Below are 111,088 nucleotides of genomic sequence, written 5' to 3' on the forward strand. Positions count from 1 at the left end.
CGACCCGCTGCCCAGCCGCATGCCGAAGGCGTTCTTCCAGTAGTACTCGACGGGGTAGGCCGCCTGCCCTTGCCGGACACAGGGCGCGGCGGCGGCCTTTGTGGTGGCCTGCCGCCCTGTGGTGGCGGCCTGCGCACCGGCCTCGGCGGTCGCCGGCGTGCCCGATGTGGCCAGCAGCGTCGCCAGGGCGCAGGTGAGCGCGGTGAGCGCTGATTTGGATCGTTGTGACATCAACACTGAACTCCACTCTGTGGTGAGGGATGTCCTCGTAGATCGACTTCACAACGGACACTACCTACGGTGATCGCTCAATTACGGTAGGCGCTCATGTGATCTCCGTGTCGCACCTCGGGCCTGCTTGCAGCCGCCGGAGGTTCCCGACAACCGGCCGGCGTCCACAACTCGAGCCCGGCGGCCAAGGGCCCTGCCTCCCCGCACCGAGCGCCTACCGGGTGATCTCAACGATCCCTTACCGTGCTCCTTGCCGGAGCTTTGGGAGTCCTGGGCCGACTCGGGGCCGCCGTCCCCGAACCCCCTGCCAGGCGAGTGCATCGCCCGCCCAGCGGGCGCGAGGGCTGGGCATGGTGCAGGGCGGCCGACGCCCTCGCCCCGGGTCCCGGGTCCCGGGCGGGGCCGTCACATCCCCGAACCCCGGCGATCCCCTCGACCCTGACGACGTCGCCAACCACGCCCGTCGCGACCACGCCACCCGCATGGTCGAAGCGCTGCGTTATGAACCCTGCTCCCCGGCGTGCGCGAACTGGCTGCGGTACGGCGTGCAGCCCAAGGGCGCCAAGGCGGGCATGCTGCCGGGCCGGTGCCGCGGCAAGGCGCACAAGGCCGAGCGCCTCGGCTACGCGGGCCGTCGCGTCCTGGTCTCCCGCAAGTGGTCGAACAAGACGCTCCGGGAACACAAGGCCGATCGCCGGGCCTGGGTGCTCGACATGCTCGGCCTTCCCGACGACACCGTGACCGACCCGCACCGCTACCTCTGGCGACCGGTCTCCTCCAAAGACCCCAACCGCACCCCACTGGCCAAACGGCTGCTGCGCGAGGTCGCCAACCGCCAACGCACCCGCGCACGCCTGATCGAACTCCAAGCCAGAGCAGACGGACGACCAATCGAAGATCTTTCGGCAATCGGAGAGGCGGCCTGACATGGAACCACTGTTCTACCGGCCCAAGGACGCCGCCGTGATGCTCGGCATGAGCCGTACCGCCGTCTTCCGACTGATCAAATCCGGCGAACTCAAGTCGATCAAAGACGAGGGATACCGGCTGGTCCCCCGGTGGGCGCTCCACGAGTTCGCCCGTGCTCTGGAGGCCAAGGCGGGGCTCTCCCGGGAAGAAGCGGCGTGATGGCGAAGAAGCCGGACGGCCGGTCCTCGATCTACTTCGGCAATGACGGCTACTGGCACGGCTGGGTCACTTTGGGCATCAAGCCTGACGGCTTCCTCGACCGCCGTCACCGGATGGCCGCGACCGAGGCTGAAGTGACCCGCAAGGTGAGGGAACTGGAGAACACCCGGGAGTCGGGACAGGTCACCAAGCCCGGCCGTGCGCCCACCGTCGCCGAGTGGATGACCGAGTATCTCGACGTGATCTGTGAGCGGCTCGTGATCTCCGGCAAGATGGCGCCGCGCACGCTGACGGACTACCGGTCCAAGACGCGTCACTGGATCATTCCGCTGCTCGGACGACATCGGCTCAACCGGCTCGCTCCCGAGCACCTCGACACGGCCTACACCACGATGCTTGAGAAGAACCTCTCGACCAGCACCGTGCTCAAGGCACACCGCAAGATCCAGGCCGCGGAGCGTCTCAAGGCGGGGGAACGCTGGGAGGATCACGATCTCGTGTTCGCCACCCGCCACGGCGGCCCGATCGAGCGCACCGAGGACTGGAAGGTGTGGAAAACCATCCTCAAGCAGGCCGGGGTTCGGGACGTCCGGGTGCACGACGCTCGCCACACGGCCGCGACGCCGCTCATCGAGCAGGGTGTGAACATCCGGGTCGTTCAGGAGGTCCTGGGCCACACGAGGGTGACCACGACCGAGCGTTATGCACATGTGTCCACACCGCATCATGCGCGATGCCGGCGAGCGCCTGGCCTCGGCGCTCTGGGGAAGTCCTGAACCCTCGTTGCAACTAGGACTGCAACCATGACGCCCTTAGAGATCAAAAAGGCCCTCTCCCCGTATCTCGGGAGAGGGCCTCTGACCTGCGGAGGCTCGGGGATTTGAACCCCGGATGGGCGGTAAACACAAACCGCATTAGCAGCTCGGATCTTGCCCGTTCAGATCGGTTCCACCCGGACCAACAGGGGCGACCGGTCGGCCAGGAACGACATGGGACGGCGGTGAACTGCAACCCAAACTGCAACCCGCTCGGAAGCTTCAGCCGTCGTAGTCCTCGAACTCCCGCTCTCCGATCCGGCCGATCTTCTCGGCGAGTTCGCTCCACGTCGGAGCCTCCAGCACTGCGATCCGGTCGCTCAGCCACGTGGTCACCTCGGCGGGGCGCAGCTCGGGCACGAAGAGCCGGTGGCGGCCGATGAGAAAGGGATGACGTCGCAGCTGATCGGCGAGGGCCGACGGGGTGCAGACGGTGAGCTGGAACCGTTCCTCGACTGGTTCTCCCTGCGGGCCGACGTACATCTCCAGCAGTTCGCAGGCATGGGCAGGGTCCTCGATGCTCCGTCCGAACTCGAGGTCCGGCCATCGGAAAGTTCCCACTCGTGCTCTCATCACTCAATGATCGCGCAACAGGGGAAGGCCATGATCGGGCTGCCAGGCTGGGGAGTACATGAACCATGGCGCGTAGGGGCACCGAACTGGGATTCGGGCTAGTCACGAGTAGTCACGGCGAATTCTCTGTCGCCGAGACCAGTGGCACGGTGGTCATGGCCCTGAGCTTTACTGCTCGACGGATTCGGCGATCGTGCGGAGTCGTCGGATCTCGCTGAAGATCTCCCTGTCACTGAGGACGGAGATGATCGTCAATCCCTGCGGACCGCCAGGTTCTTTGTGATATTTCCCGAGGGTGTGGCAGAGCGCCGAGCGTAGTTCGCCAAGTTCTAGTTGGAGTGCGTCTCGCTGGACTCTGCGTGTCGCGAGTTGGACGCCCGTGGGTGTGCGGTCTCCCGCTGCGTCCTCCTCCGTGGTGATGTCGATGTCTTCGACCCGTACGTACTCATCGCCTGGGCGAACGTCGATCACCACGGGAGTGTCGTCGGGGAGACCTTCGAGGTAATCGAGAAGCTGTCGCACGGTGAGCATGACCGCATGATTTCTGGGGACGGCGCATCTGCGCAAGCCTTCACCTCTCTGCCCATCCCAGCCGCATACGGTTCCCGCGCTCACGTACCGGCGGTCATCCCGGAACCGAGCACCCTCGCCAGGGCGTAGCGGTTTTCAAGAGGGCTACGTTCCCCGCATCGACAACGGCTCTGAGCTGCTGTGATAGATGCCCTCCAGCGCGGAAACTGGAAGATCATCTCACGTATATCCCGCAAAGTTAGATCTGCTGGACAAGCTGAACGATCACCATGTAGGCGGCCTCGGTCTGAGCATAAGCGGCACGGACGGTGTAGCGCCCCGGTGGAAGGTCCACCCTTAGATGCTCCTCGCTGCCGATGTAGTCATGCCCGTGGACGGAGTCGAAAAGGACCACGGGCTCTCTGATGTCCCACACCAGTTCCTCCTCCCACTGCGCAGAACCGACCACATCGATAGCAGCCTGGAGGATTTCCGCAGCCGAGTCCGCGGCGATCCAGCGGACGAAGAGGTTGTGTTCGGGCAGGAACGTGGTGCCGGCGGGATGGTCGCCGAGAACGAGGGCCTTGGCCGGTCCAACATCGATCAAACCGATGTAGCCGTCGACTTCGCAGGCTCGGCCGTAGTCTCCCTCATCGTCGGGGTAATCCTTCGGTACACCGTTCCAGTACTGGCAGGCTGACTCCGGAACAACGATGTGCGGCCCGCCCAGCGTGGTGACCCAGAGCGGAACTTCATCGTCCGACTGTTCCATGTACGGCTGAGACATGACGGTTAGAGTACGACGAGAAGCTGACAAAAGGGGCGCACCTAGCCTTCTGATGCGTAGGTCCCCGAACGGTCATCAAAAGCGTTCAGACCGGTTCGCCGTGCAGGTCGTGAGCGAGCGCCTGTTCATATCAGTCCAGCTCGGTTCGAGATCGTACGGCCCGTTGGCTCTCAAGTTGGCTCCCGGAATCAGAGAACCGACGGCTTTACAGGGCGTCGCGGTCATTTACCTTAACTGCGCACCCACCTGCGACGCGACTCCGACTAGGCAGCTTCCTGCCTGGCAGCATTCTGCATATATTCCGGATCTTGATTTTGCACTTATGGATGACCGCCTCCGCTCTACGCGGTCAACAGCCGTCCCTGGTCTTCCCTCGTCCTCCTCGTAGCTGCCAATTCCTGGGCGAGCGCACCGGGTCAAGGGTCAGCGAAGCTGATCGCGCCAGCGACGCCGTAGGCGCCCTTGACCCGGTGCGCTCGCCTAGGACAATTGACCAGCGAGGAGACGGAGCACGGGATCTTTTGCTCGGGATCGATATGCGACTGTATACGCTCGCCTTACTGGTTCTCCACAGGCACAGCTACGGGCAATATGGAGGAGTATGTACCTATAGATGGAATGGTAAGGATAAAGCTCCTTGGTCCGCGTGCCCAGTTCTCTATTATTCCAACTTCGTCGTCCGACATATTCGATAGAGACTGAAGCGCCCCTGCTTCAACAACCAGAAATAGAGGAGGCTCTTTGAATGTGCGAAGGTGAGGTTCGAACTCCATCGTCAGTCTTTGGGTCAGTTCGTGCAACAATTTTCCGTCCAGCGACGAGCCAGGCGCAGTATGTATCGCCCAGATTATGAGTGGACGCAGTTGTCGGCCGAATTCAGCTTCCGATAGATTCTGCATGTCAAGAGCAAAAGACATGGCGTCGACAATGCGATTTCGTATATTCTTGCGCCAGCTCGAGGCGAGCATAATTTTTACGTCTACGCCAATATTGAGACGGGGCCCAACGGTTACTATGTCTATGCGAGAAGAACCGCGAAGCCTGACGTTTCGGAAGATTTCACCATCGCGTCCCACCAGCTTGGCGACTAGCCCCGCTGCTGCATCTTCGGCATCGACGTAGTGGCGGGTTATAGATTCACGAGCACGCCTAGCTAGGTCCGTTGAAAGATTATTCTTCGGAGGCGTTGCAGGAAGCTGCCCGTCTACTATTGCGACATCTTGTGCGGCTGGCATCTCTCCGACAATCTCGTCCGCCTTTCTCTCTATTGACTCACTCACCTCTTCAGGGCTTTCCAGGTTCGCACCCACTAGCTGCGCGACTTCTTGGTCATACTTCTTCGTTTCGGCATTTTGCTTGTTTGTTTCAGCTCTTATTTTGTTCAGCTCGGCTTCTTCTCGAAGCTCAAGGTGCTGTTGCCTCTGCCACCATTTAATGCCACCCCATGCGATCAAAAATAGGCCGACGCTTGCGAGTCCTGTGGAGATGGTTGGCCAAGAGTGGAGCAACCATCTGATTTGCTCCTGCTGAGATGAGAATATTTCTTTTCCAACAGGTGTCAGTTCTTTTATAGTTTTCTCTGGCGCCCCCGCTACCGTCTTTTCTTGCAGCAGAAATATCGGTATGGCAAGGCCGGCGGCGATCAACAGCGCCCCGACGCTGACCAGGAACTTATGAAAGTCCGCATATTCGAACTTTGGCAACACGTAACAACATTAGCGGAGCTGAGGCGCGACAGGCACAACTTGCACCAGTTTGTTCCCTGATTGTCAGGCTGGGACGGCCCGAGCACGGCCGCGCGCGAGAACGGCCCCCAGGCCGCACGCGCAGCGTGCGGCCGAGCGCAGGGCCGCGAGCGGCGCGGAGCGCCGTCGCCTTGATACCTATGAGAGCAATTCGGCAGTGTGTTGGCATGATCCAAAATACTTCGGATTGCATCGAGGTCCGCGTCACTGCCAGCAGCCGTGATGAGGCCGATCGGATTTGTTCGGCAGTGGTAGAGCGTCGGCTGGCCGCAGGAGCTCAGATCGTCGCGCCGATCGAGTCGACCTACTGGTGGGCCGGGCAGATCCAGCGCTCTGGCGAGTGGCTCTTGCTGATGACGACCACCACTGAGCGATTCGAGGACCTGGCGCGGTGTGTGCGGGAGCTGCACTCCTATGAGGTACCGCAGATCATCGCCAGCGCGCTCGTAGCCGGCACTGCTGACTACCTGGAGTGGATCAGACGGGAGACGGCCCCGCGTTCCGGCGGGTAGCGGCGATGTCGCCGAGCAGCTCGCGAACAGCCTGGTCGGTGTGAGGCGCCAGGGCCTTCTCCACGGTGGCGAGGTGCTCTAGCCCCCAGGTGGATTCGCTGCGCTGGGCGGACTCCAGAGCGCGGCGGGCGTAGGTGATTCCTTCGGCAATGTCGCCGATCTGGAGTTGGGCCTGGGCGATGTCGGCGTAGACGATCGCGGCCTTCTTGTGGTCACTCTCCTGAGCGACTGCGGACAGGGCGGTCTGGCCGGCTTCGATGACGTGGTGTTCGTCGCCGAGTCGTACATAGGTGGAGAGCTGGAAGGCGGCCATGCGGCCGGGGTCCAGGAAGCGGGTCCAGGCGCGTTCGCGGTGCGGGCGGGCTCGGCCGTATGCCTCTTCGGCTTGGTGCATCACCTCGATGGCGCGGCGGTCACCGAGGGCGGCGAGCTCTTCGGCTTCGCGGCTGAGCAGCCAGACGCGAGTGGCGTCGTCGCCCTGGGCGGGAAGGAACTGCTGGGCTTGGCGTACGGCCTCATAGGCGGCTCGGCCTTCGACGGCATACGACTTGTAGGCGTGGGTGCACGCCTGGATGATCTGGTGCCCACTCTCCTTGGCGGCCAGGGCCGAGACACGCTCGAACGAAGCGGACTGTCCGGGCTGCTTCAGGTCCCAAGCGATCCAGGAGGCCAGGGTGGCGGCTTCGCCGGCGGTGGCGGCCAGACGTCGGCGGAAGCGGTGAACCGCGCCGGGCCGATGCCGCGGCAAGGCACACAAGGCCGAACACCTCGGCTACGCGGGCCGTCGCATCCTGGTCTCGCGCAAATGGTCGAACAAGACCCTGCGCGAACACAAGCAGGATCGTCAGGCCTGGGTGCTCGACATGCTCGGCCTGCCCGACGACACCGTGACCGACCCGCACCGCTACCTCTGGCGACCGGTCTCCTCCAAAGACCCCAACCGCACCCCACTGGCCAAACGGCTGCTGCGCGAGGTCGCCAACCGCCAACGCACCCGCGCACGCCTGATCGAACTCCAAGCCAGAGCAGACGGACGACCAATCGAAGATCTTTCGGCAATCGGAGAGGCGGCCTGACATGGAACCACTGTTCTACCGGCCCAAGGACGCCGCCGTGATGCTCGGCATGAGCCGTACCGCCGTCTTCCGACTGATCAAATCCGGCGAACTCAAGTCGATCAAAGACGAGGGATACCGGCTGGTCCCCCGGTGGGCGCTCCACGAGTTCGCGCGTGCCCTGGAGGCCAAAGCAGGTCTCTCACATGACGAGGCGGCGTGATGGCGACCAGGAAGCCCAACGGCCGTTCTTCCATCTACCTCGGTAAGGACGGCAAGTGGCACGGGTGGGTCACTGTCGGGGTCAAGCCGGACGGTTCACCCGATCGCCGGCACCGTAAGGGCAAGACCCAAGCCGAGGTGACCGCCCGCGTTGCCAAGCTGGAAAAGGAGCGTGAGGCGGGCCAGGTCAGCAAGCCGGGCAAGGCGCCTACCCTCGCCGAGTGGATGGCCGAATATCTCGACGTGATCTGTGCTCGGCTCGTCGCCTCGGGCACGATGGCTCCCCGGACGCTCGACGACTACCGGTCCAAGACGGAGCACTGGATCAAGCCACTGCTCGGCCGTCACCGGCTCGACAAGCTCACGCCGGAGCACCTCGACCAGGCGTATTCGACCATGATGGAAAGCGGGCTCTCGCCCAGCACCGTGCTCAAGATCCATCGCATTCTCTCCCGCGCGCTCAAGATCGCGATTCGCCGGAACAAGGTGGCCAAGAACGTCGCGACGCTGATCGACGCACCGGTGGCCAACGATCCTGACCTTGAGCCGCTGACCCGCAATGAGGCGCGCAAGGTTCTGGAAGCCGCCAAAACCAGGCGCAACGCGGCGAGGTGGTCGGTCGCGCTGTCGCTCGGGATCCGCCAAGGGGAAGCGCTCGGGCTGCGGTGGTCGTTCGTCGACCTGGAAACCGGTGTCATCAAGGCGTGGTATCAGGTGCAGCGCAAGCCATGGGAACACGGCTGCGACGACCCCCACGAGTGCGGCAAGGAGTGGCATCGCTGGCCGTGCAAGAAGAGGTGCACCGAGCACAAGCACCGACCGGACTGCGCCAAAGCATGCAAGAGGCACGGTCACGTCTGCCCGAAGCGCACATGTCCCAAGGACTGCACCGGTCACGCCGATCGCTGCCCCAGGCGCACGGGTGGCGGCATGATCTTTCGTCAGCGCAAGGGCCGGAGCAAGCTCACCCTTCAATGTCCCCCCGAATTACTGCCTTTCCTGCGGGCTCATCGCGACGCACAGGCGGCCGAGCGGGAAAAGGCGGGAGATCCGTGGGAAGAACATGATCTTGTGTTCACCACCCGGCATGGCAGGCCGATGGAACGGAGCGAGGACTACAAGGCGTGGAAAGCGCTCCTGAAGCGGGCGGGCGTTCGTGACGCACGACTCCATGACGCTCGTCACACGGCCGGAACACTCCTTGTGGAACAAGGTGTGCACATCCGCGTCGTACAGGAGATCCTCGGCCACGCGCGGGTGACCACCACCGAGCGCTACACCCACGTGGCCGGCGCGTTGATGCAGGACGCGAGCACCCGCATGGGAGCCGCCCTCTGGGGCGACGCGTGAGAACTGCAACCCAAACTGCAACCCTGACAGGGTTCAGAGATCAAAAAGGCCCTCTCCCAAGACTCGGGAGAGGGCCTCTGATCTGCGGAGGCTCGGGGATTTGAACCCCGGATGGGCGGTAAACCCAAACCGCATTAGCAGTGCGGCGCCATAGACCTGACTAGGCGAAGCCTCCTGGTTGCCGTTCGGCTCAGCACAGAGTACCGGCCATCAGGCAAGGCAGCAAAGCGGTTGACGATCGCGTCTCGGGCAAGAGTTGGGGGAGAGTTATCCACAAGTAGTGGATAACTCTCCCCGCCCCTGTGGACAAACTGAGGAGTCCGCAGCTGAGCACGGTGGAAATCCTGTGGATTCCCAGTTCGCGAGACGCCACATCTCAACAAGTGGACACCATTGAGGCCTCCCACCGCCTGCCGGGACGGGAGAGACCTCGGGTGGTCACGAAGATCAGGCGGCCGGGTTGGCCTCGCCCTCGATCTCGATCTTGATCTTCTTGCCGACCAGGACGCCGCCGGTCTCCAGCGCCTGGTTCCAGGTCAGGCCGAACTCCTCGCGGTCGATCTCGGTCTTGATCGAGAAGCCCCAGACGTCCTGGCCCCACGGGTTGGTGCCGGCGCCGCCGTACTCCACGGTGAGCTCGACCTGCTTGGTGACGTCGCGGATGGTGAGGTCGCCGACGAGGGTGAACTCGTCACCGGAGTGGCCGAGGACGCGGGTGCTGCGGAAGGTCAGCTCCGGGAACTTGTCAACGGAGAGGAAGTCGTCGCTGCGCAGGTGGTTGTCACGGTCGGGAGCGCCGGTGGTGATGCTCACCGTCTTGATCGAGAGCTGCGCGGAGGAGTCCAGGGGGTTCTCGGCGATGGTGACGGAGCCGGCGAACTCGTTGAACTGACCGCGAACCTTGCTCACCATCATGTGCTTGACGACGAAGCCGATCTGGGTGTGGGCGACGTCCAGAGCGTAGGTGCCCGGGGCGGGGATCTGAAGGTTCTCCCAGGTCCGAGTGGTCATTTTTCTGCTCCCGAAGAGGTATTGCCGAGTGGATGCTTGCGTCAACAGATTTCTACACGAGGAATATTCCTCTCGTCAACTACTGTCCGGTAGAGTGATGAGAGTGAACCACTTCGACGACTCCCGGCTGACGGCGATGGGCCTCCTTGCCGAGGTCTACACCGGCATCTCAGCGAAGACGCATGAGTCCTTCGTCGCCGCGAAGCTCTCAGAGATCGACTTCGAGACGTTGATCAGGCTGGCGCGCTCGCCGCAGCGGCGGCTGCGGATGAGCGACCTGGCGGCGCAGACGGGGTTGTCCACGAGCGGGACGACCCGGGTCGTCGACCGGCTGGAGCGCGAGGGACTGGTCACGAGGCAGGCGTGCTCCAGCGACCGGCGGGCCTCCTACGCGGCCATCACCGAGGCCGGTGCCGACCGGCTCTGCGGCGTCCTCCCGCAACACCTGATCGACATCGACACCTGGTTCACCGGGCTTCTCCCTCCCGCGCAGCTCGAGACCTTCCTCGACACCCTGCGGACCATTCGCGACGCCGTACGACCGTGCGCCACCGCGGGAGCGGAGGACCTCCGGCCGGAAGCGGAGGAGACCACGCTCATCTCGTCCGAGTGACGCGTCCATCCGGCACGAAGTCCCGCGAGTTCCACACGGGTTCCGTGCGAGTCCCCCGCCGGGTGCGCGAGTCCTTACGAGACCCGCGGGCGACCGGTAGAGATTCCGTACGGGCGAACCGGCGGGGGTTCCCGCACAAGGTGCGCCGGTGAAGGTTCGCAGGCGAACCGGCGGGGGGCGTGCCGGCCACCTCAGATCTGCGGTTCCAGATGCCGCGGTTCGGAGGTGAGGTCGCCCCGGAGCTTGGCCATCCCCCGGGAGACCGTGCTCTTGACCGTCCCGACGCTGATACCCAGGGCCTTGGCGATCTCCGGCTCGGTCATGTCCTCGTAGTAGCGCAGGACGACGGCGGCCCGCATCCGGGTGGGCAACCGGTCGAGGGCCTGCTCGACGCGCTCGGGCAGGTGCTGGGCGCTCGCGACGACCGGCTCGGGGAGTTCGCTCGACGGATACTCCTCCAGCTTGCGCCGCCGCCACCAGGAGATGTTGATGTTGACCATCGCCCGGCGCACGTAACCGTCCAGGGCGGTACGGTCCTGGATGCGGTCCCAGGCGAGGTAGGTCTTCACCAGCGCCGCCTGCAGCAGGTCCTCGGCGTCGCTCGGGTGCCCGGTGAGCCGGTGGGCGGCACGCAGCAGTGCCGGGCCGCGAGCAAGGACATACTCGCGGAACTCCTCGTCGGTCCCGCCGGCCACCGCGATCACCAGCCTGTGCTCCAGGTGCGTATGGTGGCCAGAATCGCAGCCAGATCCCATACTGCGGCTGAACCGAAATCTATATTTCATCCCGTCAACGGTAAAGATCAGCTTCGATGGGCGATGGAGCCTACAAGAAGGTTTAGATAGCGGTTTGTCATCAGGCAGACACCAATGCGTTCTACCGGGGAGGGGAACTTTAGTACCCGGTTGGACACCTGCCGTGATTATTGGTGGAGCGGACAGCGGGATTCCGCGAAGCGTGTGACGCTGGCTGCGACACCTTGCAGAACTGGGGAGCGACGATGCCCTATCGCAGCGCCGATCGCCGCCGTACGCTGGCGGCCGCCGCGCTTGGCCGGACCGTTCAGGAACCGGGTCCCCTCCCCGCGGAAGGTGAGCTCTTCCAGGCGGTCAGCGGCACGATCCTCGACGTCAGCCCGCACCTGATCGTCATCGACACTCCTGACGGCGACGAGGAGCGGCTCGTCATCGCACCGTGGGCGACCGCCTGGCGCGGGGAGGCCGTCAACCCCGCCGACCTCTCCCCGGGGTCCAATGTGATCATCAAGGCGCTGCGGGCCGGCCGGGTCGCGGACCGGATCTGGGCGGACATCACCAGGATCACCGGAGTGATCCAGTCGATCGGTTCCGAGGGCAAGGACCACACCGTGGAGCTGTACTGCGGGCCGCACCGCGGGCGGCGCACGATCGTCATCCCCTACCGGTCCTCCGGGCGGCTGCGGGTCAGGCACCCGCAGTTCGAACCCGGTTACCTGTTCGACGCCATCGGGGTCCGTGAGGACGGCACGGCACTGGCGCGGCTGCCCGCGACCTCGCAGCCGCCCTACCGGTGGACGGCCGTGCCGCCACCGCCCCCCGGCTACGTCGGCGTGCAGTCGCGGATCTCGGGCACGGCCACCTGGTCGGACACCTTCGACTGCGGGGAGCAGGGGGTGGCCTACCCCATGCTGGAGCGGGCCGACACGGCGTGCGACGACACCGGGGTGTCCTGCGCCGGCTTGCCCTACCTGGCGCTGGGGTCGATGCTCAACGTGCGCAACGTGTGCGCCGGGCGCACCTCGGTCCTGCCGATCGTGGCGTGCGGCTGCCTGGCCGGCCGGTTCTGCGATCGGTGCCTGGAATGTGGCACCTCGCCGCGCGGCCGGATCCTGGAACTGTCCCCGAGCTCCTTCGTGGAACTCGGCGGAGACCTGACCACCGGGTGCTTCAACGCCCGGCTTGGAATGGGGTGACACAGATGCTGACGACGATCGCCGCCGCGCAGTTGCCGGTCGTGTTCCTGCTGCTGGCCGCGGGTACGGTCGCGAAGATCTGGACGGTCGTGCGCGAGGCCGAACCGGGCATGCTGAGCAGGCTGGGACCGGCCGTGCTGGTGCCCGAGCGCTGGCGCGCGCCCGCGATGCTGGGCTGCGCGCTCGGAGAACTGTTCCTGGGGAGCGGGCTGCTGCTGACCGGCCATCCGCTCTTCCGATGGGGAATCGGCGGGTTCTTCGCGGTCTCCACCTACGTCCTGTGGGAACTGCGGCGCCGTCGCCCGGACGTGGGCTGTGGCTGCTTCGGCGAGGTGAGCGCGCTCCCGGTGGGACGGCGGTCGCTGGGACGCACCATGGTGCTGACGGCCATGTCCCTGGGACTGGTCTGGACGCCCGAGATCCCCGGCTGGGTGGCGATGGCGGACCTGACGTGGGCGCACGCGCCGGCCACGCTCACGGGACTGCTGGTGCTCGCCGCGCTCTCACCGGAGATCGAGGAGACGGTCGCCAGGCTCCGCTACCGGGCACCCTGCGAGCAGCGCCGCCTCGACCCGGCCTCCGCGCTCGGGCGGCTGCGGTCGAGCGCGGTCTGGCGCTCACACGAGGAAGTGCTGTTGAGCAAGGACCCGGTCGACAGCTGGCGGGAGCTGTGCTGGCGGTTCTTCGTCTATCCGGGCAACAGCCACGCGGGCGACCCCGTCGACGTGGTCTTCGCGATCTATCTGAGCGGGCGGCACCCGGCGGTGCGGGTCGCCATGGTCGGCTCTGACGGGCAGCCGGTGAGGACCGGAACTCTGCCGGAATCTCTGCCGATATCGGCTGGACACTAGAGAACCTTAGATTTTCCTAGGGCAGCATGATTGAGCTCTATATGGCTCTCTAGCTTCCCCACTAGAGAGCCATATAGAGGGCTAGGGTCTCCCTCGCATCATATCGAACAAATGTTCAGTCAGATCGGTTGTGACCGCAGGAACTTTCCGAAGTGCGGCACGGTGAACGCGATCAGCCCGCGTTCCGCGCTGTAGATCAGGCCCTTCTTGATGAGGCTGTCGCGAGCCGGGGAGAGGCTCGACGGCTTGCGGCCGAGCCCTTCGGCCACCTCGGCGGTGGCGACGGGCTCGTCGCCGATGGCGGCCATGGCGTGCATGTAGTCGCGCTCGGCGGGGGTGGCCCGCTCGTAGCGGCTGCCGAAGAAGCCGACCGCGAGCTCCTCCTCGGCCTCCGGCGCGGAGACCCTGATGTCGTCGGCGGTGATCGGGCTGCGCAGTGCCAGGTCCCAGGCGACCTTGCCGTACGCCTGGACGAAGTAGGGGTAGCCGTCGGCGGCCACGTAGAGGGCGTCGAGGGCGTCCTGGGTGAACTCCACGCCCTCGCTCTCGGCCGGGGCGATGAGCGCCAGGTCGGCCGCCTCGCGGTCGAGACGATCGATCCTGGCGTAGCGGAAGAGCCGCTCGGAGTAGCTCTTGCTGGCCGACAGCACGCTGGGCAGGTGCGGCAGCCCCGCGCCGACCACGATCAGCGGGCCGCCGCTCTGGGAGAGCTCGTGGCAGGCCGCGCAGAGCGCCGAGACGTCGGGGGCCTGCACGTCCTGCATCTCGTCGATGAACAGCGCGATGCCGACACCCAGGTCGGTGGCGACCGCGGCGGCGTCGACGAACAGCTCGGTGAGGTCGATCTCCAGGTCTCCGGAGTCGGCGCGCCCCCGTCCCGCGGGCACGTCGATCGCGGGCGACCAGTGCGAGGTGCCCTTGGCCGCGGAGGGGTCGCGCATCGCGAACGCCTTGAGCACGCCGAGGAACTCCTCGATGCGCTCGGGCGCCCGATGCCTCGGGGCAAGCTCCCTGACCGCCATGTGCAGGGCGGCGGCCACCGGGCGCCGGATCGACTGGTCGGGCCTGGCCTCGATCTTGCCGGTGCCCCACAGCCGTTGCATGGCCATCGACTTGAAGGTGTTGAGCAGAACGGTCTTGCCCACGCCGCGCAGCCCGGTGACCACCATGCTGCGCTCGGGGCGCCCTCGGGCCACCCGTTCCAGAACGATCTCGAACTGCTGTAGCTCGCGGTCGCGACCGGCGAGCTCTGGGGGGCGCTGTCCGGCACCGGGAGCGTAGGGATTGCGCACGGGGTCCACGCTCTCGGACTTTATGACGGGATATAGCGGCCGGCTTAGAATTCCGTAGAAAGTGCTACGGCGTGTCGCGCCGCGCTCCGCCGGCGACCGGGGAAGCGGGGGGCACGCCGTCGGCGGCACCGCGAGCATCGCCATGGCACACCCCTTCACCTGCGAGAACGTCAGCCCGAACCCGTGTTCGATCCCGTGCCCATGACTGTAGCGCGGGTTCGAACACAGGCGCGATACGTTTCGGTGAAAAGCCTTCCCAAGGAATGTGGACCCCGCGCCGAGCCGCCACGAATCAGACCGGGAGCCGCACCGGGCCGCACGAGGGACACAAAGGGATGTACAGGGACGTGACGGGGACGGAGGAGGACGGACGGGGACGCGTGGGGACGCGGCAGGGATGCGCGGGCGCGTGCGGGTGACTCAGTCCCGGACGGTGAGCCCCATCGAGCGCGCGGTGCCGGCGACGATCTTCTCAGCCTGGTCCAGGTCGGCGGTGTCGAGGTCGGGCAGTTTGGTCCTGGCGACCTCTCTCAGCTGCGCGCGGGTGATCACTCCCGCCGCCTGGTGCCCGGGGCGGGAGCCGCCCCGGTCCAGGCCGACGGCCCGGCGGATCAGCGAGGCCGTGGTGGGCATCTTGATCGCCAGCTCGAACGAGCGGTCCTCGAACACGGTGACGACGACGGGGACGACGAACCCCCGCCGGTCCTGGGTGGCCGCGTTGTACCGGCGGCAGAACTCCATGAGGTTCAGGCCCAGCGGGCCCAGGTCCTTGCCCACGGTGGCGGGACCGGCCTCACCGGCCGGGAGCTGCAGTTTCGCGATCCGGCTTACCTTCTTCGACATGCCCGCCAAGCTAAAGTCTCCCGTAACTGGAAACTCAACGGAATAATCGAGGCCATGAGCTATACGATCGGACAGCTCGCCAGGCTCTCCGGGCTGCCGGTGAAGACGATCCGCTTCTACTCCGACATCGGGGTGCTCCCCGAGCGCGGCCGCACCCGGAGCGGTTACCGCCTCTACGGCGACGAGGACCGCGGGCGGCTGGAGCTCGTCAGGACGCTGCGCGAGATCGGCGTCGACCTGGCGACCATCAGGTCGCTCGGCGACCGCGACCTGGGCGAGGTGCTCTCCCTGCACCTGCGTACGGTGGAGACGCAGATCAGGGCGCTGCAGCGGACCCGGGCGGTGCTCAGGGCCACCCTGGAGCGGGACGAACCCGCCGACGAGGACCTGCGCCGGCTCAACGCCCTCGGGCGGCTCGGCGCGGCGGAGACGGCGGCGCTGGTGAACGAGTTCGTCGACGAGGTCGCCGGCGAGAACGCCGTCAAGCAGGAGTGGCTCGGCGGCCTGCGCGAGGCCATGGTGCCCGACCTGCCCGACGAGCCGGGCATCGAGCAGCTCGACGCCTGGCTGGAGCTGACCGAGCTGCTCGCCGACGACGGTTTCCGCGCCGCGCTGCGCGAGATGAGCGGCGACTTCTGGGAGAACGCCTCCGAGATCGACGTGGCGGCCTGGCACGAGGCCAACACCCTGGTCACGAAGACGGCGCTGGCCGCGGCGCGGGACGGGGTGGCCCCGGACTCGCAGGCCGCCGCGCCCGTCGTGGCCGAGCTCGTCGCGGTCCTGGCCGGAGCGCAGAGGCGCGCCCCGGAGTCGGTCGTACGGGACTACGCGGAGCACGACCCGCGCGCCGGGCGATACTGGGAGCTGGTGGCCGTGGTCAACGGCACGCCCTGGCCACCGGAATCCGTGATCGCCCACGAGTGGATCGCCGCGGCGGCCGCCTCTCACCTCGGATAGCCGGTCACCTACAATGACTTTTTGTCGCTTTTGTCCGTTTTTCTGAGGGGGCGGCACGTGTCAGATTCCAGATTCACGATCCGCACGCGGGCCGTGCTCGCGACGACCGTCGGCTGCCTGGCGGCGGCCTCGTGTGGCACGGCCGCCTCCCAGCCCGCCCCCGCCGCGTCTCCGGCCACCTCGGCGCCGATCCCGGCATCCTCGTCCGCCACCGGTGCGTCCGCCCCGGAACCGACCGCCGCGACGCCGACGACCGGCCCGTCCACCACCGTGTCGCCGACCCCGACGGGCCCTCCGGCGTTCTCCGCGAAGGTCTCCCGGGTCCCCCGCGAACGGCTCGAATACTCGTGGCGGCCCGGATGCCCGGTCCCGGTGAGCGACCTGCGGCTGATCACGATGACCTACTGGGGCTTCGACGACAAGCCGCACACCGGCGAGCTGGTCGTGAACAAGTCCGCGACCGACGACATCGTCGCCGTCTTCCGCCGCCTGTACGCCTGGCGCTGGCCCATCTACAAGATGCGGCTCGTCGACGTCTACAAGGCCGACGACTACGCCTCGATCGACGACGACAACACCTCGGCCTTCAACTGCCGCCCCGCGGAGGGGTCGAGCAGCTGGTCCAGGCACGCCTACGGCCTGGCCGTCGACATCAACCCGCGCGAGAACCCGTACATATACGCCAACGGCACGGGGTCCCACAAGAACGCCCGCAAGTTCTTCAAGCGCCCCGTCCGGGCTCCCGGGGTGATCAACCCGGGCGACCGCGTGGTCAAGGCCTTCCAGCAGAGAGGCTGGGAGTGGGGCGGCTACTGGTCCGGGATCAAGGACTACCAGCACTTCTCCAAGGGCGGGAACTGAGACTCGCGGAAGCGCTCGTCCGGTGGTCCCGGGCCGCTGTTCGAGGGGGCGTCGGCGGGGACCGGGCTCAGCCGTACGCCGGTGAGACGTCGGCGGGCTGGAGCAGGTCCCAGCGGTTGCCGTACAGGTCCCGGAAGACGACGACCCGGCCGTAGGGCTCGTTGCGCGGGGCCTCCTCGAAGACGACGCCCGCCGACAGCAGCCGCTCGTAGTCGCGGGCGAAGTCGTCCGTGTGCAGGAACAGGCCGACCCTGCCGCCGGTCTGGTCCCCGATCCGGGCCTCCTGCTCGGGGCCGTCGGCGCGGGCGAGGAGCAAAGCCGTCTCCCGGGCGCCACGTGGGCGGACGGTCACCCAGCGCTTGCCGCCGCCCAGAGGCGTGTCCTCCAGAAGCTCGAAGCCGAGGACGTGGAGATAGAAGCCGATGGCCTCGTCGTAGTCACGCACGACGAGAGTGGTGAGCCCCAAGTAGGACCCCACCGGCGGCCCGGGCCTCTTCAGGGGCCGTCCCCCCGCCGGCAGGCCGGCACGGGCGGTCTCCTGAAGCTTGGTGATCGTCAGGACGACCCGGGCGGCGAGCACGCCCGTGACGATCGGCAGCGGGACGCAGGCGACCAGGGCGATGGTCTCCAGCGCGGTCATTCCCGCGTTCCCGAAAGCCACGAACGCCACCTCCATCACCGTCCACAGCAGCCACGTCAGCCACCACGCCCAGACCAGACCCGAGCGGCGTCCCCGGTAGAGGTCGGTTCCCGGCCGCAGCCCGCCGGGCCGGGAGGTGGTCAGAATGTCGTCGACGAGCCCCTTGGGGACGAACAGGTTGACGAGGGGAGCGAACCACCCGAACACCAGGAACGGCGTGGCGTACCTGTGGAAGACCCCGGGAGAGATCGCGTACGCGTTGCCCCGGGCGCGGAACAGCCAGCATATGAAGGCGATGCCCGCCAGCAGGGGGATGATCGAGAAGAGAAGGACGGCCGGGGAGAGGAGCAGCGTGTACAGGGCGTTCCACTGCCGGACCGTCAGCCACGACCAGCCCTCCCGGGAGACGAGCAACAGCGTCGAGGCGCCGGCGGAGGCGACCGAGCTCAACGCGATCAGGGTGAGGGCGACGGTCGCGTACGCGCGGATCGGCCGCAGAAAGCGAACGGGCGCGAAAAACGCGCTCGGGTAGACGCTCGAGTGCATGGGAGTCCTTCAACGAGGATCAAGGCGGCCAGTATGTCGGATTACGACATAGCGCCATTAATGCTTTTCCGCCTGTCGACGGCCTCCTCCGCCACCGGTGTCTCCCCGGTGGCCGGGGGCGGGGAGTACGCGTCCGTGCCCTGATGCATCATTGGTCCATGACGGCCGGGGACGGGGACGGATGGGCTCGCTGCGATCTCGGGCACCGGCACTGGGGGGTGCACGGCGCGGCCGGCCTGCTCGCCGTCCATCACGACGCCACGGACGGCCCCCGCGTCCTGATGCAGAAACGCTCCGCGTGGAGTCACCACGGCGGCACCTGGGGGCTGCCGGGCGGTGCCCGCGACAGCCACGAGGACACGATCGACACCGCCCTGCGCGAGGCCTTCGAGGAGGCCGCGCTGGACGGCACCGGTCTGCGGGTCCAGGGCGTCTACCTCGACGATCACGGCGGCTGGTCCTTCGAGACCGTGATCGCCGAGGCCGCCGAGCTGCTGCGCGCGATCCCCGCCAACACCGAGAGCGACGACCTGCGCTGGGTTCCCGCCGAGGAGATCACCGCCAAGAACCTCCACCCCGGTTTCGCCGCGACCTGGCCGGTCGTCGGCCTCGCGCTCGCCCCCTCCCTCGTCGTCCTCGACGTCGCCAACATCGTGGGCGCCCGCGCCGAGCACGGCTGGTGGCGGGACCGCGCGGGGGCGGCGGCCAAGCTGCTCGCCGAGGTCGGCGCGCGTGCCGCCGACGGCCGGGTGACCGCGCCCGACCGCGCCCCGGTGCTGGCCCGCTGGTTCCCCAGGCTGACCGCGGTCGTCGAGGGTGCCGCCCGCGACACCGCCCCCGCGCCCGGTGTCTCCGTGATCGCCGCACCGGGCAGCGGGGACGACGCCGTCGTCCAGGCCGTACGGGACGCCCGCCCCTGGGAACGCGTCCTGGTCGTCACCGCCGACCGGGGGCTGCGCGAGCGGGTCACGGAACTGGGCGCCGAGGTCATCGGGCCTCGGTGGCTGCTGGCGCAGGTGTGATGTTCCACGTGGAACATCGACGCGACATCGCACGATGAGAGGCGTGTCCGAGCTTCGCAACCGTCTCGCGCACCCGTGAAGTCACGCGCGGAACGGCTCCGGTTCAGTCAGGTCAGGCCCGGGACGGCTCCGGTTCCGGGATCGGCACCGGTTTCAGATCTCGGGTGGCCCGGTGGAACAGCCAGTAACTCGCCGCGGCGACGGCGAGGAAGAGCAGCCTGGCCGGCCCGGGGATGTCCAGGACGAGCAGGCCGTCGCTGAGCGAGTGGAGCGTGGCCGCCGCGACGAAGGCGACGACGACGGGCAGGGTCACGACCGCGCGCCTTCTGACCTGCCAGGCCCCGAAGGCCACCGCGCAGACCAGGCCGGTCCAGACGAGGTGGCTGAAGGGGGTGCTGAGGCCGCGCAGGAAGAGGACCGTACCCGCGCCCACGGCACCGTCGTGGTTGGCGATGCTCTTCCAGGCGTAGGCCATCGACTCCATGATCGCGAACCCGGTCGCGCAGGACAGGCCGAGCGCGACCCCCGCGGCCTTGGTGAGGTGACGGCCGGTGAGCGCGACCGCGAGGGGCGGGACGAGTTTCGCGGGTTCCTCGATCCAGCCGACCCGCAGGATCGAGGTGCTGTTCTTCTCGGAGATGAAGAGCGCGTCGAAGTAGCCGCCGAGCAGGAGGGCGACGCCTCCGCCGAACAGGAACATGCCCATCAGCGTCATGGGCGGCACGCTGGTGGCGACGTGGATACGGTCGTGGATGGCGAGCAGGAGGGCGAGGGGCCCGGCCGCGGCCCCGTAGAAGAAGGCCGCGGGCAGGAGCGCCTGGTTGCCGGCCGCCTGCATCATGGCGATGAGCGAGAAGGACAGAACGATCAGGGCGATCCACACTTTGAACCATCGATGCCGATAGAAGCGCAAATGGTCTCGCATGGTAAGTAATTCCCCAGTACGTTTGCCCTAGATTCGGGTGATTTGTCGATATTTATCTAAATATCGACTCCGCCACGATGACGGCGCCGATGACCATGAACACCACGGGCACCAGCCACGCCCCCGTCCGCTCCACCAGGGCGATCACCTTCCTGTGCGACCCGAGCCAGGAGGCCGCCGCGCACCAGACCGCGACGAGCACCGCGAACACGGCCACCGTGACGGCGCCGGACGCCGGGCCGATCGTGCGGAGCATCGGGGTGTAGACGGAGATGTTGTCGGCCCCGTTCGCGATGGTCACCCCCGCGATCGAGAGCACGCCCGAGGCGACCCGGGGTGCCCCGTCGTCGCCGTCGCCGTCGCCGTTCTTCCCGGCTCTCCCGGCCTTGACCAGCCCCCACACCCCCATGCCGAACGGCACCAGGCCGAGCAGTCCCACCCAGCGGTCCGGCACCACCGCGAGGCCGAGCGCCGCCGCCGCCGAGACGGCCACCAGCGCGGCGATGCCCGCGTACTGGCCCACGACGATCTGCCAGGGGCGGGGAACGCCCCCCGCTCTGGACGCCAGGAAGAGCACCGTCAGAATGATGATGTCGTCCACGTTGGTACCGGCGAAGACGGCGACGGCCGTACCGATCGTCTGAATCACGCGCGCATTATGTCGGCTCCCCTTCCGGGTGCGCGATGACCGTGGTCAGCCGAGAACCACGGACGTTATGATCACCTTCATCCGCTCTTGCCATTTCCCCGGAGACCGCACGTGGGCTATCCGCCGCAGTACGGCCAGCCGCCGCGGGGCGAGACGGGACGAGGGCTGGTCGTGATGGTCGTCATGGCCATCGGCGTGGCCATCGGGGCCGTCGTCACCGTCTTCATGGTGTTCAACCCTCCCTCGTCGCCACCGAGCGCGGCGACCCCGGCGCGCGGCGGCGAGCACTCGGAGGCCTCGGTCCGCCAGGCCGTCCAACCGGCGCTCGACGCCTACAGCAGCGGGTTGTACGGCGACTTCTGGGACCTGTGGACCACCGAGGCGCAGGGACTGATCGCCCGGGAGGAGTATGTGCGGCTGTTCGAGATCTGCCCCCCGATCCTGCCGAACTCCCCGCTCACCATCGCCACCGTCACGATCACCGGCGACCTCGCCAGGGTCCAGGCGACCCGGCTCGACGACTCGACGGACTTCGACTTCGCCTTCGAGGGCGGTACGTGGCGGTACGAGCCCTCACCCGAGGAGCGGCTCACCTACCAGGCCCCGGTCGACCAGATAGCCGAGCAACGGCGGGCCATGGGGTTCTGCGGCGCGGCCGCCCCCACCTCCACCCCCGGTGCGCCCACCCCCACCCCTCCCACCGACCCCTCCGTGCCCACCGGCCCTTCGGCGCCCGCCGTTCCTACGAATCCCACTGTTCCCACCGATCCCACCGCTCAGCCGCCCGGGTTCCTGTAGTGATGACCTTTGGCCCAGAAGTGCTGCCATAATCGACAATTCACAGCTACTGTCGAACGCATGGCCCACTCCATGCCGGCATGGCGAGACGGCACAGGATCGGAAAAACCATCATCGAATGATCACGATGGCGCCAGACAAGAGTCGGATTCGGTTCCGCTGTGGCTGGCCCATCTCCAGCTCAGAGAAGGACAAAAGGCGATCGGCACGCCGACTTCCGATACATCTATCACCATAGAGCTGGATAAAGCGGATTATGAGGCGCTTTCCCGTAAGGCGCGACTGACCGGAAACCGGGTCGCCGACGTGCTCCACGCGGCCGTCCAGCGAGAGATCGGCAACAAACCTCACGTGATCACCCTGATGCACCGCTGGAACCTGCATCGCGAAGACCTCGACACGGCGGCCGACTCCCTCGGGGTCGACCAGCTCTCCGAGGCGGAGTGGGGCCAGATCGGCATACGCCGTTTCCGGAGGCGCTGAGCCATGCTTCCCGGTCGAGTGCTCGACGTGAGCGCACTGGTCGACATCGCGGTGGCGAAGACCGAATACTCCCGGAGCGTCGCCGCCATGTGTCTCTTCCGTGGCGGCGGGATATGCGTCCCGGCCACCAGCCTCGCGGCCGTCCTGTCCATCTCCCCGCTCTCGACCCAGGAGGAGCTGTTCGAGCTCGTCACGACGCCCGGCGTGAGGATCGACGACTTCACCCACGGGAAGGTGGGGGACATCGCGGAGATCCTCGACGGGTCGCGCGACATCACGGCCGGACACGTCGTCTGGTGTGCCCGCGCCACCCGCTGGCCCATCCTCACCGATCGCGGGGCGGAGCTCATCCAGTACGACCAGAACATCGGGATCGACCCCCTGCCCTAGCGATCTCCGCTCCTGGTGGCCCACGGCGGTCTCGGTGACTACGGCCCTCGCGAGGCCCGGACCGAGGAGGGGGCCGGGCGCCCATACCTTTCCCGTCGAAAATGATGCCAAATATCGTCACGCGCACGATCGATTTTCGGGGCCGAGGCTTTCACACTGGGAGAGTGACATTCCAGACGAGGCGCATCAAGCTAGACATTCCTGACGGACCAGAATACGACCAGGTGCGCGATATGCACGGTCACGCGGTCACGGTGTTCGCGTCCACGGAGATCAACGGTGAACGTTCCCTGAAAATCGGCAGCCGGACTTTGCTGCTGAGGAAGGTGGGGGTGGACGAGGACGACGAGGGACCGATGGACGTCTATCGAGCCGAGTCGATTTCGGAGCCCTCTTACTGACGTTGTGGCGGTGCGTCACGGAGGTACACCGCGAGGGATGTCCGGGTGGGATGTCCGGGTGGGGGGGCGCGCGGGAATACGCCGTTCCAACGGGGGAACTCGTGAGGGAAACGTGCACGCCCGTCCAGCGCGGGCCCGTCCAGCACGAGGAGCCCCGAACCGATGCGCATCACCTTCGCCACCGAAGCGGCACCCGGCAGACAGAACGCGGACACCGGCTGCACCGGAAACGCCAGGAACGCCGGAAACGCCGGAAACGCCGGAAACACAGCGGGCAACGACGACAACGAGGACTTCTTCGGGGCGACCCCGGACGCCTTCGTCCTCCTCGACGGCGCGGGCACCCCGGCGGGGGCGGAGTCCGGGTGCGATCACGGCGTCAGCTGGTACGTCCGTTCCCTGGGCTCGACCCTCCTCGCGGGCATGACGCAGGACACCGGAACGCTCACGGAGATACTCGCGAACGGGATAAAGGCCGTCGCCTCCCTCCACGACTTCGTCTGCGACCTCACCCATCCCGGATCACCCTCCGCCACGGTGGTGATGGTCCGCCGTACGGCGGGCGACCTGGACTTCCTCGTCCTGGCGGATTCCGTCCTCGTCCTGGACGTGACCGGCCAGGCGGAGCCGACGGTCGTCTGCGACGACCGGGTGGATCAGATCGGCAGGGCGCACCGGTCGACCATGGACGGCCTCGCCTACGGAAGTTCCGAGCGTGTCACCGCGCATCGGGAGTACGTGGAGGCCATGCGGGACCACCGCAACCGCGAGGGCGGTTTCTGGATCGCCGCCGTCGACCCGCTCACCGCCGAGCAGTCGCTCACCGGCACGCTCCCCTCCCACGGGGTGCGGGCGGTCGCCCTGCTCAGCGACGGAGCCTCCCGGCTCGTCGATCGGTTCGAGCTGGCCACCTGGCGTGAGGCCCTCGACACCCTCGAACGGTCCGGCCCGGGAGAGCTGATCCGCCGGGTCCGCGAGGCGGAGCACACCGACCCCGAGGGCTCCCGCTGGCCCCGGACGAAAATCCACGACGACGCGACGGCCGCCTACTGCCTGTTCGGCTGATCCCCGGCCCGCCGGCCCGCGTGGCAGGTGATCATCCGATGCCCCTCACCCGGACGGCGCCGGGCCGTCCAGATGGTGGAACAGCTCGTGCGCCGAACCGATGCTCGCGCGCAACGCCTGCTCCAGCTCGTCGGCCTCGCCGGTGAGATGCCCGATCTCGGGCATGCTCAGGCCGTCGGCCCCCGACTCGGCGAGCAGTTCCTCGTAGCGGGGCAACCGCTCCACCAGCGCCTCGATCTGGCCACGGGCCCGGTAGGCACGTTCGGCGTCGGCGACATGGGCCGCGTAACGCTCGAGCGCCTCGACCCTCGCGGTGACGGCGCTCTCGCTGCCGGCGAGCACGCGCTCCAGCGGCTTCATCGCGGCCGCCACCTCCTGGGCGACCCCGCCACGCATGAGATCGCGGTGTTCTCCACGCAGGGAGGACAGCTTGGCCAGCAGGCGTGCGACCTCCCATTCCTGCGGCGGCAGCATGACGGCGTTCCGTACGTCGTCGAGCAGTCCCTCGGCGTTGACGCGCGATCGCAGGACGGAGTCGACCGCCAGCCGCGCCCGGCCGAGCAGGCGGCTCGCGGCGGCGTCGAAGTCGTCGGGGAGAAGGTAGGAATCGCGGTAGCGGTGCGCGAGCTCGAACAGTTCCTGCTCCGGGCTGTCGCTCTCCTCGGAATCCCTCGCGGCCCTGATCGCCGCGAAAACGAAGTACGCGAGCATGACGAGCAGCAGGATTCCGAGCCCGGCCCCTTTTTCGAAGGAAAGCACCGCCAGAAAGCCGACCGCCGCGAACATACCGGCGACGGCCGGGAGAACCGCGGATCTCCTCGGCGGATTCTCCAGCGGCCTCCAACCTGCCCGTATGCGTTTGAGCAGGGATGGATTCGCGCGAAACAAACCCGCGACCTCGGGCGACAGCCCGGGATCGACCACCACACCGGGCCGCTGCCTTCCTGAGCCTTCCAGATCCCACCGTCCTTCCTTCCGGTGGTCATTGTAAGACCCGGAAGCCCGATGACATATGAATCCCCGGCCGGGAGACGAAGAACATCGGAACAGACCGGAAGCATGAGAATCGATGGTTATTTCACGTCGCACAATGACTGTGGACACATAATGAGATTATGGTGCAGACCGATAATCGCGGAGAATCGACGCGTCTCATGGCGCCGGTTCCTCGCCGCTCGCTATGACCGATCAGCGCGCGTCCGGCGAGCCTGTTTTCCTGAGATCTCCGTGAGAGCGAGGGCCCAGGGGTGGCCCTCCCCGCTCTCGTCTCCGGTGTCGGCCGGGTCGGACTCGGAAGCGCTGGGCAGGACACGGACGCCTTCGGCCCGGAGTCCTTCGACGCTCCGGCGGAACGGCGCGCGGGTGGCGAGAGCGTCGTTGACGAAGGGCAGGACGACCACGGGGATGCCGAGGCCGGGGGCTTCGGCGAGGAGGCCGAGGGCGTAGGTGTCGGCGATGCCCTGGGCGAACTTGTTGACGGTGTTGTACGTGGCGGGGGCGACGATGATCGCGTCGGCTCGCGGGGGCTTGGGCTCGTCCGGTGTCCGGTACCGGCTGCGGACGGGGCGTCCGGTCTGCCGTTCCAAGGCGGGGACGTCGACGAAGTCCAGCGCGGACGGGGTGGTGACGACCTGGACGGTCCAGCCCTCGTCCTGGGCGAGGGTGACGAGACGGCCGACGTCCCGGGCGGCACCGGCCGCGCACACGATGACCTGAAGAAGCCGGCCGGACTCGTTCACGCGATCACTCCCGGGGACGCGGGTGGGTTCAAGGGGTCAGCGGGTTCACGATTCCACAGGGCCGCACCCCGTGAGATCAACGGGTTCTCTCCGCGAGGAGATCCTTCGCGGCCTGCGACGCCTTGGCGGGGGATCCGGCGTCGAACGGCCGAGAAGCACGTCGTCGAGCGGCGCCCGGCTCCCAGGACCTCCCGGGACGAGCAGCACGTCACAGGAATCGATCCCGGCGAACGCCGCGCTCACGGTGAGAGCCGGGACCGGCGACGTGCCGTCCCGCGCCCCGGAAGGCGCCTTGACGGGCGTGACGGACGGTGGAGACTTGTCCGGTGGTCAAAACACTACGTCCCCAGAACTACAACGAAGCGATCTACGTCGGGCACTTCTTCCGTACCGGCGTACCGGTGGTGATGGACCTCACCGCGCTACCGGACGACGAGGCGAAGCAGTTCGTCGACTTCGCCGCCGGCCTGGTGTTCGGCAGAGGCGGGGACATGGACCGCCTGTCACCCAAGGTGTTCCTGCTGATGCCCCGTGGACTGGGCAATCGGGTACCGGTCGCCGAAGAGGCGCCGTAGGCGGGTGACGTGCCGGTGGTGCGGCGGGTCGACCGCTCCCCGGAAAACGCCGGGCGGTCGTCGTACACGGCCCGCGCCGGTGTCCTTCGCCCTGCACAAGAGCCGGTCATGACGAAGAGCCGGTGGTGTCGTCTCCGGCCTGGGTCGAGGTGGCGGTGGCGGACGTGGTCGACGCGTGGCGGTCGTGAGCCGAGAACGCCGGTTCGCGGGTGGCCGCCCGGCCGGGTCGAAGGCCGGTTCTCACCGGGGTGAGCCCAACATGCCATGCTTTTCGTCTCATGCGGTACCGGTGCCGGGAAGCAGGGCGGATGCGAGTCCAATGGTGGTGGTCGGTGACTGCGTTGCTCGTGCTTCTTCCCTCGGTCACGGCCTGGTTCGGCAGCGAGGTCATCGCGAGCACCGGCCTCTTCCACTACGACTTCCACGTCATCGACGGGATCGGGATCTTCCCTCTGTCTCAGGGCCTCGGCATCGGCTACCTGGGCTCCGTCGGCATGGACGTCATGCAGGTGCTGTGGAATGCCGAAATCATCGTGCTGGCCTTCGCGCTGCCCGTACCCATGGTGGCCGTGGCGGCCCTGCTCCGGCGAAGGTGGCGGGATCGAACCACCCTGGTCCTGGCGGTCGTCCTGGCAGCTCTCGCGGTGGTCAATCTCGCCGCCAACATCGTCGGCCCCTGGTCGGACCTGACCCACTGCCCGCCGGCCGATTACCTGTCGCTCCCCAGCTGGTACTCCTGCTACCGGAACGGCACAGGTGTCGGCATCCCGCCTTTCTTCTACGGTCCTGCTTACGCCTTCGCCGCCTACGTCCTGATCGAGATCCATCGTCGTAACCTCACCGATGTGCCTCATCGCCCTGAGGCGCAAAGCGGCGTTGACGTCGTTTCCTGACGTTCGCCCCGCGGACGGGACTCCGTGAAACACGCCCCTGTCTCGGATTCGGTGGTGACAGAACGTTCTGATACGCCGGTCGGTGCGCAAGAACTGACGTTTTCGGGTGCGGCCTCTCCTTTCATCGGAGAGGCCGCACCCGTCCCCTTCGCCGGTCGGGCTTCAGGGGCTGTTTCACCCGCCGGTCAGACCACGGTGCAGGCGATGCCGTTGAGGGTGAAGGCGGTCGGTTCGGTGGTGTTGCCGGTGTGGTTGGCCTGGAAGCCGATGTCGATGGTCGCTCCGGGGGCGAGCGTGCCGTTGTGGCTGACGTTGCGGGCGCTCACCTGACCGCTGGAGGGCGAGTAGGTGGCGTTCCAGCCCGAGGTGATGGACTGGCCGGAGGGCAGGGTGAAGACCAGCGTCCAACCGTTGATCGTCGAGGTCCCGGTGTTGGTGATGCTGATGTTGGCGGTGAAGCCGTTGTTCCAGGGGCTCATCGCGTAGGCGACCCGGGGCCCGGTGCCGGGCGTCGGGGTGGGCGTCGGAGTCGGGGTGGGACTCGGGGTGGGGGTCGGGGTGGGGTTGGAGCCCAGGCTGGTCACGAAGGTCATCACGCTTCGGGCGGGAAGCGTGACGGTGAGGGAGCCGTTCGACATGGTGGTCGCCCCCTGGGGCGCGACGTTCCTGCTCGCGTCGGTCAGCCAGGACGAGACACTGGATGATCCGGTGCTGTTCGCCACGGTGAACTGCTGACTCACCGCGGAGGTGCCCTTGTTGACGGCGACGATGACGACCGAGGAGTCACCGCCCCGGTACGCCGAGACGTAGACGTTCGACGCCGGGTTCGCCGTCGCGTCGACCCGCACGTATCCGGGGCGGACGAACCTGGCGAAGTGCGCCATCATCGCGCCACGCTTGCTGATCTGGCCGTCCTCCCGCATGGGGCCGTAGCTGCGCCGGATGTACCACCAGATGTACGCCTGGAACTCGGCGTCCACCATGGCGCGGTGGATGTGCTCCCCCACGTCGAGCGCCTGGGGCCAGGTGTCCGCCGAGTCGGTGCTGTTGGGGAGGTAGACCTCGGTCATCCAGAGTTCCTTGCCCGCGCCCTTCTGCTTGAAGAGGGGGTAGGGGAAGTTCGAGAACTGCGTGCCGTAGAGGTGAGCGCCGAGGATGTCCATGTTGGCGAGCGCCACGGGGTCGTTGAGGATCGGGTCCGAGATGTTCTTCAGGTACTGGAAGGACTCGGGCGCGATGACCCTGGTGTTGATCGAGCCGGCGTTCTCCCGCATGAACCGGAGGATCTCGGCGGGAGTCCACCACGTCCAGTCATGCGCGTAGTCGGGCTCGTTCTGCACTGATATGCCGTACAGGTTCACCCCGTTGTTCCGCATGTGCGTGCTGAAGTCGTTCAGGTGCTGGGCGTAGGCCCCGTACATGTTGGACCTGAGGCGTTTCGCATTGGTCTGGCTGCCGCGGACGAAGGTCTCGACCATGCCGGCGGGGGGATTCCACGGCGACGCGATGACCGTCGCCCCGAGCTCGATCGCGCGCCTCGCCGTCGCCACATCGCGGCTCCAGTCCGCCTGGTTCTCGGGGACGGGAATCCTCAGCACGGAGAACCCGAGCCGGCCCTCGCCGGTGCCGAACGCCGTTTCCCGCTGGGCAGCCGTCAGGTCGCCGATCCAGGACGCGAAGGTCATGCCGCCGAAGCCCCGGATCGTCTGCCGTTGCGCCGACGGATTGATGACCGCCGTGGCGGCCACGGCCTCCGAGGCTCCCATGACCGTGGTCGCGGCCGTGAGGACCGGCAGGGCCCCCATCGTCGTCAGGATGGTTCTCCGGCTCAGCGGCTTTCGCTCGCCGCTTGCGGGCTCATTCTGATCTTGCGTCATGTCTCGTCCTTTTGCCCGTTGGTGCTGATCCGCGCCTTCTGAGTCCCGTCGGCCCACTCGGCGCCGGTCCCCGGCGTCGTCATGGGATGAACGTTGATCGTGTTACCGCTAACATGAGCGGCTGCTATCGGCTCCCAAAATTGTTGGCGTTAACATTTCCCGCTACGAACCGGCGTGCGGGTGCGACGGCGAGGTGGACCACTCAGGTGGTCGCGCGGAGGGGTGACACTCCAGCGGAGTGTGGTTCCGTCCCGGCGGCCGGGTCAAGCACGAGGCGGGCCGGCGAGCAGGCGAACTGCGTGAACCTCTCGTCGAGCCGTGAAAATTTCAGGTCAGGAACCCGCGGCCCCGCGCCGGTGCCGCGGGCGGGGACATCGGCAGTCATGTGAGCCGCCACCTCTCGCTCGACCATCCTGAGAGGGTCGTGGCCGTTCACCGTACCGACGCGTACCGAACGGCGATGACGGGCTGAGCGCGCCGGCACGGCGTCGACGGCGGCCCGGTTGTCGTACCCGTGCCTTCCCCACCGGCTCTGGCCACTGTTGACGCCGAAACGGGCTGGGCCGGTCACAACGTGGCGTCCTCCCAGTGCGGGGTGTGCGATTCGATGTCCTCCGGCACACGAATCCGCCCGTTCACGAGAACAAGGGACGCGATCTCGGTGCTCTCGTGAAAGCGCAGGTAACCGATGAAGGATTCGACACCGCCGGCATGTGCGTCGGCCGAGCACCGGCCGAGCCAGTCCAGCAGTGTCCGGAGCCGGTAGAAGTCGTCGGGATGGAGCTCTTGGCGTACCGTCAGCGCCCAGCCGTCCGGTCGCTCTCGCGCGACCAACTCGGCGACAAGCGCGCCTCCCACTCGCCGGGCGGCGCCGCGCCGCGCGAACACGGGCTCCGCCTCCGCGTCCTCCCACTCGCAGTCGGGGTCGTCAGGATCACCGAGTGGATAGGTTTCCACGTACCTGTCAGTGCCGATCGGCAGTCGCTCAGGTCGTGGCCCCTGTCCCACATGCCACCGCAGCTCGGCGAGCTCGTCGTCGGTGACATCAGCACGGATGTTCACCGACAGTACGAATTCGTAGATGTCCGCCATCGGCACACCGTACCGTCGCGACACCCTGAAAGATCATCTTGAGGGGCTACGGCGGGGCGGGGCGGTTCGAGGGCCGGATCACGAGTGCGGTTCCGGCGACAAAAGTGATCGCGGCCGTCGCGAGGAGGGACCAGACCACGGGCCGATACCATTCGGGGCCTTCCGACACCGACAGATGAACCGGCTCCCCGTTGCCATGGACGAACGGCCCCAGCGCCACGGTCGCGAGCAGCACCGTCATATACGGCACGACCGCCACACCCGCCAGCGTCGCCGCCGTCACGTGCGCCCCGTTTCCGCCGCGTGCCGCGCCGATGGCGACCGCGCAGGCCACCAGCGCGGCCACGGCCAGCAGCGCCGCGTACACCCAGGCGTCTCGAACGGACAGGTCGAGCAGGCGATCGGCGGTGCCGGGATCGTGGACGAAGCCGCTCGCCGCGTCCGCTCCCTCGGCGACGGTCTCGCCGAGCGCCGCCTTCCTCGCCTGAGCGATGCCCGCGAAGTTCAGTGCCGCCACCGCCAGGGCACACGTCGCCGTCACGGCCATGAACCCGGCGGCGAGAGGGCGGGCGGACGCGGGCCCGCCGGTCGTTCTGACCGACCATCGAGCGATCAGGATGAGCACGACCATGTGGACAGCCGCCGCGAGCGCGATCACCACGGTCCGGGCGGGCGCGTACCAGTACGGGTGGACGGCCCGCAGCGCCTCCCCGTAGGGGGCGGTGAGCCTCGGCTCGGGCAACGGCTGGAACCACAGCGCCGCGCCGAGCCCGCACAGGTAGGGAGCCGTCACCACCCCAGCCCAAAACGACATGGCGACCGACCGGCGCCTCCAGGCGAACCAGGCCAGCGTGCCCAACGTCCCCGCGGCCACCGCGATGAACAGCGCGAAGGCGGTGGTCCGCCCCGCGGCCTCCTCCCTGACCCGCCGCACCTTCTCGGCCAGGCCACCATCCGAGCCCGCCACCCCTTCGATGTCCGGCCTCGCGTCCGGCAGCCGTGCGGCCGCCGATCCCAGCTCGGCAGAGGCGAGTACGTCGAGCACCACCACGGCCAGGCCCCACATCATGACGAGAGCCAGCACGACCATGGACACGACCAGGCCGCGGTCACGTCCGTCCGCGAAAGTCTTCGGCGCCATGGCCACCTCTGGATCTCAGGTCGTGTCCCGATGGGGGACCAAAGTATCCGTCATATGGGGAAGATTCCGATATCACCGATGTGAGGGTGGCTTTCCTGATCGCCGGAACCTGTCGGTGCCGGACCACGCCGTACGAGTTGTGCCAAGCCCGGAGGGCGGGGCGTCATCCGCGCACGCTCCGGCCGGACGGCAGTCCGGCAGTTCACGAGACCTGTCGAGGGCCGATCCGGCAGAACGGCGATGAAAGGAGTCGGCAGCAGCGGCTCGATGACCGCCCACAACTCGTCGCCGAGTGGGCGGGCCGCAGCAAGGCCACACCCGCCCCGTCTACGACGTGGCGATCGGCAAGCGCAGCAACGGCACCGCGGTCATCGTCTCCACCGGAGAGGACGGGACCGTACGAATCTGGGATCTCGACACCGGAAAGTCTCTGGGTAAGCCACTCAGATCCGGGCACGATCTCGTACACGCGGTGGCGACGGGCAGGCGCGACGATGGCACTCCTGTCATCGTCTCCGGTGGTGAGGGGCGTATCAGGGCGGCCTTCCATATCTGGAATCTGGACACGGGAAAGCTCATCGGCAGACCGATCAGAGGGCATTACTCCGGTGTCATGGACATAGAGGTCGCCAAGCGTGGCGACGGCACACCCGTCTTCATCACGGGCAGCACCGACGGCAGAGTGCGGGTGTGGAAATCGACGAGGTGAAGGCGCGGAAGCCTCCGAAGGTCCGGGAGGTCCTGGATCGGCGCGTGGCGGTCGATCCGGTTCAGGCGCGCGAACTGCTCACCGCGGTGACCTGCGTGAGCCGTCTCGACCGTGGTCGGCACCTGCGCGACTTCTTCGTCTGCCTCTACTTCGCCGGTCTCCGCCCGGCCGAAGCGCTCGGGCTCCGCAAGCATGGCTGCCGCCTCCCGGCGACACGCGGCGGTGTCCCGGTGGCTCGACGCCGGGGGCGGCTCCCGACGTGGCGGAGCAGGCGGGGTCGGGCTGAGGCCCGCAGGTGGCGAAGGTAGATGATGCGGGCCAGGGCGTGCAGCCCTTGATGCAGATCGGTTCGGCCGTGCCGGCATAGACCGACGCCCTGTCCGCGTCCTTGCTTGGTGACATCGCGAGGAGGACAGGTGGATCCAGGATTTGAGGCGGACTTCCGGGAGTTCGTCGTCGATCGATCGGGAGCGCTGTTCCGTACCGCGTACTTGCTGACCGGTGACCGGCACGCCGCCGAGGACCTGATGCAGTCGGCGTTGGCGAAGACAGCGGTGAAGTGGCGCAGCCTGCGCGACCCGGCGGCCATCGAGGGTTATGTCCGCCGTGTCATGTACCACGAGCAGGTGAGCTGGTGGCGGCGCCGTTCCCGCGTCGCCGAAGTGTCCACCGGATGGCTGCCGGAACAGATCGGCGACGGGCACGCCGAGATGGTGGACCTTCGCCTGGTGATGCGCGCGGCTCTTGCCCGGCTGACCCCGAGGCAGCGGACCATGCTCGTGCTGCGCTACTTCGAGGACCTGTCCGAGACCGAGATCGCGCGGTTGCTCGGTGTCAGGGTGGGCTCCGTGCGCAGCCAGATCTACCGGTCGTTGGAGCGTCTGAAGAAGGCCGCACCTGAACTGAGCACCGTGAGGGAGTTCGGATGAACATCGAGGATCTGCTGCGCGAGACCCTCTCCGACATGGCCCATGAGGAGCAGCCACCCCCACCGGGCCGGTTCTTCCCTGCCAACCGGAATCGATCCCGCCGGCGCGGCCTCGCCCTGACGGCAGCGGCGGCCGTAACCGTGATGGCGGTCGGATCCACGCTCGTGGTCCAGGGGCTGTCCTCTCCGGCGGCGGCCCCCAAGGACCTCACCGGGCGGGGCTCCGGTGAGACTCTTGCGGAGACCAGGCCAGGGCAGACCACCCTGACCGTGAGAGAAGGACAGCGGCTCACGCAGATCCTGAAGCAGCTGTCGACCGCCACCGGCAGACCGCTCGCGGAGTTCGAGCGGGCCGCCAGGGACGGCGAGGCACTCGGCCTTCCGGCCTACGCCAAGGGCGCGCTGGAAGGATTCGCCTTCCCCGCGACCTATGAGGTCTCACCCGCGTCGAGCCCCGGCGAACTCCTCGCCGCGATGGTGACACGCTTCAACCGCGCCGCCGAGGACAGCGACCTGGTGAACGGCGCCAGGCACGTCGGCCGTACGCCATTGGAGATCATGACCATCGCCAGCATCGTCCAGGCCGAGTCGACCGACAAGCGCGACATGCCCAAGATCGCGCGGGTTATCCACAACCGGCTGAACCACACGCCCGAGATGACGCTGCAACTGGACAGCACGATCATGTACGGCCTGAACAAGCTCGGCGCGAAGGTCTCGAACGAGGATCTCAGGAGCAGGTCGCCGTACAACACCTATGCGCACCTCGGCCTGCCGCCCGGTCCCATCTGCAACCCGGGTGCCGCCGCCATCAAGGCTGCCCTGAAGCCGGCCGCCGGGCCCTGGCTGTACTTCGTGAGGACCGATCCGGAGAAGGGCATCACGAAGTTTGCCAGCTCCGAATCCGAGTTCATCAAGCTGGTCGAGGAGTACAAGAAGAACCGCAGGACGGGGTGACGGAGCGGCGCGCCACGGCCTTGTTTGTCCGGGGCCCTCTCTTCTCGCCTGGCCGACCTGAACGGAGCCCGTGGAAGGCACCTACCTTGTGACCTCACCGGCCAAAACCTCACGAAACTCGCCGATAGCGGGACGGCTCTGCTGGTCAAAGGGAACCGTACGGAGCAGCATTCTTCCGGTTTCGATGATGTGGTTACTCCGGTAGACGGAAGGGAGAGGGGCTATCACCGCCGCCGCCTGTCGCATGCCTTCGTCGATGCCTCCTCTGACGACCGTGCAGAGTGCCTCATGGAGCAGCACATTGGCCTGATACTGATAATCCCCGGTCAGTCTGAGGACTTTCTCTCGGGCCTCGTCTGCCTTTTCCTCATCACCGGCACCAGCATAAACCCAACTCTCCGTAAAATGGATCTGGCTTTCCTTCCAGAAGCCCAGAGAGTCTCCGGTGGAACCCTTTTCTGTCAGGTCGAGAAGAACGTTCAGCGCTTCGCGTGCCTCGTCATGTCTGCCGAGCAGAGTGAGAGCCTTCGCCTGGGTGGACATTAGGTCGACAGAAGGTCCACCGCCAATCTGCTTCGCATTGTGGACGAGGTGCAGGATCGTCTCCGGAGCACGCTGTCCGTAGAGACCGTGGCCCACCTCCTCGCACCGGACCAACAGGCGCAACTCCCGATCTCCCGAGGCGTCGGCCGCATGACGGGCCGTGTGCCACCAGCGGATGGCGGCTCCGTGGTCACCTAGGCGGGTCAAGGCGTTGGCGTGGATCGTGGAGAGCCCCGCCATGACCTTTTGCAGTTCGACTACTTCGGCGGGAGGAGACATCTCCATCTGCCGTCGCACAGCGAGCAGATCGATGACAAGATCGGCTACGACCTGCGCGGGCGCACGGGTTCGAAGCGCGTACAAGTGATCGCTGGATGCCAGTTCCCATTCCTCGACGCTTCGGAAGTCGTGGCCGAGAGACAGGTCGAGCAGGTGGCGAACCGGCTCACCGAGCATTCCGATTCCGGCGCTCGCGACGGCAAGCTGCAGAAGCCTTCGGCGTTCCGTGTCCATGTCGTCTCCATGAGGTTCTTCCCAAACGAGACTACTCTGCGGCGATCTCTCCAGATTGGAGGCGCCTGGCACAAGGCCGGTGTACGCCGAGATCAGTGCCTCGACCAGGGCCGCGTCCATACGAACTCGCGGCATTCGCGCGAAGCCCTGAACCGGAAGACCTCCGTCGTCGGGAACAGCCGGTAGGCGGGCCTGAGCCGTTTTCCCGATGGCGAAGAGTTCCGCTTCGGTCATGTCGAACGCCCGGCAGTAGAGCGTGAGGTAAGGATTCTTGGGCTTGTGCCTGCCCGCTTCCCACCCCTTGATCGAACGCACCAGGGAATCTCTGGCCGGCAGACGTTCGCGTGCCCATTCGTCAGCCACCTCAGCCAGGCGCTTCGCCATTTCCTTTTGCGACCAAAGTCGGGCGCATCGCTCAACACGGAGTCGAACGGCCCATTCCGGAAACTCCTTCATCACGCACCTCGGACCAAGGGGGAAACGCCCGTCTCCCTCAGTTTCCCCTAACACCACCTGCCCATACACGGCTTTACGCCATGTGATTAGAGGACGGTCTCTTGAACAGACGGGACCCGCAGGCGCTCGCAACGCCGTACGGGTCCCTTGACCAGGAAGCGAGTCCTGACCCATGAACAAGGCTAGAACCATTCGTGTCCGCTGGAGAGCGGATGCCCCGCCCTTGCCGCTCGGTTGTCGCTGGTGCGGACACGCCCCCTACGCCCACGAGGCGCACAGCCTCCCCCATCGCCGCGACCATCTGTGGGAGCAGCCCACTCCCCGGCAGGTGCAGGCCCGTATGACCGCACGGCGCCGCCTCGGCCTGTGCGGTCCACTGCCGGCGGTGGCGTCACAGCCGACGAAAGTCCAACCGCCCATCATGTCCGCCCACGCACGCCCCGGGCGTCACGCCCGGCCGGTACCGGTCTCCGTCGTTCACGACCGGGGCCATTCGCCGGACACCCTCTTGCCGCGACAACACGACAGGAGGTCGTGGCGTGAGCGCATCCCCACGAGGTGACGCCCTCATGAGCGGGTACGACGACAGGCTCGCTTCCCAGACGCACCCCGTCGCGTCGTCGATCACCACTGGTCCGCCGCCGACCGAAGACCAGACCGGCACCGCTCGACCTGGCGAGCGGTCTCCCGCCTTTCGTCTCGCCGAGGAGCTGGCCGCCCTGCTGGACAGCACTCACGGCATCTCGGCCGACGTCCACCAACTCCGTTGCGGGAAGGCCGTGCTGTCGGTCTATTACGGGCTGCTGGTCTACACCGACGGTGAGAAGTTCTGGTGGACCACTCCCAGGCTCAGCCATTCCGGCGGTCCCCTGCTCACGTCCGCGGCAACGTCGACCGTGGCCGCCGAACGGCTCAGCGAGCACTACGCGATCCTGCGTACCCGCCCCCTTACCACGGTGCTGGGCAGCGAACTGCCGCTGCTGGCAGACGTGATCCTGGCCGACCATGTCGTCCCGCGCTGACGTGCACGCGCCTCGGCTTCGTCCCGAGGCGAAGAGACCAGAGCAATCCACATCGGAGAAACAGCCGTACGAGAAAGGACGCCCATGATGACCTCCCTGGCACAGCAGGTCGCCTGCACCGGGACGATCGACGCCGACGTGTTGGAACGGGTCCGTCACGAGACATTGACCGTCCCAGAAGGGTGGGTCGCCCAGTACGGCGAATACCAGTCGGGCGGCTGGGGGACGCTGTCGCTGCTGAACATGACCGGCGACGCCACCGACGTGACCATCACCGACTGCGATCCCGTGGAGACCGCCCTGCTGGCGTCGATGCCGGCCACCCGGCGGCTCCTGTCCACGCTCGGGTTGCGGTACATGTGGGCGCGGATCGCCCGCCTCGACGCAAGGACTTTCCTGTGGGAGCACCGCGACTACGGAGAGCTGCGATCCGTCGAACGGCACCGGCTGCACATCCCCCTCATCACCAGTTCCTCGGCCTATCTAGTCCTCGCGGGCTCAGCGGTCCACCTGACAACGGGCAACATATGGCGGCTCACTCCGACCTTCGCGCACGGCGCCTGCAACCTGTACGGGCCGACCCGCCTCCATCTGATCCTGGACTGCTACGCCAGCCCTGAGCTGACCGAACTGACCAGGGGACAACAGCTTCCGGACGACTGCGTACACCATCTGCCACACCTCGACGACGATCTGCTCCGGCGAAAGGTCGAGCAGGCACGCTCTCTGATCCGGTTCGGATACGGCCAGGCAGCCGAGCGGCACCTGCTGCGGCTGTTCTTCACCCACGCTCTTCCCGAAGGGCGCGCCTACGACCTGATCAGTGAGCTGTACGAGCACAGCGGCGCGACGCGAACCGCCGAGATGTGGCGTGATCGAAAATCCGTCCTGCTCGGTACGGACATTAGCTGAGAAGACCAACGACCAAGAAAGGAAACCCATGTTCGACACCTGCCATGAGGCCATCGACCGGCTTGCCGCGGTGAACCGGCCCAGCCAGTTCGCCGTCATGGAAAACGCGATCAATCACCTCGTCGCCTGCCCTGCCGTCACCCAACTGCTCATTCGCGGGTCCTTCGCTCGTGGAACCTCCGACCGGCTCTCCGACGTGGATCTCGTCGTAGGAGTCGCACCATCGGCCTTCGCCGAGTTCGTCGACATGCTCGACGCGCTCGCCGTCACCGAGTTCGGCGCGATCATGCCCGGCTGGCCCGACAAGATCGTGCCTCGCATGGGTGGCCTCGGCTATGTGCACCTGCTCGAGGCCGACGGCAAGCTCCACCAGCTCGACCTGTACGTGGCTCCCTCCGACAGGATCGACGACATCACCGCCTCGACCCACGGCCACATCATCTACACCACCCCCCATGCCAGGCACGAGACGTCTGATCCGGCCGTGGCTCAGTTCGTCACCGACCATCTGGCCACCCCGCCCACATGCGAGCAACTCATCGTCGAAGCGCTGGTGCTGGGCTGGATGATCCACAAACGGATCGCCCGGGGACAGAAGTTCATGGCCTACGCCGAGACGCACATGCTTCACACTGCGGCCCGCTCCCTGATCCGGACCGCCCTGTCCCCACGGACGGCGTTCTACGGCTGGTATCACCTCGACACCGACATCGGCGCCACTCCCATCGGCCGCTCCTGCCTCCGAGAACTGGAAGTGCTGATCACCTCCCCGCCGACCCCCACCGTCGCGTCCTTGAAGAACTCCCTCGAACGGATCCTGGCACTGGCCCAGCGCGCGGCCCCGGAGGCGGTGAGTCCCCTGCGCCTGTCCATCGACGCCTACCTCCACCATCTCGACCTCGGCTGAACACCACCGGCCGGTACGGTGAACTCGTGCCCTTACCCGCTACTGAACAGCGAGCTACCGGCGCCGAGCGGGGATAGACGAGACAGCGTCCCGTCCCGCTCGGCGAGATCGCGTCCGCGTCCGATCCATCCCAACACGTACAGGGCTTTCTCCATGTCATTCGACCGGTTCGGTGATCCACCGCTCGGCTTCACCGCCGTACGTCCCTCATGGGACGAGCTTCCTCACGAGCTGCGCGACTTCCTCACCACCCACCTCGGTTCGCCTGTTGTCAGGGCGGATGTGCAGAGCGGCGGTTTCACACCGGGGGTCGCGGCGCGCCTCACCCTCATCTCCGATCGAGTGTTCGTCAAGGCGATCCCGGACGACCACGTCCTGGCCGCCAAATACCTGGTCGAAGCCGAAACCTCAGAATGTCTTCCCTCCGGTGTACCGAGCCCGCGACTGCGATGGCACGGCGCGGCAGCCGGGTGGACGATCCTCATCTTCGATGACATCGAAGGACACCATCCCGACCTGACCCCGGGCTCGCCGGACGTCCTCACCGTCGCGTCGGCACTTTCCAGCATGGTCACCCTGCTGACACCGAACCCGATCCCCGGCCTTCCGCTCGCCTCCGCCACCCGGACGCACCAGCTACACGGCTGGCGCGACCTGCTCCTTTCTCCTCCCCAGGATCTGGGCGACTGGGAGGGACGCCACATTTACGCGCTCGCCGACCTGGAGACCCGCTGGATGCGCGACGCGGACGGCGCGACACTGGTCCACGGGGACATCCGGCCCGACAACCTGATCATCACCGCGAATGACACCACCGCGGTCGTCGTGGATTGGGCACAGCCCTGCCAGGGAGCCGCCTGGCAGGACATCACCGATCTCGTCCCTCACCTGATCATGACCGGCCACTCTGCCGAGGCTGCGGAGAAAATCCTGGCCGAATTCTCGGCTTGGAACCTCGCCGCGCCAGAGGTGATCACCAGCTACGCGGCGGCGTTCGCCGGATACTGGACCCGGATGAGCCGACAACCCGCACCACTGGGCGTTCCACACCTGCGCGGCTACCAGCGCAGGGCCGCCGCGGCGGCCATCACATGGACGATGTACCGCACCGGCTGGTAGCAGCCCGCGATGGCACCTCAATACCGGGGAAAGGCTACACACCTCGGAAACGATCAACGGCGCCCGATCCGAGGGAAGTCCCTGGTCAGACGCCGTTCGTGATGCTCAGCGGAGAGCGTGGGATTCGAACCCACGAGACCGGTCACCCGGCCTAGCGGTTTTCAAGACCGCCGCCATCGTCCACTAGGCGAGCTCTCCTGATGGCACGTCCGGAGAACGTGTCAGATTGCACCCTAGTCTCTCATTGACCCGGGCGTGCCCGGACCCGGCGGGCGCCTCGTCTCCGATTCGGGGACGAGGCGCCCGCCCGGTGCGGGTCAGGGCTGGGGACCGGCGAAACCGTCGCCGACCGAGGCGGCCAGGCGGAGGTAGGACTCGCGGGTGGCGGGCTGGAGCCTTTCCAGGTCGATCTCCGCGCCCTCCTCGAGGTGCGGGTCGTAGGGGACGCGGATGACGGCGCGGCAGCGGGCCGCGAAGTGGGCTTCCAGGCGGTCGAGGTCGACGGTCGACTTCGAGCGCGGACGGACGCTGCACAACACCACGGTCGCGGAGCGGACGAGCTCCTCGTAGTGGTGGGCCTCCAGCCAGTCGAGGGTCGCCGAGGCGGCGCGGGCGCCGTCCACGGAGGGGGAGCTGACCAGGACGAGCTGGTCGGCCAGGCCGAGCACACCGGACATGGCCGAGTGGAGCAGGCCGGTGCCGCAGTCGGTGATGCAGATCGAGTAGAAGTTCTCCAGCACCTGGGAGACCGACTGGTAGTCGGCCGCGCTGAAGGCCTCGGACACCGACGGGTCACGGTCGGAGGCGAGGATCTCCAGGCGCGACGGGGCCTGGGAGGTGAAGGCCCGGATGTCGACGTACCTCTTGATCTGCTGCCGCTCGTTGAGCAGGTCGCGGACGGTCGCGGAGGTTTCGAGCTCGACCTTGTCCGACAGGGTGCCCCGGTCGGGATTGGCGTCGACCGCGATGACCCGGTCGCCGCGTACCTGGGCGAGCGTGGCGCCGAGGCCGACGGTGGTCGTGGTCTTGCCGACACCGCCCTTGAGGCTGAGTACGGCGACGCGGTGGTGGCCGGTGGCCACCGGGGTGCGTGCGCGGCCGACCAGCTCCCTGCGGCGACGGACCTCCGGGGACTCGCCGGGCTTGATCAGCCCGGCCGACGCCTTGTAGACCAACTTCCGCCAGCCCCCGGCGGGCGCGTTGCGACGGCCCCTCAGCAGCGACTCCGGATCCAGGCTGTCGGCGGACTGCCGGGGAGCCGTGCCCGGAGGTTGGTGCCTGGCCGGTGCGCCGAAGGCGGGTGCCGGAGCCGTCTGGCGGCGGCGTGCCTGGTACGGCTCCCGCACCGGTTCGGCCGCGTCCCGTCCGGGCGCGAAGGGGCTCTCCCGTTCCACGCGCTCCTGGGACGAGTCCCGCTCGGGGGCGGGGGGCGCGTCCCGTCCCGGCGCGAAGGCCGTGGGGCCGGAGAAGGCGGCGAACCCGGAAGAGCCGGAAGGGGGCGGAGCCGAGCTGGAACGCTCCGTGCCGAAGGAGCCACGGGAGCCGGGGGCGGTGTCCGTACCGAAGGAACCCGAGGAGGACTCCGGGCCGAACGCGCCCGAGGTCGCGGGACGCTCCGGCGCCGCGGCCGGTTCCGGCCTGTCGGTGCCGAAGGACTCGGGGGCCCGGAACGACTCGGCGGGCTCCGGCTTGGGCTCGGAACCGGACGTGGGAACGGGCGCCGCAACGGGTTCGAAGCGATCCGAGTCGGGTTCGAAGCGCTCGGGCGCCTGCCTGGGCGGCTCCTTCACCACCGACGTCACCGTGGATTCGAAGGACTCGAAGGGTTCGAAGATCGTACGGTCGCGGTCGTGCTCGGCACCGGCGGCGGGGAAGCGGTCGGCCTCCGCGGCACCTGGCGAGAACCGGTCGCCACCGTCGGACGCACCGGACGTGCCGGACCCGGTCGTGCCGGACGCGGACCGGTCGGTCTCGGCGGTTCCGGCGGTTCCGGCGGTTCCGGCGGTTCCGGCGGAGAAGTCTCCGCCGGTCGAGGAGCCGGTCGAGGAGAAGTCCTTGCCGCCCGAGGTGGAGCGCGTGCCGCCACTCCCGAAGGAGAAGCGGTCGGGGTCGGTGCCGCCGAACTCCGTGCCGCCGAAGGTGAACCGCTCGGTGTCCGAGGACGACGGCTTGAGCGGCTCCAGGTCGGAGGGCTCGGCCGGGGCGGAGGCGGGGGACGTGAAGGGTTCGGCCGGCTCCGCCTGGCGCCGGGGTTGCTCGAACAGCCCGCGGGACGGCTCCTGTGCGGGCGCCGCGAACGGGGTGCGAAGGTGCGGCTCGGTGAAGTCGGCGACGCCGTGGTCGCCGGTGTCGCCCTCCTCCTGGCGCGGCAGCGGCTTGAGCGGCGCGAGGAAGCCGTCGTTGTCCTGCTCGCCGGATACCGGAGCGGGCACGGTGAAGGAACTCACCGTGTCGGAGGCCTCCATCCACTCGGCCGCGTCGGCGTCCTCCACCGGCGGGTCGGCGACCGGGTGAGCCGAGTCGACGGCCGCGCGGAACAGCGGCGAGGACGTCGTGTCCGGCTCGGTCGGGACCAGACTCCAGGGGTCCTTCGGGTACGGCGAGACGACGGCGTCGTCCACCGCGGTGGCCTTCACCGCCAGGGCGGGCGCCTCCTCCTCCTGCTCCTTGATGGCGTCGAGCCATGCGAGCTGTTCCTCGAGAGATTCCTCACGATCGTGTCTTGCCACCGTGTTCCCCCTCGGGATGGGCATAAAAGGGCAGCAAACACATAGCAGGTTAACGCCCTGTGTTCCTGTCAACGCGAGCAACCACCAAGTTGGGGCTCAGCGGATACCTTTGCTCACATGCGCGCCATCGTGATCGATAAACCTGGTGGACCGGAAGTGCTGACGTGGCGGGAGGTTCCCGATCCGCTCCCCGAACGCGGCGAAGTCATCATCGACGTGGCCGCCTCCGCGGTCAACAGGGCCGACGCGCTGCAGCGTCAGGGGCTCTACGACCCACCCCCCGGCGCCTCGCCGTACCCGGGCATGGAGTGCTCCGGCGTGGTCGAGGCGGTGGGCCCGGACGTCGAGGGGTTCGCGCCGGGTGACCGGGTGTGCGCGCTGCTCAGCGGCGGCGGGTACGCGGAGAAGGTCGCCGTTCCCTGGCAGCAGGTCATGCGGGTGCCGGAGGGCGTCGACCTGGTCGAGGCCGCCGGGCTGCCCGAGGTGGCCTGCACGGTCTGGTCCAACGTCTTCATGACCGCGCGCCTGCGGAAGGGCGAGACCCTCCTCGTGCACGGTGGCGCCAGCGGGATCGGCACGATGGCCGTACAGCTGGCGAAGGCGTTCGGCTCGCGCGTGGTCGTCACCGCCGGGTCCCCCGAGAAGATCGACCGCTGCCTGGAGCTGGGCGCCGACGAGGGGATCGACTACCGGCGGGAGGACTTCTCGGAGAAGGTCAGGGCCGATGTGGTCCTCGACATCATGGGCGGCAAATATCTTCCGGGGAACATCAGGGTTCTCAAGACGGGCGGCCGGCTGGTCGTGATCGGCCTGCAGGGTGGCGCGAAGGGCGAGCTGAACCTGGGAGCCCTGCTCGCGAAGCGGGCCTCGGTGTACGGCACCACGCTGCGTTCCCGGCCCGTCGACGAGAAGGGGGCGATCGTGCGCGGGGTCGTGGACAACGTCTGGCCCCTGCTCGACGCCGGGGCCATCCGTCCCGTCGTGCACGCCAGGGTGCCGATGAGCGACGCGGCCGAGGCCCACCGCATCCTGGAGTCCGGAGAACACATCGGGAAAATCCTGCTAGTAAGTTGAGGCTATGAACGCTGAGGAGAGCACTCCGCACATCGTGGTCGTGGGTCCCCAGGGCTCCCAGGGCGAGGAGGAGGGTGAGAGCCGGTCGATCGCCGACCTCGTTGAGCAGCCCGCCAAGGTGATGCGCATCGGCAGCATGATCCGCCAGCTCCTCGAGGAGGTCCGGGCGGCTCCGCTGGACGAGGCCAGCCGCAAGCGGCTCAAGGAGATCCACGAGAGTTCCATCAAGGAGCTCGAAGACGGTCTGGCACCGGAACTGGTCGAGGAGCTGGAACGGCTCTCGCTGCCGTTCACCGAGGACGTCAACGGCACCCCGCCCAGCGAGGCGGAGCTCCGGGTCGCCCACGCGCAGCTGGTCGGCTGGCTCGAAGGACTGTTCCACGGCATACAGACCACGTTGTTCGCCCAGCAGATGGCGGCTCGCGCCCAGCTGGAGAACATGCGCAGGGCCCTGCCCGGCGGCATGTCCCTCCAGCAGCAGGAGGGCTCCCCGGGCGGCAACGCGGGTCCCTACCTGTAAGGCCCCCGCACGACATCCCCACCGGCCCGCCGAGGGGCGTGGTGAAGGCTCGCGAACCGGGCGGAGAGTCCGGCGGACGCCGTCGGCTCCCCGATCGCGAAGCCTTCACCGGGCTTTCTGAGGGCTCGCGGAGCCCGTCACGATCTGTAGAGCTCCTCGAGAACCCCGGCGACCCCGTCGTCGTTGTTGGCCGCGGTCACGTGATCGACCGCGGCCAGCACCTCCGGGTGGGCGTTGGCGACGGCGTACGAGACGCCGGCCCACCGGAGCATCGGAAGGTCGTTGGGCATGTCGCCGAAGGCGATCACCTCTTCGGCCACGATGCCGAGCGTCATGGCCAGGTGGGACAGCGCCGACGCCTTCGTCACGCCGTGCGCGCTCATCTCGATCAGTGCCCGGCCGCTGGAATGGGTGGGGGTGACCAGGTCGCCGACCAGCCCGTAAACCGCCGCATAGAGGATGTCGGGGTCCATTCTGGGATGTAGCGCCAGAAGTTTGGCGCATGGCCGCGAGGTGAGCGTGTCCGTTCCGACGCGGCGTCCGCCGACCGTCTTGCTGTCCCATCCTCCGAGACGGAAGTCCGATTCGTGGGCGAATCCACCCTCGTATTCCACAGAGAACGCGAGGTCGGGAACCTTTTCGCGGAGACGCCTCACCACCTCTTCAAGCACGTCCGGGTGGATGAGGTGGGATTTGACGATCTGCTCACTGTGCAGGTCGTAGACGAGGGCTCCGTTGGCGCATATGGCCAGCCCTCGATGGCGTACGGCTCCCGCGACCATGTGCATCCAGCGAGGTGGCCTGCCGGTCACGAAGACCAGCGTGGCCCCGGCGTTCTCCACAAGCGCAAAAGCGGCGGCCGTACGGGGGGAGACGGTGCCGTCCGAGCGCAGAGCGGTGCCGTCGAGGTCGGTGGCGACCAGCCTGGGGCTTTGCATAACACGTCCCAGTGTGCACTGTGATGGTCGGCGTGTCGGCCCCAGGGATCCGGTCCGAGGAATCTTCCTCATGGCGGGAACACGCATGCGCCGGATAGTGTTAGATGTGATGGCGTTGTATTAGCTGAATCCCGTTGTGAAAACCAGTTTGACTGAGCCACCCCGGGGCCCGCTGTACGACACATGGGGTTCATGAGGTGTGAATCCCAAAGTTTCAAATCCTGAGGGAGAGCTTTAATGGCTCAGGGAACCGTCAAGTGGTTCAACGCTGAAAAGGGCTTCGGCTTCATCGCACCGGACGGCGGTGCACCGGACGTGTTCGTGCACTTCTCCGAGATCCAGGGCAACGGCTACCGTAGCCTCGAAGACGGCCAGCGGGTCGAGTTCGAGATCACCCAGGGCCAGAAGGGCCCGCAGGCCTCGCAGGTCCGCGCCGTCTGACGCATAGACCTCTTGGTTGAACCGGAAGGCGGGGTTCGCTTCTAGCGAACCCCGCCTTCTACCTTTCACCGGCGCTCCGGGGCCTTCCAGGACGTCCCGGAGCACTCCGGCGGCCCGGCCCCGGCCCGCTCCCCGGAGCGCGCCCGCAGACCGGCCCCCGCATGTTTCGCCCCGCTGCCGCCCGCGAGGACCGCTCCGCTCCCTCTGAGGACACCGGGCCGGCCCCTGGGGACACCGGGCCGGGATCCGAGGGCCTCACCGGTAGACCAGACCCGAGAGCCGCCAGGCGAGTCGCCGGCGGAAGGCCGGGCTGAGCGCCAGGAGTCGCAGGATCAGGTTCCTGAGCGGTCGCAGGCGCCTGTTCATGTTGGCCAGCCCGGAGAGCCGCCCGGCGAAGGTGACGACCTGGAGGGCGATGGGGCGACGGGCGGCGGCGTAGCGGTCCAGTGCCTCCTCCGCGCCCTTGAGAGCGATCGTGAGGGCTTCGGCCAGGGCGACGGCGTCCTGGATTCCGATGTTCATTCCCTGCCCTCCCGCGGGACTGTGGACGTGCGCGGCGTCACCGGCGAGCAGGACCCGCCCGGCGCGGAACGTACGGGCCACGCGATGGTGGATGCGAAAGCGCGATCCCCAGACGACCTCGCCGACCACGGCACGCTCCTTCCGGGGGCCCCGGGCGTCCAGCAGTCCCTGGACGAAGGCCACATCCGGCGTGGGAGGCGCCTCGTCCACGGTGGAGACGATCCTGTGGGTGCCGTCGGGCAGCGGCGCGACCACGACCAGACCGGCGGGCGAGAAGTAGAGGACGACCTCGTCGCGGGGCACGCCGCCGGTGAGGCGCACGTCGGCCAGGCTGAACGACTCCGCGTACCGCTCACCCTCGAACGCGACTCCCACCTGCTCACGGACCGTGCTGTGCATGCCGTCGGCGCCGACGAGGTACTTCGCGGTGACGACCGCGCCCCCGGAGAGGCGCGCGGTCACCCCCTCGGCGTCCTGGGTGAGGCTTTCCAGGGTGTACGGCCTGGCGACACGTCCGCCCAGTTCGGCGAGGCGCTCCAGCAGCACCCGCTCGGTCACCGCCTGGGAGATCATCAGCGTGTACGGGTAGCGGGTCGGGAGCCGGTCGAAGCCGACGGGCACCAGGATCCTGTCGCGGTCCCTGATGGTGAACCGCCGGGCGTGGATTCCCAGGGCCGCCAGACGCGCGGAGACTCCGAGGTCCTCCAGGACCTCCAGCGTCCTGGCGTGCACGACGGCGGCTCGCGAGGTGTTGTCGCCGACCGCCTGGTCGTCGACGACGGTCACGTCGAATCCCTGCCCGGCGAGGTGGACGGCGGCGGTGAGGCCGGTCGGGCCCGCGCCGACGACGAGAACGTCCGTGGTCGCGGGAAGCGTGGGGAGCATTTCGTCCTCCTTGAGAATGCCAACGCTTGTTGGTCAACGCTCGTTGGCATAACTGTGCATCTCCGCCCTGGCGATGTCAACAGTCGTTGGCCTACAGTTGTTGGCATGCGCAGAACCTCGGAGGACACCAAGGCCGCGATCCTGACCGCGGCACGCGAGCGCTTCGCGGCGGACGGTTACGAGCGAGCCACCATCCGGGCCATAGCCTCGGACGCGGGCATCGACCCGTCCATGGTCATGCGCTACTACGGCAACAAGGACAGGCTCTTCGCCGCCGCGGCCGACGTCGACCTGAGATTTCCGGATCTGGCGGCGGTCCCCCGGGAGGAGGTGGGCAGGACGCTCGTCGCCCACTTCCTCGACCGCTGGGAGGACGACGAGGGCATGATGATCCTGCTCCGTACCGGGGTCACCAACGAGGGCGCCGCCGAGCGCATGCGCGAGATCTTCGCCGCCCAGCTCGGCCCCCTCGTCGCCCGCCTCAGCGCCGACCCCGCCCAGGCCGCGCTACGGGCCGGGCTCACCGCCACCCAGGTCCTCGGCATGGCCCTGTGCCGCTACGTCCTGCGACTGCCGCCCGTGGTGGCCATGTCCCGGGAGGAGATCGTCGACTGGCTCGGCCCCACGATCCAGCGCTACCTCGCCGAGTGAGCGGAACGGCGAGGCGAGCGGGACAGGCGAGGCCGACGGGACAGGCGGGAGGATCCGCCGGGCACCGGGGGCGTGCGAGCCGCCCGGGTTCCGGGACACGCCTCGGTCACGAATGCCGCCGCACCCGAACCGGGCCGCGCCGCGGCGGATCCAGCCGGTCATGGAAAGTTCGCAAGAGCCCCTCCTCGCCTGGTTCGGGCATCCGGCGACCGTGACCGCCACCTTCGTCCTGCTGGTCAACGACCATCTCCTCAAGGCCCTGTGGCCGGGGCTCGTCACCGGCAAGCTGAGCGACGTCGCGGGGCTGCTGGTCGCCCCGCCCGTACTCGCCCTCGCCCTTTCCCTCGCCTTCTCCGCGGTTCTCGCCCTCCTGCGAATCGGTTCCTCCTCCTCTGCTCTCGCCTCCCTCCGAACCGGTTCCTCCCCGGTCCTCGCCTCCCTCCGAACCGCAGCCTCCCTCGCCCCCACCCGGCTCGCCGCCCACGGGGCGATCGTCGTCACCGGTGTGGGCTTCACCCTGGTCAAGACCACGGAGGCGGGCGCGGAACTCGCCTCCCGGGCCTGGACCCTGGCCGCGGGCCCCTCACGGACCCTGGCCGACCCGACCGACCTGGTGGCCCTGCCCGCGCTGGGCGCCGCGTGGTTGATCTGGCGCCGGTGCGGCACCGGTCACCGGGCACGGCGAGCCCGCGCGCTGATCATCGTCCCGGTCGCCCTCGTCGGGGTGACCGCCACCGCGGCCGAACCGCAGCCGCCCGCGGCGACGCAGGTCTTCGTACGCGGCGGTGGCATCACCGTGGTCCTGGACCAGGGGGCCGAGATCCTCTCCCGCGACGGCGGCCGTACGTGGATCGGTCGTCCCGCGCAGGAGCGGAGCCCTATGAGCCCCTCGCCCTCGCCGGACTCGGGCCTCCCGGGAGCCGGGCCCTCGCCCACCCCCGATCCGGTGACCCGGGCCTGTCTGCCCGACGAGCCCGCGCACTGCTACCGCGTCGTCCCTCCTCGGCTGGCGGTGGACGAGTCCCGGGACGGCGGGACCAGCTGGAACACGGTGTGGGCGGTCTCCGAAGGACGTCAGGGAGCACTCCGGCGGCAGATGGAGGACCGGTGGCAAAGACCGTGGCAGGGTTCCTCGGCCATCGCGGTACAGCGCGTACCGGGCGGGCACGTGGTGGTGGCGGCCAACGGCGACGACGGCGTCGCCGTGCGGGACGCGCGGGGGAACTGGCGGCGGATGGGCCTGTCCGACGGGGGTTTCTCCGCGGAGGCGGCGATCCCGCTCGACGCGCCGGGCGTCGACCTGACGACGGAGCACCGCGTCGGCCTCTTCGTCGGCCTGCTCGGCTTCATGTCCGGCATGGCCGTGGCACGCCGTCACACGCGGCGGGCCACCGGCTTGACCGTGCCCGCGTACGTCCTCGCCGCGGTCGGTTTCGTGCTCACCCTGCCGTCCGACAAGATTTACATCATCGGCGCTCTGGTGGCCCTGCTCGGCGGCGTCTGCGCCCTCGTCGCGACGATCCTCACGGCGGCGGCGGCGATCCGGGCGCGCGTACCGGCGCGGACCTGGCTGGCGCTGGTCGCCATCGCCGTCTGCACGCCGTTCTCGATGTGGATGCTCTTCACGGCCTGGCGGTCGGGCACCATCGACGATTATCCGACGGCCGGATTCCTCGCCTGGCTCGTCGGCGGGATCGGAGTCGGAGGATCCGTCCTGGTCGGCTGGGCGGGCGCGGCGCAAGCGGGGGAATCGGTGGAGGCGGAGGAGCGTCCGGCGTGAACACCGTGAGGGCCTCGCCGCGCGGCGGGGCCCTCACCGTGAGCCTCGCCGCGCGGTGCGGGTCTCTACTTGACGGGCTCGAGCACGTCGAGGCCGACGTACGGGCGCAGGGCCTTGGGGAGCACGACGGAGCCGTCGGCCTGCTGGTGGTTCTCCAGGATGGCGACGATCCAGCGGGTGGTGGCCAGCGTGCCGTTCAGGGTGGCCACGTGCTGGGGCTTGCCGCCGGAGTCACGGAAACGGACGCCGAGGCGGCGGGCCTGGAAGTCGGTGCAGTTGGAGGTCGAGGTGAGCTCGCGGTAGCGGCCCTGGCTGGGCACCCACGCCTCGCAGTCGAACTTCCGCGCGGCCGAGGACCCCAGGTCTCCGGCAGCGGTGTCGATCACCCGGTAGGGCAGCTCGACCTTGGCCAGCATCTCCTTCTCCCAGTCGAGCAGGCGCAGGTGCTCGGCGTGTGCCTCCTCGGGGCGCACGTAGGAGAACATCTCCACCTTGTCGAACTGGTGGACCCGGATGATGCCACGCGTGTCCTTGCCGTACGAGCCCGCCTCGCGGCGGAAACACGAGGACCATCCCGCGTAGCGGTACGGGAGCGCGGAGCCGTCCAGGATCTCGTCACCGTGGTAGGCCGCCATCGGCACCTCGCTCGTGCCGACCAGGAACAGGTCGTCGTCGGGCAGGTGGTAGACCTCGCTGGCGTGGGCGCCGAGGAAACCGGTGCCCTTCATCGACTCCGGCTTGACCAGCACGGGCGTGATCATCGGGATGAAGCCCGCCTCGATCGCCTGCTGCATGGCCATGTTGAGCAGCCCGAGCTGCAACCGCGCGCCGACGCCTTTCAGGAAGAAGAACCGCGAGCCCGAGACCTTCGCGCCGCGCTCCATGTCGATCGCGCCGAGCAGCTCGCCCAGCGCCAGATGGTCCTTGGGCTCGAAGCCGAAGGACGGCTTCTCGCCGATCTCCTCCAGCACGACGTAGTCGTCCTCGCCGCCGGCGGGAGCCCCCTCCTCCACGAGGTTGGGCACCGTGTAGAGCAGCTCGTCGAGCTCGGCGCCGAGCCCCTCCGCCTCGGCCTCGGCGGACTTGACCTGCGAGGAGAGGTCTTTCGCCCGCTCCAGCAGGGTGGCCTTCTCCTCCCCTGAGGCACGGGAGACCGACTTGCCGACGGTTTTCTGCTCGGCGCGGAGCGTCTCGAAGCGGCTCAGCGCGCCGCGCCGCCGCTCGTCGAGGTCGAGCAGCGTGTCGACGACAGAGTCGTCCTCACCGCGGGCACGCTGCGACGCCCGTAGCCGGTCGGGATCCTCACGAAGGGTACGCAGGTCAATCACAGCCACAAGGCTACCGATGTACGGCTCGCGCCCGCGCCCGGATTGACCGGCCCGCCCCAGCGGCGGCGGTGGCGAGCCGGCCGCGGCATCCGTTTCCCGCCCGCCGGGACGCCTTCGGCGGGCGTACGCCGGCACCGTCCCGGAACCGGGTGCCGGCTCTCGGGCCGGGTGGCGATCAGACCTGACCGGTGCGGACCCTGCCGAGCCAGCCGGCGGCCTCGGCGAAGTCGTTGTCGTTCGTACCGCGCTTGATCTGCGGGAAGAGACCGTCGGCGCGCGGGTAGCTGCCCAGGAAGCGCACCTTGGCGGAGATGCGGTGCAGACCCGAGATCGCCTCTCCGACGCGGGCGTCGGCGGCGTGGCCCTCGAATTCGAAGTGGAAGAAATAGCGGCCGATGCCGTCGCCGGTGGGCCGCGACTCGATGCGGGAGAGGTTGACGCCGCGGACGGAGAACTCGGTCAGCATCTCCTGCAGCGCGCCCGGGTGGTCGTCGGCGAGGAAGACGACCAGTGAGGTGCGGTCGGCACCCGTCGGCTCGGGCAGCGGGCCGGGACGCGACACCTGGACGAACCGGGTGACGGTGTCGGTGCGGTCACCGATCCTGGCCGCGAGCTCGACCAGGCCGTAGTGCTCCCCGGCGATGCGCGCGGCGATGGCCGCGTCGTACGGCGACCCGGGAAGCGCGACCTCCTGCGCCGCGGCGGCGGTCGACGGGGCGGCGACCACCACGGCGTCGGGCAGCTCGCGGGCGATGAAGTTGCGGCACTGGGTGATGGCCGCCGGGTGGGAGAAGACCCTCTTGATGTGGCCGATCTCGGTGCCGGGACGCGCCAGGAGCGAGAACTCGACGGGGAGCAGCAGCTCGGCGGTGATGAGCAGCGACTCACCCCGGGCGAGCTCGTCAAGGGTCGTGGTGATGGCGCCTTCGAGCGAGTTCTCCATCGGGACGACGGCTCCGTCGGCCTCGCCTCGCCGGACGGCCTCCAGGGCCGCGGTGACGTTCGGGCTCGGCAGGCGCTCGGCCTCGGGCGCCAGGATGCGCAGGGCTTCCTCGGTGAAGGTCCCCTCCGGTCCCAGGTAAGCGAGTTTCGACATGCCCCCAGGTTATCCGGCGACTGTCGGAAAATGTGCGCAGGATTACCTACTGACGCGACCGATTCCGACATGATCACTCGGAGTCGTTCCACGTCAGAGGCCATCTCCTGTCGATCATCCCCTCGACGGCCGCGTGCGGGGGCCGTCAGGAGAGCGCCCGGAACGCCTCTCTCCGCCTGGGCAGCCATACCCCCAGCAACCAGACCAGGGCCAGCGCGCCCAGGCCGAACCCGTTCTGCACGATCTTGCCCAGCACGGGGCTGAGCACCGGGATCTCCGCGGCCTTGATCGTCACCCCCCACCAGGGGATCGGCAGCACGTAGTAGAGCCAGACCCCTGCGGCCACCCGGAGCCTGACCGGGTCGCGCCCGTCACCGGCCAGCGCGCCGAGCACCACGACCACCCAGGCCAGATGATGGATCCAGGCGACCGGCGACAGCAGTACGGCCATCAGCCCGACCAGGGCGACCCCCGCCACGAGGTGCCCGTCGAGCAGGGCCCTGCGGGCGTGGCGGAAGCCGTACCAGGCGACCACCGCGACCAGCGCCACCCAGAGCAGGCTCGTCAGCACGTCGGGCAGGTAGAGGCGGATCAGCATGCCGCGCATCGACTGGTTGGTGGTCGCGGCGTTGGCACCGAGCCGCTCGGGATCGAGCAGCGCGCGGAACCAGAAGTCGGCGGCGTCCGCCGGGATCACCAGGAACGGCAGCAGGGTCAGCAGCGCCGCGGTGAGCGCGGCCACGAAAAAGGTGCCGCGCTGCTCCCGCCTCGCGCCGGGCCCGAAACCGACGATGAGAAGGTAGATCAGGAAGACGCCCGGGGTGAGCTTGACCGCGGTGGCCAGGCCGATCAGCATGCCGCGCGGCCACACCGGACGCCGGGCCACGCAGTCGGCCAGGCAGAGCGCGACGAGCAGGATGTCCACCTGGCCGAAGCGGACCTGGTCCCTGATCGGCATCAGGTAGGTGCACGCGATCATCAGGGCGGCGAACAACAGCGGCGTCCACAGGCGGCCCGCTCCGCCCTCGCCGCCCTCGCCGAACCTGGCGAGCCCGCCCAGCCGGGCGCGTACGCCCTCGAACGTCCCCGTTGTGCGCGCCGCGTCTCCGGCGGGCGCACCGGAGGCGGCGCCCGGGCCCGCGACGGCCGCACCGGGAACGGCCTCCGGGCCTCCGAGCACGGCGCGGAAGGAGAGCCGGACGGTGACCGCCAGCGTCAGGAAGATCAACGCGGTCCACGCCCACTGCGCCGCCGTCCAGGACATCACCGCCAGCGGCGTGGCCAGCAGCGCCGCCACCGGTGGGTAGGTGAAGGGCAGCAGCTGCGGCGCGGGAGTGATGAACCCGTAAACGGGCCGGCCCTCCAGGATCGCCGCTCCGCCGGTACGGTAAACATCGAGGTCGACCAGGCGCTGGTCGTCCACGTTGCCCAGCCAGTAGAGCACCAGCGGGGCCACCGCGGCGGCGACGAGCAGCAACGCGGGCAGCCACGACAGCCATGACAGCCACGTCGGGGGGCGCCGCTCGGTCGTGGTCACCTCGCCAGTCCTCACGAGCAGGCAGGTTACCGTGGGGCCGGGAAAACGGCCGCCCGGCGGATACGGACAGGGGGAACCGGATGGCTTCGGCACACCGCGGTCACGGGACCGCGCGCCCGGCCACCGGGGGGACCGCGACGCGACCGGCGCTCCACCGGGTCGCCAGGACCGCTCCGGCCGCCGCGTCCCTGCTGCCGTCCCTGCTGCTGACCGTGCTGCTGGCCGTGCTCTGCGTCCTCCTCGGCGTCCCGGGCGCCTCGAAGTCCTTCGCCGCCTCCGGCGCTCCAGGCGCTCCGGCCACCCTCGGTGCCGGTACGACGGGCGCCTCGGCGAGGACGCTTCCCGAGAAGGTGGTGATCGTCGGGATACCGGGCCTGGAGTGGGGTGACCTGGACCGGGAGCGGACCCCGAACCTGTGGAGGCTGGTGGGCGAGGGCGGTTCCGCGTCCATGTCCACCCGGGCGGTCCCGCCGCCCGACCGGGGGATCACCTGCCCGGTGGCGGGCTGGCTGACGGTCTCGGCCGGCCAGCGCGCGGGCGCGCCCGGTGCGGGCTGCGAGCCCCCGCGCCCGCCGGAGCCGGCCCCCGGCGGCGGGGCGAGCGTGCCCGGCTGGGCCGAGCTGGCCGCTTTCAACGCCGCCACCTCCTACCGGCCGGTTCTCGGGCAGCTGGGCGAGCTCGCGACCGGGGCGGGCCTGAAGGTGGCCGCCGTCGGGCCGGGAGCCGCCCTGGCCGCCGCCAACAAGTCAGGAAAAATCGGGAAATACGCGGCGAGCATCGAGCAACTGGGCGACCTGTCCCCGTACGGCCTGATCGTGGTCGAGGCCGACGACCTCACCAGGGCCTGGACCGGCCCCTCCCCGGACGGCACCGCGGACGGCACCGGGGACGGGATGACCGGCGAGGCCAGGCGGGAGGCCGTGGCCGGGGCCGACCGCGTGGTGGGCGCGGTCCTCGACCGCCTGCCCCCGTCACGCGGGACCCCGTCGCCCGGGACGGAGACCACGGTCCTGGTCGGGGGCCTGGCCGACACCTCGGTGATGCCCCACCTGCACGTGGCGATCGCCCGGGGCCCGTCCCCCGACGGGGGAACGTACGCGCGCGGCTACCTCACCGCCACCTCCACCCGCCAGGACGGCCTGGTCACGAACACCGACCTGACCGCCACCGCGATCGGCCTGCTGAACATGCAGATCCCCAAAGGGGTCGTGGGACGCCCCTGGCTGGGCGACGTGCCGAGCGGGGAGCCGGTCGCCGCGACGGCCGGGAAGCTGGCCGACGACGACCTGGCGAGCCAGGTGCTGCGCGAGGTGAGGGGACCGTTCTTCGCGGTGTTCGTGGCGGTCCAGATCCTGTTCTACCTGCTGGCCGCCGCCGCGATCCGCCGGGGCTGGGGCGGCTCCCGCGCCCTGACGGCCGTCCGGGTCGTCGCCGTGGTCAGCGGGGCGATCGCGGTCTCCACCTTCCTGGCGCAGCTGGTCCCCTGGTGGAGCCTGCCCGCGCCGATGTTCTGGGTGATCGTGACCATCCTCGGCTTCGCCTGCGCGGTCGCCGGGGTGGCGCTCGCCGGCCCGTGGCGGACGCACCCGCTCGGCCCGCTGACGGTGGTCGCCGCCGTCACCTCGGTGGCGCTGCTGGCCGACGTGATGAACGGCTCGACGCTGCAGGTGAACGCGGTCACCGGCTACGAGCCGGTCACCGGCGGACGCTTCTACGGTTTCAGCAACATCGCCTTCGCCGTCTACTCCGCCGGCACGATCCTGGCCCTCGCCGGGATCGCCCAGTGGCTGATCTCGCGCGGCCGGCGCTCGCTCGCGCTCACGGTGTGCGCGGCGTACGGGGGGCTGGCGGTGTTCGCCGACGGCTGGCCCGCGTGGGGTGCCGACTTCGGCGGGGTCCCGGCCTTCCTGGTCGGGGTCGCGGTCTTCCTGATCCTGCTGTCCGGCGGGCGGGTCTCGCCGGTCAGGCTGGTCCTGGTCGGCCTCGCGGGCGGCCTGCTGATCGGCGCCATAGCGGTGGCCGACTGGCTGCGGCCCGCCGAACAGCGCACCCACCTGGGCGCCTTCGTGCAGCAGGTGCTGGACGGGGAGGCCTGGACCGTGGTCGGCCGCAAGTTCGGCGCGATGATCGGGGTCACGGTCGGCAACTGGTCGCTGTCGCTGCTCACGCTGGTCGCGCTGGCGTTCCTGTTCCTGGTGCTCGACCGCCCGTCGCGGTGGGGCGCGTCGGCCCTGGGCCGGGCCTACGCGCTCGCGCCCGCGCTGCGCGCCGGGCTGATCGGGGCGCTGGCCTGCGCGCTGATCGGGTTCCTGATGAACGACTCGGGCATCGCGATCCCGGCCATGGCCCTCACGGTCGCTGTGCCGCTGACGCTGGCCGCCTGCGTGCGCGCCGTCCGGCTCTCGCCGCCCACCACGCCAGGGCGACCGTCAGTGCCAGCAGCGTCCACGGCACCACCGTCTCCCTGAGCAGGGTCTTCGTCCAGAGCAGGTCGTCGGGCCGCAGTGCCTCCCTGGCCGGGAGATAGCCCAGCGACAGCACGACGACCCTGGCCACCATGAACGCCTCCAGCGCGGGCCAGGACGCCAGGGCCAGCAGCGCGAAGGCCAGCCCGTCGTACCAGGGCAGCGCGTACGGCGCGGCGAACAGCCAGGCGACCACCATCGCGGCGGCGACGGCGGGCGCGGTACCGGCGGGCTGCATCTCCGGCGTCCCCGGCGTCCCCGGCGACCCCGACGCCCCCAGCGCCCGCAGCACCAGCCAGGCCAGGCAGACCATCAGGAGCAGGGATCCGATCTGGATCCAGGCCGAGTACGCGCCCGGCCCGAAGAGCGACTGCAGCCCCACCTTGACGAGCTGCCAGGGCGTGGCGAGGGAGACCTTCCTGCTGGCGGCGCTCACCTGGTCGAGCACGTGCGGCCCGGCGACGGCGTAGATCGCCACCACGGTGGCCGTCGCGGTCCCCGCCACCACGGCGAGCCTGCCCGGCGAGCGGCGCAGCTCCCACGCCGGTCCGAGGGCGACGAGCCCGGCGTTGAGCTTGACCCCGATGCCCACCCCGAGCAGCAGCCCCGAGGCGGCCCCGCGAACCGTGAGCGCGGCGACCATGCAGGCGATGGCGAGGGTGTCGACGTGCATCCCGGCGGCCAGGTGGTAGATCATCAGCGGGTTGACCGTCCACAGCAGCGCCGCCCGCCGCTGGAGCTCGGCGTTCCCCCTGGCGAAACGGTGCAGCAGCAGCGCCGTGCCGATGAACGCCGCCGCGTTGACGACGGCCATCGCGAAGACCGTCAGCCTGGCCGAGTCGCCGCCCACGAAACTCGCCAGCGCCTGCACCGCGGTGGCGACCGGGCCGTAGACGCTGGTCACACCGGCCCACTCCTCCACCGCGCCGGTGACCGGGTCGCCCGGGAGCGCGGCGGGGGTGATCGCGTACGGGTTCTGGCCGAGCGTGACCAGGCGGCCGTACGCGGCGTAGTTGAGGTGGTCGGCCGAGCCGGAGGGCGGCAGGAAGGCGAGCAGGCCCGCCACCGCGCAACCGGCGTAGAGCAGCCGGCGCGGGTCGGGCCGCCACCGGGACCTGAGCGCGGCGGCGAGGCCGAGCCCGCCCAGCACGATCGCGGCGGCGCCCAGGGCGATGACCAGATGGGCGCCGGGGTGGGCCTCCAGCGAGTACGGAGGGTGCCAGGAGGGCCCGGGCAACCTCGGGACCATGGCCGAGGGGCCCAGCAGCCCGATCAGGACCGTGGTCGCCACCGAGAGCCCCACGGCTCCGAACGCGGCCACGTCGAGCCCCCGCGGCGTATCGCCGGCGGGACTCCGCCTCTCGTCGACGACCGACGCATCCCGAGTCACCCGCAAATTCCAGCACACCCGGCACGGTGCACGGTGCGGGGCCCGGTGCGGGGCCCGGTGCGGGGCCCGGTGCGGGGCCCGGTGCGACACCGGTGAACCGGGTGGTGCCGCGGAGGCCGGCCGCGGTCAGCGGCGTGCCAGGAGGGCGCGGGCGACGTCGCGGAACTGCCTGGCCCGGTGGATCTGGGCCTTCCAGTCGGTGCCGGTGGCCCGGTGTGCCATCTCGACCGGGACCTCGCGCACGCGAAAGCCCTTCCTGAGCAGGTCGATCGTGAGACCGGTCTCCACGCCGAAGCCGCGCGCCAGCGGCCGGGCGGCTTCGAAGGCCGCCCGGGTCAGGCAACGCTGCCCGTTGAGCGGCTGGGCGGGCGTCCAGCCGGTGGCGCGCTCGACGCCCTCGCGCGCGAGCCTCACGACGAACCCGTGGCCGCCGAGCTTCACGCGGGTGACGAAGACGGCGATCGTCATGTCGGCCTCGCCCGCCGCGACCGGTTCGATCAGCGGAACGGCCGTACGGGCGGTCTCGCCCAGGTCGGCGTCGAGGAACAGCAGGTGCCGGGGTTCCTCGCCGTCGAGCAGGCGTACGGCGTGAGCGCCGCTCTCCATGGCGGCGGCCTTTCCCCGGTTGTGACTGTGCCGCACGACCCGGGCCCCGGCGGCCTTGGCCACCCGCCCCGTCTGGTCGACGGAGCCGTCGTCGACGACCACGACGAGATCGACGCCGGGCAGCGCCAGGACCGCGGCCACGGTGGCCCCGATCCTGTCGCCCTCATCCTTGGCGGGAATGATCGCCGCCGTGCCGGTCATCGAACACCTCCATTGTGGAGACCCCGGGCATCAGCCGTGGGGAGGACGTCATCCTTGGGAGTCGGAGGTCAGCAGCTTCTCCGGCAACGTCTCGTGCACGACGAAGACGGAGTCGAGGCCGGTGACCTGCAAAATCTTGCGTACGGCCGGCCGGGGCGCCGCCACCTCCAGCGTGCCACCCCGCTCGCGCAGTCGCTTGAGCGCGGAGAGCAGCACGTTCATGCCGGTGGAGTCACAGAACTCCACGGCGGACATGTCGAGGACGACAAGCATGGTCTGGCTCTGCCCAAGCAACCGAGTGAACTCGGCCTGCAGGCGAGGCGCGGTATATAGGTCGATTTCGCCAACGATGGTCACGACGGTGTGCCCGGCATGAGATCGAGTTGAGACTTTTAGCTCCACAGCGGGCACACTAGCGGCGCGAGAGCCGCTGGTCACGTTCTCTTGAACAACCCGAGTCGTCCGCCCTTTGTCCCCCGTTTCCGCCTCACGGAAACCCTGAGTGCGCGAAGCTTGACACTAAGCAACACCGGCTTGGCCGGAAAGGGGAGGAGACCCGGCGCCTCCCGATCGTCGCTGCGCTACGTCAGTGGCGGCCGTTGAGTTACAAGAAACGGGCTCGAACGCACCCATGAACACCGACCTACCTGAGGATCTCCAGCGACAGCGGCTCCGGGAGCACCTGGAGTCCATGATCACTCGCACCGACAAGGCCACCTCGTGGCGCGACGCGGCGAGTTCACTGCGCGGCCTGGTGAACCACGAGGGATACGTCCCGATCAGAACCCGCCTGTCGACCGAGGACCTCGACTTCCTCGAGGGAGCGCGCGAAGAGCTCCTCGACTTCGCCACGCTCGGCGTCAGGCTGCTCGACCTGCACCAGCCGCGCGACGCGGGCGGCATCACCAGCGACGCCGCGCATCCGATCCTGCGCTGCCGCAGCTGCATGTGGCGCTGGCCGTGCCCGACGTTCCGGGCGATGGTGGAGTCCCTCGGCACCACCAGGAGGCTGACCTCCTGCCAGCACGTCGAACCCGACACCGAGGGCGGTGAGTGCGCGCAGATGACCCTCATGGTCTCCGTGAGGCCCGAGGGCCCGCAGGGCACCACGAGCCACGTCACGCCCGCGCCGACCGCCAACGGCACCGCCGCCGGCAACACCGGTTCCAACGGCACCGGCGCGAGCTGACCGCCCGCCGCCCGCCCGCCCCGCGTTCCGCGCTCACCGGTGTCCGCCTGGACCGGACAGGACCCGGGAAGACCGGCCGGGCCGCTCAGGCGGAGAGCGGCAGGCGGATCTCGAAGCGGCAGCCGGGGCCGGAGTTGACGACGCCGATCGCCCCCTCGTGAGCCTCGACGATGCCGCGCGCGATCGCCAGGCCGAGACCCGCCCCGGCGCCGTCGGCGCTGGGGGTACGGGCCGTCTCGCCGCGGAAGGCGACGTCGAAGACGCGGGGCAGGTCGTCGGCCGGGATGCCGCCGCAGCCGTCGGCGACGGACAGGCAGGCGGTGTCGTCCTCGACCGAGGCGCGGACCACGACCGCGCCGTCGCCCGGAGTGTGCCTGATCGCGTTGACCACCAGGTTGCGCAGCGCCCGGGAGAGCTGGGCCGCGTCGGCCTGCACAGGGACCACCGGGCCGACCTCACCGCTCAGCCGCACTGCCTTGCCCCTGGCCAGCTCCTCCACCCCGGCCAGCGCGTCGGCGACCAGGTCGCCGAGGCCGATCCGGTCGCGCGACAGGCGCAGCGTCCCCGCGTGGATCCTGGACAGCTCGAACAGGTCGTCGACCATGCCCGACATCCGGTCCACCTCCAGGAGGATCTGCCGGTGGTAGCGGCCGACGGTCTCCGGATCGGCGACCACCCCGTCCTCCAGGGCCTCGGCCATGGCCCGCATGCCCGCCAGCGGGGTGCGCAGGTCGTGGCTGACCCAGGAGACGAGCTCACGACGGGCGCTCTCCAGGGCGCGCTCGCGCTCATGGCCGAGGCGCAGCCGCCGGTAGGCCTGGTCCAGGCTCCCGGCGATCGTGCCGAGCTCCGCGGGCAGTCCCTCGGGGGGCGTGAACTCCCCCGAGGCCGGTACGGCGTGCACGGCGTCGACGAGCCTGCGGCTGGCCGCCACGACCCGGCGCGAGAGCACCGTCGCGACGCCCAGCCCGACCAGGCCGCTCACGGCGACGACGCTGAGCACGATGTCCCTCAACGTCCCCTCGATGATCATTTTCAGGGTGAGGGCCGTCATGCCGCCGACCGTCGCCATGACGGTCACCACGACGACAACCGCGAGCATCACGCCGATCGACCGCTCGCGCAGCAGCCGCATCGTGCCCAGCCCGGCCAGCGCGATCAGCAGGCCGAGCCCGGCGGTGACCGCGACGATCAGCAGGATCTCCGGGATCACGGCTCCGCCAGCGGTTCGTAGCGGTAGCCGACGCCCCACACGGTGACGATGCGCCGGGGGTCGGTCGGGTCGGGCTCGATCTTCTCGCGGAGGCGGCGGACGTGGACGGTCACCGTGGACGAGTCGCCGAAGGACCAGCCCCAGACCTGGTCGAGCAGGGCGGAGCGACTGAAGGCCTGGCGGGGGTTGCGCATCAGGTGGGCGAGGAGGTCGAACTCGCGGGCGGTCAGCATGATCTCGTCACCGCGGAGCCGCACCTCGTGGGCACCGACGTCGACCGCCAGCTCGCCGTCCCTGAGCACGCCGGTACCGGCCGGCAGGGAGGACCCGCGCGCCCGCCGCAGTACGGACTGCACGCGCAACGCCAGCTCCCGGGGGCTGAAGGGCTTCGTGACGTAGTCGTCGGCGCCGGTCTCCAAGCCGACGACCCTGTCCAGCTCGTCGCCGAGCGCGGTCAACATGATCACCGGAACCGGCCACCGCTCCCTGAGCTTCTTGCAGACCTGGAGGCCGTCCATCTTGGGAAGCATCAGGTCGAGCACCATCAGGTCGGGCGGATTGGCCAGCGCGCGTCTGAGCGCCTCGGCGCCGTCTCCGACGCACTCGACCACGTGACCGTCGCGTTCCAGGTAGCGGGCCACCACCTCGGCCACCATCGAATCGTCGTCGACCACCAGAATCCGCGCACTCATGGCCCCCACGGTAGGCCCGCGAGGGGACGATCCCTAAGCCGTGTCACCGGTCCGTAAGCACTCGATCGTTATGACCATCGTTACGATCAAGGCGCCCGCCGTCGCCCCGCCCGGCGTACGGTGGGCCGCATGAGTCGTATCGTGCTGGGAGTTCTGGGCGTCCTGCTCGCGCTCTACGTGGTGTTCGGGTTCGTGCTGCCCGCCCTCTTCGGGCTGCTGAAGTTCGCGCTCGTCCTGGCGGTGGTGGCCTTCGTGGTCGTCGCGCTGGTCACCGCGGTGGCCAAGTTCAAGAAGTGAACCTGCTGCTCGCCGTCCAGACCCTGGCGGTCTGGATGTTCGACGGCGGCGGTGTCCTGACGGCCGCCGCCGTGGTCGGGCTGGGCGTGCTCCTGCTCGCCTGGGCGCTGCGCCCGGCGCCTGTCACCTCGGGTACGGAGTCACGGTCGCCGATGTCCCGGCGCGACCGGGCCAGACGGACGATGTTCGTCCGGCAGCGCGACCCCGACGCGGCCGGGAGATCCCGGCCCAGAGCACCCTCCGCGGGCCCGGCGCCCGCGTAATCCTCCGCGACCTCTCGCGATCCCCGCGTGCCCCGCGCACACGTGACCGGCATGCCCCGCACGCGCGTGATCACCGTGTACACACGTGATCACCGTGCCCTCGCGGCCACCGGCCGCCGTGCGCCGCGCGTACGCGTCCCGGGAAAGACCCCGCGGTTCGCGGGCGCCTTCTGTGCCGTCTCCACTCCGCTCAGAAGGGCCCTTCCATGTTCGACCCCGTCATCGCGTTCACCGCCGGCCTCATCGCCGCGCTCGCCGAGCCGCTGGGCTCCACCGCACCGGCGATCGTCGTGTTCACCGTCCTCGTCCGGCTGCTGCTGCTCCCGCTCAGTGTCATGCAGGCCAGGGGCGAGCGGGCCAGGGTACGCCTCGCCCCGGAGCTCCAGAGGCTCAAGAAGCGCCACGGCCGCAACCCCGAGCGGCTCCAGCGGGAACTGGCCGCCCTCTACGCCAGGGAGAAGACCTCACCGCTGGCCGGGTGCCTGCCGTCCGTGGCGCAGATGCCGTTCCTCATGGTGACGTACCAGGTGTTCATCTCCTCGACGATCGCCGGGCAGGCCAACGCGCTCCTGACCCACGGGCTCCTGGGGGTGCCGCTCGGTCAGCAGTTCGCGGGCACGGTGGCCGGATTCGGGCTGTTCAGCGGCCCGACCCTGGTCTTCGCCGGGCTCTTCCTGCTGCTCGTCGCCGTGGCGTGGATCACGTCCCGCCGGATGCGGCGCACGATGAGCGAGGACGTGCAGCCCGCGGCGCTGCGCCGGATACTGCCCCTGCTGCCGTACGGGACCGTCCTGGTCGCCGCGGTGCTGCCGCTCGCGGCGGGGGTCTATCTCCTCGTCACGACGGCCTGGACGGCCGGGGAGAAGGCCGTGCTGCACCGTCCGGCGCTCGCCGGGGGGTGAGGGCGGGGCGGGCCTCCGGCGTTCCTGCGTCGGCGGAGAGACGGCAAGGAGACGGTGGAGAGTCAGGGGACGGACGCGGGCGTCTTAGGAGTCCACCGGTCCGGATCGGGGTCCACCGGTCCGGACCGGCCGGGGAGCGCCGGCGTCCCGTGAACGTTTCACGTCCACCGCGCGCCTTCTCGCCGATGTCGCCAGGTCAGGACCGCTCCGCGGGCCGGGGCCGCGTGACCGCCCGCGGACGACGCCGCCCGGCGGGACCCGGCCCGAGCGGTCGGCGGCGGGCGGGCACTCGGGGACCCGGGTACCGGACATCGAGGAAGAATCGCGTCCCGCCGATCGGCGGGAGGGGTGGCCGGCGCCGGAAAGCCTTCACGCCTGGTAAGGACGCCATTCCACCGGAAGACTTTCACGCCTGGTAAGGGCGTCATCCTGCAGGAAAGCCTTCACGCCCGATAACGACCTCGCCCGCCGGAAAGCCTTCACGCCTGAAACGACGTCGCCCCGCCGGAGAGGTGCCTGGTCACGTCCCGCTTCACGACATTTGAAGCGGGACGAAACCCGGAAAGAGGGTTATCCGCATTCCCTGAGAGCGGGTTCGGGAGTGGAAACGTGGCCGTTACCTACCGTGTCGACCGCCGTGACCACCGCCCATACCGTGGTGATGTCCCCTTCGTGTCTGACGCCCCAATTGGAGGCCAGATACTCGACGATTCCAAGACCTCGCCCTCCCAGGGAGGAGAGCGTCGGGCGTCCCGCCCGCGGTTCGGTGGCCGCGCCACCGTCACTCACAGCGACCTCGACATGCTCCTCGGTCCAGCGCCATGACACTTTGATCTGTCCTGACGGCAACGGGTGGGCGTGACGCAGCGCGTTGCTCAGCAGTTCGCTGACCACGAGCACCGCGTCGTCGATAGCGGTCTCGTACACACCCCGTTCCTGCAGGTCAGAGCAGAGGCGCTGGCGTGCGACAGCGACGCTGGACGGTGCATACGGCAACAGAACGACGCTCGACGCACTCACCTCCCCGTATGCCTGTTCCCCCCTGAGGAACTCACCCCAGTACGACCGAAATGCCCCGTTAGATAGTCTTGGAAACCGGGCGTCAATTACAGCTTGTGCACATTCGACAATAGATCAGCACATCCGTTACTGACTCGTTACTGGTTCGGCGTGTCGATCAGGTAAGGGTGCCCGGCGTGTCGGCGATACGAAGGGCCAGCCTCATCCGGGTGCCGCCGGAGGGACGCGGATGCGCCGAGACGTCCCCGCCCTGGGCCCGCGCGAGGCTCCGCACGATGTAGAGGCCGAGGCCGACCCCGCCGAACCTGCGGCGGTCGCCGCTGTCGGCCTGGACGAAGCGCTCGAAGACGCGCTCCCTGCTGGCATGGGCGATGCCGACGCCCTCGTCGTCCACCACCAGCACCACCCTGTCGCCGTCCACCCAGGCCTCGACCCTGATCAGGCCACCGTCCGGCGAGTACTTGAAGGCGTTCTCCAGCAGCTGGGCCAGCAGGATGTCGGTGGCCAGCGCGTCACCGGAGACCGGGGGCAGATCGTCGGGGACGTCGACCTCGACCCGGTGCAGGTCCGACAGGATCGGCAGGCCCAGCGTGGCGGCCCGGACCAGCTCGGCCAGGTCGAAGCTCTCGATCCTGAGCGTGAGCTCGCCGGCCCCCGCGCGCGAGCCCAGCAGCAGGTGGTCCATGAGCTGGCCCAGCGAGCGGGCCCGCTCGGCGATGGTGTGCACGGCGGCACGTCGCTCGGCCTCGGCCATGCTGTCCCAGCGGCTGTCGAGCGTGCTGGCGAAACCGCGGACCACGGTGATCGGCGTGCGGAGCTCGTGGCTGGTGGTGGCGAGGAAGAGGTCCTTGGCCTCCTCCAGCTCCTTCGCGCGGGTGACGTCGCGGAAGTCGACCACGATCTCGCCCGTCTCCACGATCTCCGCGCAGAGCACGTCCAGCCAGGTGCCCGAGGGCAGCTGGATGCTGAGCTTGTCCCCCGGCCCCGGCAGCTGGAACGGCGGCGGCCCGCCGATCACCTCGGCCGCGTGGAAGCCGGTCAGCTCGCTGGCGGCCGGGTTCCACTGGACCACCCGGCCCGTGTCGTCGAGGACCGCGATGCCGTCGGCGCTGGCGTCGAACACCGCCCGCTCGTGGGCGCGCTGCCGCACGGCCTCCTGGTAGGCCATGGCGTTGCCCACGGCGATGCCCGCGTGACCGGCGAGGAGCTCCAGCAGCTCCAGCTCCAGGTGGCCCGCCTTGCGCTTGGCGAACAGCGCGTACAGCGCGCCGTACGACCGCCCGCCCATGGCCGCGAGGCCGAGCGCGATGGTGTGCAGGCCGGGCAGTTGCGACCAGATCAACCGGTCCAGCCGGTCCTGGTCGCCGGTCTCCAGCAGGACGGTCCTGCCCTCGCGCAGCAGCTTGCCGACCAGGCTGGTGCGGAGGTCGGCGGTCGAGTCGCGCATCGAGTCGGGCAGGTTGTGACAGGCCACGAGGCGGAGCCGGTCACCCTCGATCATCACGAACCCGCCCGCGTCGGCCCCGGTCAGGTCGGCGAGGCTGGCCGCGATCCGGTCGAGCACGGCGGGCAGCTCCAGCTCGGCGTTGATGTCGGCGACCACGTCGGTGAGCCTGCGGACGAGCTGCGCCCGGCGGGCGTTGCGGTCGTTGGCGGTCTCGTCGTCCTGGGCCAGGTGGTAGACGCTGACGTAGCCGAGGAGGGCGCCGTCCGGCGCGGACAGCGCGGCGGTGTCGACCCGCACGTCGAGCAGGCTGCCGTCGCGGCGGAACCGCTTGGTCCTCAGCGAGACCTGGCCGCCGGTGCGGACCTTCTCCAGGACCGCGTTGTGCTCGGCCGTCAGCTCCTCGGGGACCACCGGCACCCGGCGGCCGACCATCTCGCCGGCCGACCAGCCGAACAGGCGCTCGGCGGCGGGATTCCAGGCGAGGACCGTCTGCTCGCGATCGATGGCGACGATCGCGTTGGGCGCCGCGGCGACGACCTCACGGCCGATGCCCCCGTCACTGTCGGCCCTGTAGTCCACCACACACCCATAGTGCCGTCTCAACCGGTCTGATCTTGGCACTTTCGTCCCGCACGTGTTGCCACTGGCCGGGCGATCCGTCCGATACTCTGCGGTCACCACACACCTGGATACGAAAGGGTGGGGCCATGTCATCCGGCGACATCGATGCATTGCTACGGGTGACCTCGCCCGACTACGTCGGCACGAGCCATCCCGACATCGCGTTCGGCACGCTCGACGGCCCGCTGGGGCGTCTGACCCTCGCCGTGACGAGCAGGGGTGTGGTGGCCTGCAGCTACGAGGACGAGAACGTCGTCTTCGAGCGGATCAGCAGGGAGGTCGGCACGTTCATCGGGCCGGACGCCCGGCGGCTCGACCCGGTGCGCCGGGAGCTGGACGCCTACTTCTCCGCCAGGCTCCGCGCCTTCACGACGCCGGTCGACCTGCGCCTGGCCACCCAGTTCTCCAGGACCGTGCTGCAGATGATGCTCGCGGTGCCGTACGGGACGGTGACGACCTACCTCGAGATCGCCGAGCGGATCGGCAGGCCGCGCGCGCTGCGCGCGGTCGGCAACGCGCTGGGCAGCAACCCGGTGTGCGTCATCGTGCCGTGCCACCGGGTGGTCGAGAGCGAGGCGGTCCTCGGCGGGTACGCCGGAGGCTCGGCCGCCAAGGAACGGCTGCTGCGCATCGAGTCCGCCGCCGTGCTCCGCGGGCCCGGCGGGCCCGGCGGCGCGTAGCCCGCCTTCCCCCGGGGGACCCCCTGGGGCCCCCTGTGACCGCCCACGACCACCTATACGACCGGAAGCCGAGCCGTAGGGCGGCGTGGTCAGGAGCGGCGCCGGAGCGCGCCGAGCCCCAGGGTGACGAGACCCGCGACGAGGAACGCGCCGACGGACGCGCTCATCCACGGCTGCGGGACGAAGCCGAGCGCGTCGCGGGCGCCGTTCCAGAACGAGGTCCACCACGCGACCTCCGGGGCGGCCGGCAGCGCGGCGAGCATCCACCAGGTCACGAAGCCCAGCACCCACGGGAGCACCATGAGCGGGCGCGAGGGCGCGGTCTCCGAGATGTCCCAGCGCCTGGCGCCGCCGAGCAGGAAGTAGTCCGCGGCGAGCACCGCGAACATCGGCACGAAGACCGCCCCGATGAGGCCGAGGAAGCCGGTGTAGGTCTCGGCGTTGACGAAGATCGCGAGCAGGGTGACCAGCACGCCGATGGCCACGGAGATGATCCGGCGGTCCAGCCGGGGCAGCAGGTTCTGCAGCGACATCGCGGTGGAGTAGACGTTCACGAACGACTGGTCGGTCTCGCGCAGCACCAGGATGCCGAAGAACAGCGGGCCGAGTGCCGCGGCCACGAAGGGGTCCCAGACCTGGTTCGGGTCGTTGCCGACCAGCGCGAGCGCCGCGATGCCGAGGACCAGGCAGGCCACCTGGGCGATCGTGTAACCGCCGACGACCCCGGTGAAGGCGGCCCTGCCGGAGCGGGAGAAGCGGGCGAAGTCCGCCGCGACCGGCACCCACGAGACCGACAGCGCGATCACGTAGTCGACCGATGGTGCGAACGCCTCCCAGGATCCGCCGCCGATCGCCGGTCCCCGCTGGAACAGGGCGACCATGAACCAGATCATCGAGATCACCACGCCGGCGGTGACGTACCTGCGGAGCAGGCGGACCGCTCCCAGCGGCCGGATGGTCAGCGCGGTGGTGATCACCCCCGCGACGACCACCCAGACCGCGTAGGGCACCTCGACGCCGAAGGATCCGGCGATGGCCTGGGCGCCCTGGGCGATGACCCACAGCTCGAAGGCCCCCCAGCCCAGCATCTGGACGATGTTCAGCACGGTCGGCAGGTAGGAGAGCCTGGCCCCGAACAGCCCGCGCAGCAGGACCATCGCCGGAGCGCCGGTCCGCTGCCCGGGAATCGCGGCCAGGCCGACCATCGCGGTACCGATGACGCTGCCCACGACGGCGGCCAGGATCGCGGCCACGAAGCTCAGCGGCCGGTCGCCGAGCGGATTGATCAGCGCGATCGCGCCGGAGAACCCGAGCAGGCTGACACCCAGGTTGGCCCAGAGCGCGCCCTGGTCGAGCACGCCGAGGGCCTTGGGAGGAGCCTCGCCGAGCGTGAGGGGCGCCTCGGCCGCACCGGAGTCCCCGGAATCACCGGAGCCCTTGGAATCAACGGCGGCAGACGTCATCACGCACACTCCCTACGCCGGCATTACCCGGACAGGTTCATGCGGTCGGCGGCGCGTCGGAGGTCGATGAGACCCTCCGCGTGGTTCCGCCCTCTCAGCCCGGTTACGCCCGAGCTCCCGCGGTAGACATTCGCCCTGATTATGCCATTCATTCCTTTCTTGGCAAGAGTCTCGGCGGAGGCTCCCCCTCACGTCTCGGCGAGGGCTCCCCCCCTCGCGCGGTTCGGACGGCTCAGGCGACGAAGGGGTCCTGGCCGCTCTCGGCGATCATCGGACGCCCCGCGCCGTCCCAGGACCGCATGCCGCCGCCGACGTTGATCGCGTCCCAGCCGACGTGGTTGAGCCAGGCGGTGGCGTTCGCGGAACGGCCGCCGACCCGGCAGATCACGTAGACGGGCGCGCCCTTGGGCACCTCGTCGACCCGGGACTGCAGCTCACCCAGGGGGATGTGGACGGCGCCGGGCGCGTGCCCGGCACGCCACTCGTCGTTCTCGCGCACGTCGAGCAGGAACGCGTCATCCGGCACGGCCTGCGCCTCGACCTCAGGAACACTCATGCGCCCATTGTTCCAACTCCTCCACCGGATGGGACGCAAAGCCCCGTGGATGCCCTCATCCGGACCTTCGATTTCCCCTGATAGCAGGCCAATTCGGTACGTCCAGCCCTACCGGGTCACCCGACCCGCGGCTGCAGCCGGGCAGCGAGGCGGACGGGGTCAGGGCACGTCCCAGAAGGCGAGTTCGTGAGCCATTCCCTCGGCGAAAAGCTTCCCGGCCCTGTCCGGATCCGGCGCCACCTCGTCGATCATCACCGCGATGCGCCCGGTCAGCTCGGCGAAGGCCGGGTGGGCGTAGGTGTCGACCCAGGCGCGGTAGCGGGGTTCGGCGGGCGGATTCTCCGCCAGGGCGCGGCCGAGCGTGGAGTAGCCCCACATGCAGGGGTAGAGCGCGGCCAGGCCGTCGGCGTAGACGGCCGCGGAGTCGAGCAGGAAGGAGGTGTACGCCGCGCAGGCCGGGCCCTTCCTCGCCCCGCCGAGGTCGGCGCCGAACTCGGCCGACAGCGACCGGTGCAGGCTCAGCTCCTCGTGGAAGGTGGAGTGCGCCAGGTCCACCAGGTCGCCCAGATGCCCGTCCGGGGCCTGCCAGGCGAGTCGCGAGAAGACGCGGACGTAGTCGAGCAGGAACAGGTAGTCCTGCTCCAGCCACGACCGGAACACCGGCTCGGGCAGATCTCCCCGCGCGATGCCCGCCACCGTCGGATGGGCGAGCTGCGCCTCGACGAGCGGGCGGCCGATGACGTGGAGTTCCTCAGAAACGCTCATGGGTCGGAGATTGTGTCAGGTCAGGGCGGCGGCGCCGAAGGAGACGCTGAAGCGCCTGCACCAGATGGTGACGGACTTCAGGCTGTCGAGGTCGGCCCCGGCGGGAATGACGTAGTTGGCGTTGCCCTTGTTGCCCTTCAGGTCGCCGAGTTCGAGGTGCTTGCCGTCGTCCAGGTTGAACCATCCCGCGTTGCCCTTCTTGACGGGCTGGTCACTGAGCCAGACCCGCAGGTCCGGGCCGTCGGAGGTGTTCAGGTCCTCGATCCGCAGGACCCGGCTCCCGTCGGGCAGCTCCAGCACCCTCGCCCTGCCCTCGGTCTCGTGCTCGTGGGAGATGAACGTGCCCGTGGCCAGGACCTTCGGCTCCGGGTCCTGAGCGGTCTCGGTGGCCCTGGCGGGCCCGCCCGTCTCGTCCTGCCGGGTGGCCTCCGGCCCGGGGGACGCGGCCGCGGCGGGCAGCGCCTCGTTCACCTCGACGGTGGTGAACAGGCGCCATGGCTGGAACAGGTACAGCGCGACACCGAGCGCGACGGCGCCCAGCGCCAGGACACCCCACGTGACGGGGTGCCGGAGCAGCCTCTTGACCCTCATCTGGACTCCCATCGCATACCTCCGGTGTGGAGACCCTGGCCTCCGGTTACGGCGAGGAAGCCGAGACGTCCCTCAGGCCTCGGTGCCGACGCTATCCGCGATACCGCCCTAGATCGCTTACGGAGTGCTTACGGCCGCGAAGCGCCCGCGACGTAGTGTCGAACGATGACGACGATCGCTGAGGAAGTGCTCCTGCTCGCGTACGACGAGGAGCAGGGCAGACAACTCATCGGCTCCTCGGAACTGGACGCCGCGCTCGGCGGCGCGTTGCTGGCGGAACTGGCCGTCGGCGGCCGGATCGACCTCGCGGACAGGAAGGTCGCCGTTCTCGACGCGACCCCGGTCGGGGACGAGGAGCTCGACACGGCGCTGGCCAGGATCGCGGCGGAGTCCAAGGCGCGCAAGCCCGAGTGGTGGGTGCCAAGGCTCCACTCCGGCAAGCTTCGCGCCCGCCTGCTGTCGCGCCTGGCGGAGCGGGGCGTGCTGGACGAGGAGCGGCGCAAGATCCTGGGGATCTTCCCGAGCACCCGCTACCCCGAGCGTGACCCGGGCGTCGAGCTGGCGATCCGCGAGCGGGTCCAGAGCGTGCTGTCCGGCGCCACCCCCGACGAGCGGGCCGCGGTGCTGATCGCGATCCTGCACGCGGCCAAGATCGACCGAAAGGCGTTTCCCGGCGCGAGCAAGGAGCGGATCAAGGAGATCACCGAGGGCGAGTGGGCCGGCAAGGCGGTCTCCCGGACCATCGCCGCCGTCAACGCCGCCGTCATGACGGCCGTGATGGCGGGGGTCGTCGTCAGCAGCGGCAGCTGAGGTCCGCCGGCCCTCGCCGGGCGGGCACTGTCACGAAGGTGCTCCGCCCGGCGAGGACGTCCGGTCCCGTGCCCGCCCCGCCTTCGCGTCGTCTTCGCGTCGTCTTCGCGTCGCTTCGCGGGGAAGACCGGGGCGAGAGGGCCGGAGGAAGGTGCCGTGGACGGGAACCGCCCGCCGGCGCCCCGGCCCGGGGGCCGGGGCGGGTCGTCACTTGCCGAGGGCGTCCTCGGGAACGGGCTTGTCCTGGGCCAGGGCCTCGAACATGCGCAGGGCCTTCTCCCGGTCCCACTTGACGACGGACTGGCCGTCGATGGTGGGCAGGGAGCCGATGGGCACGACCGTGGTGACCGGGTTGCCGCCCATGGCGAGGCCGAGGGAGAGCAGGTCGAAGGCGCCGGTCTCCTCGCCGACGGACACCGAGTCGGCCGCGCTCAGCGCGAGCGGGACGGACGTGAAGGGGTTGATCAGGACGCCGGGGCTGGCCGCCTTCTTCACCACCGCGGAGAAGAACTGGCGCTGGCGCTGGGTCCTGTCGAGGTCGGGGATCGCGCCGGTGGCGCGGGTGCGGACGTAGCCGAGGGCCGTCCCCCCGTCCATCGTCTGCAGGCCCTTCTTCAGGTTGATCCCGGCCTTGGGGTCCTTGATCGCCTGCTTGACGTTGATCTCGACCCCGCCGATGGCGTCCACGATCCCCACGAAGCCGCCGAAGCCGATCTCCATGTAGTGGTCGAGACGCAGCCCGGTGACCTGCTCCACGGTCTTGGGAAGCAGTTGCTGGCCGCCCTGGAAGGCGTAGGCGGCGTTGAGCTTGTTGCTGCCGTGACCGTCGATCGGCACGTACGAGTCACGCGGGAGGCTGACCAGGGTCGGGCGGCCGTCGCCTTCGGGGATGTGCAGCAGCATCATCGTGTCGGTCCTGCGGCCCACGGCCTTGCCCGTGGCGAGCTTCCTGCGCTGGGCCGCGGTCAGGCCGGCGCGGCTGTCGGAGCCGACCAGCAGCCAGTTGGTGCCGGGGGTGTCGGCGGGACGGCCCTCGTAGTCGGTGAGCGCCTCTATCTTGGTCAGCCGCGAGTTGATCATGAAATATCCGCCGACGGCCAGGACGAGCAGCACGACGACCAGCCCGGCGAGGATCCGTACGATGAGCCTGCCGGGACGCTTCGGCCGCCAGCCGGGCATGCGCGACGCGCTCCCGCTTCCCCGGCCGCCGGAGTCCCCGGGCGGGGCCGGGGGCGCGTTCAGCGGCTTGACCGGGCTGGAACCCGACCTGGCCTTGCCGTACACCCGCCCGCCCCGGGGCGGCGGCACCTCGCGCGGCGTCTCCTCCCGGACGGGTGCCTCCCGCCGCGAGGACGCCGGCTGCCGGACGGGCGTCCCCGGGCCGCCAGGCGAGGGGTAGGCGGGCTGCCCGGCCGCTCTCGGCGGCACGGGCCCCGGCGTGGGCGATCGCAGCGCGCGAGTGCGATCGTCGTCTTCGGGCCTGTCAGCCACGTCTTGTCCCGCCACTTCTTGATCTCATGGTGAAAACGTCATTATCGACGCTACGTCGTGGCTGGAGCGCCTGCCGCCAGGCGCCCAAGGTTTCCCTGTGTAAAAGTACTCAGACAGGTTGTTAGCGACCAACAATGCGATCGTCGGCCGATCCGGAAACATCGACCCCCACCCGGATCGTTACGGTAGAGGACTACCTCTGCTCGAAAGGATGATCGTGTCCACTCCGGACCCGTGGAATACCTGCCCGTGCGAACGCACGGGCACCACTGAACCGACCGGGAGAGCCGCCCGGTGAACACGGCTCTGGGCCTGCTGGCCATCCTCCTGCTCACCCTCGCCACCGGCTATTTCGTGGCCCAGGAGTTCGCCTTCGTCGCGGCGGACCGCGGCGTGCTGCGCGAGCAGGCCGACTCCGGCGACGCGGCCGCGGCACGGGCGCTGGAGGTGACGGGACGCCTGTCGTTCATGCTGTCGGGGGCGCAACTCGGCATCACCGTGACCGCCCTGCTCGTCGGCTTCATCTCGGAACCCGCCATCGCCACGGTCATCCGCCCCTGGCTGGAGACCGCGGGAGTGCCGAGTGGGGCCGTACCCGGCATCGCCGTGGCGCTGGCCGTCGCGGTGGCCACCGTCATCCAGATGGTCTTCGGTGAGCTGGCCCCCAAGAACCTGGGCATCGCCCGTCCCGAGCCGGTGGCGAAGTTCCTCGCCCGCTCGACGATGATCTACCTGCGGATCGCCGGGCCGGTCATCCGCCTGTTCGACTCCGCCGCCACCGGCCTGCTGCGCCGGGTCGGCGTGGAGCCGGTGGAGGAGATCGAGCACGGCGCCAGCCCCGAGGAGCTGTCCCGGATCATCTCCGAGTCCGCCACCACGGGTGACCTGCCGCCGAGGTTGTCGGAGCTGCTGGGCCGCGCTCTGGAGTTCGGCGACCGCACCGCCGAGGACGTCATGGTGCCGCGCCCCCGCGTGGTGCTGCTGAGGGACGACCGGCCGATCTCCGACCTGATCGACGCCGTCCGCAGGCACGGTCACTCCCGCTATCCGGTGCTCTGCAACCAGAACGGCGACGACGTCGTCGGCGTCACCGGCGTCCGCGAGCTGCTCAGGTCGGGACTGGCCGACGGCACGCTGGAAAAGATCACCCGCCCCGCGCTCCTGGTGCCCACCTCCTCGCCGCTGCCCCTCGTGCTGGAGCGCATGCGCACCGCCCACGACGACCTGGCGTGCGTCATCGACGAGTACGGCGGCCTGGCCGGCGTGGTCACCATAGAGGACCTCGCGGAGGAGCTCGTCGGCGAGCTCATCGACGAGAACGACCCGGAGCCCGCCGGGGTCATCGCGGGCGACGAGGGCACCTGGGACCTGCCGGGCACGCTCCGGCTGGACGAGATCGAGCGGGCCATCGGCCTGCAACTCCCCGAGAGCGACGACTACGACACCGTCGCGGGCCTCGTGCTCGCCACCCTCGGCCGGATGGCCGAGCCCGGCGACCAGGTGACCGTCACTCTCACGTCACGGAACGACCCCCTGGAGAACGACGGCGCCGACGAGAGGGAGGCGGCGCTCACCGTGCTCTCGGTGTACCGCAGGGTCCCCGAGTGGGTGCGGCTGTCGCTCACCGCGTCGCAGGACGCCGATCCCGGGGACGCCCCGGAGGCGAGAACCGAGAAAGAGGACCGACCGGCGATGACCGCGCCGCGGATGATCGAGCGTGGCCCCGAGACGCCCATGATCGAGCGGAGCGAGGCGAGGCGGCGATGAGCACCACCTCCGCCCTGCTGCTCGGCGTGGCCCTGCTGATCGGCAACGCCTTCTTCGTCGCCGCCGAGTTCGCGGTGATCTCGGCCCGCAGGCACCGCCTGGAGGAGCTCGCGGGCCGGGGAGGCCGGTTGACCCGGCTCGCCGCCCGCGCCGCCGTGCGCGGCGGCAGGGAGCTCTCCCTGATGCTGGCCGGAGCCCAGCTGGGCATCACACTGTGCTCGCTCGGCCTGGGCATGGTGACCGAACCGGCCATCGAACACCTGCTGGAGCCGGTTTTCGGCGCGGTCGGCCTGCCCGAGTCGCTGCGGGTCCCCGTCTCGCTCGTGATCGCGCTGGCGTTCGTCACCTTCCTGCACATGGTGATCGGCGAGATGGCTCCCAAGTCGTGGGCGCTGACCCACCCGGAGATGGCGGCGATGGGCCTGGCCCTGCCGTTCCGCGGCTTCACCTGGGTCGTCCGGCCGGTGCTCGCCGCGCTCAACGGGCTGACGAACGGGATCCTGAGACTGTTCGGGGTGCATCCCAAGGACGAGCTGGCCACCACCAGGACCCCGGTCCAGCTGGCGATGCTGGTCGGCGAGTCGGGCCGGATGGGCCTGCTCGACCGCGACGAGCACGACCTGCTCACCCGGGCCCTGCGGGTTCACCAGCAGCCGGTGGAGCGGCTGATGCTGCCGCTGGAGAAGACCACCTCGGTGCCCGCCGACGCGACGAGCGAGCGGATGCGCCAGGTCGCCGCACGCGACGGGCACCTGCGCATGCTGGTCACCTCCGGCAGGCCGGGCGACGTCCTGGGCGTGGTGCACGTCAGGGACATCCTCGTCCGGCCGGAGGCGAGTCCCGCCGAGCTCGCCCGCCCGGTGCCACGCCTGGCCAAGGAGACCACGATCCCCGACGCGGTCTCCGCGCTCCAGGACGCCCACGCGCACCTGGGCCTGGTCACCGACGGCGGCGAGGTGATCGGCATGGTGAGCCTCACGGACCTGCTCGGCGAGATCCTGGACGTACGGATGCTCGCGGCCCGCTAGCGGTCCTCGCCGTTCCCTGCGTCCGGCGGGAGCGGCGAGACCGGTGGAAGAGCGGCGACGTACCGTCCAGACCGGTGAGAGCCCCACCAGGCCGGCGAGAGACCGGCCAGATCGATCACGGAACCGGTGGGAGGACGACACGGGCCGGGAAAATATATTTTCCCGGCCCGTGTTCTCTGTAAGCGTAATCAGACACCGACGAATCCCTGCAAGTCATCCGAAAGTGATCAGCAAGCGTGGCCGGGTAGAACCGATAGGCATGTCGTAGCGGTCCAAAAACCACAAGACCCATGCGTAACCCCTGAGACTTCTCTATAACGGAGCGAGCGACTACCTTGATCGATGATCGACTCGGCCCGCCACGAGACCTTACGGACGGCTCAGATGGATACGCGGTTCGCCAGGAAACGACAAAACCCCGGTCGCGATGCTCGCATGACCGGGGTGATGATCTTGTGGGCGAGGAGGGATTTGAACCCTCACGTCCTTTCGGACACACGGACCTGAACCGTGCGCGTCTGCCGTTCCGCCACCCGCCCTTGTTGGGTGCGGTCGAAACATTAGCACGGATCGGCCCGTACCCATGAACCCGGATACGATCCTCCTAGATGCGAAAGCGGAGCAGCTGGGTGCGAGAGAGCGAGGAACGAGCCAACGAGCCCCCAAGCGGCCGCGACCACATAGACGGAGGAGGGGAGGTACCCGGTGGGAGTCCTTCAGCGTTTCGAGCGGAGGCTCGAAGGTTTGGTTGAAGGGGCCTTTGCACGGGCGTTCAAATCTGACCTTCAGCCGGTAGAGGTCGCCAGTGCGGTCCAACGGGAGATGGACGAGCGGGCGGCGATCGTCGCCCAGGGACGCACTCTCGTGCCCAACGACTTCGTGGTCGAACTGTCCACGACCGACAACGAGCGGTTGGAGGTCTACTCCGACAGCATCAGCCACGAGCTGGCCAACCTCGCCAGGGAGTACGCCAAGGAACAGGGTTACTCCTTCGTGGGGCCGGTCAGGGTCCGCTTCGAGACGGCCGACGACCTCGCGGTCGGCCTGTTCCGCATCCGCTCGGGCGTGATCCGTGGCGCGACGGTCGAGCAGGACGAGATCCGCCAGCCGGTGAGCGACGTGCCCGCCGCGAAATCCCACGCCTTCGGAGGCCGCCCCCGCCTGCTGGTGTCCACCCAGGACGACCCGCAGGGCCAGCGGTCCTTCGACCTGACAACACCGGTGACCCTGCTCGGCAGGGGCACCGACTGCGATCTACGGCTGGTCGACCCGGGTGTGTCCCGGCACCACGCCGAGCTGCGAGTGGAGGGTCCCCTGGTCGCGCTCGTCGACCTCGGCTCCACGAACGGCACCTTCGTCAACGGCCAGCCGGTTCGCCGGGTCGAGCTCCAGAACGGCACTCGCGTGACGCTGGGGCGAACGACTCTGGTTTTCCGGCGCGATTAAAGGTAAACAGACGGTCCATGTCCGAGCTCACGCTGCTGCTGATCCGGCTCGCCTTCCTCGCGGTGCTGTGGTTCTTCGTGATTGCCGCGGTCGGTGTGATCCGGACAGACTTGTTCGGTTCACGCACGGCCGCCGCCGTCCCCGCGCGCAAGGCGCCCAAGCCGGCGAAGACCCCGGCCAAATCCAAGAAGGGGGAACCCCGGGAGATGGTCGTCACCGGTGGCCCCCTCCAAGGCACCACCATTACCCTCTCGGAGACGCCCATCACCATCGGCCGGGCGAACGACGCGACGCTGGTGGTCAGCGACGACTACGCCTCCAGCCGGCACGCCCGGCTCTTCCCCCAGGACGGTCAGTGGATCGTGGAAGATCTCGGCTCCACCAACGGCACGTATCTTGACCGCTCCAAAGTCACCCGTCCGACTCCGGTGCCGCTCGGTGTTCCGATCCGCATTGGCAAGACCGTCATCGAATTGCGCAAATGACCATCGCACTCCGTTACGCCGCCCGCTCTGACGTCGGCCTCCTCCGCGAAGGCAACGAGGACTCCGCCTACGCCAGCGGCCGCCTGCTCGCCGTCGCGGACGGTATGGGCGGCCACGCACACGGCGAGGTGGCCAGCTCGGTCGCCATCGCCGAGATGTCCTTGCTCGACACGGACGCCCAGGGAGGTGACCTGCTCAGCGCCATCGAGGCGGCGGTACGCGACGCCAATCGCAAGCTGCACGAGATGGTGAGTCACAACCCCAGCCTCAAGGGCATGGGCACCACCCTCACCGCCATGCTCTGGTCGGGGACGAGGGTCGCCCTGGTCCACGTCGGCGACTCGCGGGCCTACCTGCTGCGAGCCGGAGAGCTCTACCAGATCACGCACGACCACACCCTCGTGCAGTCACTGGTGGACGACGGCCGGATCACCCAGGACGAGGCCGCCACCCACCCCCAGCGGTCGATCCTGTTGCGGGCGCTCGACGGCAGCGGCGAGGTCGACCCCGACCTGTCCCTGCGCGAGGCCCAGATCGGCGACCGCTACCTGCTCTGCTCCGACGGCCTGTCCGGGGTGGTGAGCGCCGAGACCCTGCACCACACGCTCTCCACGATCGAGGATCCCGACGGGGTGGTCCGCACCCTCATCGACCTGGCCAACCGGGGCGGCGGCCCCGACAACATCACCTGCGTCCTCGCCGACGTGCTGGAGGTGGACGAGACCCACGTGCCGCGCACCGACGCGGCCGTGGTCGGCGCCGCCGGTTCCAGCATGCCGCGGTCACAGCCGCCGGACACCCCGGCGGGCCGTGCCAGCGCGGTCACCATGCCGCAACCCGTCATCTCCGACGACGACGACACCGACACCGACGAGCCGATCGTCAGGGCCGCGGCCCGACCGGTCAAACGCCGCCGGCTGTGGCCTCTCCTGGCCGTGGCGGGCGGCGTCGTCGTCATCGGGGGCGGCTTAGGCTGGTACTTCGGCGGGCAGTGGCTGGAGGACCAGTACTTCGTGGGGGCCAAGGGCAACGAGATCGTGGTCTTCCAGGGCGTGAAGACCAACCTGGGCCCCATCGAGCTCTTCGACGTCGCCCGGAGCACCGCGGAATCGATCACGACTCTCGGCGCGTTCCAGCAGGGCCAGGTCCGCGACGGCATCCCCGTCCCCACCGTCGAGGCGGGCCTGAAGAAGATCGAAGAGCTGAAGACGTCCGCAGCCACATCCGACGGGAAGGACGAACCGACCGCATCCCCGAGCGCCTCCGCGTCCTCCGCGCCCGCCAGGGCTCCCGAACCCACAAGGTCACAGTAAACACATGAGCACCCCTAGCGCAGAGCCGGTCCCGCTTCCCGCCAAACGGCGGGTGGCCCAGTTGGCGATGCTCGCATTCGCGGTCGCCATCGTGATGCTGGCGTACGCCAACGTGGGGTTGGCCCTCGACGAGCAGATCCCGGCGGGAATGGTCACCTACGGCCTCGGCCTGGGCGGCCTCATGCTCGCCGCCTACCTGGTGCTGGCCAGGTTCGCGCCCTGGGCCGACCCGCTGATCCTGCCGCTGGTGACGCTGGTCAACGGCCTCGGGCTGGTGATCATCTATCGCCTCGAGGCGTCCGGCATGAAGGGGGCCTCGGCCACCAACCAGCTGATGTGGACCGCGGTCGGGGTCGTCATGTTCTCCGTGACGCTGATCGTGCTGCGCGACCACCGCGCGCTGCAGCGTCTGACCTACACCATGGGCGCCGTCGGCCTGGCGCTGCTGGTCTCGCCGCTGCTGCCGTTCGTCGGCAAGGAGATCAACGGCGCCCGCATCTGGATCGGCATCGGCGGCTTCACCCTCCAGCCGGCGGAGTTCACCAAGCTCGCCCTGGTCATCTTCTTCGCCGGCTACCTGGTCGCCAAGCGCGACGTGCTCGCCCTGGCCGGGCGGCGGCTGCTCTTCATCGATCTGCCCCGGGCCCGCGACCTGGGGCCGGTCCTGATCACCTGGGGCCTCAGCCTCGGTGTGCTGATCCTGCAGAAGGACCTCGGCTCCTCGCTGCTGATCTTCGGCACGTTCATCGCGATGCTCTACATCGCCACCCAGCGCACCTCGTGGGTGCTCATCGGCATCCTGCTCTTCATCGGTGGAGCGGTCCTGGCGGGGCTGCTCTTCAGCCACGTGCAGGACCGCTTCACGGTCTTCCTCAACCCCGAGGACCCCGCGCTCTTCGACAAGGTCGGCGGCAGCGCGCAGCTCATGGAGGGCCTGTTCGCCATGGGCGAGGGAGGCATACTCGGCACCGGCCTCGGCCAGGGCCACCCCTACGAGATCCCGCTGGCCTTCTCCGACTTCATCTTCCCCGCCACCGGCGAGGAGCTGGGCCTGACCGGGCTGATGGCCCTGCTGATGGTCTACGCCCTGCTGGTGGAGCGCGGCCTGCGCACCTCGATCGCGGCCCGCGAGCCGTTCTCCAAGTTGCTGGCCGGCGGCCTGTCGTTCATCCTCGCCTGGCAGGTCTTCATCATCGTGGGCGGCGTGACCAACCTGATCCCGCTGACCGGCCTGGTCACCCCGTTCATGTCCCAGGGAGGATCGGCGCTGCTGGCTAACTGGATCCTTATCGCGCTGCTGGTACGCATGTCGGATACGGCGAGGAAGCCTCCGCCCCAGGCCATCCAGGACGAAGGAATGACGCAGGTGTTCCAGCGATGAACGGTCCCCTCAAGCGCGCCGCCCTTGCCTGCCTGCTCATGTTCGGCCTGCTCATGATCAATGTGAACTACCTGCAGGCCGTGCGGGCGGACGATCTGCGCGCGAACCCGCGCAACGACCGCAACCTGTACGCGCGTTACGAGGTCGAGCGCGGCCGCATCACCGCGGGCAACAAGGTGCTCGCCGAGTCGATCGACACCGGCGACCCCGAGTTCCGCTTCGAGCGCCGCTATCCCGAGGGCAAGGTCTACGCCCCCATCACCGGGTTCTTCGCGCCCGAGAGCGAGAGCAACATCGAGCGGGCGGAGAACTCCCTGCTCAACGGCACCAGTGCCGACCTGCTGATCCGGCGCAGCATCGACCTGTTCACCGCCAAGCAGAGCAAGGGCGCCAACGTCGACCTGACGATCAACCCCAGGGCGCAGGAGGCGGCGTACAAGGCGCTGGGCGAGAGCGGCAAGAAGGGCGCGCTGGTCGCGATCGAGCCGAAGACCGGGGCGATCCTCGCGATGGTCTCGATCCCCACCTACGACCCCAACCCGCTGTCCAAGGCCAACAAGGCCCAGGTGAACGAGGTCTCCAAGAAGCTGGAGAACGACGAGGACACGCCGCTGCTGAACCGGGCGGTCGAGCGCACCTACCCGCCGGGCTCGACCTTCAAGGTGGTCACCGCGGCCGCGTACCTGGAGAGCGACGACACCGTGGGCCCTGAGACCCAGGTCGACGCCCCGCAGCGGCTCGACCTGCCCAACACCACCGCCGACCTGCCCAACTACGGCGGTGCGGCGTGCGGCGCCGGGCGGGTGACGCTGTCGTTCGCGCTGGAGAAGTCCTGCAACACGCCGTTCGGCAAGATCGCGATGGACCTCGGTTACGAGGCGCTGCGCGACCAGGCGGCCAAGTTCGGCATCGGCGGCGAGCAGCTGGCGATCCCGATGCCGGTGGCGGCCAGCAACATCGGCCCCGAGGAGGACCAGGCGGCCCTCGCCCAGGCCTCGATCGGCCAGCGCAGCAACCAGATGACCCCGTTGCAGATGGCCATGATCGCCGCCGGCATCGCCAACAACGGCGTGGTCATGAAGCCGTACCTGGTGAACAAGATCGCGGACTCCGAGGGTGGCGAGGTCGCGAGCGCCGACCCCGACGAGCTGGACACCGCGATGAGCGAGGAGAGCGCGCGCAAGCTCCAGGAGATGATGGTCAACGTCGTCAACAAGGGCACGGCGAGCGCGGCGCAGATCCCGGGCGTGACGGTCGGCGGCAAGACCGGCACCGCCGAGACCGCCCAGGGCCGTGACCCGCACGCGTGGTTCATCTCCTTCGCCCCCGCGGAGGACCCCAAGGTCGCCGTCGCGCTGATCGTCGAGTCCGGGAGCGCCGGCAGCGACGCCTCGGGCGGTCAGACCGCGGCCCCGATCGCCAAGAGCGTGATGGAAGCGGTGCTGGGTAGATGACCGCGTTGCTCGGGGGCCGGTATCGCCCGCTGGGGCGGATCGCGTCGGGCGGCATGGGTGAGGTGTGGCGAGCCAAGGACGAGCTCCTCGGCCGCGAGGTCGCGGTGAAGCTGCTGCGCCCGCACGTGGCGGAGGATCCGGCCTTCCGCCTGCGGTTCCGCTCCGAGGCGCGCATCGCGGCCGGGCTGTCCGACCCGGGCATCGCGCAGGTCTTCGACTACGGCGAGGGCGGCGGCGTCGCCTACCTGGTGATGGAGCTGGTGCCCGGGCAGTCCCTGGCCGGCATCCTGGCCCGCGACGGCGCGCTGAGCCCCGAGATCACCCTCGACGTGGTCCGCCAGACCGCCATGGGCCTGCACGCCGCGCACCGCGCGGGGATCATCCACAGGGACATCAAGCCCGGGAACCTTCTGGTGACCGAGGCGGGCGTGATAAAGATCACAGACTTCGGCATCGCCAGGGCGCTGGAGGCGGTGCCGGTCACCCAGACGGGCATCCTGATGGGCACCGCGCAGTACGTCAGCCCCGAGCAGGCGTCCGGCGACCCGCTCACACCCGCCACCGACATCTACTCGCTCGGTGTGGTCGCCTACGAGTGCCTGACCGGGCAGGCGCCGTTCCGCGCCGAGACGCAGGTGGCGATCGCCCTCATGCACATCGGCGAACCCCCGCCGCCGCTGCCGGAGTGGATCCCGCCGGCGGTCCGCGACCTGGTCATGGCGTGCCTGGCCAAGGATCCGCTGCGGCGCCCGGCCGGTGCCAGGGAACTGTCGGAACGGGCGGACATGCTGCTCGACGCGCTGACCGCCACCGGTGCCACCGGTCTCGGCATGCTCACCGACCCCGTGGGCTGGCGCGCGGAGCCCGCGAGCGAGTGGCCCCAGGAGGTCACCTCCGCCCTCGCCGTCCCCCTCCGGCCCGAGCCCGGTCAGGGCACGGGCTCCGGGGCGGGCGGGGGTTCCGGCAGGGGGCCCGGTCACGGCGCGGGCGCCGGTGCGGGATCCGGTGCGGGCACGACTCCGCCGGGTGCCGTCCCTGCGCGTCGCGGGCGCCGCGGTCTGCGCAGGACGACGGTGATCGTCGCCACGGTCGCGGGGTGCGCCGCCGCGGTCGGGCTGGGTGCCCTGGCGGTCCACGAGCTGACGAACCAGCCCGGTGACAGCGAGCCGGGAGAACCGGTCGTACGGTCGAGCCCGGCGACCACGTCGCCGACCGCACGGCCGACGAAAAGCAAGCCTCCGACGAGCAGACCATCGCTCTCGCCGACGAAGTCGGCCCGCCCCTCGGTCACGCCGTCGGCTACGGTAAGCACATCGGCCACGCCCACCGCAAGGCCGAGTACGTCGCCACCGCCCAGCCCCAGCCCGACGACTCCCACCCCGACACCAACCACCCCGACGGTGACACCGAGCCTCACACCGAGCACAACTCCTGAACCCGGTGACACAGACCCGCCGAATGAGGAGACGTGATGCGGCAACGGGTCGATGATGGACACCGGTGGCCCAAGAGCTCACCGGCACCCAAGATGAACGGTAAGGGACAGTGCAGGAAATGACTCAGCCCCGACGCCTCGGCGATCGCTACGAGCTTGACGGCGTCGTCGGGCGTGGCGGCATGGCCGAGGTCTATCGCGCCCGAGACATCCGGCTGGATCGGATCGTCGCCATCAAGACCCTTCGCGCGGACCTGGCCAGGGACCACATCTTCCAGGCGCGTTTCCGCCGTGAGGCGCAGTCCGCCGCGTCACTGAACCACCCGTCCATCGTCGCGGTCTACGACACCGGCGAGGACGTCTCCGAGGGTGCGCCGGTGCCCTACATCGTGATGGAGTACGTCGACGGCCGCACGCTGCGCGACCTGCTGCGGGCCGACCGGCGGCTGCTGCCCGAGCGCGCCGCCGAGCTGGTCGACGGGATCCTGCGGGCGCTGGACTACAGCCACCGCGGCGGCATCGTCCACCGCGACATCAAGCCCGCGAACATCATGATCACGCGCAACGGCGACGTGAAGGTCATGGACTTCGGCATCGCCCGCGCGATGGCCGACTCGGCCGCGACCATGACGCAGACCGCCCAGGTGATCGGCACCGCCCAGTACCTCTCGCCGGAGCAGGCCAGGGGCGAGCGGGTCGACGCCCGCAGCGACCTCTACTCCACCGGCTGCGTGCTGTACGAGCTGCTGACCGGGCAGCCGCCGTTCACCGGTGACTCGCCGGTCGCGATCGCCTACCAGCACGTGCGCGAGGACCCGATCCCGCCGTCGCAGATCGACCGCGACATCCCCCAGTGGGCCGACGCCATCGTGCTCAAGGCGATGGCCAAGGACCCGGCGCACCGCTACCAGAGCGCCGGGGAGATGCGGGCCGACATCCAGCGGGCGATGTCCGGCATCCCGACGGACGCCCAGACGATGGCGCTGAGCGCCAACAACAACTACGGCTCGGCCACCCGGACGATGCAGGCTCCGGGCCCCGGCGGTCCGGGCGGCCCGGCCACCCAGCGCACCACCGCCGTCCCGGCGTACGAGTACGGCGAGGAGGGCGGCGGCCCGCGCACCGGCGGGGGCGGCCGTCGCCGGCAGCAGAGCGGCGGGAACACCGCGGTCAAGACCGCGGCGTGGATCCTCATCCCGCTGCTGGTCATCGGTGCCTTCATCGGCGTCGGCTACATGTTCCTCAGCTCGCCGGGCACCCCCACCACCAGCGGCAAGGTGAAGATCCCGCCGCTGGTCTCGCAGACCGTGGAGGCGGCGACCAAGAGGCTCACGGACCTCGGCCTGAAGGTGAAGGTCGTCGACGCGTTCGACGAGGAGATCCCCAAGGGCTCGGTGATCGAGAGCGACCCGTCGGCCGACCACGAGGTCGACAAGGGCACCGAGGTGACGCTCAAGGTCTCCAAGGGGATCGAGAAGGTCGAGGTGCCCACCGTGCTCAACATGAGCGCCGAGGACGCCACGAAGACCCTTGAGGACGCCGGCTTCGAGGTCAACCTGCAGACCAAGCCCTCCAGCCGCAAGCAGGGCGTCGTCTTCGAGACCGTGCCCGCGCCGGGCAAGAAGGCCAACAAGGGCAGCATCGTCCGGATCTACGTTCCCAAGGAGGCGGTGGAGGTCCCGGCCGTGGTGAACCTCACGGTCGGGGACGCCAAGAACGCGCTCAAGGAGGCGGGCTTCAAGTGGAAGGTCGTCCCGCAGCCGAGCGACCTGCCCAAGGACACCGTGCTGAGCCAGTCTCCCGAGGCGGGCGGCAAGTACCAGCAGGGGACGACCATCACGCTGATCGTGTCGAGCGGGGCACCGCCCGAGCCGACCGAGGAGCCGACCTTCCCCGAGGAGCAGCCGACCATTCCCGAGGAGCCGACGGAGGACACGCCCACGGAGCAGCCCGACGACGGCACGATCTTCGATGAGGCGCCGCCCGGCGACGGGAACTGACCGGAGCACCTGACGGAGGCCCCCGCGACCGCGCGGGGGCCTCTTTCCTCTCCCGCCCGCGCTCTTTCCGGCGTTCTTGGCCGTTCCCGCGTTCCCATGGCTTTCGCGGCGTCTGGAGTTCGCGGCGTTCGATGTGTGCGGCGTCCGGCTTGCGGGACGTCGTCACCCGGTTTCCGGCCGGAAGATCCGGGAGACGGGAACCGGAAGGCCCGGAAACGGGGAAGAGTCCTTCCGCCACTCGGGGGCGATGGCGGAAGGACTCTCACTGGTCAATCGTTCAGGATGGGCTTCGCGTTACAACAATCTTTCGAGCCAGTTTCCGAGCAGCCGGTGACCGTGTTCCGAGATCACCGATTCGGGGTGGAACTGCACGCCCTCGACGGGGGCGGTACGGTGGCGCAAACCCATGATCACACCGTCGTCGCTGGTCGCGGTGACCTCGAGGATCTCGGGCACCGTCCCGGGCAGGACGGCCAGCGAGTGGTAGCGCGTCATGGTCACCGGTGACGGCAGGCCGGAGAAGACGCCGCGCCGGTCGTGCGAGATCGCGCTGGTACGGCCGTGCACCAGTTCGGGCGCCCGCCCCACGGTCGCCCCGTGGGCGATGGCGATGGCCTGGTGTCCCAGGCAGACGCCGAGCAGCGGGATGCCGTGGGCCTCACAGTGGCCGACGAGCGGGACGCTCACCCCCGCGTCCTCCGGGGTGCCGGGGCCGGGGCTGATCAGGATCCCGTCGAAGCCACGGGCGTCCTCGACCGCGACCAGGTCGCGCGGGCGCACGTCGCAGGTGGCGCCGAGCTCGCGGAGATACTGGACGATGGTGTGGACGAAGCTGTCGTGGTTGTCGACGACCAGGACGCGGCTCATCGGCCCACGGTGGTCAGGTCGAGGGAGACGCGAGGTTCGATCCAAGGGAACACGACATACCAGAGTACGGCCGCGACCAGCCCGGCCAGCACCAGGGCGGCGAACCCCCTGGTCACGAGGTTTCCGGGAAGCATTCGCCAGATCCAGCCGTACATGGGACCTCCTTCGTGTCCGGGGCGTCACCCGGGCCTTCCTGTTCGGGGTCTATCGGCTCACCCGGACCGCCCGAGGCGGTCCTCACGCCCCGTCAGCTCCCCCGAGACGATGAGCCGCAGGGCGGCCGAGTACTCCGGGTGGCAGGTGGACAGGGTGATCAGCGCTCTGGTCGGCTCGTGGCCCGGCCGGCCGGGAACCGGGGCGACCACGCTGATCTCGCCGGGGTCGACGACGCGTCTGCCGGTGACGCGGTAGGTGTAGCGGGCCTCGCGGGCGTCGACCAGGATGAGATCGCCCCGGCGGAGCTCGTCGATGCGGCTGAAAGGGGCGGCGTAGGTGGTCCGATGGCCCGAAAGAACGAAATTACCGATTTCTCCTGGCATGGCAGTGCCGGGATAGTGACCGGGGCCCATCCGCAGCCGATCCTGGTCGACGCCTTCCACGATGGCGTACCGGTAGTCGTCCCCGAGCCTGGGAATCGCCAGCATCGCCACCGCCCCGCCCAGCCGGATCGGCCCCGGCGGCTCTCCCCGCCGGCCTCCGGCCTCACCGCCTGGCGGGATCTCCTCTCCCAGGAGTTCTCTGCGCAGCAGCGCCTGCTGCCCGGCGGTGTAGGAGCCGGTGCCCCACAGGAGGTAGGCGCAGAAGAGGAGGATGACCAGCCCCGCGGTGACGCTCAGGTCGCCCAGAACCCTCAGCGCCGCTCTCATGGGGTCAGGCTAGTGACGGAAAAGGCCTCCGCGGCGGGCCGGATCACGGGTCCGGCGCAACATTTGCCACAGGATGGTGCCCCACGGAATCGCCATGGTCCAGCTGCGCAGACTATCCTTACACGGAACTTCACCCACTAGCGACTACGCTAATCGACACGGCCTGCGCACGATCCAGATCGCGCAGGGTTGACGCAGGAGAAGAACCCCAGTGCCCAAGCCCAAGACTCGCAAGAAGCCGGTCTACACCCCGCCGCAGACCTCACAGCAGGTCAAGATCAGCCCACGCTGGTTGGCACCGGTCATGGTGACCTGCTGGATCGTCGGCATCCTGTGGATCGCCGTCTACTACGTGGCGCCCACCGCTCCCCTCCTCGGCACCCTCCAGAACTGGAACCTGCTGGTCGGGTTCGCGTTCATCATCCTCGGGGTGATCCTCTCCACCCGCTGGCGCTAGCTTTTCCACAGGCATTGTCCACACCCTGGGGACTCAGACCACCGACGACAGCAAGAAGGCGGTCCTGGTTATCACCAATCCCACCAGGATCGCCAGAACGCCGAGAAGCAGCACACTCTGGAAGATCGTCCGACTGGCCTTCGGACCGTAGGCCAGAACAGCCGAGACGATCACCCCGGTGACGAGCCCTCCCACGTGTGCTGTCCAGCTGATGTTCAGCCCCGGAATGAACGTGATCACCAGGTTGATCACAAGCAGCACGATGATGGGGCGAAGGTCGAGACGGAGCCGCCTGCTGACCACGAAAATCGCACCGAACAGGCCGAAGATGGCTCCCGACGCGCCCAAGCTGGCGACGTTGATCGGATCGAACCAGTAACCGAGCACCGAGCCGCCGAGTGCGCCGAGAAAATACAGCGCCAGGAACCGAACGTGGCCGAAGGCCTGCTCCAGGTAGGGGCCGACCATGAACAGGGCCCACATGTTCAGCCCGATGTGCAGGTAGTCCCGGTGCAGGAAGGCGCTGGTGATCAGTCGGTAGTAGTCGGAGTCGACGGCGATCCCGAAGACCCACATCGCCAACTCCGCGGTCACCCGGCCGTTCGAGGCCATCTGAGCCAGGAACATCACGATGTTGACACCGAGAAGCGTCCAGGTCACGTAGGGCTTGGCGATCACACCGCCGCCGAACACGGACTGCGCCCGCCGCATGCCCTTGTTGCCCTCGGCCACGCACTCGGGACACTGGAAACCCACCGCGGCGTCGCGCATGCAGTCGGGGCAGATGGGACGGTCGCAGCGCTGGCAGCGGACGTAGGTCTCACGCCCTGGATGCCGGTAGCAGGTGGGGACAACGGTGTCGGGCTCGTTGGACGGCTGGGTGGTCATGTGTGTGGCTGGCCCCTTCGAGCGTTCTGTTATCCACAGACTGCCAGCCTATTCACGATCCCGAGCACCCGTACACCCGCGAAGGGAAGGGCTCGGGGGCGGGGGTGAGGAAGAGGACGTGCGGGAACGCGCCCGGCGGCCTCCGGAGGAGGCCGCCGGGCGAGAGATCAGCTCTGGACGCGCTCGATGGTCACCGACTCCAGGACCACGGGCTCCGTGGGACGGTCACGGGCGTCGGTTTCGGTCTTGGCGATGGCGTCGACGACGTCCTGGCCCTCGATCACCTCACCGAAGATGGTGTGCTTGCCGTTGAGATGCGGCGTGGGAACCACCGTGACGAAGAACTGCGAGCCGTTGGTGCCGCGGCCGAACTGGACGCCGGCGTTGGCCATGGCGAGCAGGTACGGGCGGTTGAAGTAGAGGTCCGGGTGGATCTCGTCGTCGAACTTGTAGCCGGGACCGCCGACACCCTGACCCAGCGGGTCGCCACCCTGGATCATGAATCCGGAGATGACCCGGTGGAAGATCGTGCCGTCGTACAGCTTGGCGTTGGACTTCTGGCCGGTCTCCGGGTGCACCCACTCGCGGGTGCCCTCGGCGAGCTCGACGAAGTTCCTCACGGTCTTGGGCGCGTGATCCGGGAAGAGCTGGACCTTCACGCTACCGCGGTTGGTGTTGAGGTTCGCGATCAACTTCTCAGCCATGATCGGACTGCCCCCTTCAGTTCGTAGGAATACCTGTGCAACGTATTGCTTTTATGGCACTTTGACGATTTCGGCCGCAGCCGCATCCCCAAGCATCCTCCCACGGGCCGTCATGATTGAGCCGCCTTCGAGCGGGAAGGGGTGGCGACGGGGCCCCAACGAATGGGGAGGTTGTTGTGCCTCTAGCACTGTTTGGAAAGCGCCACATGAAGATCGTGGCACCGGAAAGGCGGCTGCGCCACGTGAAGGCTCAGGCCGTCCGAGCCGCGGATCGGGTCGGCCCGATGGCCAGCCACGCCCGTGACGCGGCCAGTCATCATGCCCATGACATGGCCGTCCAGGCTCGCGATGTGGCCGGTCACGCCCGAGAGATGGCCGGCCAGGCCCGTGAAGTGGCCGGTCAGGCTCGTGACGTGGCCAGCGAGAAGATCATTGTGGCACGCGGGTGGGCGGCACCCAGGCTTGACGCCGCCGCGCACTCGTTCGAGGAGCAGCTCGCGCCGAAGATCAGCGCCGCGCTGTCCCAGGCCGCCGCGAGGATCGATCCCACTCCCGCGAAATCCAGGAAAACACCCATGATCCTGCTCTTCGCGGGCGTCGCGATCGCGGCGGCGGGTTATGTCCTGTACCGCAGGAACGCCGACCAATGGGCGGACACACTGAAGGAAAGCGCCTCCGACGCGTCCCAGTGGGTGGGGCAGAAGACGGAGGCGGTGGCCGGGAAGGTCTCCGACACGGCGGATGACGCCGCGACGAAGGCCGAGGAGGTCGGTGCCAAGGCCGACTCCAGGGCGGAGCACACCTCCAAGAAACTGTCCTAGGGATCGGAGCGCCGGCCGGTCACGTGAGTGCCGGTCGGTGGCACGAACACGGCGTACGGCCGGGTACGGCCTACGGCGACTGCCGGGGGTACGGCCCGCACCGCGAAGGTGCGGGCCGTACTCCTGTGCGGAGCCGATCGGACTCTCCGGTGCGGGCGTCCGTCGAACTCCCGCGCGGGCGTCCATTGACCGATCACCAAGCGCTTGTTAGAACGTGTTCCTCGGACCCAAGGAGCACCGATGACGCTGTCGCCCCTCGACGACCATCCCGTCCACCAGTCGCCAGAGGTCATGCGGCACGTCACGACGTCGGACCGCAACTTCTACGACCGGTACTACTTCAACTGCCACGCCGGGTCCGACGAGCTGATGCTCATCGTCGGCCTCGGCCAGTATCCCAACCTCGGGGTCACCGACGCGTTCGCCTGCGTGCGGTACCGGAACCTGCACCGCGTGGTCCGGGCCTCCCGGGAACTCAGCGGCGACCGGATGGACACGCGGGTCGGCCCGTTCAGGGTCGAGGTGATCGAGGGCCTCCGGCGGCTGCGGGTGGTGCTCGACGCCACGGAGCACGGCCTGTCCTTCGACCTCACCTGGGAGGGCACCGTACCGGCCACCCTGGAACCCCGGCACTTCCTGCGCTGGCAGGAGCGCGTGGTGTTCGACTCCTCCCGGATGGCCCAGACCGGCCGGTGGACCGGGCACATCCTGGTCGGCGACGAGCGCGTCGAGGTCACCCCCGACCGCTGGCAGGGCACCCGCGACCGCTCGTGGGGCATCCGCCCGGTCGGCGAGCCCGAGCCCCCCGGCATCCAGGCGCGCAACGCGGGCACCTTCTACTGGCTCTACGCGCCCGTCCAGTTCGACGACCACGCCATCCTGTGCATCGTCCAGGAGGACGAGAAGGGCCGCCGGGTGCTGGAGGAGGCGGTGCGCGTGTGGGGGTTCGGCTCTCCGAGGGAGGGTGAGGAGGAGTATCTCGGCCGTCCCGAGTACCGCCCGACGTACGTGGACGGCACCCGGGAGGTGCGCGAGGCGACGATCTCCTTCTCCCCGCCGGGCGGGAAACCCTTCGACCTGCGCTGCGTCCCGATTCTCCCGGTGCACCTGATGGTGGGCACCGGATATGGCCTGGAATCGGATTGGAAGCACGGCATGTACCAGGGTCCCGGCCCGGTGGTGCAGGGCGTCACCCACACGCTGCCCGAGGACGCCCCCAGGATGTGGGGCATGGTCGACGCGGTCGGCCGCTTCGAGTACGACGGCCGGATCGGCTACGGGTTGTACGAGTACTGGGCCCTGGGCCCGCACCCGTCCTTCCCCGAGGGCTGACCACCGCACGTGACCGGTCGTCCCCGGGGACCGGCCCCCGCACGTGACACGTCGTCCCCCGGGGACCGGCCCCCGCACGGATCTCCGCGCGGGTTTCCCGGATCGCCTCCGAACCGGCGGTGAACCGGCCGGAGACACCTCCGAACCGGCGTCAAACCGGCCGGAGCCGTTTCCGGGCCTGCTGCGAACCGGCCGGGGCAATTCCCGCACGGATGCCCCGGCCGGTTCGCAGGTCTTCGCGGGGACGCCCCCGGGCTCGCCGGGGCGTCCCCGAGGTCACTCCTCCTCGGCCTTCATGCCGGCCTTCTTGACGCAGGTGACGGTGGGCACGTCGCCCTCCGGGTGCTTGCCCGTCACCCTGATCTCGGTGATCCCGGCCCCCTCGGGAGCGGGTACGGCCGTGGAGAGCGTGGCCACCTCCCCGGGCTTCTGAGCGCCTTCGGGAAGGGCGGGCGCGGCCATGACCCTGATTCTCTTGGGCGGGATCGCGCCCTCGGGAAGGGCGGACGGCTCGGCGTCCGGCCGCACCGCCAGGATGTCCTCGGCGATCGTGACGCGTCCGGCCTCGGGCTTCCCCGGCTCACCGGCCTGTCCGGACGGCACGGCGGGAACGGCGGGAACCGCGAGAGCGGATCCCTCCTTCTCCAGCTTCTCGCGCTCGGCCTCGGTGAGCCGGCGCGTCGTCAGGGTCACCTGGCCGCCCCCCTCGCAGTCGACGATCACGACGTCGTCCTTGGGAAGAGGGGTGGGGGTGGGCGTGTCGGCACTGGCGGCTCCGGTCAGCGTGGCCATCAGAGCCCCCGCGGTCACCACCGCGGCGGCGAGCATGCGGATGCGCATGGATGTTCTCCTTGTCAGACGAGTGTCAGCGGACGGATACGGCAGGTGGACTGGTGAGCGGACCGGCATGCCGTTCTGGAGACCACAGGCTCCCGCCCGTTGCCTGAACCCAGCCTGAAGGCGCCGGAAATCGTCTTCAGGTTGGCTTTAGGCGGGGTACGGCAGGCTGGGCGGCATGCGCGTGCTACTGGTTGATGACGAGAAGCGCCTGGCCCACCTCCTGAAGGAGGGGCTGGCGGGCGAGGGATTCGCCGTCGACGTCGCGTACGACGGCCGCGACGGGCTGTGGATGGCGACCGAGAACCCGTACGACGTGATCGTGCTCGACGTCATGCTGCCCCGGATGAACGGCTACACCGTCTGTGCCAAACTCCGCGACGCGGAGAACTGGACGCCGATCCTGATGCTCACCGCCAAGGACGGAGTGCAGGACGAGGCCGAGGCCCTGGACACGGGCGCGGACGACTTCCTGTCCAAACCGTTCTCCTACGTGGTGCTGCTCGCCCGGTTGCGCGCGCTGGTACGCAGGGGCGGCAGGGCGAGGCCGGTGTCCATCGCGGTCGGCGACCTGACCGTCGATCCGGCGGGGCTTCGCTGCCGCCGCGGCGAGGTGGAGATCTCCCTCACGCCCAAGGAGTTCGCGGTCCTGCACGGCCTGGCGCGCAGGCAGGGCGAGGTGGTCTCCAAGAGCGAGTTGCTGGCCCAGGCGTGGGACTTCGCCTACGACGGCGACCCGAACATCGTCGAGGTCTACGTCAGCGCGCTCCGCCGCAAGATCGACTCTCCGTTCGGCCGCTCGTCGCTGGTGACCGTGCGCGGCGCCGGCTACCGGCTGGAGGCCTGAGATGGCGTCGCGCCTGTCGGTACGGCTCCGGGCGACCCTCGCGGCGACCGCCATCGTCGCGGTCGCGCTGGGCGTGGCGGCGTCGGTGCTCGTCGGCGTGCTGACGGGGAGCCTGACCCGGAGCGCCTCCGACGAGGCCGCCCGCCGCGCCGGCGCCACCGCGGACGTTCTCGCCGGCGCCACCGCCGACGTGCTCCCCGGCGGTACGTTGGTGCTCGGCGTCCCGGCGATCGACGCCACGTCCACCGGCGTCCCGGAGCCCCCCTCGTGGGCGATCGACACTCCGTCGGCCACCGTGGTCACCGTCACCGGACCGCGGGCCGAGGCCGCCGGGCACTCGGAGCCCGCCCTCCTCGACCCCGACATCAAGATCTTCACGCGTCCCGCCTCACCGGCGCCGACGCTCCCCGGCCCGGGCCCGGTCGCCTCACGGTCGTCCGGCGGGAAGGCCGCGGCGCTGTCCGGGAAGGCCGCGCCGTCCGGTGGGAAGGGCGCGCCGCCGTCCGGGATGTCCGGGACGTCCACCGGGAAGGTGACGGCGTCCCCCGTGGTGGCCGTACGGAACATCGCGGGCGGAGCCGCACTCGAGCCCGCCGAGGTGACCAGATGGGCGCCCGGCGACTCCTTCGCCCTGGCCACGATGCCCGTGGACACCGCCAACGGCACGCTGTTCGTACAGGCCAGGGCCTCACTCGAACCCACCGCGGACGCCCTGACGACCCTGCGCGGCCTGCTGCTTCCCGGTATTCCCGCGTTGCTCCTGCTGGTCGCCGCCCTCACCTGGCTCGCCGTCGGCCGGGCGCTGGCACCGGTCTCGGCCATCCGCGCCGAGATGGCCGACATCACCGCCAGCGACCTGCACCGGCGAGTCCCCGTACCCAGGTCGCGTGACGAGATCGCCCGCCTCGCCGAGACCATGAACCGTACGCTCGACCGCCTCGAACTGGCGGTCAGCCGGCACAAGCGCTTCGTCGCCGACGCGGCCCACGAACTCCGCAGCCCGCTGGCCATCCTGCGGACCCGCCTGGAGCTGGCCCGGCCGGGACCGCTGGCGGCCGAGGCCCTCACCGACGTGGAGCGGATCCAGGCCCTCACCTCCGATCTCCTCCTGCTCGCCCGCCTGGACGCCGGGGAGCCCATCTGCCACGAGGAGGTGGACCTCGGCCAGGTGACCGCCGAGGAGGCGGCCAGGTCGCGCCCCAGGCCGGAGATCGAGGTCACGCTGGAGGTGGCGGCCGACACCGTGCTCCTCGGCTCCGCCGGGCAGCTGCGCCGCCTGGTGGCCAATCTGGTGGACAACGCCGTGCGCCACGCGAGTTCCGCGGTCACCGTCCGGCTGGCCACGGACGGCGGCGAGGCGGTGCTCGACGTGCTCGACGACGGACCGGGCATTCCCGCCGAGCACCACGAGGCGGTCTTCGACCGGTTCACCCGGCTGGACGAGGCCAGGGACAGGGACGCGGGCGGTGCGGGTCTCGGGCTGGCCATCGCCAGGGACATCGCGGTACGGCACGGCGGCACCCTGCGTGTCGCGGGGAAAGATCGAGGAGCGTGGCTCCAGGCCCGCTTTCCTGTGATATGAACCACACACGTGATCTATCACGGAGCCCTTCACTCCCCAGGAGGCCCGCCATGCCCGCTCCCACCCGTCGCTTAATGATCTTTCGAGGTCTCACGGGCGGCGCCGCCGCCGCGATCGCGTCGGCCACCGCATGGGTACGCCCCGCCGAGGCTTCCGAGGACACCGAGGAGGCCGCCGGTCCCATCCTCGCCAGGACCAGCAGCATTCCCGTCGGCGGCGGCCGCATCATCAACGGCAAATGGGTGGTCACCCAACCCGTCAAGGGCACCTTCCGTGCCTTCAGCGCGAAGTGCACGCACCAGGGCTGCCCGGTCTCGACCATCCGCGGCGGGACCATCAACTGCCCCTGCCACGGCAGCAAGTTCCGGATCGCCGACGGCTCGGTGGCCAGGGGCCCCGCCAAGCGGCCGCTGGCCCGTAAGAAGATCAGGGTCTCCAAGGGCGTCATCCGGCTGAGCTGATCGGCCTGCGCTCACCCGCACTTCGCGAGGGCCGCTCCCGCGACGTGCGTCACGAGAGCGGCCCGCGAGAGGGACGGGATCCGCGGTCCGTGAAGACGGGACTCCAGGATTCGCCCTCTTGCCGGCTTCTCTTCCGGAAGCCGCCGAGGGGGACGGCCTCGCCACCGTTCAGACCGACCAGGAGCAGCCGGTTGCGGAACTCACCACCCCCGCGGAGGAACTCGGCGCCCTCCCGCTCGCGGGCCCGGACGACGAGCCGCTCGTCGTCCGCCCACGCCACGGACCGCTCGATCCATTGACACGCTCCCCGGCCTGAAGGCCGGGGATTCAGCCCGTGCCGCGTCAAGCGGCACCGAGGGAGGCTCGCGGGCGAAGGTGGGGCGGGGTGCCTTCTCAGGACATCGGCGAAGGTTTCACGTGAATCAATCGCTTCGCGCGGCGACGAGAAGCGGCGCGAGAATAGGCGGTCCGGGATCCGGTGGTTCGGCGATCCGCGTGTTCGGCGATTCAGCGGGCTCAGGGGGTCTGTGATCCGGTCGTGCGGGCGGTCCGGGCTGGAACCGCCCGCGGAAGGGACGTGAGACCGATGGGTGACGTCACCGTACGCCCCTACGAGGGCGCCGCCGACCTGCGCAAGATGCAGGAACTCGTACGGGCGACCTGGGGTCCCGGCGTCCGGCCGCATGTCGGAGGCCTCGCCTGGAGCAGGTTCCAGCACGTGGGGCGGGAGGCGGAGTGGCCGACGGCGCTGTGGGAGCGCGACGGTGACACCCTGGCGTGGGGCTGGGTGACGCCTCCGGGCGAGCTGGAGATGTTCGTGCATCCGGAGCATCCCGCGCTGGCGGACGAGGTGCTCGACTGGTTCCGCGGTGTGGCCACCGGCGACGAGGCGGGGGTGACCATCCTGGAGGGCGAGAGGCGACTCGCCGCGGTCCTGTCCAGGCACGGCTACCGGCGGGAGCCCGCGGACGCGCCCTTCCTGCTGCACATGTCACGCGACCTGCGTGATCTACCGGAACCCGAGGTGCCTCCCGGCTTCGTCGCGCGCCACGTGCGCGGCGAGGAGGACGTGCCCGCGCGGGTGGCCGTGCACCGGTCGGCGTTCGCTCCCTCGTCGGTCACCGAGGAGAGTTACCGCAACGTCATGGGCGCGTGGCCCTACCGGCGCGAGCTGGACCGCGTCGTCGAGGCGCCGGACGGCCGCCTGGCGTCGTACTGCCTGATCTGGCTGGACGACGCCAACGGCGTCGGGGAGCTGGAGCCGGTCGGCACGCACCCGGACTTCCGGCGGATGGGGCTGGCCCGCGCGGTCTGCCTGCACGCGCTGCGCCGGCTCGGGGAGGCGGGAGCGGTCACCGCGATCGTCCGCCCTCGGGGGGACGCGGGACATCCGGTGCCCGCTCGACTGTACGAGGCACTGGGCTTCCGCACCCGCGACCGGACGGCCCGCTACTCACGTCCCCGCCGACCCCCGCCGAGCACGTCCAGCGGTTTCAGAAGTGTTTAATGAATATCCTCATATAACGTCGTCCGGAAATATATACATATTTTCCGGGGAAAGTCATCTCGAGATAACCCTCGAACCGCACGCGGATGTATAAGTCTTACTCCCCGGCAAGTAGCATTACAGGATTGATCGCACCTGTCGGCGGATAGACGTCACATATGCGAAGCACAGTTCAACGCTCCCTGATCACCAGCACCGTCTTCGCCCTGGTCACGACCCTCCCCTTCAGCGTCACGCACGCCGTGGCCGACCCCGCCCCCGATTCCCGGCACGTCCCCCTGCCGGATCAGTTCACGACCCTCAGAACAGGCAGCAGAGGAATAGAGGTACACAACGCGAAGAAAAGACTTAGAGATTTGGGTTTCCCCCCGGGAAATCTCAGCCCCACGTATGATCCCGCTCTGCGCATGACCGTATGGGCCTTTCAGAAGGCGAACGGGTTGAAACCCGTCGACAGGATCGACCCGCCGACCTGGCAGGCCCTCCTGCACCCCCGTCGTGTCAGGCCCCTGGTGTCGCACGGGGAGCCGGAAAGGACCGAGATCGATCTACGGCGCCAGCTCCTCACGGCGTGGAGAGGCGGGAAACCCGTGCTGGTGACCCACATCTCGACCGGTGCCCGCAGGTCGTACTGCGAGAAGGGCCACTGCGGGTTCGCCGCGACCCCGCTCGGCGACTACCGGGTGGGAGCGCGGGTTCCCGGCTGGTCCACCGGGATTCTGGGGTCGATGTTCTACCCCGTCTACTTCAACGGCGGCATCGCCATCCACGGCTCCACCCTCGTCCCCCGTTACCCCGCGTCCCACGGCTGCGTCCGGGTCCCGCTGCACAACGCCCTCGACCTCTACCGGTTCCTCCAGCCGGGCGTTCCCGTACACGTCCGCCGCTCGGAGGCGCCCGCCGAGCGCCGCCCGAAGGCTCGCGGGGAACAACGCTCCCGGATTCCCGAGGCACGGCCTCCCAAGGCTCCGCACCGCTCGCACCGGCACTCCTCGCGCCCCGGGCGCTCCACCGGCCATCGGACGGGACGTGACGGCGGAAGCCGCCGGTGAACCGCGCGGGCGAGCTTGAGCCGGGAAGTGGCCTTTGCGGTGAGAAATCCCGGCCGGTACGGCGATCGAACCGATCTCACGGGCTTAGAACCGGTGCCATGAGGTCATGATGAAAATGTCGGCAGATCATTGCGAAGGGCGTGAATCGTGATACCAACCATGATCCTGTTCGGCCTGGTCTTCGGGCGATGGTGGCGGGTCTCCCTCCTCGCCGCCGCCGTGTTCTGGCCCGCCGTGCTCCTGGCCGGCGACGCGATCGGACTCGACGGGTCACTGGTTATGGCGGCCGCGCTGGGCGTGCTCAACGTCGCCGCCGGGGTGGCGATCCATCAGAGCGTCCTGTGGATCGTGAGGAACACGATCACGCAGCGCGCACGGGCGAAGAATCCGTAACCGTACGGCCGGTCGCGCCGGGGGCTCGACTCGACGCCTCCGACGCCTCCGGCATCTCTGGCACAAAGCGGCGAGAACGGGTAGGTGACGAGGGCTGGGCGGAACGCGGGCCGGTGGCGTTCCTCCCGCGTCTCCGTTCCTCCCGCTTCCCCGCGGGTCCCGCGGTTCAGCGCCCGATCCCCGCCAGGATCACCTCGTCGAGCACGACCGAGGCGGTCGACTGGTCGGGCCTGTCGTACTGTCCCGCGGTGATGGCGACCACCAGGTCCAGTGCGGGCGCCACGTGGATCCGCTGGCCGCCGTTGCCGAACCCGCCCGTCCACGTGTCGCCCACGTACCAGTGGTAGCCGTAGTGGGACCCCTCGTCGATCCGCACGTGCGGGCGCAGCGCCGTCTCCAGCCAGGACGACGGGACGACGCCACCGCCCCCGTCGCGCACGAGCCGCCCGATCGCGAGAAGGTCGCGAGGGGTGAGCCGCAGCCCGGAGGCGGCCAGGGCCACCCCGTCCTCGCCGGTCGACCACTCGAAGCGCGTGATCCCCAGCGGCTCGAACAGCCTGGCACGCGCGTAGTCCTGCACCGCCTGGCCGGTGCCCTTCTCGATGAGCCGCGCCACCAGCGCCGAAGCGCCTCCGCAGTAGGACCGTCGGTTGCCCGGCTCGTCCACGATCCGCCGCTCCAGGATGTAGCGGAAACGGTCGGGGGCCAGCTCCATCGCGATCTCGCTGTTGGCCGCGCTCGTGTAGGGGGCGCTCTCGTCCCACTCCAGGCCGAGCGTCATGGTGAGCGCGTGCTCGACCGTGAGCGCGGCTCGCCGGGGGTCCTCGGCGAGGTCCGGATACTCGGGGAAGTGCCGTAGCAGCGGCTCGCGCGGCTCCGGCACCCGGCCGTCGGCGAGGGCGATGCCGTACAGGAGGCCGACGACGCTCTTGGTGATCGAGCGGACGTCGTGGAGCGTGCCGGGCGTGAAGCGCACCCGGCCGAGCGGCTCGTTCAGCCGGAAATCCTCGCCCTCGCCGTAGTACTCAAGGATCACCCTGTCACGGCGGAGGGCGACCACGGCGTGGAGGTCGGGCAGCCGACCCTGCTCCACGCCGAGGGCGAGGCGGTCGGTGAGGGTGTCGCTGCTCATGATCCTTTTATACGTCCTGCCGGCGTGTCAGGATCAACCCTGCGGGGTGAACTCCCACGCACCCTGCCGGGGGAAGCGGTCGGAGTGGTCGGCCTGGATCCAGCCGGGGTATTCGACCGGGAGCGCGCTGGCGGCGTCCAGCTCGGTGAGGTCCCGCTCGGTGAGCTCGAGCTCGACGGCGGCGAGGTTCTCGGTGAGCTGCTCCGGGCGCTTGGCACCGATGATGACGCTGCTCACACCGGGACGCGAGAGCACCCAGGCGAGCGCGACGCGGGCCACGCCGACCTCGTGGCGGGCCGCCACCTCGCGCAGGACGTCGATGACGTCGTAGGCGCGCTCCAGGTTCACCGGCGGGAACTGGAACTGGTTGCGGCGTGCCCCGCCGTCACTCGTGCCGGTGCGGTCGAACTTCCCGGACAGCAGGCCGGCGGCGAGCGGGCTCCAGACCAGCAGGCCGAGCCTCTGGTCCTGGAGCAGGGGGAGGATCTCGCGTTCGATGTCGCGCGCCGCGAGCGAGTACTGGGCCTGCAGGGAGGCGAACCGCGCCCATCCTCGCCGCTCGGAGACGCCCAGGGCCTTCATCGTCTGCCAGGCGGTCAGGTTGGAGGCGCCGATGTAGCGGATCTTCCCCTGGCGCACCGCGTCGTCGAGGGCGGCCAGGGATTCCTCGAAGGGCGTGATCGGGTCGATGTTGTGGATCTGGTAGAGGTCGATGTGGTCGGTACGGAGCCTGCGCAGGCTGTCCTCCAGCGACCGCATGATGTGCAGCCGGGACTGGCCGACGTCGTTGGGGCCGGAGGCCATCCGCGCGGTCATCTTGGTGGCGAGCACCACGTCGCGACGGCGTGCCCCGAGCACCTGGCCGAGGAGTTCCTCCGACTCGCCCCCGCCGTACACGTCGGCGGTGTCGATGAGGTTCACCCCGTGATCGAGCGCGGTGCCCACCAGGTGGTCGGTGTCCTTCACATCCAGCGCGCCGACCGCCTCCCAGACCTGTGAGCCACGCCCGCCGAAGCTCATCGCTCCCAGCGAGACGCGGGAGACGAAGACTCCGGTGGTGCCGAGCTGTGCGTATTTCATCGTCCTACTCCTTCCAGATGAGGGGGGCGTTGGAACGCTATAGCTCGCCTACCTGGACAATCCATAAGAAAGAGTCCGACATATATGCGAGATCGTCCGGAGTCACCGTGGACCCCCTGTCCGATGTCCTGACCCTGCTGAACGTCAGCAGCGCCCTCTCCTCGCGCTTCGAGGCCGGTGGCCGCTGGGCGCTGCGCTTCCGGAGCTACCGGCACATCAAGATCGGTGCGATCACGTCCGGCGCCTGCCGGCTCACCATCGACGGCACGCCCGCGCTGCGGCTGTCGACGGGTGACTGCTACCTGCTCACGGGCGGGCGGCCGTACGAGGTCGCCAGCGACCTGGACGTCGAGGCGGAGGACGGCCACGCCGTCTACCTCAACGCTCCCAACATCAGGAACGTACGGTACGGCACCACCACCCCGGACGCGGAGCCGACCGTCATCATCGGCGGCAGCATCACCCTCGACGACATGACCGCGACGCTGCTGCTCGACTGCCTGCCCCCGGCCGTGCGCATCCCCGCCGACAGCCCTCAGGCCCGGACCCTTCGCCCCGTGCTGGGGATGCTGACCCACGAGACCGCGACCGAGCCACTCGGGGCGACGGTGATGATCGAGCATCTGACCCAGATCATGTTCGTCCAGGCGCTGCGCGCCCATCTGGCCGGCGAGGAGGACATCCCCGGCTGGCTGGGAGCGCTGAACGACCCGCAGATCGGCGCCGCGCTCACCCTGATGCACCAGCAGGCCACCCGCCGCTGGACGGTCGCCGGCCTCGCCGCCGAGGTGGACATGTCCCGCTCCAGCTTCGCCCTGCGTTTCAAGACCCTCGTCGGGCTGCCGCCGCTGGACTATCTGCTGCACTGGCGCATCCGGTCCGCGGCCGAGGCGTTGCGTGCCGGTGACCGCACGGTCGCCTCGGTGGCCTCGGAGTGGGGGTACGCCTCGGAAAGCGCCTTCAGCAACGCCTTCAAACGCGTCACCGGCCAGCCGCCCGCCCGGTACCGAACCGCGAAGCCGCCCCCGCCGGCCGCCCCGCCCGTCTACGAATGACGTCTCCGCGAATTCATGAACATTCGTGAATGACGTCGGCGAGCACGCGCACCCGGCCGGCCCGCTGGTCGACGGCCTGGGCCTCCGCCAGATGCTTCCGCTTGCAGATAATCCAGAACGGTACCGGTTGGCTAGGGTAGGGCCATGACCGCCATGGCACCCGCCCGCACCGAGCCGGATCTGTCGTTCCTGCTGGACCACGTCAGCCATGTCCTGAGAACCCGGATGGCGGCGGCGCTCGCCGAGATCGGGCTTACGGCACGCATGCACTGCGTGCTGGTCCACGCCCTGGAGGAGGAGCGCACGCAGATCCAGCTCGCCGAGCTCGGCGACATGGACAAGACCACCATGGTGGTCACGGTCGACGCCCTGGAGAAGGCGGGGCTCGCCGAGCGCCGCCCGTCCAGCACGGATCGGCGCGCCCGGATCATCGCGGTCACCGAGAAGGGCGCGGAGGTCGCACGGCAGAGCCAGGAAATCGTCGACGGCGTGCACCGGGCGGCACTGGGCGCGCTGCCCGATGACGAGGGCGAGGTGCTCGTACGGGCGATGAACCGCCTGGTGACGGGCCATCTGGCCACTCCCACCGAGGCGCCGCGGGGGGTCAGACGAGCGCGGCAGCGCACAAAGTGAATCCATAAAGGATCGTCTACAACAAAACTATCTGCTACGGTCACTTCTGTTCCCCTTCGAACAGGAGACGGCCATGTCGCACACCGCACCCTCCCCTCGGCCCCCTCGGCCCTCCCGGCCATCCCGCACCGGCGCGTCCCCGTCACGCCGGCTCGCGCTCACCGTGCTGTCCGCCGCGATGTTGATGACGATCCTGGACGGCAGCATCGTGACCGTGGCGATGCCGGCCATCCAGGCGGATCTGGGCTTCTCACCCGCGGGGCTCAGCTGGACCGTCAACGCCTACCTGATCGCTTTCGGCGGGCTGCTTCTGCTGGCCGGCCGGCTGGGCGACCTCATCGGCCGCAAGACCATGTTCCTGGCCGGGAACGTGGTCTTCACCGCCGCGTCGCTGCTGGCCGGAGTGGCCTCCGGGCCCGGCATGCTGATCACCGCCCGGTTCCTGCAGGGCGTCGGCAGCGCGATGGCCTCCGCGGTCGTGCTGGGCATCCTGGTGACGCTGTTCACCGAGCCCGGGGAGCGTGCGAAGGCGATCGGCGTCTTCAGCTTCACCGGTGCCGCCGGAGCCTCCATCGGCCAGGTCCTGGGCGGGGTCCTCACCGACGCGCTCAGCTGGCACTGGATCTTCTTCATCAACCTGCCGATCGGGCTGGCCACGATCGCGCTGGCGATCCGGGTACTGCCGGGCGAGCGCGGGATCGGGTTCGCCGCCGGAGCCGACGTCATCGGCGCCGTGCTGGTCACCGGCGGCCTGATGTTGGGCATCTACACCGTGGTCAAGATCGAGGAGTACGGCTGGCTCGCGGCCCACACCCTCGGTCTCGGCGCGGTGTCGCTCGCCCTGCTGGCCGCGTTCGTCATCCGTCAGGCGACCGCCGGGACCCCGCTGATGCCCCTGCGAATCTTCCGGTCGCGCAACGTCTCGGGCGCCAACCTGGTCCAGATCCTGACGCTGTCGGCCATGTTCGCCTTCCAGATCATCGTCGCGCTCTACATGCAGAGGGTCCTCGGGTACGGGGCGCTCGACACCGGCCTGGCTATGCTTCCCGCGGCGGTGGCCATCGGCGGCGTGTCCCTCTTCCTCTCCGCCCGGCTCAACACCCGTTTCGGCGAGCGTGCCGTCCTGCTGGCGGGCCTGGTGCTCCTGTTCGGGGCGATGGGCTGGCTCACCCGCGTACCGGTGAACGCGAACTACGTCACCGACCTGCTCCCGGTGATGCTGCTCATCGCGGGTGGCGGGCTGGTGCTCCCGGCCCTGACCACGCTCGGCATGTCCGGCGCCAGGGCCGACGACGCGGGCCTGGCATCCGGGTTGTTCAACACCACCCAGCAGATCGGCATGGCGGTCGGCGTCGCGGTGCTGTCCACGCTGGCCGCCCGGCGTACCGGGGAACTGCTGTCCGCGGGAGAGAACGAGGCGGCCGCGCTGACCGGCGGCTACCACCTCGCCTTCGGCGTCGCCGCCGCTCTGCTCCTGGCCGCCTTCACCGTCGCGCTCGTCGTGCTGCGGCAGCCCAGGCCGGACGCGACCCCCGCCACACCGGCGGCCCGGCCGGAGACCACCTGATCACCTGATCACCGCGGCGGCCGGCCCGGCCACACGCGGCGCGGACGGCCGGGCTCACCACCGCGCGGCGGGAGGCCCCTGTCGGAAACTGCGGCGGGCCCGGCGGTCAGAAGAGGGTCAGCGGCTCGACGGGCACGGGCTCGGGGAGCGGCTCGACCCCGGGCAGCAGGGCTCGTACGTCGTCGTGGAAGCGACGGGCGAGCGCCGGCGCCTCGGCGTTGTCGGGGGTGTGGACGAACACGGTCGGCGAGCGGCCCTCGCGCAGCCACCCGGCGACCGTGCCGACCCAGTCCCGCCAGCCCTCGATCGTGCTCGCCGTGTCGTCCCGGCCGAGGTAGCGGACGATCGGGCGGTCGGTGAGAGCGACCGACCTGCGCGGCATGCGCGGCTTCTTCGACCACGCCTCTCGTTCGGCGTCGCTGGTCGGAGGGCTCCGGAAGAGAGTGGTGGTGTCGAAGGGCACCCACTCGGCGCCGGCGCCGGCGAGAACCCCCTCGAGAAGCCGTACGGATCGCGCGTCGTCGAAGAACGCGCGGTGGCGGACTTCGACGGCGTACCTGTGCGAGCGGGGAAGCCCGCGGAGAAAGCCGGCCAGGGTACCGAGGTCGGCCGGGGCGAATGACCCCGGCAACTGGATCCAGAGGGTCTGGGCTCGCGGCCCGAGTGGTTCGATCGCCTCCAGGAACGATCGAACCTCCTCGTCGACGCCGGTGAGGCGCCCCTCGTGGGTGATCGTCCTGGGCAGCTTGACCACCAGGCGGAAGTCGGGGCCCGTCTGCCGCGCCCACGACTCCACCGTGCTCCTCGCCGGTGTCGCGTAGAACGTCGTGTTGCCCTCCACCGCGTTGCACCAGGTCGCGTAGGACCGCAGGCGCTCCCCGGGAGGGAGCGGATGGGGCAGGAAACGTCCCTGCCATGACGCGAGAGACCACATCGCGCATCCCACATGAAGCCGCATGACCTCGACGCTATCCAACGACCGCGGGGACGTCGTCCGGGCGGGCGCACTTTACGGGAGCGCTACAGCCGGGCGTCATACGTTAGATCCATTACCCAAGCGGGCATTTGGGTAGACCATCGCACTCGCGACAGATGGGATTTTCCTTAATGAAGGTGGCATTTCTCCTAGCAGGGTTCCTCACCGTGCTCATGGCGGCCCCGGCCGCGGCGGCCGAGACCGGATCCAGGGCCGACGCGTCCACGACCTCCGCCTCTTCCGAGAAGCCGGCCTATCCCACCGAGTTCTCCCTCCCGGACGGTTTCCAGCCGGAGGGGATCGCCATCGGCCCGGGAGCGGCCGCGTACTTCGGCTCGCGCGCGACCGGCGCGATCTACCGGGCCGACCTGCGCACGGGCAGGGGCCGGATCATCAATTCGGGTCCCGGCACCCCGTCGCTCGGCCTCAAGGTCGACGCGCGCGGCAGGCTGTTCGTCGCCGGCGGCACGGGCGGCGACGCCCGCGTGATCGACACCCGGAACGGCAGGGTGCTCGCGAGCTACCGGCTCGCCACCGGCGCCGCGTTCGTCAACGACGTCGTGCTCACCCGCGACGCGGCGTACTTCACCGACTCGACCAACCCCGTGCTGTACAAGCTGCCGTTCGGGCGTGGGGGAGCACTGCCGGACGAGGCGGTGAAGGTGCCGCTGAGCGGGGACATCGTCTACACGACCGGCATCAACGCCAACGGCATCGCCCAGACCCCCGATCGCGGGGCCCTGCTCGTCGTCCAGTCCAACACCGGCGGGCTGTTCCGCGTCGACCCCTCGACCGGCGTGGCCACCCTGGTGGACCTCGGCGCCGAGTCCCTGGTCAACGGTGACGGCCTGCTGCTGGAGGGCCGCACCCTGCACGTCGTGCAGAACCGCCTGAACACCCTGACGTCCCTCTCCCTGGACCGCGGCGCCACCTCCGGGAAGGTGATCCGCAAGCTCTCGGACGGCCGCTTCGACGTCCCCACCACCGTCGCCTCCTTCCTCGACCGCCTCTATCTCCCCAACGGCCGCTTCACCACGACCCCCACCCCGACGACCCCGTACAACGTGGTGGCCGTCGAGCGTCACTGAGCTATTTTCATCGTGACGGTGCAGGTCACGAGTAGGACGAGGTCTGATGTGGACATAAGGCGAGGCTCCCGGTAAGACAGCAGTCGACCAAGATCCGATGCCCCAACCGGGAGCCTCGCCGTGCTGTCTTACCCCGCCGCGATTGCGCTGTCCACCCGCAGCCTGAACCACCTCGCCGACCTTATCCGGGCCCACCGCGTCCAGCGCCGGTCCCGATGGCGACGCCTCGATCCCGGCCGACAAGCCCTGCTCGCCCTGGCGCACCTGCGCAACGGCGACACCTTGACCCGCCTGGCCTGCGGATTCGAGATCGGCGTGACCACCGCCTGGCGATACATCCGCGAAGCCATCGACCTGCTCGCCGCCACCGCAGACGACCTCGACACCGCGATGAACAGAATCCGCCTGCTGGCCTATGCCATCCTCGACGGCACCCTCATCCTGATCGACCGGGTCGCCGACAGAAGCCCTACTACTCCGGCAAACACCACCGCCACGGCGTGAACGTGCAGGTCATCGCCGACCCGGCAGGCCGGCTGGCCTGGGCCTCGGCAGCTCTGCCCGGCTCCGTCCACGACCTGACCGCGGCCCGCACCCACACCATCATTCAACGCGCTGACCAGCGCAAACGTGAGGGCGTTCGCCGACAAGGCATACCAAGGCGCCCGAGGCACGATCCGAACCCCGTTCAAGCGCCACCGCTACCGGCCGGAACTCTTTCGCTGGCAGAAGAAGGTCAACCGCGCCCACGCCCGGATCCGCTCCATCGGCGAACGCGCCAACGCCACCCTCAAAACCTGGAAAATCTTGACCAAGCTGCGCTGCTGCCCACACCGAGCCACCGCGATCGTGCAGGCCATCCTCGTGTTACATCACGCCGAGAACCCGATCTACCGAGGATGAAAAGGCTCATTGATATCCGACATCAGCGAGTCGGTGCTCCATCAACCATTGTCAGGGCGCACGGCTCCCTGTTCGCCGACTGCTCGGCCCCGGGGGCTCAGCCGGTAAATTCGTTGACGCCGAGGGCGAAGTCCCAGTGGCCGACTCCGTTGCCGGCAAGGCCCACCGTGACCACGCCCATTCCTTCCAGCCAGTGCGCCATTTTCAGGCCGCCGACGTCCAGCGGGCGCAGCCCGAGGCTCTGGATGAATGCAGCCACGCCCGCCTTGGCCTGCGCATTGTCGCCAGCGATGAAGACGTTGGGCCGGCCCTTCTCCAGGACATTACGAAAGATGGTGTTGAATGCCTTCACCACGCTGGCGCTGGCCGGGGCCACCTTGGTGACTTCCTGCGCGATCGAGGTCTCCTCGTTGTGGGCCAGTCCGTCGAACGTGGCGTTGAAGGGGTTGCTGATGTCGACGATGACCTTGCCCGCGAGGGCGTCTCCGTACTCGGCGACGACCGGGACGACACCGTCGTACAGCAGGGCCGTGATGACGATGTCCCCGGCCGGGACGGCGCCCCACGTGCCCGTCGTCGTGCCGCCGCCCAGAGCCTTCGCCAGGTCATCGGCCTTGGACTGATCGCGTCCCATGACCTCGACGGTGTTGCCGCCCGCCACCGCGAGCGTGCCGATGGTACGGGCCATGTTGCCCGTACCGATGAGGGTGATGCTGATCATGAGGTGTGCTCTCTTCCTGTTCTCGAGGTGTCGCTCTGTCTCGTTCGTGCCGGGTCAGGCGCAGGGCGTCGGCCGTGACGTTTCTGGGTCAACTGCCGCGCCTTTCCCGGCACCTCCGGCTCGCCGTCTTCCGCCGGTAGATGGGGTTGTTGTGGGGTGTGCCCGCGGCATTCCTGGTGTGTGGTTCAGATGGCGGTGGTGCCGCCGTCGGTGACCAGTTCCAGGCCGTTGACGTAGCTGGAGTCGTCGGAGGCGAGGAACAGGGCGACGGTGGCGATTTCTTCGGGGCGGCCCATCTTTCCGCGGGGGATGAGGGACTCGAATGCGGCCTTGGTGGCCTCGTCGAACAGTTCTTCCTGTTTGGCGGTGGCGACCTGGCCGGGGGTCAGGACGTTGACCCGGATCTTGCGGTCGCGCAGTTCGTTGAGCCAGACGCGGGCCCAGGCCTGCTGGACGGCCTTGCTGCCGGCGTAGAGGCTCCAGCCGGGGAAGGCGCCGAGGGAGGCGTTGGAGCCGGTCATGAGGATGGAGCCGCCGTCGTTGAAGAGCGGGAGGGCCTTCTGGACGGTGAACAGGGTGCCCCGGGCGTTGAGCCCGAACCAGGTGTCGAACTGGGCCTCGGTGATCTCACCGAGCGGGGCGGACTCGCCGCCGCCGGCGCTGGCCCACAGTACGTCGAGGCTGCCCTTCTCCCGCTTGACGGTGTCGTACAGGCGGTCCAGGTCGTCCAGGTCGGCGGCGTCGCCCTGGACGCCGGTGACATTGCGGCCGATCTGCTTCACGGCCTCGTCCAGGGCGTCCTGGCGGCGGCCGGTGATGAAGACGTGCGCTCCTTCGTCGACGAACAGCTTCGCGCCGGCCAGCGCCATGCCGGTGGTGCCGCCAGTGATGACCGCTACCTTGCCGTCAAGCTTTCCCATGGTCGCTCCTTTGAGTCGGTGGTGCCGTACGCACCTGGGGCGACAATGTTATGTACACCGCCCTGTGTGCTTACGGTACGGGGCGGGCGGGCGGGACGCAAACTATGTACACCGGTCGTTACCGAGCTGGGGTATCATGGACCCATGACGGAGCTCGAGAAGGGCCCCCAGGGCCGTCGCCGCGGCCGGGGCGCCCGCGAGCGCATCCTCAGCGCGTCCCAGCAACTGTTCCGCGAGCAGGGCATCAACCGCACCGGCATGGACCAGCTTTGCGCGGCGGCCCAGGTGTCCAAGCGCACGGCCTACCAGCACTTCACCGGCAAGGACGAACTCGTCGCCGAGTACCTGCGCCGGTTCGACCCCTCCGTTCTGTCCGGCGTGTTCGACCGCACCGACCTCACGCCCCGCGAACGGCTCCTCGCCGCCTTCGACATCCCTCCCACCACCCCCCTGTGCCCCTACATCGGCGCCGCCGTCGAACTCCACGACCCCCAGCACCCCGCATCCCAGTACGCGCGCGACTACAAGAAAGCCGTCGCCGCGCGGCTCGCCGACACCGCCCGGGAAGCCGGCGCCGCCGAGCCTGAACAGCTCGGCGAGCAGCTCGCGCTGCTCATCGACGGCGCCGCGGCCCGGACCCGGGTTCTCAACGCCGACGCCTTCCCCACCGCCGCCGCCATCGCCGCCGTCCTCATCGACAACGCCATCTCCGCGTCATCTCCTCGGCAGCCCAGCGATGACCGCGAAACTACCGGGTCTGCTCCCGTTCCGGTGGGAGGCCAATGACGGCCCGATCACGCCTCGTCGGCCGGAAGACGACGTCGAGTTCGGCGCGGCCGGAGCGGTAGATCACGCCGTACAAGGGCAAGAACAAACCCGACTCGCAGAAGGACGCCAACCGGGCTCATGCCCGGCTTCGCGGGCCCGGCGAACGCGCCAACGCCCAGCTCAAGTACCGGCGCATCCTGCACAAAGTCCGCGTCAGCCCACGCGGGGTCGGTCGACTCGCCAACGCCATCCACGTGCTACAGAACTACGAAGCAACCGCAGGATGAAAAAGGTTCACTGATCGATCTCTCACGGCCGGCCCTCTCGACACGAGGCGGGGCGGGTGGGAGCGGGACGACGAGCCGTACCCGCTCCCACCCGCGCACCCGGTCCGCGGTGATCCACGCCCGGCGACCTGGGCCCGGTGCCCGTCCTTGGGTGCCGCCGTCCGCGTCACACAGGTCTCAGGACGTGCCGCCGAAGTCGACGTTCTTGGCCTCGACCGTCCCGGCCGTCCGTCCCGGCGCCGTCTGGTAGGTCCAGTACAGGTTCGTGTGCGCGATGACCTGGTCCGGCGGCGGCGCCCCCCACTCCGTCTGGTCCTCCGTCGTGTGGGCGTCGCTGACGAGGGTCACGTCGTATCCCCTGACGAACGCGCCGTGGATCGTCGAGCGGACGCACTCGTCGGTCTGCGCGCCGGCGACGACGAGCCGCCCGACGCCGAGGCCCGACAGCACGGTCTCCAGAGTGGTCTCCTCGAAGGAGTCGCCGTAGTGCTTCTCGACGAGCGGCTCGGCGTCGTCCGGAGCCAGCTCGGGGACGATCCGCCAGTTGTCGCTCCCCCTGGCGAGCTGCTCGTCCGAGTGCTGGACCCAGACGACGGGGACCCGCTCCCGACGCGCCCTCTCGACAAGGCCGCCGATGTTCGCGACGACCACGTCGCGCCGGTGGGTCCCCTCGACGACACCGTTCTGCACGTCGACGACGAGGAGCGCGGTGTGCGGCCGGTTCTCGAGTGTGGTCATCGGATACCTCCAGCGTGGAGACCCCGGACTTTGGGCCGGAGAGGAAACGCGGCGCAGTGCCGCAGGTCTGGTATCGAACACACGTCCACAGTTAACTTCTTGTGGCAGGGTGTGATGCGTGGCGCAGATCGTGAAGCGGGCCTACAGGTTCCGCTTCCACCCGACGAACGAGCAGGCGGCGGAGCTGTCGCGTATGTTCGGCTGCGCCCGCCTCGTCTACAACAAGGCTCTTGAAGAGCGGACCCGCGCCTACGCGCTGGAAGGCCGGAAGGTCTCCTATGCGCAGTCGTCGGCCGCGCTGACAGCGTGGAAGAAGACCGACGACCTCGCGTTCTTGAACGAGGTGTCGTCGGTGCCGTTGCAGCAGGCGCTGCGGCACCTTCAGGCGGCGTTCGCGAACTTCTTCGCCAAACGCGCGAAGTACCCGACGTTCAAGTCCCGCAAGAAGTCCCGGGCAAGCGCCGAGTACACCCGCTCTGCGTTCACCTACCGAAACGGTCGGATCACGCTGGCGAAGATGGACGGCCCGCTGACCATCGTGTGGTCGCGCCCCCTGCCCGAGGGCGCCCAGCCGTCCACGGTGACCGTGACCAAGGACGCGGCCGGGCGCTGGTTCGTGTCGATCCTGTGCGAGGACACCATCGCCCCGCTCCCCCCGACTCCGAACGTGGTCGGGGTGGACGCGGGCATCACGGCACTGGCGACGCTCTCCACCGGAGAGAAGATCGTAAACCCCCGGCACGAGCGGGCCGACCGGCGCAAGCCGGCCAAGGCTCAGCGCACCCTCGCCCGTAAGGAGAAAGGGTCGGCGAACCGGCACAAGGCCAAAGTCAAGGTGGCCCGGGTGCATGCCCGCATCAGTGATCGCCGCCGCGATCATCTGCACAAGGTCACCACTCGGCTCGTCCGTGAGAACCAAACGGTCGTGATCGAGGACCTCACCGTGCGCAACCTGGTGAAGAATCACAGCCTGGCCCGTGCTATCTCGGATGCCTCCTGGCGCCAGATACGGTCCATGCTGGAGTACAAAGCAGCCTGGTACGGGCGGGAGCCGGTCGTCGTGGACCGCTGGTTTCCCTCCTCGAAGCTGTGCTCGGCGTGCGGAACCACCCAGCGGTCCATGCCGCTGGGCGTCCGCGATTGGGTGTGTGCCTGCGGCGCCGTCCATGACCGGGATGTGAACGCCGCGAAGAACATCCTCGCCGCCGGGCTGGCGGAGAGGTAAAACGCCTGTGGAGCTGGTGTAAGACCTCATGGAGAGTTCTCTCTCTGGCGGGCGACCGGCGATGAAGCAGGAACCCTTACGGGCAACCGTGGGAATCCCCCTCCTTCAAGGAGTGGGAGGAGGTCAAGGTCTTCCCTCGCTCGCGCCGGAATCCTGTGCCCGTCCACGGTAGGCACACCCACCGACAGAAAACCCTCTCCCCGGACACCCGGACACCTGGACACCCGGGCGCCCCCGCCCGGTGCCGAAGAGCCGAGGCGTTCCTGGGAGCCCGCGGTCACGGTGGTCGCCGTGAGTGCTCCCGGCCGCCGCGGACCGGCACCCGAGGAAGCCGGGGAGAGCACCGCCCAGGCCCACAACCAGGGCCGATTTCCGCCAGCGCACCGGGGACGCGCGGCCGAACATGGATCCATGAGCACTCTCCGCGCATTCGCCATCGAGGCCGAGGTCGCCGCCGAGCTACGCGTCCGCGACGACGCCGGGCGTCCGCCCCGCACGGTCACCGACACCGAGGGAGACTCGCCGTAGCCTCCCGGGAGAGCGACTCGCCCTGCTCGCGTACGCGCCGCTGCGCCGGTGGGTGGCGCGGACCGGGGGCGACCCCGACCCGTACGAGGAACTGGGCCCGGTGTTCGTGCACGCCGAGCCGTGCGAGGGGCCCGGCGGGACGGGCTTCCCCGTCGACATGTGCGGTGAGCGGCGGGTCTTCCGCGCCTACGACGCCGGCGGCGACATCCTCGGCGGACGGCTGGTGGACGGGTACGCCAGCCGCGACGCCACCGCGGCGGAGACCGTCCTGGCGGAGCGGTTCGCGGACCCCGGCGTGGCGCTGGTACACGTTCGGGCGGTGGAGTTCGGCTGCTTCCTGTTCGAGGTGCGCCGCGCCCGACCCTCCCGCGCTACGCCTCGGCGGCGGGATCGGCGATGCGGTACCCCACCCCGGGTGTGGTCGTGATGATCGACGGGCTCCCCAGTTTGCGGCGCAGCCTCCCGATGGTCACGGTGACGGTGTTGGTGAACGGGTCGGCGTTCTCGTCCCAGACCTGCTCCAGGAGGTCCTCGGTGCTCAGGAAGCCGGGGCCGGCGCGCAGCAGGGCTTCGAGGAGCGCGAACTCCTTGACCGAGAGGTCGAGCCGCCGGTTGTCGCGGGTGGCCGTGCGGCGTACCGGGTCGAGCTCGATCCCGGCCGCGCGCAGTGTCCGCGCGCGGGCGAACGGCCGGCGCCGGGCCAGGGCGTGGAGGCGCAGGACCAGTTCGGGAAAGTGGAAGGGCTTGGCGAGGTAGTCGTCGGCTCCCAGGG

General features: G+C 69.2%; 114 protein-coding genes, 3 tRNA genes, 3 pseudogenes and 1 riboswitch (1 of these 121 cut by a window edge). Of the genes and pseudogenes, 67 read left to right on the forward strand and 53 right to left on the reverse strand.

The features are described 5' to 3' along the window. Positions 1-231, reverse strand: a 231-nt coding sequence (locus tag ACVCAG_RS21405; RefSeq protein ID WP_447190181.1) for a hypothetical protein, incomplete at its 3' end; no start/stop codon positions are given. Between the two features lie 350 nt (positions 232-581). On the opposite strand from ACVCAG_RS21405, the gene ACVCAG_RS21410 reads away from it, so the two are divergent. Genes ACVCAG_RS21410 through ACVCAG_RS21420 form a run of 3 tightly spaced genes read left to right on the forward strand, consistent with a single transcriptional unit; the run spans position 582 to position 2,135 of the window. Next, a complete protein-coding gene (locus ACVCAG_RS21410) occupies positions 582-1,157 on the forward strand; it encodes a replication initiator (protein WP_447190182.1) in 576 nt (191 codons plus the stop codon). Position 1,158: 1 nt separating this feature from the next. After that, entirely contained in the window at positions 1,159-1,359 is a 201-nt protein-coding gene (locus tag ACVCAG_RS21415) for a helix-turn-helix domain-containing protein (RefSeq protein ID WP_440089864.1), read from the forward strand. Continuing rightward, entirely contained in the window at positions 1,359-2,135 is a 777-nt protein-coding gene (locus ACVCAG_RS21420; protein ID WP_447190183.1) for a tyrosine-type recombinase/integrase, read from the forward strand. Before ACVCAG_RS21415 ends, ACVCAG_RS21420 begins: the two co-directional genes overlap by 1 nt. Positions 2,136-2,396: 261 nt before the next feature. Here ACVCAG_RS21420 and ACVCAG_RS21425 read toward each other — a convergent pair whose 3' ends face one another. The 4 genes from ACVCAG_RS21425 to ACVCAG_RS21440 form a co-directional block, all read right to left on the reverse strand. Beyond that, positions 2,397-2,747, reverse strand: coding sequence for an Imm8 family immunity protein (locus ACVCAG_RS21425; protein WP_447190184.1), 351 nt, complete (start codon positions 2,745-2,747; stop codon positions 2,397-2,399). Between the two features lie 168 nt (positions 2,748-2,915). Continuing rightward, a complete protein-coding gene (locus ACVCAG_RS21430) occupies positions 2,916-3,278 on the reverse strand; it encodes a hypothetical protein (RefSeq protein ID WP_440089869.1) in 363 nt (120 codons plus the stop codon). A gap of 238 nt (positions 3,279-3,516) precedes the next feature. Next, a complete protein-coding gene (locus tag ACVCAG_RS21435; RefSeq protein ID WP_440089870.1) occupies positions 3,517-4,044 on the reverse strand; it encodes an Imm21 family immunity protein in 528 nt (175 codons plus the stop codon). A 557-nt stretch (positions 4,045-4,601) separates the two neighbouring features. Continuing rightward, on the reverse strand, positions 4,602-5,750 hold the full coding sequence (locus ACVCAG_RS21440; protein WP_440089871.1) for a hypothetical protein: 1,149 nt from the start codon (positions 5,748-5,750) through the stop codon (positions 4,602-4,604). Positions 5,751-6,037: 287 nt separating this feature from the next. Between ACVCAG_RS21440 and cutA the strand changes: the two genes are divergently transcribed. Then, positions 6,038-6,301 (forward strand): divalent-cation tolerance protein CutA, encoded by a 264-nt coding sequence (gene cutA, locus ACVCAG_RS21445; protein ID WP_447190185.1) that lies wholly within the window; start codon positions 6,038-6,040, stop codon positions 6,299-6,301. Here cutA and ACVCAG_RS21450 read toward each other — a convergent pair. Beyond that, positions 6,267-7,058 carry a hypothetical protein gene (locus ACVCAG_RS21450; RefSeq protein ID WP_447190186.1) on the reverse strand — a complete coding sequence of 264 codons (792 nt, stop codon included), beginning with the start codon at positions 7,056-7,058 and terminating at the stop codon, positions 6,267-6,269. The two genes, cutA and ACVCAG_RS21450, sit on opposite strands and share 35 nt — an antisense overlap. A gap of 31 nt (positions 7,059-7,089) precedes the next feature. On the opposite strand from ACVCAG_RS21450, the gene ACVCAG_RS21455 reads away from it, so the two are divergent. From ACVCAG_RS21455 to ACVCAG_RS21465, 3 genes are read left to right on the forward strand one after another with little or no spacing between them, the layout of a single operon-like run. After that, positions 7,090-7,377, forward strand: coding sequence for a hypothetical protein (locus tag ACVCAG_RS21455; protein ID WP_447190244.1), 288 nt, complete (start codon positions 7,090-7,092; stop codon positions 7,375-7,377). Position 7,378: 1 nt separating this feature from the next. Continuing rightward, positions 7,379-7,579: a helix-turn-helix domain-containing protein gene (locus ACVCAG_RS21460; protein ID WP_362842364.1), complete on the forward strand. Its 201-nt coding sequence runs from the start codon at positions 7,379-7,381 to the stop codon at positions 7,577-7,579. Further along, entirely contained in the window at positions 7,579-8,928 is a 1,350-nt protein-coding gene (locus ACVCAG_RS21465; RefSeq protein WP_440085241.1) for a tyrosine-type recombinase/integrase, read from the forward strand. The genes ACVCAG_RS21460 and ACVCAG_RS21465 overlap by 1 nt, the downstream gene beginning before the upstream one ends. A gap of 85 nt (positions 8,929-9,013) precedes the next feature. On the opposite strand, the gene ACVCAG_RS21470 is transcribed toward ACVCAG_RS21465, so the two are convergent. Both ACVCAG_RS21470 and ACVCAG_RS21475 read right to left on the reverse strand, forming a co-directional pair. Further along, positions 9,014-9,103: transfer RNA gene (locus ACVCAG_RS21470), tRNA-Ser, on the reverse strand. A gap of 272 nt (positions 9,104-9,375) precedes the next feature. Beyond that, positions 9,376-9,939, reverse strand: coding sequence for a YceI family protein (locus tag ACVCAG_RS21475; protein ID WP_440085242.1), 564 nt, complete (start codon positions 9,937-9,939; stop codon positions 9,376-9,378). A 97-nt stretch (positions 9,940-10,036) separates the two neighbouring features. Here ACVCAG_RS21475 and ACVCAG_RS21480 point away from each other — a divergent pair, with 97 nt between their 5' ends. Next, positions 10,037-10,552 (forward strand): MarR family transcriptional regulator, encoded by a 516-nt coding sequence (locus tag ACVCAG_RS21480; RefSeq protein ID WP_440085243.1) that lies wholly within the window; start codon positions 10,037-10,039, stop codon positions 10,550-10,552. Between the two features lie 191 nt (positions 10,553-10,743). Here the strand turns inward: ACVCAG_RS21480 and ACVCAG_RS21485 are convergent, their stop codons facing one another. After that, on the reverse strand, positions 10,744-11,256 hold the full coding sequence (locus ACVCAG_RS21485) for a SigE family RNA polymerase sigma factor (RefSeq protein ID WP_447190187.1): 513 nt from the start codon (positions 11,254-11,256) through the stop codon (positions 10,744-10,746). A 296-nt stretch (positions 11,257-11,552) separates the two neighbouring features. On the opposite strand from ACVCAG_RS21485, the gene ACVCAG_RS21490 reads away from it, so the two are divergent. Both ACVCAG_RS21490 and ACVCAG_RS21495 read left to right on the forward strand, forming a co-directional pair. Then, entirely contained in the window at positions 11,553-12,503 is a 951-nt protein-coding gene (locus ACVCAG_RS21490) for a hypothetical protein (RefSeq protein WP_440085245.1), read from the forward strand. Between the two features lie 5 nt (positions 12,504-12,508). Then, positions 12,509-13,354: a MauE/DoxX family redox-associated membrane protein gene (locus ACVCAG_RS21495; RefSeq protein WP_440085246.1), complete on the forward strand. Its 846-nt coding sequence runs from the start codon at positions 12,509-12,511 to the stop codon at positions 13,352-13,354. A gap of 119 nt (positions 13,355-13,473) precedes the next feature. Here the strand turns inward: ACVCAG_RS21495 and ACVCAG_RS21500 are convergent, their stop codons facing one another. Together ACVCAG_RS21500 and rplK are read right to left on the reverse strand one after the other, a co-directional pair. Further along, entirely contained in the window at positions 13,474-14,646 is a 1,173-nt protein-coding gene (locus ACVCAG_RS21500) for an AAA family ATPase (protein ID WP_447190188.1), read from the reverse strand. 420 nt (positions 14,647-15,066) lie between these two features. After that, entirely contained in the window at positions 15,067-15,489 is a 423-nt protein-coding gene (rplK, locus tag ACVCAG_RS21505; RefSeq protein WP_440085247.1) for a 50S ribosomal protein L11, read from the reverse strand. 54 nt (positions 15,490-15,543) lie between these two features. On the opposite strand from rplK, the gene ACVCAG_RS21510 reads away from it, so the two are divergent. Then, positions 15,544-16,446 (forward strand): MerR family transcriptional regulator, encoded by a 903-nt coding sequence (locus ACVCAG_RS21510; RefSeq protein WP_440085248.1) that lies wholly within the window; start codon positions 15,544-15,546, stop codon positions 16,444-16,446. Between the two features lie 57 nt (positions 16,447-16,503). Then, complete coding sequence (locus ACVCAG_RS21515) at positions 16,504-17,307, forward strand: M15 family metallopeptidase (protein WP_447190189.1); 804 nt, start codon at positions 16,504-16,506, stop codon at positions 17,305-17,307. A gap of 67 nt (positions 17,308-17,374) precedes the next feature. Here ACVCAG_RS21515 and ACVCAG_RS21520 read toward each other — a convergent pair whose 3' ends face one another. Continuing rightward, positions 17,375-18,493: a DUF4328 domain-containing protein gene (locus ACVCAG_RS21520; protein ID WP_440085250.1), complete on the reverse strand. Its 1,119-nt coding sequence runs from the start codon at positions 18,491-18,493 to the stop codon at positions 17,375-17,377. Positions 18,494-18,651: 158 nt separating this feature from the next. On the opposite strand from ACVCAG_RS21520, the gene ACVCAG_RS21525 reads away from it, so the two are divergent. Continuing rightward, a complete protein-coding gene (locus ACVCAG_RS21525) occupies positions 18,652-19,515 on the forward strand; it encodes an NUDIX domain-containing protein (protein ID WP_447190190.1) in 864 nt (287 codons plus the stop codon). Positions 19,516-19,627: 112 nt separating this feature from the next. Here the strand turns inward: ACVCAG_RS21525 and ACVCAG_RS21530 are convergent, their stop codons facing one another. Both ACVCAG_RS21530 and ACVCAG_RS21535 read right to left on the reverse strand, forming a co-directional pair. Next, on the reverse strand, positions 19,628-20,440 hold the full coding sequence (locus ACVCAG_RS21530; protein WP_440085252.1) for a PrsW family glutamic-type intramembrane protease: 813 nt from the start codon (positions 20,438-20,440) through the stop codon (positions 19,628-19,630). Between the two features lie 52 nt (positions 20,441-20,492). Then, on the reverse strand, positions 20,493-21,089 hold the full coding sequence (locus tag ACVCAG_RS21535) for a cadmium resistance transporter (RefSeq protein WP_440085253.1): 597 nt from the start codon (positions 21,087-21,089) through the stop codon (positions 20,493-20,495). A gap of 111 nt (positions 21,090-21,200) precedes the next feature. Here ACVCAG_RS21535 and ACVCAG_RS21540 point away from each other — a divergent pair, with 111 nt between their 5' ends. From ACVCAG_RS21540 to ACVCAG_RS21560, 5 genes are all read left to right on the forward strand, one after another. After that, complete coding sequence (locus ACVCAG_RS21540; RefSeq protein WP_440085254.1) at positions 21,201-21,887, forward strand: hypothetical protein; 687 nt, start codon at positions 21,201-21,203, stop codon at positions 21,885-21,887. Between the two features lie 60 nt (positions 21,888-21,947). Beyond that, positions 21,948-22,370, forward strand: coding sequence for a hypothetical protein (locus tag ACVCAG_RS21545; protein WP_440085255.1), 423 nt, complete (start codon positions 21,948-21,950; stop codon positions 22,368-22,370). Between the two features lie 3 nt (positions 22,371-22,373). Beyond that, positions 22,374-22,760, forward strand: coding sequence for a hypothetical protein (locus ACVCAG_RS21550; RefSeq protein ID WP_440085256.1), 387 nt, complete (start codon positions 22,374-22,376; stop codon positions 22,758-22,760). Positions 22,761-22,924: 164 nt separating this feature from the next. Next, positions 22,925-23,161, forward strand: coding sequence for a hypothetical protein (locus ACVCAG_RS21555; protein WP_440069583.1), 237 nt, complete (start codon positions 22,925-22,927; stop codon positions 23,159-23,161). A 162-nt stretch (positions 23,162-23,323) separates the two neighbouring features. Beyond that, complete coding sequence (locus tag ACVCAG_RS21560) at positions 23,324-24,226, forward strand: protein phosphatase 2C domain-containing protein (protein WP_447190191.1); 903 nt, start codon at positions 23,324-23,326, stop codon at positions 24,224-24,226. A gap of 45 nt (positions 24,227-24,271) precedes the next feature. Here the strand turns inward: ACVCAG_RS21560 and ACVCAG_RS21565 are convergent, their stop codons facing one another. Together ACVCAG_RS21565 and ACVCAG_RS21570 are read right to left on the reverse strand one after the other, a co-directional pair. After that, complete coding sequence (locus ACVCAG_RS21565) at positions 24,272-25,012, reverse strand: hypothetical protein (RefSeq protein ID WP_440085258.1); 741 nt, start codon at positions 25,010-25,012, stop codon at positions 24,272-24,274. 392 nt (positions 25,013-25,404) lie between these two features. Continuing rightward, complete coding sequence (locus tag ACVCAG_RS21570; protein WP_440085259.1) at positions 25,405-25,965, reverse strand: flavoprotein; 561 nt, start codon at positions 25,963-25,965, stop codon at positions 25,405-25,407. 326 nt (positions 25,966-26,291) lie between these two features. Here ACVCAG_RS21570 and ACVCAG_RS21575 point away from each other — a divergent pair, with 326 nt between their 5' ends. Together ACVCAG_RS21575 and ACVCAG_RS21580 are read left to right on the forward strand one after the other, a co-directional pair. Beyond that, positions 26,292-26,540, forward strand: a complete 249-nt coding sequence (locus ACVCAG_RS21575) for a cell division protein SepF (protein ID WP_362688623.1) — start codon at positions 26,292-26,294, stop codon at positions 26,538-26,540. A gap of 332 nt (positions 26,541-26,872) precedes the next feature. Then, entirely contained in the window at positions 26,873-27,433 is a 561-nt protein-coding gene (locus tag ACVCAG_RS21580; RefSeq protein ID WP_447190192.1) for a hypothetical protein, read from the forward strand. 185 nt (positions 27,434-27,618) lie between these two features. Here ACVCAG_RS21580 and ACVCAG_RS21585 read toward each other — a convergent pair whose 3' ends face one another. The 3 genes from ACVCAG_RS21585 to ACVCAG_RS21595 all read right to left on the reverse strand — a co-directional run bounded on the left by ACVCAG_RS21585 (position 27,619) and on the right by ACVCAG_RS21595 (position 31,543). Beyond that, complete coding sequence (locus ACVCAG_RS21585) at positions 27,619-29,238, reverse strand: cellulose binding domain-containing protein (RefSeq protein ID WP_447190193.1); 1,620 nt, start codon at positions 29,236-29,238, stop codon at positions 27,619-27,621. Between the two features lie 639 nt (positions 29,239-29,877). Further along, the gene (locus tag ACVCAG_RS21590) at positions 29,878-30,402 is read right to left on the reverse strand and encodes a hypothetical protein (protein ID WP_447190194.1); all 525 of its coding nucleotides are present in this window, start codon (positions 30,400-30,402) and stop codon (positions 29,878-29,880) included. 46 nt (positions 30,403-30,448) lie between these two features. Beyond that, a complete protein-coding gene (locus ACVCAG_RS21595) occupies positions 30,449-31,543 on the reverse strand; it encodes a hypothetical protein (protein ID WP_440085263.1) in 1,095 nt (364 codons plus the stop codon). 292 nt (positions 31,544-31,835) lie between these two features. Here ACVCAG_RS21595 and ACVCAG_RS21600 point away from each other — a divergent pair, with 292 nt between their 5' ends. The 3 genes from ACVCAG_RS21600 (at position 31,836) to mltG (ending at position 34,137) form a co-directional block, all read left to right on the forward strand. Further along, positions 31,836-32,252 (forward strand): WD40 repeat domain-containing protein, encoded by a 417-nt coding sequence (locus tag ACVCAG_RS21600; RefSeq protein ID WP_440085264.1) that lies wholly within the window; start codon positions 31,836-31,838, stop codon positions 32,250-32,252. Positions 32,253-32,668: 416 nt separating this feature from the next. Continuing rightward, positions 32,669-33,181: a SigE family RNA polymerase sigma factor gene (locus ACVCAG_RS21605; protein ID WP_440085265.1), complete on the forward strand. Its 513-nt coding sequence runs from the start codon at positions 32,669-32,671 to the stop codon at positions 33,179-33,181. After that, a complete protein-coding gene (gene mltG, locus ACVCAG_RS21610) occupies positions 33,178-34,137 on the forward strand; it encodes an endolytic transglycosylase MltG (protein ID WP_447190195.1) in 960 nt (319 codons plus the stop codon). The genes ACVCAG_RS21605 and mltG overlap by 4 nt, the downstream gene beginning before the upstream one ends. An 81-nt stretch (positions 34,138-34,218) precedes the next feature. Here mltG and ACVCAG_RS21615 read toward each other — a convergent pair whose 3' ends face one another. Continuing rightward, positions 34,219-35,649, reverse strand: a complete 1,431-nt coding sequence (locus ACVCAG_RS21615; protein ID WP_440085267.1) for a hypothetical protein — start codon at positions 35,647-35,649, stop codon at positions 34,219-34,221. A gap of 539 nt (positions 35,650-36,188) precedes the next feature. Here ACVCAG_RS21615 and ACVCAG_RS21620 point away from each other — a divergent pair. From ACVCAG_RS21620 to ACVCAG_RS21635, 4 genes are all read left to right on the forward strand, one after another. Beyond that, entirely contained in the window at positions 36,189-36,671 is a 483-nt protein-coding gene (locus tag ACVCAG_RS21620) for a hypothetical protein (RefSeq protein ID WP_440085268.1), read from the forward strand. Positions 36,672-36,755: 84 nt separating this feature from the next. Beyond that, the gene (locus ACVCAG_RS21625) at positions 36,756-37,583 is read left to right on the forward strand and encodes an aspartyl/asparaginyl beta-hydroxylase domain-containing protein (protein ID WP_440085269.1); all 828 of its coding nucleotides are present in this window, start codon (positions 36,756-36,758) and stop codon (positions 37,581-37,583) included. Positions 37,584-37,611: 28 nt separating this feature from the next. Then, on the forward strand, positions 37,612-38,490 hold the full coding sequence (locus ACVCAG_RS21630; protein ID WP_440085270.1) for a hypothetical protein: 879 nt from the start codon (positions 37,612-37,614) through the stop codon (positions 38,488-38,490). 153 nt (positions 38,491-38,643) lie between these two features. Then, complete coding sequence (locus ACVCAG_RS21635; RefSeq protein ID WP_440085271.1) at positions 38,644-39,609, forward strand: phosphotransferase; 966 nt, start codon at positions 38,644-38,646, stop codon at positions 39,607-39,609. Between the two features lie 109 nt (positions 39,610-39,718). Here the strand turns inward: ACVCAG_RS21635 and ACVCAG_RS21640 are convergent. Continuing rightward, positions 39,719-39,807 (reverse strand) — tRNA-Ser (locus ACVCAG_RS21640). Between the two features lie 119 nt (positions 39,808-39,926). Next, positions 39,927-42,338, reverse strand: a complete 2,412-nt coding sequence (locus ACVCAG_RS21645; protein WP_447190196.1) for a nucleotide-binding protein — start codon at positions 42,336-42,338, stop codon at positions 39,927-39,929. Positions 42,339-42,455: 117 nt separating this feature from the next. Between ACVCAG_RS21645 and ACVCAG_RS21650 the strand changes: the two genes are divergently transcribed. Together ACVCAG_RS21650 and ACVCAG_RS21655 are read left to right on the forward strand one after the other, a co-directional pair. Further along, the gene (locus ACVCAG_RS21650) at positions 42,456-43,412 is read left to right on the forward strand and encodes a zinc-binding dehydrogenase (protein ID WP_440085273.1); all 957 of its coding nucleotides are present in this window, start codon (positions 42,456-42,458) and stop codon (positions 43,410-43,412) included. 4 nt (positions 43,413-43,416) lie between these two features. After that, positions 43,417-43,932, forward strand: a complete 516-nt coding sequence (locus tag ACVCAG_RS21655; protein WP_440085274.1) for a bacterial proteasome activator family protein — start codon at positions 43,417-43,419, stop codon at positions 43,930-43,932. Between the two features lie 137 nt (positions 43,933-44,069). Here ACVCAG_RS21655 and ACVCAG_RS21660 read toward each other — a convergent pair whose 3' ends face one another. Continuing rightward, positions 44,070-44,870, reverse strand: a complete 801-nt coding sequence (locus tag ACVCAG_RS21660; RefSeq protein ID WP_440085275.1) for a Cof-type HAD-IIB family hydrolase — start codon at positions 44,868-44,870, stop codon at positions 44,070-44,072. Between the two features lie 237 nt (positions 44,871-45,107). On the opposite strand from ACVCAG_RS21660, the gene ACVCAG_RS21665 reads away from it, so the two are divergent. Next, positions 45,108-45,311 (forward strand): cold-shock protein, encoded by a 204-nt coding sequence (locus ACVCAG_RS21665; RefSeq protein WP_012886943.1) that lies wholly within the window; start codon positions 45,108-45,110, stop codon positions 45,309-45,311. Positions 45,312-45,566: 255 nt separating this feature from the next. Here ACVCAG_RS21665 and ACVCAG_RS21670 read toward each other — a convergent pair whose 3' ends face one another. Beyond that, on the reverse strand, positions 45,567-46,718 hold the full coding sequence (locus ACVCAG_RS21670; RefSeq protein ID WP_440085276.1) for an FAD-dependent oxidoreductase: 1,152 nt from the start codon (positions 46,716-46,718) through the stop codon (positions 45,567-45,569). A gap of 105 nt (positions 46,719-46,823) precedes the next feature. Here ACVCAG_RS21670 and ACVCAG_RS21675 point away from each other — a divergent pair, with 105 nt between their 5' ends. Together ACVCAG_RS21675 and ACVCAG_RS21680 are read left to right on the forward strand one after the other, a co-directional pair. Next, positions 46,824-47,369, forward strand: coding sequence for a TetR/AcrR family transcriptional regulator (locus ACVCAG_RS21675; protein ID WP_440085277.1), 546 nt, complete (start codon positions 46,824-46,826; stop codon positions 47,367-47,369). A gap of 160 nt (positions 47,370-47,529) precedes the next feature. Next, entirely contained in the window at positions 47,530-49,149 is a 1,620-nt protein-coding gene (locus tag ACVCAG_RS21680) for a hypothetical protein (protein WP_440085278.1), read from the forward strand. Positions 49,150-49,214: 65 nt separating this feature from the next. Here ACVCAG_RS21680 and serS read toward each other — a convergent pair whose 3' ends face one another. The 3 genes from serS to ACVCAG_RS21695 all read right to left on the reverse strand — a co-directional run bounded on the left by serS (position 49,215) and on the right by ACVCAG_RS21695 (position 53,125). Then, a complete protein-coding gene (gene serS, locus ACVCAG_RS21685; protein WP_440085279.1) occupies positions 49,215-50,477 on the reverse strand; it encodes a serine--tRNA ligase in 1,263 nt (420 codons plus the stop codon). A 175-nt stretch (positions 50,478-50,652) separates the two neighbouring features. After that, positions 50,653-51,573 carry a prephenate dehydratase gene (pheA, locus tag ACVCAG_RS21690; protein WP_440085280.1) on the reverse strand — a complete coding sequence of 307 codons (921 nt, stop codon included), beginning with the start codon at positions 51,571-51,573 and terminating at the stop codon, positions 50,653-50,655. A 145-nt stretch (positions 51,574-51,718) separates the two neighbouring features. Next, positions 51,719-53,125, reverse strand: a complete 1,407-nt coding sequence (locus ACVCAG_RS21695) for a glycosyltransferase 87 family protein (protein ID WP_447190197.1) — start codon at positions 53,123-53,125, stop codon at positions 51,719-51,721. Between the two features lie 65 nt (positions 53,126-53,190). Here ACVCAG_RS21695 and ACVCAG_RS21700 point away from each other — a divergent pair, with 65 nt between their 5' ends. After that, the gene (locus ACVCAG_RS21700) at positions 53,191-55,578 is read left to right on the forward strand and encodes a hypothetical protein (RefSeq protein ID WP_440085282.1); all 2,388 of its coding nucleotides are present in this window, start codon (positions 53,191-53,193) and stop codon (positions 55,576-55,578) included. On the opposite strand, the gene mptB is transcribed toward ACVCAG_RS21700, so the two are convergent. The 3 genes from mptB to ACVCAG_RS21715 form a co-directional block, all read right to left on the reverse strand. Further along, positions 55,460-56,965, reverse strand: coding sequence for a polyprenol phosphomannose-dependent alpha 1,6 mannosyltransferase MptB (mptB, locus tag ACVCAG_RS21705; RefSeq protein ID WP_447190198.1), 1,506 nt, complete (start codon positions 56,963-56,965; stop codon positions 55,460-55,462). The genes ACVCAG_RS21700 and mptB overlap by 119 nt on opposite strands. Positions 56,966-57,091: 126 nt before the next feature. After that, positions 57,092-57,772: a glycosyltransferase gene (locus ACVCAG_RS21710; protein ID WP_440069628.1), complete on the reverse strand. Its 681-nt coding sequence runs from the start codon at positions 57,770-57,772 to the stop codon at positions 57,092-57,094. Positions 57,773-57,820: 48 nt separating this feature from the next. Then, entirely contained in the window at positions 57,821-58,174 is a 354-nt protein-coding gene (locus ACVCAG_RS21715) for an STAS domain-containing protein (protein ID WP_329088376.1), read from the reverse strand. Between the two features lie 229 nt (positions 58,175-58,403). Between ACVCAG_RS21715 and ACVCAG_RS21720 the strand changes: the two genes are divergently transcribed. After that, complete coding sequence (locus tag ACVCAG_RS21720) at positions 58,404-58,961, forward strand: hypothetical protein (protein ID WP_447190199.1); 558 nt, start codon at positions 58,404-58,406, stop codon at positions 58,959-58,961. Positions 58,962-59,046: 85 nt separating this feature from the next. Here ACVCAG_RS21720 and ACVCAG_RS21725 read toward each other — a convergent pair whose 3' ends face one another. Next, positions 59,047-60,174 (reverse strand): ATP-binding protein, encoded by a 1,128-nt coding sequence (locus ACVCAG_RS21725; RefSeq protein WP_440085285.1) that lies wholly within the window; start codon positions 60,172-60,174, stop codon positions 59,047-59,049. Further along, positions 60,171-60,866 (reverse strand): response regulator, encoded by a 696-nt coding sequence (locus ACVCAG_RS21730; RefSeq protein ID WP_440085286.1) that lies wholly within the window; start codon positions 60,864-60,866, stop codon positions 60,171-60,173. Before ACVCAG_RS21730 ends, ACVCAG_RS21725 begins: the two co-directional genes overlap by 4 nt. A 129-nt stretch (positions 60,867-60,995) precedes the next feature. On the opposite strand from ACVCAG_RS21730, the gene ACVCAG_RS21735 reads away from it, so the two are divergent. From ACVCAG_RS21735 to ACVCAG_RS21745, 3 genes are all read left to right on the forward strand, one after another. Beyond that, complete coding sequence (locus ACVCAG_RS21735) at positions 60,996-61,163, forward strand: hypothetical protein (protein ID WP_344915193.1); 168 nt, start codon at positions 60,996-60,998, stop codon at positions 61,161-61,163. Beyond that, entirely contained in the window at positions 61,160-61,426 is a 267-nt protein-coding gene (locus tag ACVCAG_RS21740; RefSeq protein WP_440069638.1) for a DUF6412 domain-containing protein, read from the forward strand. The genes ACVCAG_RS21735 and ACVCAG_RS21740 overlap by 4 nt, the downstream gene beginning before the upstream one ends. A 206-nt stretch (positions 61,427-61,632) precedes the next feature. Continuing rightward, a complete protein-coding gene (locus ACVCAG_RS21745; RefSeq protein ID WP_447190200.1) occupies positions 61,633-62,328 on the forward strand; it encodes a YidC/Oxa1 family membrane protein insertase in 696 nt (231 codons plus the stop codon). A 570-nt stretch (positions 62,329-62,898) separates the two neighbouring features. Here the strand turns inward: ACVCAG_RS21745 and ACVCAG_RS21750 are convergent. Both ACVCAG_RS21750 and ACVCAG_RS21755 read right to left on the reverse strand, forming a co-directional pair. Continuing rightward, the gene (locus ACVCAG_RS21750) at positions 62,899-63,348 is read right to left on the reverse strand and encodes an ATP-binding protein (protein WP_440085288.1); all 450 of its coding nucleotides are present in this window, start codon (positions 63,346-63,348) and stop codon (positions 62,899-62,901) included. Positions 63,349-63,505: 157 nt separating this feature from the next. After that, positions 63,506-65,377: a PAS domain S-box protein gene (locus ACVCAG_RS21755; protein WP_440085289.1), complete on the reverse strand. Its 1,872-nt coding sequence runs from the start codon at positions 65,375-65,377 to the stop codon at positions 63,506-63,508. 125 nt (positions 65,378-65,502) lie between these two features. Between ACVCAG_RS21755 and ACVCAG_RS21760 the strand changes: the two genes are divergently transcribed. Beyond that, entirely contained in the window at positions 65,503-66,096 is a 594-nt protein-coding gene (locus tag ACVCAG_RS21760) for a methylated-DNA--[protein]-cysteine S-methyltransferase (protein WP_440085290.1), read from the forward strand. Between the two features lie 89 nt (positions 66,097-66,185). Here the strand turns inward: ACVCAG_RS21760 and ACVCAG_RS21765 are convergent, their stop codons facing one another. The 4 genes from ACVCAG_RS21765 to ACVCAG_RS21780 form a co-directional block, all read right to left on the reverse strand. Continuing rightward, the gene (locus ACVCAG_RS21765) at positions 66,186-67,559 is read right to left on the reverse strand and encodes a cytosine permease (RefSeq protein ID WP_440085291.1); all 1,374 of its coding nucleotides are present in this window, start codon (positions 67,557-67,559) and stop codon (positions 66,186-66,188) included. Further along, positions 67,551-67,690, reverse strand: a riboswitch (TPP riboswitch). It overlaps the preceding gene by 9 nt. Positions 67,691-67,791: 101 nt before the next feature. After that, a complete protein-coding gene (locus tag ACVCAG_RS21770) occupies positions 67,792-68,115 on the reverse strand; it encodes a rhodanese-like domain-containing protein (RefSeq protein WP_362688508.1) in 324 nt (107 codons plus the stop codon). Positions 68,116-68,274: 159 nt separating this feature from the next. Beyond that, on the reverse strand, positions 68,275-68,880 hold the full coding sequence (locus ACVCAG_RS21775) for a TenA family protein (RefSeq protein WP_440085292.1): 606 nt from the start codon (positions 68,878-68,880) through the stop codon (positions 68,275-68,277). A 15-nt stretch (positions 68,881-68,895) separates the two neighbouring features. Then, positions 68,896-69,471 carry a DM13 domain-containing protein gene (locus ACVCAG_RS21780; RefSeq protein ID WP_440085293.1) on the reverse strand — a complete coding sequence of 192 codons (576 nt, stop codon included), beginning with the start codon at positions 69,469-69,471 and terminating at the stop codon, positions 68,896-68,898. Between the two features lie 165 nt (positions 69,472-69,636). Between ACVCAG_RS21780 and ACVCAG_RS21785 the strand changes: the two genes are divergently transcribed. Continuing rightward, the gene (locus ACVCAG_RS21785) at positions 69,637-70,281 is read left to right on the forward strand and encodes a GPP34 family phosphoprotein (RefSeq protein WP_440085294.1); all 645 of its coding nucleotides are present in this window, start codon (positions 69,637-69,639) and stop codon (positions 70,279-70,281) included. 207 nt (positions 70,282-70,488) lie between these two features. Here the strand turns inward: ACVCAG_RS21785 and ACVCAG_RS21790 are convergent, their stop codons facing one another. Beyond that, a complete protein-coding gene (locus tag ACVCAG_RS21790; RefSeq protein ID WP_440085295.1) occupies positions 70,489-71,709 on the reverse strand; it encodes an LCP family glycopolymer transferase in 1,221 nt (406 codons plus the stop codon). 357 nt (positions 71,710-72,066) lie between these two features. Here ACVCAG_RS21790 and ACVCAG_RS21795 point away from each other — a divergent pair, with 357 nt between their 5' ends. Beyond that, positions 72,067-73,539: a CNNM domain-containing protein gene (locus tag ACVCAG_RS21795; RefSeq protein WP_440085296.1), complete on the forward strand. Its 1,473-nt coding sequence runs from the start codon at positions 72,067-72,069 to the stop codon at positions 73,537-73,539. Continuing rightward, positions 73,536-74,567 carry a CNNM domain-containing protein gene (locus ACVCAG_RS21800; protein WP_440085297.1) on the forward strand — a complete coding sequence of 344 codons (1,032 nt, stop codon included), beginning with the start codon at positions 73,536-73,538 and terminating at the stop codon, positions 74,565-74,567. The genes ACVCAG_RS21795 and ACVCAG_RS21800 overlap by 4 nt, the downstream gene beginning before the upstream one ends. A gap of 456 nt (positions 74,568-75,023) precedes the next feature. Here the strand turns inward: ACVCAG_RS21800 and ACVCAG_RS21805 are convergent. Then, positions 75,024-75,106 (reverse strand) — tRNA-Leu (locus ACVCAG_RS21805). A gap of 166 nt (positions 75,107-75,272) precedes the next feature. Between ACVCAG_RS21805 and ACVCAG_RS21810 the strand changes: the two genes are divergently transcribed. From ACVCAG_RS21810 to pknB, 7 genes are all read left to right on the forward strand, one after another. Further along, on the forward strand, positions 75,273-76,013 hold the full coding sequence (locus ACVCAG_RS21810; RefSeq protein WP_329088344.1) for a DUF3662 and FHA domain-containing protein: 741 nt from the start codon (positions 75,273-75,275) through the stop codon (positions 76,011-76,013). Positions 76,014-76,030: 17 nt separating this feature from the next. After that, complete coding sequence (locus tag ACVCAG_RS21815) at positions 76,031-76,498, forward strand: FHA domain-containing protein FhaB/FipA (protein ID WP_440085299.1); 468 nt, start codon at positions 76,031-76,033, stop codon at positions 76,496-76,498. After that, the gene (locus tag ACVCAG_RS21820; protein WP_440085300.1) at positions 76,495-77,811 is read left to right on the forward strand and encodes a protein phosphatase 2C domain-containing protein; all 1,317 of its coding nucleotides are present in this window, start codon (positions 76,495-76,497) and stop codon (positions 77,809-77,811) included. The genes ACVCAG_RS21815 and ACVCAG_RS21820 overlap by 4 nt, the downstream gene beginning before the upstream one ends. A gap of 4 nt (positions 77,812-77,815) precedes the next feature. Then, positions 77,816-79,192 carry an FtsW/RodA/SpoVE family cell cycle protein gene (locus ACVCAG_RS21825; RefSeq protein WP_440085302.1) on the forward strand — a complete coding sequence of 459 codons (1,377 nt, stop codon included), beginning with the start codon at positions 77,816-77,818 and terminating at the stop codon, positions 79,190-79,192. Continuing rightward, entirely contained in the window at positions 79,189-80,646 is a 1,458-nt protein-coding gene (locus ACVCAG_RS21830) for a penicillin-binding transpeptidase domain-containing protein (RefSeq protein ID WP_440085303.1), read from the forward strand. Before ACVCAG_RS21825 ends, ACVCAG_RS21830 begins: the two co-directional genes overlap by 4 nt. After that, on the forward strand, positions 80,643-82,118 hold the full coding sequence (locus ACVCAG_RS21835; RefSeq protein ID WP_440085305.1) for a protein kinase domain-containing protein: 1,476 nt from the start codon (positions 80,643-80,645) through the stop codon (positions 82,116-82,118). Before ACVCAG_RS21830 ends, ACVCAG_RS21835 begins: the two co-directional genes overlap by 4 nt. Positions 82,119-82,200: 82 nt before the next feature. Next, positions 82,201-84,081, forward strand: a complete 1,881-nt coding sequence (gene pknB, locus ACVCAG_RS21840) for a Stk1 family PASTA domain-containing Ser/Thr kinase (protein ID WP_440085306.1) — start codon at positions 82,201-82,203, stop codon at positions 84,079-84,081. 294 nt (positions 84,082-84,375) lie between these two features. On the opposite strand, the gene ACVCAG_RS21845 is transcribed toward pknB, so the two are convergent. From ACVCAG_RS21845 to ACVCAG_RS21855, 3 genes are read right to left on the reverse strand one after another with little or no spacing between them, the layout of a single operon-like run. Continuing rightward, positions 84,376-84,948: a glutamine amidotransferase-related protein gene (locus ACVCAG_RS21845; RefSeq protein ID WP_440085308.1), complete on the reverse strand. Its 573-nt coding sequence runs from the start codon at positions 84,946-84,948 to the stop codon at positions 84,376-84,378. Beyond that, positions 84,945-85,103, reverse strand: a complete 159-nt coding sequence (locus ACVCAG_RS21850) for a hypothetical protein (protein WP_440085309.1) — start codon at positions 85,101-85,103, stop codon at positions 84,945-84,947. The genes ACVCAG_RS21845 and ACVCAG_RS21850 overlap by 4 nt, the downstream gene beginning before the upstream one ends. Before the next feature lie 57 nt (positions 85,104-85,160). Further along, entirely contained in the window at positions 85,161-85,814 is a 654-nt protein-coding gene (locus tag ACVCAG_RS21855; protein ID WP_440085310.1) for a class E sortase, read from the reverse strand. 211 nt (positions 85,815-86,025) lie between these two features. Between ACVCAG_RS21855 and ACVCAG_RS21860 the strand changes: the two genes are divergently transcribed. Further along, positions 86,026-86,271, forward strand: coding sequence for a cell division protein CrgA (locus tag ACVCAG_RS21860; protein ID WP_344744891.1), 246 nt, complete (start codon positions 86,026-86,028; stop codon positions 86,269-86,271). A 33-nt stretch (positions 86,272-86,304) separates the two neighbouring features. Here ACVCAG_RS21860 and ACVCAG_RS21865 read toward each other — a convergent pair whose 3' ends face one another. Together ACVCAG_RS21865 and ACVCAG_RS21870 are read right to left on the reverse strand one after the other, a co-directional pair. Further along, entirely contained in the window at positions 86,305-87,159 is an 855-nt protein-coding gene (locus tag ACVCAG_RS21865) for a rhomboid family intramembrane serine protease (protein ID WP_440085312.1), read from the reverse strand. Positions 87,160-87,326: 167 nt separating this feature from the next. Beyond that, positions 87,327-87,863, reverse strand: coding sequence for a peptidylprolyl isomerase (locus ACVCAG_RS21870; RefSeq protein WP_440085313.1), 537 nt, complete (start codon positions 87,861-87,863; stop codon positions 87,327-87,329). Between the two features lie 206 nt (positions 87,864-88,069). Between ACVCAG_RS21870 and ACVCAG_RS21875 the strand changes: the two genes are divergently transcribed. Both ACVCAG_RS21875 and ACVCAG_RS21880 read left to right on the forward strand, forming a co-directional pair. Beyond that, entirely contained in the window at positions 88,070-88,684 is a 615-nt protein-coding gene (locus ACVCAG_RS21875) for a hypothetical protein (protein ID WP_440085314.1), read from the forward strand. 240 nt (positions 88,685-88,924) lie between these two features. Continuing rightward, the gene (locus ACVCAG_RS21880) at positions 88,925-90,016 is read left to right on the forward strand and encodes a hypothetical protein (RefSeq protein ID WP_440085315.1); all 1,092 of its coding nucleotides are present in this window, start codon (positions 88,925-88,927) and stop codon (positions 90,014-90,016) included. Positions 90,017-90,292: 276 nt separating this feature from the next. Here the strand turns inward: ACVCAG_RS21880 and ACVCAG_RS21885 are convergent, their stop codons facing one another. Continuing rightward, entirely contained in the window at positions 90,293-90,856 is a 564-nt protein-coding gene (locus tag ACVCAG_RS21885; RefSeq protein ID WP_440085317.1) for a hypothetical protein, read from the reverse strand. Positions 90,857-91,031: 175 nt separating this feature from the next. Here ACVCAG_RS21885 and ACVCAG_RS21890 point away from each other — a divergent pair, with 175 nt between their 5' ends. The 7 genes from ACVCAG_RS21890 (at position 91,032) to ACVCAG_RS21920 (ending at position 96,695) form a co-directional block, all read left to right on the forward strand. Then, positions 91,032-91,700 (forward strand): response regulator, encoded by a 669-nt coding sequence (locus tag ACVCAG_RS21890; protein WP_440085318.1) that lies wholly within the window; start codon positions 91,032-91,034, stop codon positions 91,698-91,700. 1 nt (position 91,701) lies between these two features. After that, the gene (locus tag ACVCAG_RS21895) at positions 91,702-93,282 is read left to right on the forward strand and encodes an ATP-binding protein (RefSeq protein WP_447190201.1); all 1,581 of its coding nucleotides are present in this window, start codon (positions 91,702-91,704) and stop codon (positions 93,280-93,282) included. Between the two features lie 74 nt (positions 93,283-93,356). After that, a complete protein-coding gene (locus tag ACVCAG_RS21900; RefSeq protein WP_447190202.1) occupies positions 93,357-93,743 on the forward strand; it encodes a Rieske (2Fe-2S) protein in 387 nt (128 codons plus the stop codon). A 118-nt stretch (positions 93,744-93,861) separates the two neighbouring features. Next, positions 93,862-94,059, forward strand: coding sequence for a hypothetical protein (locus tag ACVCAG_RS21905; protein ID WP_447190203.1), 198 nt, complete (start codon positions 93,862-93,864; stop codon positions 94,057-94,059). Positions 94,060-94,329: 270 nt separating this feature from the next. After that, positions 94,330-95,250 (forward strand): GNAT family N-acetyltransferase, encoded by a 921-nt coding sequence (locus ACVCAG_RS21910; protein WP_447190204.1) that lies wholly within the window; start codon positions 94,330-94,332, stop codon positions 95,248-95,250. Positions 95,251-95,408: 158 nt separating this feature from the next. Next, on the forward strand, positions 95,409-96,302 hold the full coding sequence (locus ACVCAG_RS21915; protein ID WP_440085326.1) for a L,D-transpeptidase family protein: 894 nt from the start codon (positions 95,409-95,411) through the stop codon (positions 96,300-96,302). A gap of 147 nt (positions 96,303-96,449) precedes the next feature. Continuing rightward, the gene (locus ACVCAG_RS21920; RefSeq protein ID WP_362842578.1) at positions 96,450-96,695 is read left to right on the forward strand and encodes a hypothetical protein; all 246 of its coding nucleotides are present in this window, start codon (positions 96,450-96,452) and stop codon (positions 96,693-96,695) included. Positions 96,696-96,861: 166 nt separating this feature from the next. Here the strand turns inward: ACVCAG_RS21920 and ACVCAG_RS21925 are convergent, their stop codons facing one another. Then, the gene (locus tag ACVCAG_RS21925; RefSeq protein ID WP_440085327.1) at positions 96,862-97,827 is read right to left on the reverse strand and encodes a serine hydrolase; all 966 of its coding nucleotides are present in this window, start codon (positions 97,825-97,827) and stop codon (positions 96,862-96,864) included. Positions 97,828-97,860: 33 nt separating this feature from the next. Further along, on the reverse strand, positions 97,861-98,907 hold the full coding sequence (locus ACVCAG_RS21930) for an aldo/keto reductase (protein WP_440085328.1): 1,047 nt from the start codon (positions 98,905-98,907) through the stop codon (positions 97,861-97,863). A 107-nt stretch (positions 98,908-99,014) separates the two neighbouring features. On the opposite strand from ACVCAG_RS21930, the gene ACVCAG_RS21935 reads away from it, so the two are divergent. The 3 genes from ACVCAG_RS21935 (at position 99,015) to ACVCAG_RS21945 (ending at position 102,162) form a co-directional block, all read left to right on the forward strand. After that, positions 99,015-99,962: a cupin domain-containing protein gene (locus ACVCAG_RS21935; RefSeq protein ID WP_440085330.1), complete on the forward strand. Its 948-nt coding sequence runs from the start codon at positions 99,015-99,017 to the stop codon at positions 99,960-99,962. A 144-nt stretch (positions 99,963-100,106) separates the two neighbouring features. Continuing rightward, complete coding sequence (locus ACVCAG_RS21940; protein ID WP_440085331.1) at positions 100,107-100,595, forward strand: MarR family transcriptional regulator; 489 nt, start codon at positions 100,107-100,109, stop codon at positions 100,593-100,595. A gap of 73 nt (positions 100,596-100,668) precedes the next feature. Then, a complete protein-coding gene (locus ACVCAG_RS21945) occupies positions 100,669-102,162 on the forward strand; it encodes a DHA2 family efflux MFS transporter permease subunit (protein WP_447190205.1) in 1,494 nt (497 codons plus the stop codon). 106 nt (positions 102,163-102,268) lie between these two features. Here ACVCAG_RS21945 and ACVCAG_RS21950 read toward each other — a convergent pair whose 3' ends face one another. Then, positions 102,269-103,120 carry a DUF72 domain-containing protein gene (locus ACVCAG_RS21950; RefSeq protein ID WP_440085333.1) on the reverse strand — a complete coding sequence of 284 codons (852 nt, stop codon included), beginning with the start codon at positions 103,118-103,120 and terminating at the stop codon, positions 102,269-102,271. 155 nt (positions 103,121-103,275) lie between these two features. Here ACVCAG_RS21950 and ACVCAG_RS21955 point away from each other — a divergent pair, with 155 nt between their 5' ends. Beyond that, on the forward strand, positions 103,276-104,226 hold the full coding sequence (locus ACVCAG_RS21955; RefSeq protein ID WP_447190206.1) for a superoxide dismutase: 951 nt from the start codon (positions 103,276-103,278) through the stop codon (positions 104,224-104,226). A 120-nt stretch (positions 104,227-104,346) separates the two neighbouring features. Continuing rightward, positions 104,347-105,129: pseudogene (locus ACVCAG_RS21960) on the forward strand (transposase family protein). A gap of 97 nt (positions 105,130-105,226) precedes the next feature. On the opposite strand, the gene ACVCAG_RS21965 reads toward ACVCAG_RS21960, so the two are convergent. Continuing rightward, positions 105,227-105,850: an NADPH-dependent F420 reductase gene (locus ACVCAG_RS21965; protein ID WP_447190207.1), complete on the reverse strand. Its 624-nt coding sequence runs from the start codon at positions 105,848-105,850 to the stop codon at positions 105,227-105,229. A gap of 185 nt (positions 105,851-106,035) precedes the next feature. Continuing rightward, complete coding sequence (locus tag ACVCAG_RS21970; protein WP_447190208.1) at positions 106,036-106,770, reverse strand: SDR family NAD(P)-dependent oxidoreductase; 735 nt, start codon at positions 106,768-106,770, stop codon at positions 106,036-106,038. A gap of 144 nt (positions 106,771-106,914) precedes the next feature. On the opposite strand from ACVCAG_RS21970, the gene ACVCAG_RS21975 reads away from it, so the two are divergent. Continuing rightward, positions 106,915-107,556, forward strand: a complete 642-nt coding sequence (locus ACVCAG_RS21975) for a TetR/AcrR family transcriptional regulator (RefSeq protein ID WP_447190209.1) — start codon at positions 106,915-106,917, stop codon at positions 107,554-107,556. Positions 107,557-107,618: 62 nt separating this feature from the next. Beyond that, a pseudogene (locus ACVCAG_RS21980) lies at positions 107,619-107,825 on the forward strand (IS5/IS1182 family transposase); the annotation flags it as partial. A 177-nt stretch (positions 107,826-108,002) separates the two neighbouring features. Here ACVCAG_RS21980 and ACVCAG_RS21985 read toward each other — a convergent pair. After that, a complete protein-coding gene (locus ACVCAG_RS21985; RefSeq protein ID WP_440085335.1) occupies positions 108,003-108,563 on the reverse strand; it encodes an isochorismatase family protein in 561 nt (186 codons plus the stop codon). A 118-nt stretch (positions 108,564-108,681) separates the two neighbouring features. Here ACVCAG_RS21985 and ACVCAG_RS21990 point away from each other — a divergent pair. Together ACVCAG_RS21990 and ACVCAG_RS21995 are read left to right on the forward strand one after the other, a co-directional pair. Next, positions 108,682-109,960, forward strand: a pseudogene (locus tag ACVCAG_RS21990) (RNA-guided endonuclease InsQ/TnpB family protein). Between the two features lie 408 nt (positions 109,961-110,368). Further along, entirely contained in the window at positions 110,369-110,743 is a 375-nt protein-coding gene (locus ACVCAG_RS21995; protein ID WP_447190210.1) for a DUF1203 domain-containing protein, read from the forward strand. Here ACVCAG_RS21995 and ACVCAG_RS22000 read toward each other — a convergent pair. Beyond that, on the reverse strand, positions 110,688-111,088 hold the 3' portion of the coding sequence (locus ACVCAG_RS22000) for a response regulator (RefSeq protein ID WP_440085337.1). The gene runs 274 nt beyond the window's last position; the window shows 401 of its 675 coding nt (coding positions 275-675); its start codon lies beyond the right edge, outside the window; its stop codon occupies positions 110,688-110,690. The genes ACVCAG_RS21995 and ACVCAG_RS22000 overlap by 56 nt on opposite strands.

The organism is Streptosporangium sp. G12 (genome assembly GCF_052983175.1).

Bases quoted from the DNA above. Each gene is read 5' to 3' on its own strand.
- ACVCAG_RS21875 (WP_440085314.1), top strand. From the start codon at position 88,070: ATGAAGATCGTGGCACCGGAAAGGCGGCTGCGCCACGTGAAGGCTCAG.
- ACVCAG_RS21975 (WP_447190209.1), top strand. From the start codon at position 106,915: ATGACGGAGCTCGAGAAGGGCCCCCAGGGCCGTCGCCGCGGCCGGGGC.
- ACVCAG_RS21475 (WP_440085242.1), bottom strand. From the start codon at position 9,939: ATGACCACTCGGACCTGGGAGAACCTTCAGATCCCCGCCCCGGGCACC.
- ACVCAG_RS21830 (WP_440085303.1), top strand. From the start codon at position 79,189: ATGAACGGTCCCCTCAAGCGCGCCGCCCTTGCCTGCCTGCTCATGTTC.
- ACVCAG_RS21430 (WP_440089869.1), bottom strand. From the start codon at position 3,278: ATGCTCACCGTGCGACAGCTTCTCGATTACCTCGAAGGTCTCCCCGAC.
- ACVCAG_RS21930 (WP_440085328.1), bottom strand. From the start codon at position 98,907: ATGAAATACGCACAGCTCGGCACCACCGGAGTCTTCGTCTCCCGCGTC.
- ACVCAG_RS21465 (WP_440085241.1), top strand. From the start codon at position 7,579: ATGGCGACCAGGAAGCCCAACGGCCGTTCTTCCATCTACCTCGGTAAG.
- ACVCAG_RS21815 (WP_440085299.1), top strand. From the start codon at position 76,031: ATGTCCGAGCTCACGCTGCTGCTGATCCGGCTCGCCTTCCTCGCGGTG.
- ACVCAG_RS21835 (WP_440085305.1), top strand. From the start codon at position 80,643: ATGACCGCGTTGCTCGGGGGCCGGTATCGCCCGCTGGGGCGGATCGCG.
- ACVCAG_RS21970 (WP_447190208.1), bottom strand. From the start codon at position 106,770: ATGGGAAAGCTTGACGGCAAGGTAGCGGTCATCACTGGCGGCACCACC.
- ACVCAG_RS21885 (WP_440085317.1), bottom strand. From the start codon at position 90,856: ATGCGCATCCGCATGCTCGCCGCCGCGGTGGTGACCGCGGGGGCTCTG.
- ACVCAG_RS21675 (WP_440085277.1), top strand. From the start codon at position 46,824: ATGCGCAGAACCTCGGAGGACACCAAGGCCGCGATCCTGACCGCGGCA.
- ACVCAG_RS21560 (WP_447190191.1), top strand. From the start codon at position 23,324: ATGCGCATCACCTTCGCCACCGAAGCGGCACCCGGCAGACAGAACGCG.
- ACVCAG_RS21425 (WP_447190184.1), bottom strand. From the start codon at position 2,747: ATGAGAGCACGAGTGGGAACTTTCCGATGGCCGGACCTCGAGTTCGGA.
- ACVCAG_RS21800 (WP_440085297.1), top strand. From the start codon at position 73,536: ATGAGCACCACCTCCGCCCTGCTGCTCGGCGTGGCCCTGCTGATCGGC.
- ACVCAG_RS21940 (WP_440085331.1), top strand. From the start codon at position 100,107: ATGACCGCCATGGCACCCGCCCGCACCGAGCCGGATCTGTCGTTCCTG.
- ACVCAG_RS21615 (WP_440085267.1), bottom strand. From the start codon at position 35,649: ATGAAGGAGTTTCCGGAATGGGCCGTTCGACTCCGTGTTGAGCGATGC.
- ACVCAG_RS21550 (WP_440085256.1), top strand. From the start codon at position 22,374: ATGCTTCCCGGTCGAGTGCTCGACGTGAGCGCACTGGTCGACATCGCG.
- ACVCAG_RS21670 (WP_440085276.1), bottom strand. From the start codon at position 46,718: ATGCTCCCCACGCTTCCCGCGACCACGGACGTTCTCGTCGTCGGCGCG.
- ACVCAG_RS21565 (WP_440085258.1), bottom strand. From the start codon at position 25,012: ATGTTCGCGGCGGTCGGCTTTCTGGCGGTGCTTTCCTTCGAAAAAGGG.
- ACVCAG_RS21520 (WP_440085250.1), bottom strand. From the start codon at position 18,493: ATGCACTCGAGCGTCTACCCGAGCGCGTTTTTCGCGCCCGTTCGCTTT.
- ACVCAG_RS21825 (WP_440085302.1), top strand. From the start codon at position 77,816: ATGAGCACCCCTAGCGCAGAGCCGGTCCCGCTTCCCGCCAAACGGCGG.
- ACVCAG_RS21410 (WP_447190182.1), top strand. From the start codon at position 582: ATGGTGCAGGGCGGCCGACGCCCTCGCCCCGGGTCCCGGGTCCCGGGC.
- ACVCAG_RS21915 (WP_440085326.1), top strand. From the start codon at position 95,409: ATGCGAAGCACAGTTCAACGCTCCCTGATCACCAGCACCGTCTTCGCC.
- ACVCAG_RS21490 (WP_440085245.1), top strand. From the start codon at position 11,553: ATGCCCTATCGCAGCGCCGATCGCCGCCGTACGCTGGCGGCCGCCGCG.
- ACVCAG_RS21925 (WP_440085327.1), bottom strand. From the start codon at position 97,827: ATGAGCAGCGACACCCTCACCGACCGCCTCGCCCTCGGCGTGGAGCAG.
- ACVCAG_RS21460 (WP_362842364.1), top strand. From the start codon at position 7,379: ATGGAACCACTGTTCTACCGGCCCAAGGACGCCGCCGTGATGCTCGGC.
- ACVCAG_RS21780 (WP_440085293.1), bottom strand. From the start codon at position 69,471: ATGAGGGTCAAGAGGCTGCTCCGGCACCCCGTCACGTGGGGTGTCCTG.
- ACVCAG_RS21720 (WP_447190199.1), top strand. From the start codon at position 58,404: ATGAACACCGACCTACCTGAGGATCTCCAGCGACAGCGGCTCCGGGAG.
- ACVCAG_RS21660 (WP_440085275.1), bottom strand. From the start codon at position 44,870: ATGCAAAGCCCCAGGCTGGTCGCCACCGACCTCGACGGCACCGCTCTG.
- ACVCAG_RS21710 (WP_440069628.1), bottom strand. From the start codon at position 57,772: ATGACCGGCACGGCGGCGATCATTCCCGCCAAGGATGAGGGCGACAGG.
- ACVCAG_RS21745 (WP_447190200.1), top strand. From the start codon at position 61,633: ATGTTCGACCCCGTCATCGCGTTCACCGCCGGCCTCATCGCCGCGCTC.
- ACVCAG_RS21895 (WP_447190201.1), top strand. From the start codon at position 91,702: ATGGCGTCGCGCCTGTCGGTACGGCTCCGGGCGACCCTCGCGGCGACC.
- ACVCAG_RS21530 (WP_440085252.1), bottom strand. From the start codon at position 20,440: ATGCGAGACCATTTGCGCTTCTATCGGCATCGATGGTTCAAAGTGTGG.
- pheA (WP_440085280.1), bottom strand. From the start codon at position 51,573: ATGTCGAAACTCGCTTACCTGGGACCGGAGGGGACCTTCACCGAGGAA.
- pknB (WP_440085306.1), top strand. From the start codon at position 82,201: ATGACTCAGCCCCGACGCCTCGGCGATCGCTACGAGCTTGACGGCGTC.
- ACVCAG_RS21965 (WP_447190207.1), bottom strand. From the start codon at position 105,850: ATGATCAGCATCACCCTCATCGGTACGGGCAACATGGCCCGTACCATC.
- ACVCAG_RS21730 (WP_440085286.1), bottom strand. From the start codon at position 60,866: ATGAGTGCGCGGATTCTGGTGGTCGACGACGATTCGATGGTGGCCGAG.
- ACVCAG_RS21900 (WP_447190202.1), top strand. From the start codon at position 93,357: ATGATCTTTCGAGGTCTCACGGGCGGCGCCGCCGCCGCGATCGCGTCG.
- ACVCAG_RS21590 (WP_447190194.1), bottom strand. From the start codon at position 30,402: ATGGCGGACATCTACGAATTCGTACTGTCGGTGAACATCCGTGCTGAT.
- ACVCAG_RS21985 (WP_440085335.1), bottom strand. From the start codon at position 108,563: ATGACCACACTCGAGAACCGGCCGCACACCGCGCTCCTCGTCGTCGAC.
- ACVCAG_RS21880 (WP_440085315.1), top strand. From the start codon at position 88,925: ATGACGCTGTCGCCCCTCGACGACCATCCCGTCCACCAGTCGCCAGAG.
- ACVCAG_RS21435 (WP_440089870.1), bottom strand. From the start codon at position 4,044: ATGTCTCAGCCGTACATGGAACAGTCGGACGATGAAGTTCCGCTCTGG.
- ACVCAG_RS21945 (WP_447190205.1), top strand. From the start codon at position 100,669: ATGTCGCACACCGCACCCTCCCCTCGGCCCCCTCGGCCCTCCCGGCCA.
- ACVCAG_RS21865 (WP_440085312.1), bottom strand. From the start codon at position 87,159: ATGACCACCCAGCCGTCCAACGAGCCCGACACCGTTGTCCCCACCTGC.
- ACVCAG_RS21630 (WP_440085270.1), top strand. From the start codon at position 37,612: ATGTTCGACACCTGCCATGAGGCCATCGACCGGCTTGCCGCGGTGAAC.
- ACVCAG_RS21525 (WP_447190190.1), top strand. From the start codon at position 18,652: ATGACGGCCGGGGACGGGGACGGATGGGCTCGCTGCGATCTCGGGCAC.
- ACVCAG_RS21655 (WP_440085274.1), top strand. From the start codon at position 43,417: ATGAACGCTGAGGAGAGCACTCCGCACATCGTGGTCGTGGGTCCCCAG.
- ACVCAG_RS21415 (WP_440089864.1), top strand. From the start codon at position 1,159: ATGGAACCACTGTTCTACCGGCCCAAGGACGCCGCCGTGATGCTCGGC.
- ACVCAG_RS21625 (WP_440085269.1), top strand. From the start codon at position 36,756: ATGATGACCTCCCTGGCACAGCAGGTCGCCTGCACCGGGACGATCGAC.
- ACVCAG_RS21510 (WP_440085248.1), top strand. From the start codon at position 15,544: ATGAGCTATACGATCGGACAGCTCGCCAGGCTCTCCGGGCTGCCGGTG.
- rplK (WP_440085247.1), bottom strand. From the start codon at position 15,489: ATGTCGAAGAAGGTAAGCCGGATCGCGAAACTGCAGCTCCCGGCCGGT.
- ACVCAG_RS21595 (WP_440085263.1), bottom strand. From the start codon at position 31,543: ATGGCGCCGAAGACTTTCGCGGACGGACGTGACCGCGGCCTGGTCGTG.
- ACVCAG_RS21785 (WP_440085294.1), top strand. From the start codon at position 69,637: ATGACGACGATCGCTGAGGAAGTGCTCCTGCTCGCGTACGACGAGGAG.
- ACVCAG_RS21770 (WP_362688508.1), bottom strand. From the start codon at position 68,115: ATGAGTGTTCCTGAGGTCGAGGCGCAGGCCGTGCCGGATGACGCGTTC.
- ACVCAG_RS21495 (WP_440085246.1), top strand. From the start codon at position 12,509: ATGCTGACGACGATCGCCGCCGCGCAGTTGCCGGTCGTGTTCCTGCTG.
- ACVCAG_RS21700 (WP_440085282.1), top strand. From the start codon at position 53,191: ATGGCTTCGGCACACCGCGGTCACGGGACCGCGCGCCCGGCCACCGGG.
- ACVCAG_RS21420 (WP_447190183.1), top strand. From the start codon at position 1,359: ATGGCGAAGAAGCCGGACGGCCGGTCCTCGATCTACTTCGGCAATGAC.
- ACVCAG_RS21735 (WP_344915193.1), top strand. From the start codon at position 60,996: ATGAGTCGTATCGTGCTGGGAGTTCTGGGCGTCCTGCTCGCGCTCTAC.
- ACVCAG_RS21680 (WP_440085278.1), top strand. From the start codon at position 47,530: ATGGAAAGTTCGCAAGAGCCCCTCCTCGCCTGGTTCGGGCATCCGGCG.
- ACVCAG_RS21890 (WP_440085318.1), top strand. From the start codon at position 91,032: ATGCGCGTGCTACTGGTTGATGACGAGAAGCGCCTGGCCCACCTCCTG.
- ACVCAG_RS21635 (WP_440085271.1), top strand. From the start codon at position 38,644: ATGTCATTCGACCGGTTCGGTGATCCACCGCTCGGCTTCACCGCCGTA.
- ACVCAG_RS21650 (WP_440085273.1), top strand. From the start codon at position 42,456: ATGCGCGCCATCGTGATCGATAAACCTGGTGGACCGGAAGTGCTGACG.
- ACVCAG_RS21585 (WP_447190193.1), bottom strand. From the start codon at position 29,238: ATGGGGGCCCTGCCGGTCCTCACGGCCGCGACCACGGTCATGGGAGCC.
- ACVCAG_RS21820 (WP_440085300.1), top strand. From the start codon at position 76,495: ATGACCATCGCACTCCGTTACGCCGCCCGCTCTGACGTCGGCCTCCTC.
- ACVCAG_RS21760 (WP_440085290.1), top strand. From the start codon at position 65,503: ATGTCATCCGGCGACATCGATGCATTGCTACGGGTGACCTCGCCCGAC.
- ACVCAG_RS21845 (WP_440085308.1), bottom strand. From the start codon at position 84,948: ATGAGCCGCGTCCTGGTCGTCGACAACCACGACAGCTTCGTCCACACC.
- ACVCAG_RS21665 (WP_012886943.1), top strand. From the start codon at position 45,108: ATGGCTCAGGGAACCGTCAAGTGGTTCAACGCTGAAAAGGGCTTCGGC.
- mltG (WP_447190195.1), top strand. From the start codon at position 33,178: ATGAACATCGAGGATCTGCTGCGCGAGACCCTCTCCGACATGGCCCAT.
- ACVCAG_RS21910 (WP_447190204.1), top strand. From the start codon at position 94,330: ATGGGTGACGTCACCGTACGCCCCTACGAGGGCGCCGCCGACCTGCGC.
- ACVCAG_RS21850 (WP_440085309.1), bottom strand. From the start codon at position 85,103: ATGTACGGCTGGATCTGGCGAATGCTTCCCGGAAACCTCGTGACCAGG.
- ACVCAG_RS21545 (WP_440085255.1), top strand. From the start codon at position 21,948: ATGGCCCACTCCATGCCGGCATGGCGAGACGGCACAGGATCGGAAAAA.
- ACVCAG_RS21950 (WP_440085333.1), bottom strand. From the start codon at position 103,120: ATGCGGCTTCATGTGGGATGCGCGATGTGGTCTCTCGCGTCATGGCAG.
- ACVCAG_RS21765 (WP_440085291.1), bottom strand. From the start codon at position 67,559: ATGACGTCTGCCGCCGTTGATTCCAAGGGCTCCGGTGATTCCGGGGAC.
- ACVCAG_RS21480 (WP_440085243.1), top strand. From the start codon at position 10,037: ATGAGAGTGAACCACTTCGACGACTCCCGGCTGACGGCGATGGGCCTC.
- ACVCAG_RS21870 (WP_440085313.1), bottom strand. From the start codon at position 87,863: ATGGCTGAGAAGTTGATCGCGAACCTCAACACCAACCGCGGTAGCGTG.
- ACVCAG_RS21775 (WP_440085292.1), bottom strand. From the start codon at position 68,880: ATGAGCGTTTCTGAGGAACTCCACGTCATCGGCCGCCCGCTCGTCGAG.
- ACVCAG_RS21855 (WP_440085310.1), bottom strand. From the start codon at position 85,814: ATGAGAGCGGCGCTGAGGGTTCTGGGCGACCTGAGCGTCACCGCGGGG.